Origin of the sequence: Actinobaculum massiliense (assembly GCF_001457435.1) — a bacterium.
Lineage (GTDB): Bacteria > Actinomycetota > Actinomycetes > Actinomycetales > Actinomycetaceae > Actinobaculum > Actinobaculum massiliense.
Genome location: NZ_LN881717.1, coordinates 1 through 115,343, shown reverse-complemented (window position 1 = coordinate 115,343; position 115,343 = coordinate 1). Strand labels below are relative to the sequence as shown.

The window sequence follows — 115,343 nt, the reverse complement described above, 5'->3', positions numbered from 1 at the left end:
GGCAAAAAGAATTCGCACCGTCCAAGTCTAGCGGGGTGGCGCTCGCTAGCGCCTCCCGAAACCTATTAGGTGAAGCATTTTTGGCTCACATCAAGTCGGAGCATATTAATGGTTTCAAAGGGGTCATATGAATGGTTTAAATGGGCTCACATTAATGGATCGACTTCCAGGCGCAGGGGTGCACCGGCCCCGCTTCCGCGGTATCCGCCGTAGGTGCGCCGCGCCCGCGCTGTCAGTTCGGCCCCTCGTACCCTATCGGTGCGCAAATACACCGTGTATTCACCGCGTCGCTGCCCGGGAACCGGCCCGAGTAGCGCAATCCCCGGCACCAAGCTATGGACTCCGCCAACTAGCAGTGACTCCACTTCGATGTTTTCTTCGGGATCTGGGTTTTCATCGTGCCTCCCATGTTCTGCGGGCTTCCGCCGTTCCTCCGCTTCCCCCTTACCCGCCGCGAATTTGGAGCGAAGCTCGGCGCGTAGCATCCCCAAATAGGTGCGTACATTCGCCAATTCGCCGGATACCGCTAGCCAGCGAGATGCCGGCGGCAAGGCTAGTTGTGCGCGCTCCTCGAGGGATCGCCGGGCGCGCTCGCCATGATCCCACTGCGCTAGGCAGGCGACAAGATCGAGGTCCGCGTGGCCGGCGAGCATAACGTGCCCGCCCTCCCGGGCCGGGCGCACCCGCGTAATTACCCGTGCAATGCGCCGCACGAAGAGAGTCTCCGCGTCCAGGCCCGCCCCGAGTAGATAACGCGAATCGAGGATAATCGCTGCCGCATACCCTCCGGGGACCGATGGCTCTGCGCCCGGCGTGGAAACAACGATTCTTGATTCGTCTGATACTTCCGCGACCACGCCATCTGGCGAGCTGGCACCCGAGAGAATGATCCCGACGCCCGGGAATGCCCTGCCGATTTCTTCCGCCGTGCGATGTGATCCAATCCTGCGGGCACGCATTCTGCCGTAACCGCAATGCCGGCATCGCCAGTGCGCAGTCCTTGACCCGCACACGGTGCAGTGCGGCCCGCGCCCCGAATGCGGGATGCTCAAATCACCGCCGCACTCGTTGCAGGTGGCTACTTCCCGGCAGTTTTCGCAGGCCATCTGCGGAATATAGCCAGAACGGGGAACCACAAAAAGTACCGGCCCCTTCGCTAGCCCCTGCCGGGCCAGGGTAAAGGCGGGAGCGGGGATCCGCAGGGAGTCATCAGAATTCCACTGTTCGGCCGCGGAAACGCGCGGCATCACCGATCTCTTGGCCGGCGCGGTTCCCTCAATCAGCCCGGCTCCCTCGCGCACCGCCTGCGCACCCGCTTCGGAAATATATGGAGCGTAGGAGATGAACGCCGCATCTTCTAGCTCCGCGCGCAATCGCAACACATCAAAGGCTTGGCTATAGGGCGCTCTGACTTCTCGCAGAGTGTGGGCGACGTCGTCGGCAACGATAACCAAACCCAGCTTTGGTACCGGCCACCAGCAGGCCGCCCGCGTACCCACTAGAATTCTTGCCCGGCCCGAAAGGGAGAGAAGGAAATTCTCATAGCGAATTTTTTGCGGATCTTCAGAGCTCGCCACCGCCACAGTCTGCCCGAGTTCGCGGTGCAGATATTCCGCGGCGGCGTGGGCCAGGCGCTGCGTGGGGAAAACGATCAAAACCGAGCCCCCGGCGTGGAGAGTAGCCTGAGCCGCGGCGCTCACAACCTCGAGATTGCCGAACCGCCCGGGGAGCCCCGCTACCACAGCAGCTGGTTTCTTCCCCTCATTGAGGTGCCCGATTAGCTCCGGACCGCCGTCGTATCCTGCCCACGGGCCCGCCGCCGCTTCATCAGGCCGCACAGTATCTCCAGCGTCGGCGGCCTCCAAAAACTCTTTTTCCACCCGCGCGTGCCGCTCTGGAACAGCCAGACGCAAAACATCGGCAACCGTGCACGCCCAGCGCCGTGACACCTCGCGAGCAAGCTCGTAGACCTCCGCGGTGAGCACCGGGAGCGAGGAAACCACGCGGCAGAGCGGGCGCAGATGGCCACCGCTGCGAGTCTGAGAGTCGCGGCGAACAATGAAGCCGGGCACGCGCCGGCTCCCCAGTTCCACCACCACCCGCGCGCCCACAACGGCCGCGGAGTCGAATTTCTTCGGCACGAGGTAGTCAAACTCGTGGTCCAGTTGCGGGTGGGAGACGATCGGCCGCACATGAACGATAGGATTAGCCACCTCGCCGGCCACTTCCCGCGCCCGGCGAGGCACATCAAGTAGGAGCCCCTGCTCCCCTATTTCGGGTATCTCCCCTAGTCCCGCAATTTCGTCCATACACACAGGGTAGCGCGTTGCCCCGACACGGTTTTTAGTTATGCCCGCGCCAGCCGCGTCACTCCCGCCAACTTATGCGGCGCGCAGCAGCTCCTCAATGCGATCGGTCTTTTCCCAGGTGAACTCGGGAATCTCCCGCCCAAAGTGGCCGTACGCGGCCGTCTTGGCGAAAATCGGACGTTTCAAATCCAAAGAGTCGATAATGGCTGCCGGGCGCAGGTCGAACACCTTCATAACGGCGTTGCGGATCCGATCGGCCGGGACCGTTTCAGTACCGAAAGTATCGACGCGCACCGAAACAGGTTCGGCCCGCCCAATGGCGTAAGCCACCTGCACCTCGCACCGAGAGGCGAGCCCGGCGGCAACCACGTTCTTGGCCACCCACCGCGCGGCGTACGCACCCGAGCGATCCACCTTCGAGGCATCTTTTCCGGAGAACGCGCCGCCACCGTGGCGGGCGAAGCCGCCGTATGTATCCACAATAATCTTGCGGCCCGTCACTCCGGCGTCCCCCATGGGCCCGCCAATGACGAAACGCCCCGAAGGATTCACCAGGAGCTTCATCTTGTCGGTGTTCAGGTCCAGGCCTTCCTCTTCAAGCACCGGAAGAAGCACGTGGTTCTTGAGGGTATCGGCCAACCAATCAATCTGCACATTTTCATCGTGCTGGGTAGAGAGCACCACGGTGTCGAGTTCCACCGGCTTATCGCCGTCGTAACCAATCGTCACCTGGCTCTTGCCATCCGGGCGCAGGAAAGGAACCGCGCCGCTCTTTCGCACATCGGCCAGCCGCTCCGCCAAGCGGTGGGCCAGCTGAATAGGCGCCGGCATAAGGGTTTTCGTCTCATTGGTGGCGTACCCGAACATCATTCCCTGGTCGCCCGCGCCCTGCATTGAGTAACGCTCAATATCCGAGGTGCTACGCGATTCCAGGGAGTTCGCCACACCGGCCGCAATATCCGGGGACTGCTGGCCAATGGAGGTGGTGACGCCGCAGGAGGCGCCGTCGAATCCGACCGCCGAGGAGTTATAGCCGGTGCGCTGAATAGCCTCGCGCACCAGATGCGGAATCTCCACGTAGGAAGCGGTGGTAACCTCACCGGCAATGTGAACCAGGCCGGTGGTAACCATCGTCTCCAACGCCACGTGGGAATCCGGATCCTGCTCGAGCATGGCATCCAAAATGGTGTCCGAGATCAAATCGCACAATTTATCAGGATGGCCCTCCGTCACGGATTCGGACGTGAACGGCAGCAGGTACGTCATTTCTAACTCCTTGGTTTCCTCAAGACTCTGGTTTAAAAAAGTATTGCGCAGGGCAATCTCTGCTCTAGGTAAAGCTCCCCTTACCTAGTGTAGTCTCGGGCGGAACCTTCGCCGCCCGCCGCGTAAATTCTTTCCGCAATGGCGTCCACAATTACGTTCGCCATCTGCGCCTTCGTGCCGCTTGCCTGCGCCACGGTCTGCCCGTGCGAATCGAGCACGGTGATCGCCGTCGAGACATCACCGAAACCGGTAGCATCTCCCACTTCGTTGACCACCGTTAGGTCGGTGCCTTTGCGTTGAGCTTTGCGGCGCCCGTAGTCCACCACGCTGCCGCGCTCGTCACCTGTTTCCGCCGCGAAACCAATAATCAGTTGATTTTCACGACGCCGATGGTGCCCAAGATCGGCCAGGATATCGGGATTTTCCACCAGCTCGAGGATGCGCGAAGCACTACCATCTTTCTTTTGCTTCGAGCTAGCCACGTCCTTGGGCCGAAAATCGGCCACCGCCGCGGACATAATTACCACGTCCGCCTCACGCGCCGCCGCGTCCATCGCCTCATGCAGCTGGGCCGTGGAGCTCAGACGCTCAATCCTCGCACCGCGCACTTGCTCGAGAAGTGCGGTCTCCACATTCGCAGCCACGAGCCGAACCTCAGCACCGCGCGCGAGTAGTTTTTTCGCGATTTCAATTCCGAATCGACCGGAAGAGCGATTCCCCAGGAATCGTACCGGATCCAGGGCCTCACGCGTGCCGCCAGCAGAAATGGCAACCCGCGTTCCCGCTAAGTCGCTACGCATACCGAGAAGTGCGAAAGCCTGCTCAGCAATATCTTCTGGCTCGGGCATACGACCCTTGCCGGAATCTTCTCCGGTGAGCCGGCCCGAATCCGGTTCCATCACGTGAATACCGCGCCCGCGCAGGGTTTCTACATTGTCCCGGGTTGCCGGGTTCTCCCACATCTGGGTGTGCATCGCGGGCGCCACCAGCACCGGGCACTGCGCCACCAAAAGCGTATTGGTGAGGAGATTATCGGCGATTCCCAGTCGCATTTTCGCCAGCGTATTGGCGGTGGCGGGCGCTAGGATAACCAGATCCGCATGGGTTCCAATTCGCACATGGGCTACCCCAGCGGCGTCGTCGGTTACCTCCGTCAGCGCGGGATGGCCGGTGAGCGCCTCCCAGGTGGTACGACCAACGAGCGAAAGCGATTGCGGGGTGGGGATCACCGTGACGTCAATTCCCGCTTTAACGAGTAAACGCACCAGCGTTGCGACTTTATATGCCGCGATACCACCGGTGACGCCTACCACTACTCGGGGTGAACCGAGGTCCTTATCCACGTGTTTCCCTCAAAAAGTTACGCCTCAGGAGCCTCATCAGTAGCTTCCGCGGCTTCCTGCGCCTCTTCCGCGCCGGTCTGCGCCGCGTCAGAAACCACCGACTCCTCATCACGGGCCACCGCATCCTTGCCAGTAGCTTCCTCCGCACTATCTTCAGCGGCAGGAGACTTGCCGTCGATGGACCAGTCCAGCTTGTCCTCATCCAATTCGCGGAAAGCGATGGAGAGGGGCTTTTCTTCCGGGTCAGCGGAAACGAGCGCGCCGTAGGTTGTAATGTTGGCGTCCCCTCGTGCCATTTCCTGCCGATAAGTATTCACCTGACGGGCACGCTTGGAGGCGATAGAGCACAGTGCGTACTTCGACGGGATCTTCTTGAGAAGATTATCGATGGGCGGATTGGTAATGCCTTCGGGTTCCGGAACAGTTCCGAACATTGACTTCCCTTCTTGAGATAAGTCACCGACTCGCGCTCCGGGCGCGTTCGGGCTTAAAAGCTTCAGCGCTTCAGTCTAGCGGGAAATCCCAATGATTTGAAGAAGTTCATCGGTGGCACGGTTCACGCTGTCATTGACGACGACGACGTCGAACTCCCCTTCTGCTTCCAGCTCGACGCGTGCGGTTTGCAGGCGCCGCTCGATTTGCTCGGGAGTTTCCGTGCCGCGCCCGCGCAACCGCCTTTCCAGCTCCTCCGACGACGGCGGGGCGATGAAAATTTGCGTCGCCTCGGGTGCGGATTGGCGCACCTGGCGCGCGCCGGCAAGGTCAATCTCAAGAATTGCGATTTTCCCGGACGCTACCGCTTCTTCAACCGGCCCACGCGGGGTGCCGTAGCGCGCACTGCCGTGCACAATTGCCCACTCCAGCATCTGCCCGCTATCAACGAGGCGATCGAACTCCTCGTCCGAAACAAAAAAGTAAGACACCCCGTCAATTTCGCCCGGGCGCGGAGCCCGAGTGGTTGCCGAAATCGAAACCCATATTGCATCGCTTCGCTTGGTTAGCTCCGTCACCAGAGTGCCTTTACCAACCCCCGAAGGGCCAGCGATAACAAATATTTTTGAGCGCGATTCAACCATGCCCCCATGTTGCCACATCGTTGTGGCAGATGGGCAATCGCGCTAGTTAGCTCAGGCGATCAAGAAGGGAGCGCACCTGGAGCACACCGAGGCCACCAACTCGCCGGTTCGGCGAGATCTTTGCCTGCTCCATGAGGCGATCAGCTTTGATCTCCCCAACTCCGGGAAGGGCGAGGAGCATGGCGCGAACCCGCAGGCGGGCCGCCACGGGATCCGTTTTTGCTCGTTCTACGACCTCGGCAATGCCAATTGACCCGTCCTTCAAGTCTCGCCTGAGTTGCGCGCGGTCACGCCGCACCTTCGCCGCCTTGTCTAGCGCCTCTAGACGCTGCTCGTGGGATAGCTGAGGAATTGCCACGATGGATCCTCCTTGTTGGCTTGTTCCAATAACTTCAATATGGACAAAGCGCTCGAAAGGAAACCTAGCGTTTTCGCGACGCTCGAGTATCTCCCTGTGCCCCTGCCTCATCCATTTGAATGCTATTACGATAGCTCGAAAGAACGGCTTTAACACTCTTTGATCTACTGAAATTTAACTACTTTTAATTCTGGGTCCCAGCACTTGCGCCCGGGCACGCGCCCGGCTCTGTTACCCACCCCTGTCCGTCAACACGGATAAGGTTTTGACTATGGAAACCACCCGGATCGACGTTTGGCTGTGGAGCGTGCGCCAGTGTAAAACCCGCTCCCTGGCCACCAACGAATGCAAGGCAGGGCACGTTCGCATCAACGACGAACCCGTCAAGCCCGCGAGCAAAGTGTGGGTGGGCGATATTGTGCGCTACCGGGTGGCCGGATTTGACCGGATCCTCAAGGTAACCGGAATTATTACGAAGCGTGTTTCCGCCCCGCAGGCGCGTGAGAATTACGAAGATTTGACGCCCGCTCGGCCTCGCGCTTTCCTTCCGGTGGCGCAGCGCGATCCGGGAAGCGGGCGGCCTACCAAGAAAGAGCGTCGCGAGCTCGATAGGTTGTTTGGCCGCAACGCGAATTTTGGTCGTTTCGAAAGCTAGCCGCTCGTCGCTTTCGCCCCGGGCGGGCTGAGCTGGGCAAGTCAGAGCTGGGCCAGGCAATGCCCGCCGCGACATAACCGCATAAAAACTGGTGGGAGTAACTCAGAATTGAGGCTCCCACCAGCAATATTTATCTAGCGACGAGGAGGGTGCTAAAGATCCTCGCCTTCGGGCTCGTCAGACTCGGCAACGGCGTCATTCTTGGAGAGAATCTCGATGTTTCCCTCCCGAATTTCCTTCTGCAGTTCCTCGGTCAAATCCGAAAAATCAGAAGCTTCCACTTCCGCATCTAAGGCCGCGTCCGAAACTTCCTCCGGTGCCTGTTCGCCAGCAGGTTCTTCCCCGCCGGCCAGCTCACGTTCGCGAATATCGGCGACCCGGTTCAGCACTCCCATGACGAAACCAACCGACCGCTCGGTAGACATTGAACGAGCCAAATTTGCCCACTCGGGTACCAGCGCGCTACGCGGGGTGTCGAGATAGATGAATTCGGCGGTGGCCCCGCGCAAGATATTGCGGTCAACGCCATTCATTCGATCCATGGCCCAGTCTTCCGAAGCGGCCTCAATGAGCGTGTCGACGTTGGAAATATGACGCGCGTAGGCTTCGACGATGCTCGAGCCAAATTCCCCAATCGGCACCTGCGCGGTAGAAATCTCCTGGCGATCTTCGAGCAAATGCAAGATCCCCTCCTCGGAAAGGAGGTTCTTTTCATCGGCTTCGAAGAGAACGTCAAGCGCGCGATGCCGCTGGGTGGAGCGCCCCTTTTCCTTCTTGTACTTTCTGGCCATAATTAGTCGTTCGCGCGCGAAATGTATTCGCCGGTGCGGGTATCAACCTTCAGGACGTCGCCCTCATTGACGAACAGCGGCACCTGAACCTCGTAGCCGGTTTCGACCGTCGCCGGCTTGGTTCCGGCATTGGAGCGGTTACCCTGCAGGCCGGGCTCGGTGTGGGTCACCTTCAGCTCCACGGAGGCGGGCAGCTCAATGAACAGCACGCGGCCGTCGTTAGAAGCAACGGTGGCATTGTTGTTCTCCAGCAGGAAATGCGAGGCGTCGCCAACCGTTTCGGGAGAGACCGGGATCTGCTCGAAGGTGTCCTTATCCATGAAAATGTAGTCCGTGCCGTCGTTGTACAGGTACTGCATTTCACGACGATCGATGGTAGCGGTCTCCACCTTCACGCCCGCGTTGAGGGTGCGGTCAATCGTCTTACCGGTCATCACGTTCTTCAGCTTGGTGCGCACAAAGGCGGGGCCCTTGCCCGGCTTGACGTGCTGGAACTCCACGACCTGCCACATCTGCTTGTCCAGGACGAGGATCATGCCGTTCTTCAGTTCGTTTGTTGATGCCACTTGTTTTCCTTTCGAGATTTAGTCCGCCATCCAGAATACAGCCCCGTTCAAGGAAGCTCCATTTATCCGGCCACAAAACTAGCTTTCGTTGTCATTTTCATGCCGCCGCGAGGGTAGCGTGCCGTTCTCCTGAGGCGCCCGCGAGGCCCCTTCCCCGTCCGTTTCGTTGCGTGATTCAAAGGCTGCAAGTTTCTCGACGGCGGATTTCACTACCGCCCGCGCCGGCCCCGGCCCAGATTCAATTCGCATTTTCGCCACTGATTCGTACAGCGGCCGGCGCTCAGTCGCTATACGTTCCAGGTTCGCCCGCGCATCCCCCTGCAGGAGCGGGCGCTTATTGCGTGATTTGGTGACTCGCCGCAGGAGCTCATCAAGCGGTACGTCAATCAGAATCGTCGGGTAATCCGCCAGGGTAGAGCGCGTCTTTTCGGAAAGAATCGCTCCCCCGCCGAGGGAAAGCACGCCATCAAAGTGATGCAGGGCCCGGGCGATCTCTCGTTCCTCGAGTTTTCGGAAGGCGGCTTCGCCGTCGTCGGCAAAAATCTTGGAAACAGATTTACCCGCGACGGTGACCACCAGGTTGTCGGTGTCCGCGAAGGGTACCGAAAGTTCCCTCGCCAACAGCCGCCCGACGGTCGATTTGCCCGCCCCCGGAAGCCCGACGATCACCGCGCGTACGCTCACTTGCGTACCTCAGGAATGGAATCCAAGAAGCCGCGCATATTCCGCCGCATTTCCGCAATGGAATCGCCGCCGAATTTCTCCGCCACGAACTCGGCTAGGGTCAGAGCCAGCATTGCCTCGGTAATAACGGCGCCCGGCACCACCGCGCAGGTGTCTGAACGCTGGTGAATTGCGGTTGCCTCCTCACCTGTCTGCGTGTCAATCGTGCGCAAAGCGCGCGGAACGGTGGAAATGGGCTTGAAGCCAACCGTCACGCGAATGGGTTCACCGTTCGACATTCCGCCTTCGATTCCGCCCGCGCGGTTCGTCACTCGCCGGGTACGGCCATCCTCGCGTTCGATCTCATCGTGCGCGGCTGATCCGGGGCGGCGCGTGGTCTCGAAACCGTCGCCAATGGCTACCCCCTTCACCGCCTGCACGGACATCATGGCACCGGCCAGAGCCGCATCGAGGCGGCCGTGCGGGGTGGTGTAAGAGCCCAAACCTTGCGGCACGCCGTAGGCCACGGCCTCCACCACGCCGCCCAGCGTTTCTCCCGCCCGCTTAGCATCGTCGATCGCCGCCATCATCGCCGTTTCCGCCTCCGGATTTAGGCATCGCACCGGAGAGGAATCAAGTCGCTCAGCATCGCCGGGCCCGGGGATATGCCCGGATTCGTCCGCGGCGGTGCCTATGGAGAGAACATGCGAAATGATCTCAATGCCGGCCACCTGGCGCAGGAGCTGGCGAGCTACCTCGCCGGCAGCAACGCGAGCGGCGGTTTCCCGGGCCGAAGAGCGTTCCAGCACATTGCGGGCATCGTCAAAGCCGAACTTATTCATCCCGGTCAAATCCGCGTGGCCGGGCCGCGGCCGAGTGAGCTTTTTGTTTCGCGCCAGTTCGCGGGTATCGCCTTTTCCGGCATCCTTGAGTAGGGCTTGAGCCGGCACCTCATCGGTGGCCATAACTGCTTCCCACTTGGGCCACTCGGAGTTGCCAATCACCATGGCGATGGGGGATCCAAGCGTGTGCCCGTGGCGCAGACCCGAAAGAACGGTGAGCTCGTCTTTTTCAAACTTTTGCCGCGCCCCGCGCCCGTGCCCCAAGCGACGGCGTGCGAGGGCCCGCTCAATATCCGCGGTAGAAATTTCAAGCCCGGCAGGGATTCCTTCGATAAGGGAGACGAGTGCTTGCCCGTGCGATTCTCCAGCTGTAGACCACCTCAACATGATCTGTATTCTTTCATGAATATCCGACACCCGAATCACGGCTTCCCGGCATCACACTAATTAAGGTGGCAAGTTTTCTCACATATCTGTGTGCAGTTCTCTCACATATCTGGGCGTAGCGCGTTCTTCCCAGCTATTACATCCACACCAGGAACATCCAGGTAAGGCAGCTTCCGAGCACTAGCCACGGCCCCAAAGCAATGGTTCGGCGCGGATCTGAGCCGTATTGAATCATCTGGAAAGTGGTTGCACCCGCTGCAACCGCCACCCCGCAAGCGAATGCCACCAGTCCGCCGCCCAGGCCCAGCCAGAGCCCCATCACACCCATGAGCTTTGCATCTCCCCGCCCAAAAACCGTCACCCGATTAAAGGCGTAACCCAGACCGGCCTGCACGACCCCGGCGAGCAGGTTGAAATAGTTTCCTGAAATAACCGCGTTGAGGAGCGCTGGCGCGCCCGCTAGCGCCAGGAGTGGATCGGGAAGTATGCGCAGGGTTTGGTCGATGTACGCCGCTATCGCGAGGAAACCCGCTATCGCGCAACTGCACACCAGCCAGGCCACCCTCGCCTCCGCCGCTCCTATCCGCGAGGCCATACCAAGCTCGCAGAGCCGGCCAAAAGATTCCCCGAGCGGCGCTCCCAATTCGCCGGCCGGCAATGGAAACGCTGCCAACCCAGATTCGCACAGCAGGTACCAGGACGCGCAGAGGGCAGATACCGCCAGCGCAATTCCGGTGGCCCCAAGCGGGGTGAGCACGCCTCGCAGGAGGCGTTCCTTTGACCAAAATCCCATGACCTCACGCTAGGGGTGGCCTTCAGGTAGCGCGAGTTCCCATCCACAGCGCACGGCAGTACCAGTTTCGAAAAGCCCGGCTACCCGTGCGCCGGCTACTTCAAATAATCCGGGTGCGCCGCAATCCAAGCATCGAGCTCAGCCTTGAAACGCTGCTGGTCTTCGTAATTTGCCGTGAACTTTGTTTCCCCGGTCTCTAGATTCACCGTGGTGAAGTAGAGCCAATCGCCTTCGGCGGGCTGGTAAGCGGCCGCGATGGCCTCCGGGCGCGGCTGGCCGATCGGGGTTGGGGTCAGACCAGCGTGAATATAGGTGTTATAGGGATTGTCGTTAGCCAGGTCAGAGGCAGTGGGAATCCCGCCGGTCTTCCCCACTCCGTAGAGAACCGTGGAATCCATTTGTAGCTTGCCAAGCACTTCGCCGGTCTTATCAGCAAGCCTATTTTCGATAACGCGCGCGACCTTCGGATAGTCCGCGGCAGAAATCGCCTCGCGCTCGATAATGGAGGCCTTGGTGAGCACATCTTTCCACTGGTCAGCAGGAATCTTTTGCGATTCGAGGGTGCGGACTTGCTTAGCCACCATTTGCGATAGCGCGTCTTGCACGCTGGTATCCGGATCGAAGCTATAGGTAGCGGGAGCCATCCATCCTTCAATATTCCCCTCCGCCTGCGCGGGAAGCCCAATAGCGTCACCATTTTGCATGGCGGCACGCACCTCATCTTCGGAGTAGCCCATAAGGTTGACCAGTCGAGCCGTCACCTGATCTTTGGTCCATGCCTCGGGAATCGTCACTTTAATAGTGGCAATATTGGACGGATCGAGCAGCGCCAGCAAAGCCGCGTTCGCGCTCATCTTTTGGTGCAACTCGTAGGCACCGGGTTGGATCCCGGTGGCCCGCTCGTCCTTTCGGAACGCGTCAATAAAAGGTTTTTCGGAGGCGATGACGCCCGATTCGGTCAAAATTCGCGCCATATCCGTGCCGGTCGCATTTTCTGGAATAACCACCTGGATCGAGCCGGTCCCGGTTCCTTCGTAATCGGAAACGCTCCCCCCGCCGGAGAAAAGCTTTCCACCGAGCACCACGGCGGCCGCCGTCAGGATGACCACGAGGAAGAAGGTAATGACGGCGGTGGTTAGTTGGCGACGACGCCGTAGCCGGGCACGTTCACTCGCGCGGCGGTTGCGCCGCGAACTCGTACGCGCGCGGGAGCGGCTATTTTCCCCAAAATCGTCAAATACGTCGCTCATCTCCGCCGTATTCCTCCTCGAATTTCCTGGCGTCGCCGGAATCATCACATGATACCAATTCGCCCGGAGGTTGCTGAGTATTCTTCTCAGTCTCCAGAGCGAGGTCCAATATAACCACCGCGGCCATTTGATCCACGACCGCGCGATGTTTCCGCGCGGAAAGCCCCGCCTCCGCCAGTTGCGCGTGAGCCGAGACGGTCGAAAGGCGCTCATCAACAAGACGCACCGGAATGGGGGCAATCTTGCGAGCAAGTTTACCTGCCCAGTCCCGCGCGTACCGAGCCGAGGCGCCCTCGGTGCCATCCATATTTCGCGGAAGCCCCACGATGACTTCCAGGACTTGCTCGCGGCGTGCCATGCGCGCCACCCGGCGAAGGTCTGACCCATCAGCAAAAAGGGTTCGTTCCGGAACTGCCAAGGTACCCTCCGGGTTACTCTTGGCTAATCCCGTACGAGTTTTTCCAACGTCCACACCTAGCCGGATGCCGCGCCGCACAAAGCCGCCTTATTTCAGAAGCTCGAGGGCGGAGGTAACCGCCTCGTCGATCTTCGTTGCGTCGGTGCCGCCGCCCTGGGCCAGATCCGGCTTGCCGCCGCCACCGCCGCCCAGGCGCTTGGCGATATGGGATACCAAGGCCCCCGCCTTAGCCCCGTTTTTCCGCGCGCCTTCGGTGGTTGCCACCACCACGATCGGCTTGTCGTTGGCAATGCCTGTGACGATCACTACCGCATCATCGCTTCCGGGTAGGCGCCCGCGAACATCTTGAGCGAGGGTGCGAATATCGTCGGCGGAGGAAACCTCCCCCAGATCGGCCCGGAAAATACGATGCTCGCCCAGGTCGCGCCCGGCTTCGAGAATAGAATCAACACGCGAAAGTAGCTCCTGGCGGCGCAGGTTGGCAACTTCCTTTTCCGCCGCCTTCAGGCGCGCCAAGAGCGTATCGATACGCTCGGGCAAAAGCTCCGGGCGAGTCTGCAACGTCGTCGTCAACTGGGAAACGAGGGCCCGCTCGCGCGCGCCCTTCGCGTACGCGCCTTCACCCACCAGGGCGTCAATGCGGCGCACACCTGAACCAATCGAGGATTCACCCAAAATCGTAATGAGGCCGATCTCGCCGGTATCCTTCACGTGCGTGCCGGCGCAGAATTCGCGCGACCACGCATCGTCAATAGAAACCACGCGCACGATATTGCCGTACTTCTCGCCGAACAGCATTTGGGCGCCGAGCTTCTTTGCCTCTTCGATCGGGTACTCGGCGGCGGTTACCGCGAGGTTATCCTGCAAACGCTCGTTCACGCGCGCTTCCATCTCCGTCATGGTGTCCGCGGGAACTTGCGAGCCGTGGCGGAAGTCGAAACGCAGACGCGAAGGCGCATCCTCGGAACCGGCCTGGGTGGCCTGTTCGCCCAGGAATTCGTGCAGAACCTTGTGCACCATGTGGGTTGCGGTATGCGACTGCGCAATCTGGTGACGGCGCAGGGTATCGATTTGCGCGTGCACAATATCGCCCATCGCAATAACGCCTTCGGTTACCTCGCCGCGATGCACATGCAAGCCCTTGACCGGCTCCTGTACGTCGTCCACTCGGATCAGACCGCCGCCCGCCACCGAAATCGTGCCGTGGTCAGCGAGCTGGCCGCCCTTCTCCGCGTAGAACGGGGTGGCATCCAAAATAATGTCCACCTGCGAACCCGCGGTCGCCGCCGGCTGCTCCACGCCGTTCTCCAGAATCGCCACGACCTTCCCCTCGGCCGCCGATTCGGTGTAGCCGAGGAAAGCTGTATTGCCGTTCGCGGCCAAAAGCTCGTGGTACACGCGCGGATCCACGTGACCGGATTTTTTCGCCGCCGCGTCAGCGCGCGCACGCTCGCGTTGTTCGTTCATCAAGGTTCGGAAGCCCCGCTCATCCACGGCAACGCCCTGTTCCTCGGCCATTTCCAGGGTGAGGTCGATCGGGAAGCCGTAGGTGTCGTGCAGGGTGAAGGCCGCGGAGCCGGCCAGCGTCGGCTTGCCCGGCTTCTTCTTCGCCTCGGCCACCGCGTTAGCAAACATTTCCGTTCCGGTTTCCAGCGTGCGCCGGAAAGCCTGCTCTTCTTCGGTCGTCACCCGGTAAATCTGGTCAAAGTTCTTCTCCAGATCCGGGTAGGCCTCCTTCATGGAGTCCTTCGAGGTCTTCACGAGCTCACCGAGCACCGGCTCATCCAGGCCAAGCAGGCGCAAAGAGCGCACCGCGCGGCGCAGGAGGCGGCGAAGCACGTAGCCGCGCCCATCATTACCGGGGCGGACGGTGTCATTAATAAGCATCATGGAGGAGCGCACGTGGTCCGCAATCACGCGGAAGCGCACATCGTCTTCCTCATTAGCGCCGTACTTCTTGCCGGTGAGCTCTTCGGTGCGCTGAATTACCGGGAAAACCTCATCGGTTTCGTACATATTGTTCTTGCCCTGCAGCAGGAACGCGATACGTTCCAGGCCCGCTCCGGTATCAATCGCGGTTTGGTCAAGATCGCCGAGGAGCGGATAGTCGCTCCCCTGGCCCTCGCCGCGCCGGTACTGATCAAAGACCAGGTTCCAAATTTCTAGGTAGCGGTCGCCGCCCGGGTCAACCGTGCCGCCCACGGCTTCGGGGCCGTACTCAGGGCCGCGGTCATAGTGGATCTCGCAACACGGACCGGCCGGTCCCGGCTGCCCGGTGGACCAGAAGATCTCTTCGCGGGTCAGGCGCACGATGTGCTCGGGCGCAACGCCAACTTCCACCAGCTTGTTGAAAGCGACGTCGTCCTTCTCCCAAATGGTGGCCCACATACGGTCCTTTTCCAGACCGTAACCGCCCTCCTCCTGGGAGGAGCACAGCAAACCGAAGGCGAGCTCAATTGCGCCTTCCTTGAAGTAATCACCGAAGGAGAAATTTCCGCACATTTCGAAGAAGGTGCCGTGACGCGTGGTCTTGCCGACGTTCTCGATATCGTTGGTGCGGATGCACTTTTGCACTGATGCCACGCGCGGCCAGGGTGCCTCCTGCGTTCCCACGATGTAGGGAATGAAGGGCACCATCCCAGCGATGGTGAAAAGAATCGACGGGTCCGGGCTTACTAGCGACACCGACGGTTCAATGTGGTGGTCGTGCTTGGCGAAATAATCTAGCCAACGCCGACGAATCTCAGCACTGCGCATCTATTCTCCTCGATTTCTGGCGCGTTCTGCGCACATACAGAGCGAGTTTACCCGGTTGCGCGGCCCATCGCGGTTTCCACGCGGGTGAAACGTGCAACCTCGCCGCGAACTTTAGCAGGTAACGCGCTATGCATTAAAAGCAATGGCTCCCCGAGTATTTTCGGGGAGCCATTATGTTCGACGACGCCGCCGCTAACGCTTTGCGAAACCTTGCAAAATCCGCTCTAGCGCCGCCGTCAACAAGAATTTAGCGCGAGTAGTATTCGACGATGAGCTGGACGTTAGCCTCAACCGGAACCTCCGAGCGCTTCGGGCGGCGGGAAAGGCTGAACTTCAGCTTCTCAAGGTCGACGTCGAGGTACTCGGGAACCTTGGGCAGAACGTCACGGTGCGCACCCTGGGCGGCAACCATAAACTGCGGGGAAGCCTGCGACTTCGGCTTGACCTGCACAACCTGACCCGGCTTCACACGGTAGGACGGGAGGTTGACCTTCTTGCCGTCAACCAGGATGTGAGAGTGGGACACAACCTGACGAGCCTGCAGAATCGTGCGGGCAAAACCGGCGCGGAGCACCAGCGCGTCGAGGCGCATTTCCAGCAGCTCAACCAGGTTCTCACCAGCGAGGCCGTCTTCACGGCGAGCCTCGTTCCACACCTTGCGCATCTGCGATTCGCGAATGCCGTACTGGGCGCGCAGACGCTGCTTTTCCTTCAGACGTACCGAGTAGTCGGAATCCTTGGTGCGGCCGCGGCCGTGCTCACCAGGACGGTACGGACGGCGCTGCATGTAGCGCTCGGCCTTCGGGGTAAGAGCGATGCCCAGCGCACGCGACTGGCGCACCATCTTGCGCGACTTGTTTCCAGAAGCCATGAAAATCTCCTTGTATTACCTGTCAATATGCACACCCGCGCAGATCGCGGGGCGGGACCAACACATTCGGCTAAGGCCCCAGGTGTTGCGCCAGTAAAAACGCAACCTGTGAATACTATCAGTTTTCCGGGTGGAGAATCGAGCGGATTCTCGCCAATCTGGCTGTGACTTGCGCTTCGTATCCGTGGTCGGTGGGTTCGTAGTAGCGCTCTCCCACCAAGTCTTCCGGCATGAATTCCATGGGAGCCACCCCGCCATCAAAATCGTGCGCGTAGCGGTAGCCCTTGCCGTAGTTCATCTCCTCGGCACCCTTGAACGACGCATTACGCAACGCGAGGGGTACCGCCCCGCCCTTTCCCGCCCGCACGTCCGCGATCGCCTTATTGATCGCATTGTACGAGCGGTTCGACTTTGGTGCGGTTGCCAGGTGCGTTACCGCCTCAGCCAAAATAATGCGTGCCTCGGGCATGCCGACCATGGCCACCGACTGCGCGGCGGCGGTGGCGGTTTGCAGGGCGGAAGGGTCGGCCATACCAACGTCTTCTGCGGCGGAAATCATAAGCCGGCGCGCAATAAAACGCGGGTCCTCTCCCGCTTCGAGCATGCGGGCCAGGTAATGCATGGCCGCGTCCACATCGCTACCGCGGATTGATTTTATGAAGGCAGAAATGACCTGGTAGTGATCGTCGCCGTCGCGGTCATAGCGCACGGTTGCGCCATCGGCGGCGCGCGAAACATCCTCTACCTCAATTGTTTCTGAGCCACGTTGGCGCGCACCGTCGGAGGCGGCCTCCAAAAGAGTCAGCGAGCGCCGCCCGTCAGCGCCTGCCAGACGAACGAGGTTGTTTCGAGCCTCCGACGTTATTTCGAATTTGCTGTCTAGGCCGCGTTCGTCGCTCATGGCGCGGTCCACCAGCTTGCCAATTGCCTCGGCGTCGAGCGCGTTGAGCGTCACCAAAAGGGAACGCGAAAGTAGCGGCGAAACTACCGAAAACGCGGGGTTTTCGGTGGTTGCGGCGACCAGAATCACCCACCCGTTTTCCACCGCGGGAAGAAGCGCATCCTGCTGGGTTTTGGAAAAGCGATGGACCTCGTCAATAAACAGCACGGTTTCGGAGCCCTGCGTCACCAGCGCCCGGCGCGCCGCCTCAATTGCCTGGCGCACGTCCTTGACGCCGGCCGAGGTAGCGGAAAGCTCAACAAAACGCCGCTTACCCGCGTGGGCAATCAAATAGGCGAGGGTTGTTTTTCCCACACCGGGAGGCCCCCACAAGAACACCGAAGACGGTACCGAACCCTCCCCCGGTTCAATCAGGCGCCGCAGCGGAGCGCCGGGCTGAAGGAGCTTTTCCTGCCCAATCACTTCTTCAATGGTGCGCGGGCGCATGCGCACCGCAAGCGGCCCGTGCTCATTTAGCGGCACGCCGCGCTCATCCGTCGAAGCACTTTCAAAAAGATCCACGTCTCCACCATAGCGGCCCGCTCCGACACGCTTCGAGCGCTGTTTACCTAAAATTCTCCCTTCTGCCGAAATGTGTGGTCAGCCACGGATTACACGGCAATAATAAAGATATGTTCTCTGCTTTTGGTCGTATGTCTGTTCATCATCCCTGGAGAGTTATCTTCGCCTGGGTCGTGGTTGCGGTGCTTGCGCTGATCGCCGCTTTCTCCGGTTTCGGGCAAGGCGGCCTCTTTGACCGCCTCAGCAACGCGGACAATTTTGCGGAAGGCACCGAAGCTCAGAACGTTTCAGACATCCTCGCCGAGGAGGACGACACCGCCGTCACCGCGGTTGTTTCGAAGGTTTCCGACGCCGCCGCGCTCACCGATCCCACCCAGCAACTCGTGACAGATCTCCAAAAAATCGAGGGCGTGAGCGCGGTTTCGCCAGAGAGTTTGAAAGCAACAATTCTCGAGGAAGCGGCCAAGCAAGGCGAACAAGCCGCGCGCGATGAATACGCCAAGGCGCAGGCCGATGCCAAAGCACAAATGGAACAGGAAATCGCCGCGCAGGTGAAGGCTCTGGTGGCCCAGGGCGTGCCGGCGCACATGGCACAAGAGCAGGTGACCGCCGCCGTCGAGCAACAAATGGCGGCCCAGCCCCAGCCCTCAGAGGAAGAGGTGCTGGCCCAGGGGCGCGAGGCAGCTATTGAGGAAGCTACCCCGCAGGCGGAGGAAGCGGCCGGCAAATTCGAATCCGAGGACGGCTTCGTCGTCGTCGCCACGATTTCTCCGGACGTGGACCAGGACGCCATCGAAGAACAGGTGCTCGCCACCATGCGCGGCTACGAAAGCACGGCGCAAGCGAGCGGCGCGGACGTTGCCCTCACGTCTTCCTCACTCGCGGTCAAGGCACTCAATAAGACCGCGCAATCAGACCTCGTGCGCGGCGAGGCGATCGGCCTGCCGGTGGCGCTGGTGCTCATGGTGCTGGTCTTCGGCGGAATCCTCACCGCCCTCATGCCCATTGGCGGGGCGCTTGCCGCAATTGCTATTACCCTCGGCGCGATTTGGGCAATGACCTTCTTTATGGGCGCGGATATTTTCGTGCTCAACGTGGTCTCGATTATTGGTCTCGCGCTCTCGATTGATTATGGGCTGCTCATGGTTTCCCGCTACCGCGAGGAAATCAACGCCCGCCTGGAGGCGGCCGGATATTCCACCGAAAAGGGCGGCAAGCTTCCCGAGGCCGGCGAGCTGCGCACCATGATGGCAAGTGCCCAGGTGCGGACGGTGGAAACCGCGGGACGCACGGTGTTCTTTTCCGCGGTGACGATCGCGATTGCGGTGCTCTCCTTGCTGTTCATTAAGTCCGCGATTATGCGCGAAATCTCCATCGGCGGTTTCCTCGTGGTGCTCCTGGCGGTGTTTTCCGCGATCACCCTGGTGCCTTCGTTGCTCAGGATCGCCGGGGCGCGCATTGTGAAACCTTCGGTGGTGGAGAAACTGCCCGGTATGCACAAGGTGCTCGCGGTCATGGGCGATACCCACACCGACCACGGTGTATTTTCGAAGATTGCGCACTGGGTGCAACGCCGCCCGTGGGTGACGATGCTCGGGGTTATCGCGGTGCTCGTGCTTTTCGCGATTCCGATCGGCAACGGTCACCTGCGCACCGACCCCTCGTCCTACGTTCCTGAAAGCACCGAAGCCGGCCGGGCTTTGAGTCAGCTCGATGAGCACTACCCGGAACTGACCACCCCTGAGGTAACAATTCTGGTTGACGGCGACGAAGCGCTGGTGAACCGCGAACGTGAGTTTGCGAGCGGGTTGGATAACGTAATTGCGGTCTCCGAGGCGGAAGAGCTTCCGGGCGATTGGACCCGCATTGACGTGAACCTTGACGTGGAGGATCCGGTGGGCGCCGAAGCCACCGCGGTCGTGAAGGAAATTCGCGCCCACAGCGCGGGCGAAACCGTGATGGTGGGTGGCGGCGCCGCCACCCAAATGGACTTCAACCAGGTCATTGCCGACGGCGCACCTTACGCCCTCGCCACGATTGCCGTGGTGGTAACTATTCTGCTCTTCCTTATGACGGGTTCGCTGGTAATTCCGATCAAGGCCTTTATTACCAACGGACTGTCGCTGGTGTCTTCTCTCGGCTTGACCATGTGGCTGTTCCAAAACGGCTACCTGGGCCTTCCCCAAGTGAATGGCATGACGGCATTCGTGGTTGCCTGCGGGCTTGCCTTCGGCTTCGGCCTGGCCATGGACTACGAGGTGTTCCTGGTGGCCCGCATGAAGGAATACTGGGATCACGGGGAAACCAATGATCGCGCGGTGTCGCTGGGAATGCAGCGCTCCGGGCGCGTTATTACCTCCGCCGCGGCAATCATTATTGCGGTGTTCATTGGATTCGTTTTCGGTGATCTTTTGCCGATCAAGGAAGTGGGCGTATTCCTCGCCATTGCCGTGTTCTTGGACGCCACCCTGGTGCGAATGCTCCTCGTTCCGTCCACCATGACGATTCTCGGCAAATGGAACTGGTGGGCTCCGAAGTGGATGACGAAGATCCACCAGAAGCTAGGTATCTCTGAGGGGTAATTATCGGTCGCGGAGCTGGATCAGGATATTTCCCTTGAGCACCGCTTTCGGGCTCTTCCTTGGCTGTCGAAGAGGACAAAAAGTTTAGTGCGGCCGTAGCGGGGAGGCGGAATAAATCCTCAAGGTGGGGCCTTCTTGCCAGCCGAGCTTATTGTACAGCGCCCGCGCGTGATCGTTTTCGGCCCACATTCCGAAGGCCACCACATCGGCGTCCTTAAATTCCTGGCGCGAAGCGCCGGCCATGAGGGCACTGGCAAGACCCTGCCCACGATAGTCCGGCAAGGTGCCCAAGCCTTCCAAATAGCTGACCGTTTCTCCGCTCGCGAGGCTAGCGCTCGAAGCGCCAATAACCGCGGCGATTTCCCCATCGGCTTCGCTAGCGATTCCCCACCAGCGCAAATCGTCCGGATGCCGAAACGCGTCCGAGTAGGGGTTTGCCACGCGAAGGATATTCTTCGCTGTCTCGGCGCCCGCTACTCCGGGGAGCAACTTTGCTCGTTCCTCGCCCGGCTGTTGCGCGAGCTCCTCAATGCTCCAGAAGAACGTCCAGGCCGCCTCGCGGCGCTCGGGAAGCGCCGCGCGAACCTTTTCGCTCAAGAATTCTTCAGTGCCCGCGGTGAGGTTGGCATGTTTCAGTTCGCCGAACTCCCCGATCCCCTCTTCGAGCGCCGCGGCGAGGTTTTCTGGATTTCCAACCCCGAGGAGGAAGGCTCCCCCGTTCGAAACTCTCCACGCGGCCTGTGCGGTTTCGTAAAGTGCGGTCATGCTGGAGGCGTCACGCCCCGCATCTCGCTCATCTTTCCAAAAAATCGATTCGTCTACCGGTTCCTCGAGGTGCTTTGAAACAAAATCCACGGGGTTTAGCCTATACCGCCCCAAGAACACGCGGAACTCGCGCATGCCCACGGGCGCATTCCAGCCGGTGAAGCTCTTGGCGAGTCCGAAGCACAAGAACTAACTCGAAATCTCGCGAAACGCCATAATGGGAACATGTCTTCTCTTGACGATGCTCCATTTTGGCGCCTCATTGCGATGACCCCGCGCGAAGCGCTGGTCATCGTGCTCGGCACGGTTGCCATGTACGCCTTCCTGGTTATTTTGCTTCGCCTCTTTGGCCGGTCCCTGGGGCGCCGGCTGGCACTTCCTGATATCGCGGCCGGCATTATGTTTGGCGCCATTGCCGCCCGCGCCAGTTTGGGGCAAACCCCCACTGTCGCCGCGGGCATCCTCAGCCTTATCACCCTCATTGTGTGCCAGCTGATTTCCACCGCGCTCGGGCTACGCGGTGAACGCCACGGTAAATTTGGTCCGCGTCCGGTACTGCTCATCGCGCACGGCAATGTGCTGGCCGATGCTCGCACCAAAGGGCACGTCACCAAAGCCGAGATCTGCTCGGCATTGCGCCAGGCCGGGATTCGTGACCTGAGCGAAGTGCAGGCGGCTATCCAAGAACCCAGCGGCGCATTTTCAATTATTCGCGAGGGAAAGCCAATCGATAAACGCTTGCTCGTGGGCGTGCGCGGGGCCGAGGCGCTGTAACTTAGCTACGCTGTAGATCAACTGCGCTGTAAATTGGCCGCGCTGATACCTGTATGCCTTGGCATAAATAATTCGATAAAAATCAAAAAGTCTCTCCGCATAGAAGCGCTCCCCGAAAGTAAGAACCCTTCGGTCCAACTTTCGGGGAGCACCTCAAAGCCTCTCGGCTCAATATTCTGGCCTGGAGCAACCTGCACCCAGCAAATGAGGCATCACGCCCCACGGCGGATAAATAACCTGCCCGGCCTGGAACTTACTTGCTCTGTTTCGCCTCGCCGGTAGCGTCGGCGTCGGCCGCTTCAACCGGAGCGCCCGAGGCATCAACCTCGACCCGCTCCTTGGGCTGGGCGTCCACACCGGCCTCCTTGCGCTGCTGAGCGGTAATCGGCGCCGGGGCATCCGTGAGCGGATCCCAGCCGTTACCGATCTTCGGGAAGGCAATCACGTCACGAATTGAAGGCGCGTGCACCATAAGCGACAAAATGCGATCCCAACCAAAAGCGATTCCGCCGTGCGGCGGGGCGCCGAACTTGAAGGCCTCCAGGAGGAAGCCAAACTTGGTTTGCGCGTCCTCTTCGGAAAGGCCCATCACCTTGAACACGCGCTCTTGCACATCGCGCTTGTGGATACGGATGGATCCGCCACCGATCTCGTTGCCGTTGAGGACGATGTCATAAGCGTTCGTCAATGCGCTTTCCGGATCGGTATCGAAGGTATCTTCGCAATCCGGCTTCGGTGCGGTGAAGGCGTGGTGGACGGCGGTCCACTTTGAACCGAGGGCCACATCTCCTTCCGCCTTGGCCTCTGAGGATGGCTTGAACATCGGGGCATCAACCACCCACACGAACGCCCACTCGTTTTCGTCCATGAGGTTGCAACGCTTACCGATTTCCAGGCGCGCCGCGCCGAGAAGCTCGCGAGAGAACTGCGGCTTGCCAGCGGCAAAGAAAATGCAGTCGCCGGGCTTGGCGCCGGTCGCTTCGGCCAAGCCCGCCCGCTCGGATTCGGAAATGTTCTTTGCCACCGGGCCGGCCAGGGTGCCATCCTCGGCGATTGTCACGTAGGCCAGGCCGTGCGCGCCGCGCGCCTTCGCCCACTCCTGCCACTTATCGAACTGGCGACGCGGCTGGGAGGCTCCACCCGGCATCACCACGGCACCGACATACGGGTTCTGGAATACCCGGAACGGGGTGTCCTTGAAGTATTCGGTGAGGTCCACCAGCTGCAGGCCAAAGCGCAGATCCGGCTTATCCGAACCGTACTTTTCCATGGCGTCCTTGAAGGTCATGCGCGGAATCGGCGTGGCGATATGCACGTCGATCAGCTTGAAGACCTCCTGCAGAACGTGCTCCGCCACGTTGATTACGTCTTCCTGATCTACGAAAGACATCTCAATATCCAGCTGCGTGAACTCCGGCTGGCGATCAGCGCGGAAATCCTCATCGCGGTAGCAACGCGCAATCTGGTAGTAGCGCTCCATTCCACCCACCATGAGCAACTGCTTGAACAGCTGCGGGGACTGCGGAAGGGCGTACCAGGTGCCCGGGTTCAGGCGGGCCGGAACCAAGAAGTCGCGCGCACCCTCCGGCGTCGAACGGGTAAGAGTAGGGGTCTCAACCTCCACAAAATCATGCGAATCGAGAACGTCGCGCGCCGCCTTGTTCACCTTCGAACGCAAGCGCAACGCCTTCTGTTCGTAGCTGCGGCGCAGATCCAGGTAGCGGTACTTTAGGCGCACGTCCTCGGAAACCTTGCCCGCGTCCTCGGCGTGATCGGATACCTGAATCGGCAACGGTGCGGCCGGATTGAGGATCTCCACGTCCTCGGATTCCACCTCGATCTCGCCGGTTGCCAGCGAGGGGTTCGCGTTTCCTTCGGGGCGCTCGCGAACAATTCCGGTGACCTTAATGCAGTATTCGTTGCGAAGCTCGTGCGCGATTTCCTCGCGGAGCGTTACCTGGGCAACGCCCGAAGCATCGCGCAAATCGATAAATGCGATGCCTCCGTGGTCGCGCCGGCGATCCACCCAGCCGGCCAGGGTGACAGTTTCGCCAACGTCCGAAATGCGCAGGGAACCTGCGGTGCGGGTACGTAGCACGTTTCCTCTTTTCAATTCTTGGTATTTTCTGGTGCCGCGAGACGGGCGGCCGCCGCTGTGCCCGCGAGACGGGCGGGCACCTGATAACTTTACCTCTGCCCGGGCGTTCTTTCCGAGCCGGCGGCGCACGCAACGGCACCGCGCAACAAAAGCGCGCCAACTCCACACCAAACGCGCACCAATCAAAGAGTGCCGAAACGCACTTCAGCGGAAAAGGTAGAGGGGTTTTCTTTTCTCGCCCTATCCTGGGAGACTAGGGGATGTGCCCGCATTTCAAGGGCCCTTTGGGCCAGAAGTCTGCGCGGGAAAGCCGATTCAATGACGACCCGCGATATTTCGCGGGTATTTTCAATGTGTATGCAACCGGTAGGGAGGATGAGCCGTGGCAAAAAAGATAATCATGGACCGCGCAACGGAACGTCTTTTCAAGATTCTTTCGGTGGGGTATATCACCATCGTTGCCTTCGAAACCATGGCGGTGACAACGGCGATGCCCACCATCGCCAAGGATCTCGACGGCCAGAATCTGTACGCTCTGGCGATGGGCGTGGTGCTAGCGACCCAGCTGATGACGACGGCGATAGCCGGGCCGTGGTCCGATACCAAAGGCCCCCATTCCTGCCTGTACACCGGCGTTTTCCTCATCACCATCGCCCTGACGCTGTGCACCTTGGCGCCAAATATGCACATCTTCGTGATTGGTCGCGCCATCGAGGGCCTGGGAGCCGGCCTCACCCTAGTGCCGCTTTACACCATGGTCGGCAATACTGTGGAGCCAGAGCGCCAGCCCAGCTTCTTCACTGCCTTCGCCGCCGCGTGGGTACTGCCCTCGCTTTTCGGCCCGGTGCTCGCCGGCTTCATTGTTGAGCATTTTTCCTGGCGCCTGGTCTTCGCCATTGCGCCGATTCTCACCGTGATCGTTCTGCCTATTTTCATTCGCGGGATGCAGTCGGTGCCGGATATTGAGCGCGAGCACGCCAAGTTACGGCTCGGCCGCACCGCGGCGCCATCGTGCCTGGCAGGCATCGGAATCGCGACCCTGCAGGTGGTTTCCGGAACCGAAAGCGGCGCCTTCACCTGGACGGTTTTTGTCACGATTGCGATCGCCACCGCCACCACTTTCGTCTTCGTAACCCCTCTGCTTCCGGGCGGAACTTTCCTCGCTCGCCGCGGGCTGCCGTCAACCGTCCTCACCCGAATGTTCATTAACGGCGCCTTCGTTTCCATCGAAATGTTCTTGCCGCTACAGCTGCAGGAAGTGCACGGCTGGAGCCCCACCGAAGCGGGCCTGATTCTTTCGGTGGGCTCGATTACCTGGGCGGTGGGCTCATGGATCTCCGGGCGGGTACGCGACCACGAAAAGCGCGCGCAACTGCCGTTCCTCGGTACCGCTATAGGTTTTGTGGGTCTGCTCGCGGTGGTTATTGGATGTCTGGAATCGGTTTCCGGCTTGGTTGTCATCGCGGGCTGGTTCGTCACCGGCTTGGGTATCGGCGCGGCCTACCCGGCACTGACGGTCCACGCCCTGGCTATCTCCTCCCTGGAAAACCAGGGCCGCGCCTCCAGTTCCTTGCAAATCGCAGACACCATGGGCGGCGCGCTCGGAGCCGCCATTATCGGCATCGTGTACTCGCTTATCTCCCCACCCATTAGCACCGGACTTTTCGTAGGTTTCGCCATTATGGCCGCTTGCGTGGCGCTGAGCATTTTCACCGCTCGTCGCGTCCAGCCGCGAGAGGGTTCGAATGCGGCTACTCGCTTTGAAAACGCCGATTCCGACCCGCAAACGGAAGCGCCGCGCGTGCCCTTCCTGGACCGCCACGCTAACGAGCGGCGCGCCGCCCGGTTCCGCGATCGCTTGCGGCGCCGTGAACCGCGCCGCTAAACCCGCGCGCCACCGCGCGCCCGTATTACACTGTTTATTGGCGACACATCGCCACGAGGCCGGATAGGTCTCCACGAAGCGCACGAGGTGCGCGCAATTAAGAACGGATTCCTTTGACTTTCGATACTGATACTTCCGTGCCTGAAATTCTTGTTTCCGACGACGCCGCCGCTAGTGCTTTTGCGGCTCTCGGCCTTGAGGATTCAATCTTGCATACCGTAGCCGAACTGGGCTACGAAACTCCTTCTCCAATCCAGCAGCAGACGATTCCCGCTCTGCTCTCGGGCCGGGACGTGGTGGGCGTTGCTCAGACCGGCACCGGTAAGACGGCCGCTTTCGGCCTTCCCCTCGTTTCTCGCATTGATCCCGAACAGAAGACGGTCCAGGCGCTGGTTTTGGCGCCCACCCGCGAGCTTGCTATGCAGGGCGCGGATGCGATTGAGTCTTTCGCGGCCGGCCGCGCGGGTATTGAGGTGCTCGCCGTCTACGGCGGCTCGCCCTACCCTCCGCAGTTGCGCGCGCTTGAGCGCGGCGTCCAGGTTGTGGTTGGTACCCCGGGCCGCATTATGGACCTTATGGATCGCGGAGCGCTGAAGCTCGACCACGTGCACTACTTCGTTTTGGATGAAGCCGACGAGATGCTTCGCATGGGCTTCGCCGACGACGTCGAAAAGATTGCCTCCGGCCTGCCCGAGGAGCGCGTTTCGGCGCTGTTCTCGGCCACCATGCCGAAGGCCATTCGCCGCGTGGCGGAAACGCATTTGCATGATCCACTGGAAGTGACCGTTACTCCCCCGGCATCCACGGTAGACACGGTGACTCAGCAATACGCGGTGGTGCGCTCGCGCCACAAGGTGAACGCGCTTGCTCGCGTCCTCGCGGTTTCCGAGGCGGATGCCGCCCTGGTCTTTGTTCGCACCCGCGCGACGGCCGAAGATTTGGCTATTGAGCTGGGTACCCGCGGAGTTGCGACCTCTGCGCTTTCGGGCGACGTGGCGCAAAAGGATCGCGAACGCCTGGTTGAGCGCCTGCGCGACGGAACTCTCGACGTTTTGGTGGCTACCGATGTGGCAGCCCGCGGCCTGGACGTAGAGCGCATTGGCCTGGTGGTGAACTTTGACGTTCCGCGCGAGGCCGATACCTACGTGCATCGCATCGGCCGCACCGGCCGCGCGGGGCGCTCGGGCCGCTCGCTCACGTTCGTGACAGCGAAAGAGCTTCCGCGCCTACGCCGAATCGCCAAGCAGACCAAGTCCGATATGGAGGAAATCGATCTTCCGACCGCCGCGCAGGTGTCCAAGCAGCGCGCGCAGAAGCTCGTGGAAAATGCCCGGGTGCGGTTTGAGGCCGGCCGTCTGGGCGTATATCGCGAGGTTTTGGAGGCTTTCGACGCCGTAAATTCCGCGCACACCAATTCTACAACGGTTGCAGATTCTTCCGGGACAGCCGCGGAAAACCCTGATCCGGCCACCGCGTCCCTTGATGGCGCATTGCTCGGGGAAAAGAATGTAACCGAATCAGCAGATGGCTCCGCTACCACCGGGGCCCACGAAGGCGAGACGGCTGACGCGGGAGCGAACGCTGAGCAGAAGCCGGCCATGACCCGCGAGGATTTGCTCCTGGCTCTGCTTGCGCTGGGCGTGCGTGATCCGGGGCCATCTGCGGATGATGCACCGGATAATCTCCATGACGATTCCGACGATTTCCACAAGAAGAAGCGGAAGAACAAGAACGCCAAGAGCTTGCCCAACGCGGTGCGCTACCGCGTGGAGGTGGGCCATAAGGATCGCGTGAAGCCGGGTGCAATTGTGGGCGCTCTGACCGGTGAAGGCGGGCTTTCCGGATCTGACCTCGGCCATATCGATATTTACCCCACTTTCTCCTTGGTGGAGATCGGAGTGCCGCTGTCTCCGGAAGCGCGCCGGCGGATTTCCGAGGCCACGGTTTCCGGACGCCAGCTCAAGATTTCCGAGGATACCGGCCCGCACGCTGGAGCGGATCGGCGCGGCAAGAAGTACGGCCAGCGCCGCTCTGAGGGGCATCGCCAAGGTGATGGCTACCGCCGCGGCGGGCGCAAGGGCGGAAACTTCGGCTCCGAGCGGGGCAAGTTCGGCAATTCCGGCCGGGGCAATCGTCGCGGCTTCGGCAAGAACCGCCACTAGCGCCCGCGCGTCGCCTTGCCGCAGGGCAGACGGCGCCCGCGAAGCGGAGAATGCCTTTGCAAAATTTAGGAGGGAGGGCTACCTGGTCATCAGGTAGCCCTCCCTCCTTTGGATTTCCTACGGTCGTCTTGTCGATACCATCCGACATAGCGGAAAGAACGTATCGCGAATTGCGATGCCGCGTTTACCAGTCAGTGAGGCGGAGCCGCTTTGACTGGAAATTAGCGTCTTCCTGGGAAGCCTCCACGCGGGCGGAGCGAGTGAGAAGATCTTCGAGGCTATCCGTGCCGGCGCGCACCTGGGTTCCGGCGAGGCCGTCCAAGTCGCCGGCGGCAAAGGCTTGGGCGATCTCCACCGAGCGCTCTACCGGGGTCCATTCGGTGCGTCCCTCATGCGCTTTCATCGCCGCGGTCATATCAGTTTTGACCACGCCCGGCGCCAGCGATAGCACCCGCAGGCCGCGCTCGTAACCGGCCTCGTGCAGGCAACCAGCCAGCCGCAAAAGTGCGGTTTTCGATACGTAGTAGGCGGAAGCATCCGGCGAGTCCTTGATAGCGGCCCCGCTAGAAAGATCAAGGATGCGCCCGCCGCCGGCCTCCAGCATTCGCGGCACTACCGCTCGCTGAATATGGAACGGCGCCAAAAGATTCACCTTGAGCGTGCGCTCGAAATCTTCCGGAGTTGCTTCCCACGGCGCGGTTTCTTCCCCGAAAACTCCGGCGGCGTTCACCACCATATCCGGGGCGGGGCTACCGCGAAGAATCGACGTCATCTCCCGGATCGACTTCTCTTTGGAGAAATCGCACCCCAGGGTAACGACGTCGCTCCCCCGAATCTCACATTCGGTGGCGGTACCCTCCAGGCGAGAAATCTTCGAGGCGACGAGCACCAGGGTGCGGCCCGGCCGCGCCAAACCAATGGCTATGGCGCGGCCAATTCCGCGCGACGCCCCGGTAATAAGCACCCGGCTCGCCGAGTGGTGTTCTTCTACCGGGGTGACCGCGGGGATCACCCCGGTACTTTCCAGGATGTAATCGTGCTCTGAGCGCATTTACGCCCTTAGCTCCGCGCCGAATTTCTTCGTCGCGGCCTTGGTGATCTTCTTACGCAGACCGGCCACCTCGTCCGCCTTCAAGGTGTGGTCAGCGCGGAAGCTCAGCGCGAAAGCAAGCGATTTCTTACCCTCGGGAATCTGATCGCCAGTGTAGACGTCGAAAATACGCACGGTCTCCAACGCCTCACCGCCGGCCTGTGCAATAACCTCGGCAACGTCCTGTGCAACCACGGAATCATCAACCACAAAAGCGAGGTCTTCCTTGGCGGCAGGATTCGTCAGAACCGGCTCCACTTCCATGGGCTCCCGCGGCGACGCCGCATAAAGCCCATCGGTGTTCACCTCGAAGGCCACGCTTCCGCGTGGAAGATCGAAAGCCTTACACACCGCGGGGGCGAGCTCGCCGGCATAACCAACAACGGTTTCGCCCACTAGAATTTCCGCGCAACGGCCCGGGTGCCAGGGGGCGTGCTTGGCCGCGCGCACGCTTGGGCGTGCGGTCACCTCCACCACCTGCTTTGCGGCTTCAATTGCGTCGCGCCAATCCCATACCACCGGAGTAAAACCGGCCTGCTCGAGGGTCACCTGGCCGCATGCCACACCCGCCACGTGATGCGGCTGGTGAGGAATAGCGGCGTGCAGGGCGGCGATTTGCTCTTCACTCGGGCGCGCCCCAGCGGAAGGGATCTCGGCCGGGGTGATGCCCTCGGGGCGAACCACGTGCCCGGTTTCGAAGATTGCCACCGTCGGATTGCCGCGGCGCACGTTCAGGGCCGCAACGTCCAGAAGTGAATCGAGAATCGAGGTACGCAAGAGCGGCTTTTCGTCCTGGAGCGGATTCTTGAGGCGGATCGCCACCCGCCGCGGATCGGAATCCTCCAGACCCTCGGCATCAAAAGTTGCCTGGGCAACGAACGGGTAGCTGAGAACCTGCACCCAGCCGGACTCAGCCAGTGCCCGAGAGAAGTCCCGGCGCTGGCGCTGCGGACCGGTCAGCCCGGTACCCGCCGGCGCGGTGGGAACCTTGCTCGGGATTTCGTCGTAGCCAACCAGGCGGGCAACTTCCTCCACGTAGTGCGCCGGGCCCTCGAGATCCGAACGCCAGGTGGGAGGGGTTACCGAGAAGACGGCGCGGGCTGGATCTTGCCCAGCTACGGGGTCGTCGGAAATATCTTTCACCGTGCAACCGATGTCTTCCAGGATCGCGCGCACGCGCCCCACCGGGACCTCAATGCCCAGCAGGCGCGCCACTTCCGAAACCGGGAAGCGCGCGGGTTCAAGCAGCGCGACCTCGCCGAAATCGCCCATTACTTCGTCGGCAACTCCCCCGCCGTACTCCACCAGAATGTCTACCACGCGCTGCACGGCAACCGCGGCAATTGCCGGGTCCACCCCGCGCTCAAAACGCTTGGACGCCTCGGAGGGGAGGCGGTGACGGCGGGCGGTGCGAGAAATCGTCACCGGCTCGAAAACGCCAGCTTCAACCAGCACGTTCTCCGTGTGCTCGGTAATTTCAGTGGAAGCGCCACCCATGACGCCGGCCAGGCCAATAATGCGCTCGCCATGACCGCTTTGCGAATCCGTAATCAGCAAATCCTCCGGATCCAGTTCGCGGTCAACACCGTCGAGCGTCACCAGGCGCTCACCCCCAACTGCGCGGCGCACCACGATCGGAGCCACCAATTTGTCCAGATCATAGGCGTGCATGGGCTGGCCAAGATCGAGCATCACGTAGTTCGTCGCGTCCACGGCCAGAGAAATTGGCCGCATGCCCGCCTCGGTGAGCCGCTGCGCCATCCACTTCGGGGACGGCGCGGTGGGATCCACCCCGCGCACGATTCGCTCTACGTAGCGCCGGCATCCCGGAACTCCGTGAATTGGCGCGGAATCGTCCAGTTCGATCGGGAAAGCGCGAGAGTTATCGGTTTCCGGCAGCGCTTGCGGCAGGTTTTCCGGCAAGCCCGGATCAGTGAACGCCGCTCCGGTGGAGTGGTGATATTCGCGCGCCACTCCGCGCATGGAGAAACAGTAGCCGCGATCGGGAGTGATGTTGATTTCCAGAGTTTCGCCCGGAACGCCCAGGTAGCCGAGTACATTTTCACCAACCGCGGGAAGCCCGGCTTCCTGCGCTTCGGCGTCGCTACTCGCGAGCACAATAATCCCCGAGGCATCCCCCGGAATCCCCAGCTCCGCGGCGGAGCAAATCATTCCGTCTGAGGTGTGGCCGTATGTTTTGCGGGCCGCAATGGCGAATCCGCCCGGAAGCACCGCCCCGGGAAGCGAAACGACCACGTAATCGCCCGCATCGAAATTGTGCGCGCCGCAAATAATTCCGCGGCTGGGAAGCTCGGAAGGCTCCTTGCCCTCGCCCGGCGCGTCATTGTGCGCGCCCACATCCACGCGGCAGTAGTTGATCACCTTGCCGTTGGACTGTTCCTTCGCCTCGCGGGTCAGCACTTTCCCGACGACGACGGGTCCCTGCACCGGGCCGGGATGGATTTCTTCCTCTTCCAGGCCCACCTTCACCAGGTCCTTCGCCAGCTGCGCCGGGGTAAGGTCCGCGGGGGTTTCTACGTGTTGCGATAGCCAATCAATTGGAATAAGCGGCATTAGTTACCCCTCCCGGTGGTTCCGAACTGAAGCGAGAAGCGGACGTCGCCTTCCACCATGTCTCGCATATCTGCAATGGAGTTACGGAGCATGAGCGTGCGCTCAATGCCCATACCGAACGCAAATCCGGTGTATTCATCCGGGTCGATGCCGTTGTTGCGGAGCACCTCGGGGTTGACCATTCCGCATCCACCCCATTCAATCCAGCCCGGGCCGTCCTTCTTCTGCGGGAACCACAGGTCCATCTCCGCGCTCGGCTCGGTGAACGGGAAGAAGCTGGGGCGCAAACGGGTGCGGGCATCGGGCCCGAACATGGTGCGCGCGAAATGATCGAGCATGCCCTTCAGATCCGCCATGGTCAGCCCGCGATCAACCGCCAGACCCTCCACCTGATGGAATACCGGGGTGTGCGTTGCATCCAGAGCATCGGTGCGGAACACCTTGCCCGGGCAAGCAATATAGAGCGGCGCACCGCGGCGCAAAAGCGAATGCGACTGCACCGGCGAGGTGTGGGTGCGAAGCATGAGGCCAGGTTGCGGCGTAACGCTCCCGGCGTTGGAGTTCGCCGCGCCTTCTGCACCCGCATCGCTACCCGCCGCGCACTCAACTCCTTCGACGTAGAAGGAATCCTGCATTTGCCGGGCCGGGTGGTCGGGACCAAAGTTCAGCGAGTCAAAGTTGAACCACTCGTGTTCAACCTCGGGGCCTTCGGCAATCTCCCAACCCATGGAAACGAAGAAGTCCGAAATGTCCTCTTCCAGAACCGTGAGCGGGTGGCGCGCTCCCTGCGGCGCCCGCCGCGTCGGGAGGGTAACGTCCACCGTTTCGCTCGCCAGCGCCTGCTCTTCGGCAGCGCTTTCCAGCCGCTCGGTGGCCTTCGCCAAGGCCGCCTGAATTGCCTTGCGGGCCGCGCCCATTCGCCTTCCAGCGCTCGGCTTTTCTTCCTTGGAGAGGTTACGAATCTGCTGGTTTGCCTTGGTGATGGGAGCATCATCGCCGCTGTGCGCCAAGCGAGCAGCCTTCAACTCGTCGAGAGTTGCTGCCCGCTCGAATGCCTCCTGTGCCGCATCGACGGCGGCGGCAACTCCCGCCTCGTCGAGGGGACTGAGTGTCTCAGACATACGTGCCTTTCTTTCTCGCTGAACACGTAAATTCTAGTGTCTGAAACAAACGCGCGCCGCCTCAAAGCTCGCAAATCGGTGTGAGCCACGGCCCACCTAGGCCGCGCCCCGCTTGCGTCTTGCTCGCCCCCGCTTGCGTCCTTTTCCAGGCGCCGCGCTATCGTCTACCCAGGATATTCCCGGAATTGGCGCGCACAGTTGAGCTGTTGAGGTTCTCGTTTATCCTGCGGCGCGCGTGTGCCTCGCCGCGGGAAGAAGAAGGAGGAATAGTGTTACGAGTCAAGCAAACGGCGTCACGGGCGGTTTTCAACCTCGACGGCGTGTGGAACTTCGCTGTCGACAAGGAAAATGACGGGATTGAAAAAGGCCGCTACCGGGACGAATTTACCGACGGGCGCCCGATGCCGGTTCCGGCGTCGTACAACGACATCACGAACGACGTCGACCTTCGTGACCACGTTGGCCTGCTGTGGTACCAGCGGCGCGTCACTGTGCCGCGAATTGTGGCGGATAATCGCCTCATTCTTCATTTTGGGTCCGCTACCCACGCGGCGAAGGTGTGGGTGAACGGTCAGCAGGTCGCCGAACACGAGGGCGGCTACCTGCCCTTTGAAGCGGATATTACCGACGCCGTTGATCCGGGCGCGGAGTTCCTCCTGAGCGTCGCGGTCGATAACCGCCTGAGCTGGGATACGATCCCGCCGGGTTGGATCGAAACAGACAGCGCCGGCAAGCCTCACCAGCGCTACTTCCACGATTTTTACAATTATTCCGGTTTGCACCGTTCGGTCTCTCTATATACCCGCCCGTTGATTGCCGTAACGGATGTCACTGTGGTGACGGACTTTGACGGCGCGGATGGAATTGTTCGCTACGAAGCTGCCGCCCCCGGGGCGGAGCATATTTCTGTGCGAGTTCTAGACGCGGCTGGGAAGGAAGTCGCCGCGGGCGAAGGCGCGGCGGGCGAGCTAAGAATCCCGAATGTAACGCCGTGGCAGCCCGGGCGCGGCTACCTCTACACCCTCGAGGTGAGTGCGGATCAGGATATTTATCCCCAAAAGTTCGGTGTGCGCACGGTCCAGGTGAAGGATTCCCAGTTCCTCATTAATGGTAAGCCGTTCTATTTCAGGGGTTACGGACGCCACGAAGATAACATCACGATTGGCAAGGGCCATAACAATGCGCTTATGGTGCGCGATTTTGAAATCATGGAATGGCAGGGCGCGAATTCCTTCCGCACCTCGCATTATCCCTACGCCGAAGAAGTAATGGATTACGCCGACGAGCGTGGCGTCGTGGTGATTGATGAAACCCCCGCCGTCGGGCTTAATACCGGTGTTTCGGGCGGAATCTTGGGGTCAGGGAAAACCTTCAAAACCTTCTCCCCCGAGACGATTAATGACACCACTCGGGCAGGGAATGTGCGCGAGGTTGAAAAGCTCATCGAACGCGATAAGAACCATCCCTGCGTGGTGCTGTGGTCGGTGATGAACGAACCGGATTCGGGCGCCGACGAGGCGCGGGCATATTTTGAGCCCGTTGCCCGTGCGGCCCGTGAATCTGACCCGCAACATCGCCCGGTGGGATTCGTGAACATTATGCTAGCAACTCCCGATAAGGAGAAGACCATCGATTTGTTCGACGTCGTTATGCTCAACCGGTACTACGGCTGGTACGTGGATACCGGAAATTTGGACGACGCCGAGGCGCACCTCCGCCAAGAAATTGCGGAGTGGATTAAGGTGGCGCCCGGAAAGCCCATCATTTTCACCGAGTACGGCCCCGACACTCTGCCCGGATACCGCGATTTTTACCATCGGCCCTGGTCCGAGGAATTCCAGGCGGACATGCTTGCCATGTTCCACCGGGTCTTTGACGATATTCCCGAGGTGGTGGGTGAGCAAATGTGGAACTTTGCCGATTTTCAGACCGCGCCGGGGATTATGCGCGTGGGAGGAAACAAGAAGGGGATGTTTACGCGCGATCGCCAGCCAAAGCAGAACGCATTTGCGGTGCGTCAGCGCTGGCTGGCGATGAAAGAAGAAAGCGGTTTCTAGGAGTCCTCGCCCCGTTTCCGGGCGCGCTTTTGGTTTTCGCGCCGCAGGCGCTCATCATTTGCGCGCTCGGAGACTCCCGTTCCCGGAAGCGGCCTTCTGGCACGATGCTTTTCGTGGGCACGGTCCTCAACTAGCTTGTAGTAGATCGCTTTACAGTCATTAATGGTGAGTTCGGGGTGGCGGCGTCGAATCTCAATAATGCCGGCTTGGTCCCCCTCGTTTTCGCCAAGTACCAGGGCCGCGGCTTTATCTTCAATGGAAAGCCCTTTGCGCTTAGCTTTTGACGAGTAGAAATCGCGCCACAGGTACAGGCCCCAAAGAACCAAAATAATTCCAAACGCGATAGTGAAGTAGAGGAATCCTCGATCTCCACCCATTGGCTGTCACCTCGTTCTGCTTGTATGAAAATAAGTTTGGGGCCACGCGGCTAGATACTCTTGAGCGCCATTTTCTATTTCGCGCGAGAGGCAGTTGCTTCTCGCCGGCACCCTAGCACCTAACTGCGTGGCCCCAATGTGCGACCGGTGCGTTACCGAAGATTCGGTAAAACTATGGTCTTAGTCCTGGGCGTAGAGGGGAACTTCAGGCCACAGAGTCTCGTACTTGTGACCGGTGAGCTTCTCCAAAACGTTCTTCGCTTCGGGCGTCACATCGGCCTTGGAGCCACCGGCTTCGAGGCGGCGGGTCTCCTCCATGAGGATGTCGTGTGTTTCCTTGTTGAGGTACACGAAGTGCGAGATGACCCACGCGCAAGCGATGAGAATCGCCGGGAGGATGATCGTCACGAAAGCGATACCGGAAATAGCACCGGAGCTCTGCACAACCTCGCACTTGGCAGCGGTGGCCGAGCACGGATCGAAACCGTTGATATCGGTGAGCGGCTGAGCTCCCACGCTATCCATGAATCCGGCCCAATCAACCTTATCCGGCTTACCGTCAGCGTTCGCGGTGGCGAATCCGGCTTTGAGGGCTTCTCCGGCCTCCAGCGGCTTGGCGTATCCGGTGTGGTCCATAATGAAACCAACCATCCAGGTGCCGATAGCGCCGGTGAGCTTACGGAAGAAGGTCATCACCGAAGCGTAAATACCGGCGCGGTGTTCGCGGGTCATCACGTAGTCAACGTCCGGCATGAACGGGTACACGTTCCACGGCGTGAACTCGAGGATTGCGCGGCCCGACTGGTAGACAACGGCGGTAACCAGCATCCACGCGAACGGGTTGTTCGGCTTCATGAGGTAAACCGCGCCGACGCCGGCCAGCGCTACCAGGATGAGGGAGAAGGAGAGCGACCACAGGAAGCGCGGGCCCTTCTTCACCATGAGGAAGCCAGCGGCAACCGTGACGGGCAGGCCGATAATCGACACTGCCTGCAGCCACAGACCCTGCGACTCAGTCTGGTAGAGGACGTACACCGCGAAGAAGGTCAGCGCCGAGGCGTAGACGTCCTTACCGGTGAAGGAGAAGAGGTAGACGCCCAGGTGCTTGACGTAGGAGGAAAGCTTGAACACCGAAACGAACTCGTTCCAGGTGTGCTTGACGGATCCGGCAAAGCCAAGCTTCGGGCGGGTTTCCATATCGATAATCGTCTGCGGATCGAGCGCCTTCTCCCAGGTGGTGAAGTAGGTGAACATCACGCCGCAGAAGTAGAGGATGCCGAGGACGATACCGGTGATAAGGTAGGCGTTCGGATTTCCGGTGCCACGCACGATGGCCGGAATGAAGAAGGCCGCGAAGGTACCGGTAGCAGAGAGGAACATACGGGTCGAAGAAAGCTTCGTACGCTCGGTGTAATCCTCGGTCATCTCGGTGGGAAGGGTTTCCCACGGAATCAGGATCATTGCGATGAGAATCTCAATGATGAGGTAGATAACCAGGTAGTACCAGAAGCCCATCTGCGTCAGCCACAGGAACGGGAAGACAATCGCAATCGCCGGGCCGGCGACCAAAAGGAAGAAGTGGCGGCGTCCGAAGCGACGGCCGACCTTCATCCGGTAGAGGTTGTCCGTCAGGGTTCCAATAAACACCGCGGTAATCGCGTCAACGATACGTGCAACCGCAAGGATCGTGGCGCCTTGCGTTGCGGTCAAACCACCGTAATTCGAAAAGAAGAACAATAGGAGGCCGGAAATGATGGTGTTCCATCCGCCGCCCATAAAGTCCACGGTTCCAAATCCGATGGAGCGGAACATGGTTACGGGCTTCTTGGTGTAAACCCGCAAATCCTTGTATTGGTCATACTCCTTTTGGAGGCGTTCCACTTCCTCCTGAAGAGCCTTATTTTCATTCACCATAGTTTCGCCTTTCAACGAATGAAATCGAAAGCAGATCCGGTATGCACCGTCGCCACCGTTGCCGCCGCGCCAGCACCTTAGCCCGCGCAACGCCACCTTCGAGTGTCGCCACTCAGTTTATGTAAAAAGCAACGGTTAAAGTTAGCCCCCCTCAGATCCGTCGCGTGGATAGCAAACGACCGAGCGCATCTTCACGCTCGCTCACGGCTCTCAGTATACGTAGGTCTTTATCCAACGAAATTGGGCCTTTTTGGCGTTTCGCAGATTCGTTAACCCCCTTTCCGTTCACCGTTCATTAACGCAAAAAATACCGTTTTCAAGCGGCGAGTATGTTGAATTTCACTCCGCGAAACGGGCGTTTCTCTAAATGTAATGCGCGACAGGTCACATTTACGGCTATTCTGGACGGTGAAGATTTTGGTCACCGATGACCAAAACCCGTAATTCAGGAGGATCATATGTCACCCAAGCCCCTAGAGCTTCATCCGGATCGCCTCTTCCCAGCAGATCCCGCGGTTCGCAAGATCGCGCGTGAACTGTACGAGGAAGAGCAGAAGCATCCGATCATCTCTCCCCATGGCCATGTTCCGCCCCAGTGGCTGGCCGACAACGAGCCTTTCACCGATCCCACCACCATGCTTCTCACCCCGGATCACTACACCAACCGAATTCTGCATTCAGTTGCCGGGGTGGAGTTAAAGGATCTCGGCGTACCGGTCGGTTCGCCAATGACCCCGGAGAAGTCCCGTGAAGCCTGGCGCCTGTTCTGCAAGAACTGGTGGGTTTTCCGCGGCACCGCCGTGCAGTTCTGGTTTGAATCAGAGTTCTACGACGTCTTCGGCATTCGCGTCCGCCCGTCCGAAGAAACCGCGGATGAGATCTACGATCAGATCAACGAGGCACTCACCACCGAAGAGTTCCTCCCCCGCTCCCTTTACCACCGCTTCAACCTTGCGGTCCTCGCGACCACCGACGATCCGTGCGACGATCTGAAGTACCACAAGCAGCTGGCCGACGATCCGAGCTGGGATGGCCGCGTGATCCCAACCTTCCGCCCCGATGCTTATCTGGAGCCGGCTCGCGCCACCTTCAAGGAGCTCACCGAGAAGCTCGGCGAGACGGCCGATCAGGATGTTTCCACCTATGCCGGCCACGTTGAGGCCATGCGTAAGCGTCGCCTCTACTTCAAGGAGCACGGCGCGGTTTCCTCCGACCACTCGCACCGCGACCCGGGTACCGCCCGTCTTTCGGACAGCGAAGCGGAGAATCTCTACAGCCAGGCGCTGGCCGGGAAGATTTCGCCGGAGGACGGCGATCGTCTGCGCCGCCACATGATCAACGATCAGGCTCGTTTGGCCACCGAGGACGGCCTGGTGATGACCATGCACCCGGCGGTTTACCGTAACCACGATGAGCAGGCGTTCGCCGATTACGGCGCGGACGTAGGCGGCGATATCCCGATCAAGGTGGAGTACACCCGCAACCTGCAGCCAATGCTGACCGAGTACGGCAACCACCCGAACTTCCAGCTGGTCGCCTTCACGATGGATCAGGATGTGTTCCAGCGTGAGCTCGCGGCGCTTGCCGGCTACTACCGCTCGGTTTACGTTGGCGCCCCGTGGTGGTTTATCGACGACGCCGATGCCATCACCCGTTACCGCGAGCAGGTAACCCCCTACGGCACGTTCTATAAGACGTCCGGCATGATTGATGACACCCGCGCATTTGCCTCTATTCCGGCCCGCCACGATGTGGCTCGCCGCGTTGATGCGGGCTACCTGGCGCGCTTGGTTGCCGAGCATCGTCTGGACATGGATGTGGCACTGGAAATCGCGGCGGATTTGGTTTCGACGATTCCGTCCCGCGCTTTCAAGGTCAACGGATAGTACTCGAAGGCCGTCTCCGGGGAGGGTGCGTGTACGCCTAAAGCGTGGTGACTGCGCAAAACTTATTCGGTAATGCATTCCACGTGTTAACCTGGGGACGTTCAAGTTTTGACGATCCATGAGGAGGTAAATCATGGCAAACGAATTTTTGAACCGCGCGAAGGAAGCTGGTCAGGAAGCTGTCGATCGCGCCAAGGAATTTGGTCAGAAGGCCGGAGACCGCGCCAAGGAGTTCGGTGACGCCGCCAAGGAGAAGCTCGATGAAGTTGTCGAGAAGGTAACCGGAGACGATCACGAGGAGAACGCCAAGGACAAGGCTCAGGACGCTGGCGAGAAGGCCAAGGATGCCGCTTCCGATGCAGGCGACGCCGCCAAGGAAGGCTTCGAGCACCTCAAGGACCAGGTCAACGGCGAAAACAACTAGCTTTCTCCCGAAAGGCGCAAAGCTAGCCTAGCTACAAGCGGGCGGATGGAAATTCTATTTCCATCCGCCCGCTTCGCATTTGCCGGCCAAGCAATCCCGGGTAGAACTCTTGTCCACTCAAAGACTTCTGCGCGCGTGTTAGAGGCGCTCGATGGGAAAATCCGGCAGGTCGTCTACAGCAACATCGGGCCAATTAAATTCTTTGCAGACCTGGGAAAGAACGACCTCGGCCCACACCCGATACCAGGGCGAGTTGGGATGGAAGAAGTCCGGAGCATGGTAGTTAAACATGTATTTTGGCACCGAAAGCGAGCGAGAAACCGCTTCGATTTCCGCTACGCGCAGCCCGGCGCTGCCGGCAATCCCGCGAATTGTTGCCGATATAAGCGCCGCTCGCTCCACCACGTCCTTACGCAAAGGCCGGTAAGTGGGTAAATCCAAGACGACGGTCGGCGTCGTCAACCATGAAGTGATCTCGGTGAACACGTCTCGGAAGCGAGAGAGCTCGAGATTCGCAACGCCGACGTCATTGCCACCAATGTCGAGAGTAACTAGGTCCGGCTTCAGCGGACGCCCGGCAATCCGCATCCCGGCAAGTTGCGGTAGCTGGGTGGCGAGCACGGATGCGGCGGTGGCGCCCGAAAGCGATAGATTGAGTAGCGCGACCTCGCGCCCGGAGGCTTGCGCCACCCCGCTCGCGACCAGCGGCACGTACCCTTCTTCAATCCGCGCCGCGCCCAATCCCTGCGCGGCGCTATCTCCCAGAGCCACGTAGATGAAGGGGAGCTCTGCCCCGCTGGTCGCTTTCTGCTCGAGCCGCTCTAGCTGCGTCAATAAATGGTGTTCCCACGCGCGGCGGAACGGGGTGTTCTGGCGCGCGGTTTGTTTGACCACGTGGTTGATTCCCGCTACCCCGACCAAAATCGCCGCCCGGCTCAGCTTTCTTCTCACCGGCCCGTAGCCTCCTGCTCGACCGCGCTACCCGAGCGCTGGAGCATCGCCGTCGTCGAAGTAAGAATCGCGGCGGACATGGCGACGTTGAGGGACTCGGCGTGCCCGTATAGAGGAATAGAAACTGACGCGTCCCACACTGGTTCAACACCGGCAAACCCGCGTGCCTCGTTTCCGAAAAGCCAAGTCACCGGGCCGCGCAAATCAATTTCAGGAGCTGGAGTTCCGAGGATATTCGCTTCGTTAGCCAGCGCCGCCAGAGCCGCGAGATCCCATTCACCGTAGCCGTCCGCGGCTAGCAGGGGGATATGGTGCTCCCGGCACGCCGCCGCCAGTACAGAAATGTCAATTTGAGGTAGCACGGGCAAATGGAAAAGTGAGCCCGCGGTGGAGCGAACAGTTTTGGGGCTCCAGATCTCGGCGGATCCTTTGCCAAGAATCACGCAGTCAGCCCCCGCCGCATCCGCGCTACGAATAATTGTGCCCACATTTCCCGGATCTTGCACATCGAGGGTCGCCACAATCAGCTGCGGCGTTTCGTGCATGGCGTCCGCGAGGCTCGGAGGGGTGGGAATATCTATGACAGCAACCATTCCTTGCGCATCCGCCGAAATGTGCGCAACGGTCTCTGCCTCGGTGCGATGCCAAAACACCTCCCCCGCCTCGAGGAGCTCAGCAATATCGCCGTGGCGCTGAAGAGCTGACGCGGTGATATAGACGTCGCGAACCATCTCCGGGTGCCAGCGCAAAAGCTCGCGTACGCCCTGAGGCCCCTCAACAAGCGTCTGCAAAAATCGCTTGCGGGATTCGGCGTGGCTGAGTTTGCGCGCTCGCTCTACCTGGGCGCGGCTGGGCGGTTTCTCCATTCGACCATATTCGCCCCTGACGCCCGCTTTTGCAAACGCGCTAGCCCGTGTATCCGGCTCGCCGTGGGGTGCGCAGGCTCTTGTTTTGGCTGGATCCGGGCTTGGCTGGATAGGCTCGCCAGATGCGACTTGGACCGGTTCGCCAGCCGGCTAGCTCGCTAGATGCGCGCGGTTTAAGTCCACGTTGGTGAAAATTCCCGTGGCGCCCCAGTTGATCAGCTTTTCGGCGCGCCGCGAATCATCAACCGTCCATACGTTAACCGCGTAGCCCGCCGCGCGAACCTGTTCGAGCGTGTCTTGATCAAGTTCCGCGTCTCCCGGATGCAATGCGCTGGCGCCGGTAAAAGCCATGATTTCACGCCACCGGAACTGCCAATTCACCCCTTCAACCAGCGCGCCGATAGGAAACTCGGCCGCAGCTTCGTGAAAGTCCCGCAATAATTCGTGGTCAAAGGAGGAAATAAGGATCTCCTCTGGCTCGGCCGCGGCGAGTTCATTGAGCACGGCCGCTAGGTACGCCGCCTTGCGCGCACGGCCGCCTGATGGCTTCAGCTCCACGTTTGCCCGTGTATTGGTTTCGGCCAGGAAACGAAGGAAATCACGCAAGGTGGGGACGCGTTCTCCGGAAAACTCTGGCGCGAACCAGGAGCCGGCATCCAACTCGCGAACTTCGGCGGCGGTCAGCTCTTTCAGGGGGCCCGCGCCATTGGTTGTTCGGTCCACGCTCGCATCGTGCAAGAGCACCAGCTCCCCGTCGCGGGTGGCGTCGACGTCGGTTTCAAACCAGCTAAATCCAGCTGCGCGGGCGGCTTCAAAGGCCGCGAAAGTGTTTTCGGGGGCCTGCGCCGAGAGGCCGCGATGGGCGAAGAAAATCGGTGCCATAGAAAAATCATAAGCCGCGCCTCCCCCGTCCGGCGCGCCCCGCGAGTAGCAAAAACTCCCCGCCCGAAACTAGTTCGAAGCGGGGAGCTAGTGCTTAGTGCACCAAAAGCCTAGGCGTTGCGCGGCGCGTTGACGTCCTCGGGGAGGGCGGCGCGAGCGGCCTCAACCAGACCGTTGAACGTCTCGACGTCGTTCACAGCGAGGTCGGCGAGCTGGCGGCGATCGATATCGATCTCGGCCAGGCTCAGACCCTGCATAAAGCGGTTGTAGGTCATGCCCTGCGCACGCGCGGCGGCGTTAATGCGCTGGATCCACAGGCGACGGAAGTTATTCTTCCGCTTCTTACGATCGTTGTAGTTGTATACGAACGAGTGAGTGACCTGCTCCTTGGCCTTACGGTAAAGGCGCGAACGCTGACCGCGGTAACCGGATGCGCGCTCGAGTACGGTGCGGCGCTTCTTCTTTGCGTTAACAGAACGCTTGACGCGTGCCATCTACTTCTCCTTTTCCCCAAAGCCTCTAGATGCCCAGCAGGCGCTTAACCTGCTTCGCATTGGAACGATCGACCGGCTGGTCCGCAGAAAGGCGACGCTTGCGCGTCGAACGCTTGTGCTCCAGCAGGTGGCGCTTATTCGCCTGCTCACGCATGAGCTTGCCGCTTCCGGTGCGGCGAACGCGCTTCTTGATACCCGAGTGGGTCTTGTTCTTAGGCATAATTCGTCCTCTTACGCCGCCAAAGCGGCAATTTATTGTTTTTCCGGTTTGTCTACTGTTGCGAGCGGGCCTCGGCATTGGCGCGAGCGTTTTCTTGCTGGCGTTTGGCGCGCTCGGCGCCCTGCTGCCGGCGGGTTTCCCGCTCAGCCTCACGACGACGCCGCTGGTCCGACTTCGCTTCGGTCTTCTTGCGGATGGGCGCGAGCACCATGGACATATTGCGTCCTTCCGCACGAGGGGCTGATTCAACTGTCGAAACCTCGGCAAGATCCTCGGCCAAGCCGTTCAGAAGCTCAACACCGAGTTGCGGGCGCGACTGCTCACGGCCGCGGAAACGAAGGTCGAACTTAACCTTGTCCCCGCCGTTAAGGAAACGCTCCGCCTGAGATTTCTTGGTGTTGTAGTCGTTCTGATCGATTTTCATACCGATACGAATCGACTTCAGTTGCGCGTTCGAACGGTTGCGCCGCGCCGCGCGTTCCTTTTGGGCGGATTCGTACTTGTACTTCCCGTAATCCATAAGCTTGGCAACGGGAGGGTTCGAATTCGGGGCAACCTCAACCAGGTCGAGGTTCGCCTCGACGGCAACGCGCAGAGCATCCTCCGTCTTCACGACGCCGACTTGCTCGCCGCCGGGCCCTACAAGGCGCACCTTGGGAACACGAATGCGATCATTGACTCGTGGCTCTTTGTTGTTAATTGCAGTCCCTCTATATCCTCTACGTGACAAATACGCACGGAGAAATTCGACTGCCAGAAGCGGAAAGCATCCGCTTCGCAGAAGCAAACCCGTCACCCCCGAAGCCATCTACTTCATCTTTCCTCATGGAAAGCGGGCGACCAGGTGGGAAATTTCTCCACTTGCGTTCCGGCGGTTGCCGGACGGTCGGCGTCAATGCTAGCAGGAAAGGCGTAATCGCGCGAGTTCTAATCCCGTGAGGTACATCGCGGTAGGCCATTTCGGCGCCTGCCCAAATCAGCCAGCAGTCGGGCTACATCAGCCAGATTACCGTCTGCCTATAGTCGGATGGCTTCAGTCAGCCTGCCGTCGGCCTGCTTTAGTCAGTCTGCAGTTGGCCGGCTTCAAGCCGCCTGCGGGCCAGCCACCTCAATGGCTTCAGGCAGGGTGAAGTTTCCAGCGTAAAAAGCCTTGCCAATAATAAGCGAATCTACGCCGCGCGGCACTAGCTCGCGCACGGCGGCAATATCTGCCAGGGAGTTCACCCCGCCAGAGGCAACAATCGGTGCCTGAGCGCGGTTCGCCACGTTTTTCAAAAGCTCCACATTTGGCCCGTTGAGCATGCCGTCGCGAGCCACATCGGTGACCACGTAACGCGAGCACCCCACCGCGTCGAGGCGCTCGAGAGTTTCCCAGAGGTTGCCGCCCTCCTGCGTCCATCCGCGCGCGGCAAGCGTCTCTCCGCGCACGTCCAGCCCGACGGCGATTTTCGATCCGTACTTTTCTATGACTCTTGCGGTCCATTCCGGATTCTCCAGGGCCGCGGTTCCCAGATTAACGCGGTCCGCTCCAGTGGCTAGAGCCCGCTCCAGGGTGGCGTCGTCGCGAATTCCGCCCGAAAGCTCTACCCGCACCTCAGCGTCCGCAATAATGCTGCCCAGGAGCTCCGCGTTGCTACCGCGGCCAAAAGCGGCATCTAAATCCACAAGATGAATAAAGGTTGCGCCGTCGCGAATAAAATCTGCCACCGCCTCGCGCGGGGAACCGTAAACCTGTTCGGTGCCCGCCTTTCCTTGGGATAGGCGCACCGCCTGGCCGCCTACCACGTCAACCGCGGGTAGAAGCTGGAGCGAGCTTTCCATCGCAACCTCTCTTATCTTCTAGTAGTTTTCACATATTTTCCGAAACGTTGCCGCCGTTAGAGTCCCTCCACCCAGTTTTTCAGGAGTGCCAATCCGGCGTTTCCCGATTTTTCGGGATGGAACTGCGTAGCCGACAGCGGTCCATTTTCAATCGCAGCAATAAACGGCTGCTCATAGTGTGCCCAAGAAACCTCAATAGCTTCCCCGTGCTGGTCGCGGGCCCGGGAGGGATCGGCCAAGACCCCGTACGAATGGGTGAAGTAGAAGCTCTTCCCGTCAAGTCCCGCTAGGAGACGCGACCCTGGCGCAGCCTGCACTCGGGTCCACCCCACATGCGGCAGAACGGTCGCAGGAATTTTTCCTACCCTTGGCTCAAACTGCTCAAGCCCCGCAATCTCGGGGGCTTCGTCGGAGCCGGAAAAACAGGCCTGCATGCCGACGCAAATCCCCAGAAGCGGGGCTCCTCCGGCTAGACGGCGCTCAATGAATCGATCGGCACGCATGGCGCGAAGCTTGTTCATCACCGCGCCAAAGTGCCCCACCCCGGGCAAAACCGCCCCGCTCGGCCCCAGCAGATCCCGAGCATCGGTGGTGACCTCGACCTCCGCTCCTACTCTTTCCAGAGCGCGCGCGGCGGATCGAATATTGCCCGAGCCGGCATCTAAAATCACGACCTTCTTACTCATGTGATTCGCGCTCCGACGGCGAGCCTTGCTCCGACGACGATTCCCGTTCCGACGGCGAAGGCTCCTCGGACGGCGAGGAATCCCGGATTTCCGCAGTCCCGGCCAATTTCTCTAGCATTTGGGGCGTGATGTCGCGGGTGAGAATGGTGCCTTCGGGATCGGGCTCTTCGGCCAGCACCATCTTTTCCACCAGCGGATCGAGCGTATTGAGCAGGAGGCCGGATGGAATTTCCTCTCCCGCCTCTCCGCCCAGGAAACGCCGGGCGCGCACCGCGCCAGAAATGCCGGCGTCGAATCCATCGGCGTCGTCAACAAGGTTTACATCAATGAGAATGCTGCCGTAGGGGCTGAGCCGCGAAAACATGCTCGCTACCGCGGGGGCATCATCGGAAGGATCCTCGCTTCCCTCCTCATCGGGATCTGGCCCGGTGATATTGCGGATGTCCCATTCGTCGTACTTCGGAACGGGTAACTCACGAGCGATAAGCGTGCCCGAGGCGGTAGGTACTACCCGCATATCGAGGTGGCGCAGGGCGCACACGCAGGCGACGACCCCGGCGTTAGAAAACGGTGTTAACACAACGAATCGCTTGATGTTTTCTGCCATTTAGAGACTTCCCTTCGTCGAGGGGATGGAATCGATGCGCGGATCAATTTCGACCGCACCCCGCAGTGCCCGTGCCAGGGCCTTGAACTCCGCCTCCACAATATGGTGCGGATCGCGGCCACGAATAAGGTCGATATGGATGCAAATTCCCGCATTAAAAGCAATTGCTTCAAAAACATGCCGAGCCATGGAGCCGGTGAAATTCCCGCCAATTCGGTGGTAGGCAAGTGCTTCGGGCTCCCCCTCGGCCACCAGATAGGGACGGCCGGAAATATCCACCACGGCGCGGGCCAGAGCCTCATCGAGAGGAACCGTCGCATCAGCGAAACGGCGGATTCCCCGCTTATCCCCCAGCGCCTGGCGGATTGCGGCACCAATGCAAATAGCGGTGTCCTCCACCGTGTGGTGAGTGTCCACCTCCGTATCGCCGCTCGCCGCTATCCGCATATCGATAAGCGAATGCTTGGAAAGGGCGGTGAGCATGTGGTCGTAAAACGGTACCGTCGTCGAGATATCTGATTGGCCCGTGCCGTCCAGGTTCAGCTCCACCCGTACCGAACTCTCAGAAGTTTCCCGCTCAATAGATGCACGCCGCTCCATAATCTTCCTTCCTTCTTAGGAATTCATTCTAACGGCACTCCCCGGCGCTTCGTCGTTTGCCGTGCGCCTTGTGGCTTGTGCCGTACGCCCGGTGCCTGAGTTTCTAGTGCCGCAAGCTCTAGCACCTATAGCCGAGCGCATCGAGAAAGGCCCGGTTCTCCGGCGTCGTCCCCACGGTGACGCGCAAGAATTCTGCTGGTCCGGTTTCGCGAATCAGCACGCCTTGCGCCAACACGCGCTCCCATTCACGATGTCGGTCGCTAAAGCGACCGAAGCAAATGAAGTTTGCGTCGGACTGAAGTACTTCGAATCCTCGATTCCTCAGCTCGTCGACCAAAGCGTCTCGATCGGCGCGAAGCTGCGCTACATTCGCCTGCAGGTCCGCCGCGTGATCGAGCGCCGCGCAGGCAACCGCTTGGGTCAGGCTCGACAAATGATAAGGCAACCGCACCACGTTGAGCTGGACGATCAGGCGCGGATCGGCCACCGCATATCCCAGGCGTAGCCCGGCCGCGGCGAATGCCTTTGACATTGTTCGCGTAACAACCAGGTGCGGATACTCCTCCAGCAGCTCGAGCGCGGAAGGAACTCCCTCGCGCCGGAACTCGGCATAGGCCTCGTCAACCACGACCAGGCTTCGTGCACCCGGTGCGCCCTGCGGCTCCACCTGCGCCGCTATGTGGAGGATCGCCCGCAGTTCCTGAAAATCGAGGGCGGTTCCGGTGGGATTGTTGGGAGATGCCAAAAAAATAATCGCCGGGCGCTCGCGCTCAATATCGGCTTGCGCCCGAGCTAGGTCCAGGCGAAAATCATCGCCTCGCGCCCCCGCCACAAACTGCGAAAAGGTGTTGCGCGCGTACTCGCTGTACATCGAGTAGCTGGGAACAAAAGTCATCACTTTTCGCCCCGGCCCCGCAAAAGCGGTAAGCAGCTGCGCCATGATCTCATTCGATCCGTTAGCCGCCCAAATTTGGTTCGGGCTGGGTGCCACCCCACTCTCCTGTGCTAGATACGCGCTAATTTTCTTCCGTAACTCGGCGAAATCGCGATCCGGATACCGGTTGAGATCCCGCAAAGCCTCGCCCGCCGCGCGCTCCATTGCCTCACGCACGAGCGCCGAGGGCGGGTACGGGTTTTCGTTGGTATTGAGCCGAACGTCCACCGCGAGCTGGGGTGCGCCATAGGGCTCTTCGTGCTCGAACTCTGACCGATACGGAAATTGCATTATCCGGCGTTTTCCCACGTACCAATGAGCATCCCGCGTCCCAGGATATGGCCGCGCGCCATAAAGTGTGCCACCGCGGGGCGCGCTTCGCCATCGAGGTCGAGGCGGCTATCGAGGGCGTGCACCGTGAAAATATAGCGGTGCGGACCGTGCCCGGGCGGCGGGGCGGCGCCCTGGAATGCCGCGGTTCCGCCGTCGTTCTTGAGATTGATCGCCCCCTCCGGAAGCTCGTCGCCGGCGCCTTGCGCCAGGCTGGTAACACTGGCGGGAAGGTTAATCGCCACCCAGTGCCAGTATCCGGACGGGGTGGGAGCATCGGGGTCGTAACAGGAAACCATATAGGCTTGTGTGCCCTCGGGTCCCGCTTTCCAGCTGAGCTGCGGGCTCAAATCCTGCCCGCCCGGAGTGGTCCCGGTGCCGGTCGCGGACTCGGGGAGCTGGCCACCCGCCTCAAAATCTTCCGAGGCTAAAGCAAGATCCACCCGCCCCGCTTCCAGTTCATCGTAAGGATTCATGATTTCTTCCCGCCTTTTAGACGCTCTTGGGCGCGGCGTCGTTTCGCGCGGTCACGGCATCGGCATGTGCCGGCAAATCTTCGTCGACGGCGAGGGCCCGCAATGGTTCCTCCAAGCTGAGCAGTGCCTCCCGCGTGTACTCGATTTCCTGCACTGATTTGAGGAAATCGAGGGTGTTGAGCCCCGATGCGAAGGCCGCGGTCCCGCCGGTGGGGAGCACGTGATTGGAGCCTCCGATGTAGTCTCCCAGTGGTACGGGCGAGAAGCTTCCCAGAAAAATCGCGCCCGCGTTGTGGATCTGATCCGAAACCTCGCGATTATTGCGGGTTTGAATTTCCAGATGCTCGGCTCCGTAGGCATTCGCGGCGGTGATCGCATCTGCGACGTCCTTGACCAATACGATGCCGGATTGCGGGCCAGAAAGTGCGGTTTTCACGCGCTCCGCGTGCTTCGTTTGCGCCACCTGACGCTCTACCGCGGCGTCGACGGCGTCCGCGAGTTCAACGGAATACGTAAAGAGCACCGAGGCCGCGGCCGGATCGTGCTCCGCCTGCGAAATAAGATCGGCGGCGTCGTACTCCGGGTTTGCTGAATCATCCGCAATAATCCCAATTTCCGTGGTACCAGCTTCGGCATCAATGCCAACTACACCTTGCACCGCGCGCTTTGCCGCTGCCACGTATATATTGCCCGGCCCGGTGGTGACGTCGACTCTCTCGCAGAGGACCTCGCCATCCGAGGTACCCGGTTGCCCCTTTGCACCGTAAGCGAACATACCAATCGCCTGGCCGCCCCCAACTGCGTAAACCTCGTTCACTCCCAGGAGTCCGCAAGCGGCGAGGATGGTGGGGTGCGGAAGGCCGTTGAAGTGCTCCTGCGGCGGCGAGGCAACCGCAATTGATTGCACCCCAGCCACTTGGGCAGCGACCACATTCATGACAACCGAGGAGGGATACACCGCCAGTCCGCCGGGAACATAAAGCCCGACGCGGCGTACCGGAATCCACCGTTGGCGCACAATGCCGCCGGGAACAATCTCGCGTTCCACCGGCTTAGGCACCTGCATTTCGTGGCCGGTCCGGTTATGTGCAATCGAAAGCTCAAGAGCATGCTTTATCTGCGGATCCAGCTGAGCCACGGCTTCATCAATTGCCTCTTGTGGAACGCGCAAATGTTCGGGATAGACGCCGTCAAACTTTTGCGCCAGCTCTCGCAACGCCTCCCCGCCGCGCTCACGCACCTGCGCAATGATTGGCCGCACGGATTCAAGCGCCTTCTCAACGTCCACCTCCGCGCGCGGAAGCACCTGAACGAGCTCGCGTTCGGAGATCTCTTGGTCCCTTAAATCAATTCGGTGCAACATAACCAAATTGTAGCGATGCTTCGCGTAGTCTTCGCGAGTCTTTTATTTTATAGACTCAGCTTTTTGGGCCGGCAAACGGTTTCGTGGCCCGTAAACGGTTTCGTAGCCAGACACCCGTCCCGTGGCCGGCAACCGGTCTGGTGGGATGCTTTTTGAGCGCGGACCGTTAGCGGCGTTTTCCTACCTTGTCGACGGCGCCGCCGAAGCGGCGGTCGCGATTGGCATAGTCCTCACACGCCCGCCAAAAATCCTCGCGGGTGAAGTCCGGCCACATGACGTCGGTAAAGTAAAACTCGGCGTAAGCCGACTGCCACATAAGGAAGTTCGAGGTGCGCAACTCCCCACCGGTACGAATAAGGAGGTCGACGTCCTTCATATCGGGCACGTACAAATGGTCCACTATCAGGCTCTCGGTAATATCTGCCGGGCGCAGTTTGCCACTAGCTACTTCTTCGGCAATGCGCCGAGTGGCATCGACAATCTCGGTACGTCCGCCGTAGTTAATACAAACGTTTGCGCGAAGCCCCGTGTTCTGAGCCGTCAGGAGGCGGGCCTCACGAATTTCTTTGAGAACCGAGCTCCACAGGCGCTGGGGCCTGCCGACCCAGTTCACGCACACATTCCATGAGTTGAGCACATCGCGATTAGAGCGAATGAGCTCGCGCGAAAAGCCCATCAAGAAGCTGATCTCCGCGGGCGAGCGGCGCCAGTTCTCGGTTGAGAACGCGTAGACGGAGAGCTCTTCGACACCGATTTCAATTGCCCCGGCAACCACATCCATCATGGCCTGGCCGCCCACTCGGTGTCCCTCTGTTCGCGCCAAGCCCCGCGCGTTTGCCCAGCGTCCGTTCCCATCCATCACGATCGCAACGTGGCGGGGAACTTTTTTTAGCTGCGGAGGATTAACCCCCTCGCGATGCAGGCGCGGGTTTGCTCCAGGGTGCTCAGTCATGGAGAAATTGTAAGCTCCCTCGAGTGTTTTTTGCGCCACCCTCGCTCGCAAAACGAAAAGGCCGGCGACTCAGTCACCGGCCTTTCGATATTAAGAACTCGCTAGCAGGCTCTGCTAGCCCAAGAACGCTACGACGCGCTAATGCGTCTCATCCGTCTCTTCGAAGTCGTAGTCATCGTCGAGGTCGTCCTCATCGTCTTCGTCCTCGTCATCATCGTCCGAATCGTCGAACTCGTCGTCGTCGAGGTCATCGTCGGAATCGCCATCCTCCGAATCCTCGTCCGAGTCGTCGAAGTCGTAGTCGTCGTCGTTGTAGTCGATCTCGTCGTCGTCCGAATCATCGTCACCCCAACTATCGAGAGGGGATTCAACGCCGAACTCGGTGAAAATGACGTCGTCATACACCGTGTACGCATCGGCGAGAGCGTCCGCGGCTTCTAGCACCGACGATGCCTCAGGATCGTCAGCGGTAGTCGCTGCCTGATGGAAACTTTCGAGCGCGCCAATCAGACGGTCGAGTGCAGAGCGAGGATTCGTAGCCATGCGGTTAGCCTACCGCGTGATTCCGATGAAGTTCCAGCCCGTGCCGCCGAGCGAGCGGGGCCGGATCCACTTCCCGCCCACGCAGGGCCACAAATGACTCGTTCGGATCGCGCGAAGCGCCGCGCGAGAGGATTTCTGCGCGAAGCCGATCCCCCGCTTCTCGATTGAGCCCACCATCGTCGTCGTGCGCCGCCTCGGTGCGCAACCACTCGGCGACGTCGGCGTCGAGCGCTTCGGACCAAACGTAAGAGTAGTACGCCCCGGAGTAGCCACCGGCGAAAATGTGGTTGAAATAGGCGCTCCGGTAACGCGGAGGAATAAGGTTTGAGCCCAGCCCGCTCGCCGCTACCGCGTCGCCCTCCAGCATGCTGAAAGAGGCGGCGTAATCCGGAATCGCGCTTTCGCGCAGGCGGTGCCACGACTGGTCGAGAATCACCGCTTGCAACAGTTCACTCATGGAATGCCCACTGCCAAATGAGCGCGAGTCCACCAGGCCTTTCGCCAGTCGCTCCGGCAGCGGCTCACCCGTTTCGTAATGCTTGGCGTAATTAGCTAAAACGCGTGGATGTAGCGCCCAAACCTCGTTGAGCTGGGAGGGGAACTCAACGAAATCTTGCGGCACACTGGTGCCGGCCACGGAGGGCCAGCGAACATCGCTCAAGAATCCGTGCAGAGCGTGGCCGAATTCGTGGAATGCCGTCTCGACCTCGTCCCAGGTCAGCAAGGTCGGCTCCCCGGCGGCCGGCTTGGTGATATTGAGGTTATTGCAAATAATTGAGGCCGGCGCGCCCTCGCCTGATTTCTGCGTAATCGCGTGCATCCACGCCCCGCCCGCCTTGCCGGCACGGGCGTAGTAGTCACCGATGAAGAGCCCGAGGGAGGAACCATCGGCGTCGAGAATTTCCCACACCTTCACCTCCTCGGCGTAACCGCGCAAATCTTCGCGGCGGCGCGCCGAGATTCCGTACAGCTCATGAGCGGCGAAGAAAACTCCGTTTTCTACCACGTTCGTCAGCTCAAAATAAGGAGCTAGAGCGGCGGAGTCCACAGAGAATTGCTTTGCGCGCAAGCGCTCCTGCGCCCACATCCAATCCGCCGCGCCGAACCGCGCGTCGGCGTAAATCTGGTGAGAAAGCTCCTGCTGTTCACCAATCACCCGCTGCTCAACGCCATCAACCAGTCCGTAGACCAACGTGTCAATTGCGTCGAGGTTATGCGCCGAGCCCTGGGCGGCCACGTACGCGGCGTGATTATCAAATCCGAGCAGTCGCGCGGCATGGGCGCGCAAGCGCACAATATTGAGGATCATGGCGCGTGTATCGGTAAGCGCATCGTGGCCATCGCACCGATTCATCGAAGCTTCGAGGAGCTTGGCGCGGGCCAGCGGATTATCAAGCTGGGCCAGAAGCGGCTGCTGGGTGGGAAGCTGCAGCACCGCGAGGTACGGCGTCTCCTGCGTGGCCTTCCCGTTCTTCTTCGCGTCCTCCGCGAGCGCCGCCTTCTGCGCCTCGGAGAGGCCCAGGGTTTCTTCTTCGGTAAGTCCGACGGCGTCTGTCAGCCCGGCCTGAACGATCTTTTGGCTGACCCCGGTGGTCAGTTGCGCCAGGCGCTGATTCACCTTTGCTAGCTCCGCCCGGGTTTCTGCGGGCAGGTGGGCGCCGGCGAATTTGAAATCGCGCACGTGCTTAGCCACTACCTCGCTCGTTTCCTCATCAAGCGGAATTTGCGCGAGTTCTTTGAACCTGGCGTAGAGGCCCGGGTTGGTCAATACAGCGTCCTGATGGGCAGCAAGCTCGGGCATGAGCTCGGTTTCCGCGGCGTTCCACGCCTCCCCGCCAATGGACGAGGTATAGGTATCGAAAAGCGAGACGGCCTGGTCAAGCTCTTCGCCTGACAGCTCGAACGGGCGTAGCAAGTTATCGATAGCCGGAGTTTCCTCCGCCTCGGCCAGCCGCGTTACGAGCTCGATGCGCTGCGCCATAAGTTCGCGAATGCGCGCAGTAAGAGACTCGGGGCTAACGGTTGAAAAATCAGGTAACTGTATTGCCATGCAGGCTAGCTTATCGCGGCGCCGCGGCACCGGTGGGAAGCGACTGGTACTTTTCCGGTTCGGCTTTTTCTAGCGATTCGCGTTCGTGCTGGACGAAAGTGGTGGCATCCAGGGGGCGCCCGGCCTCCATCTCCGCAATCATGAAACGCACGATGGCCTCGCGATAGCGCCGGGTCTGTTCCGAGATCGAGAGCATGCGCTGGTAGGGCGCGCCTAGCTTCAGCACCTCGCCCACCATGGCCAATTCCTCCGCGCACCCGAGTTCGATCGAAATAGGTTCGAGCTCGCGAACCATCCGCTCGAGGGTCTCGGTCACCAGCTCCTCATTTCCCTCTTTGTCCAGGATCAGAATGGCATCCATTCCGTAGCGAGCCGCGCGCCATTTGTTTTCGCTAATAAACCAGTCCGGCATTTTCGGGAGCGTCTTTCCCGCATCAAGCTGGCGCGAGTAGTACTCCACGAGGCATTGGCTCAGCGCCGCGACCATGCAGATTTCGGCGAGATTCGTCGCCGCGTCACACATGCGCATCTCAATGGTGCCAAACTTCGGCGAGGGGCGAATATCCCAGCGAACTTCGTCGAAATTACTAATAATCCCGGTCTTTTGCATGCCCGCCGCGTACTCTTCAATCTCCTCCCAGCGTTCGAATTGATGTGGGGTACCCGCCGTGGGAAGCTGCTGGAACACCATCGCCCGGTTATCCGCATACCCGGTGAGCGCGGCATTCCAGAAGGGTGAGGCGGCGGTCAGCGCCTGCAAATGCGCGAAGCGCGTCAAAAGCGCGGAAAGAATTGGTAGCGCCTTTCGGCTGTCCTCAATTCCAACGTGCACGTGCGTGCCGTAGATCAGCATTTGCCGCCCCCAGTACTGGGTTCGTTTGACCAGCTCCGCGTACCGATCCGAGTCCGTGATCCGTTGGTAGACCGGGTTAGCAAAGGGGTGGGTGCCCGACGACGCTAGCGAAATCCGTAGCGGCTCGGTCACTGACTTGAGGAGCTCCAACGAGCCGGCCAGATCCTCGCAGGCCTCGCCTACCCGCCGGCGCGGCCGCGAAACAATCTCTACCGTATTGAGGAGCATTTCTCGGTGAATTCCCGAGGTGTCCTCAGGCAGACCATGAACGGCCTGAATAACGGTTTCTCCGGCCTGGCGCAGATCGTAGGAGTCCTGATCGATGAGTTGCAGTTCCCATTCAATGCCGACGGTGGATCGCGGTGAGCGGTTGAATTCCATCTGTGTTCCTTCCAGAATCCGGCAGACGCGAGCGGTAGGTGTAGGCACGCCAGCGCGCGGTTCCAGGCTATCCGGAAGCGGAACAGCAGGTGTCTCGATCTCAGAATAAGGGCACGCTGAGTAGGGCCTTCCGGCCGCCCGGCGCCACCTCACCTAGCGATGAGCACCGGTTTCAATGCGCGCTGCGAAATTAGGCAACCACCCGCGCCATCACCTCAACAAACGGCTCCAATTCCCGCGCCGTTATGACGAGTGGCGGAGCAAGGCGAATCGTCTCCTCGTTGGGCGTATTCACAATGAACCCCTCCTCGAGGAGTTTCGCCGCGACCTTCTTCGCTTCCTTGACCTCGATTCCCAGCAAAAGCCCGCGGCCACGAACCGCAAAACCTATACCTTCAAGCTGGTGACGCAACCATTCCCCGGTCTGCGCAACGTGCTCGAGCAAGCCCTCCAGCACCTCCAGAGTGGCGAGAGCGGCGCTGGTGCACACCGGGTTTCCGACGTACGTTGAGCCATGAGAACCGGGGGTGAAAAGCTTGCCAGCCTTGCCTATCCCCACGCAGGCGCCAATTGGGAATCCGGAGCCCAGGCCTTTTGCCAAGGTGACGATGTCTGCTCGAACCGTATCGGAATGGCAGAGCCATCGTCCCGTCCGCGCAATTCCGGTTTGCACCTCGTCGAGAATAAGAAGTGCGTCGAATTCGTCGGCAAGTTTGCGCGCCGCCAGTAGCACCTCCCTCGGCACAGGCCGCACCCCGGCCTCGCCCTGAATTGGTTCCATAAAAATTGCGGCGACGTCGGCGTCAAAAGCCTCGGTGATTCCCTCCACGGAACAGGGAGTGAACGTCACGTTGTTTGGTAGCGGTTCGTAGGGCTCGCGGATGGCGGGTTTGTGAGTGATGGAAAGGGCACCCAGCGTGCGGCCGTGGAACCCCTTCTCCAGGGCGATCACTCGACCCCCCGGCTTGTGAAGACGCGCAATCTTGAGCGCCGCCTCATTGGCTTCCGCACCGGAGTTCGCAAAGTAAGTGCGCACCTCGTCCGCGGGATAGCCCTCCGCGCCGAAAATCCCTTGGATACGCTCAGCCAGCTCAAGCTGCGGAGCGGTGGTGAAGAAATTCGAGGTGTGCCCGAGCGTCGCGATCTGTTGCGAAACCGCACTGACTACCCGCGGGTGGCAGTAACCCGTGGAGTTGACGGCGATCCCGCCAAGCAAATCGAGGTAACGGCGGCCTTCCGCATCCCACACGTAAGCACCTTCGCCTCGCTCCAACATGAGTTGGGGTGGTCCAAAGGTGTTCATGAGGGCGTTCGCGTAACGTTCTTTGAAATTATTCATCGCTTTCCTCTCAGTGCTGTTTTTCAGCGCCGGAGCGCCGTCACGGATGGATCACCGTGCCGATACCTTCATTTGTAAATACTTCAACGAGCATCGAATGTGCCATGCGGCCATCAACGATATGGGCCTCTTTGACACCATGGTCGATGGCGTACAGTGCGGCATTCATCTTCGGGATCATGCCGCTTTGTAGGCTGGGGAGGAGCTCGCGCAACTCGCTCGCCGAGATCTGCTTAATAATGCTTTCTCGGTTGGGCCAATCCCGGTACAGGCCCTCCACATCAGTTGCCATGATCAGCTTATAAGCGCCCAGCGATTCAGCTAAATGTCCAGCGGCCAAATCAGCGTTGACGTTCAAGACTTCCGTCGTCGCGTCGACATCGACCGCCACGGAGGAAACAACCGGAATGCGGCCGGTATTGAGGACGTCGAGTACGGCAGAGGGAGTTACTGACACGATATCGCCCACGTGCCCCAAATCCACGTCTTTGCCATCCACGCTCACCATGCTTCGCCGCGCGGTGAACAGGCTGGCATCCTCGCCCGAAAGGCCAATTGAATAGGGGAAGTTCTCGTTGAGCAGAGAAACAAGCTCACGTTGCACTTTACCGGTGAGAACCATGCGAACAATATCCATGGTCTCATCGTCGGTATAACGGTATCCGCCCCTATACTCTGGCTTCAGATTAATGCGCTCGAGCATTGCACTAATTTGCGGACCTCCCCCGTGCACCACCACGGGCTTAATGCCCACGTGGTGGAGGAAGACGATGTCCTCCGCGAAGGCCAGGCGCAACTCCGGCGAAATCATCGCGTTGCCACCGTATTTGATAACGAAGATACAGTCGCGGAACTTCCTCATCCACGGGAGGGCTTCGATAAGAACTCCCGCCTTCAGGCGTGCGCGGTCAATTGTGTTGTCAAGATCAGTCATGATGAATATGCCGAATTCTCGTGAACGTACTCGTGGGTCAGATCAGTGGTCAGCAAAGACGCCGCGTGCGGCCCGGAATGGAGCACTAGGCGCACCTCGATACACCGATCCGACATATCAACTTTGTCCGGGCTGGATGCGAGCACCCCCGCCCGGCTCACGCAAACATCATTGATGAAGAGTTCAATATCCGCGGGATCATAGGCGGCTACATCGCTCCCGACGGTCCCCGCGGCCGAGAGGATTCGCCCCCAATTGGGGTCATTCCCGTAGACGGCCGTCTTGAAAAGATTCGAACGGCTGATAGCACGCGCTACCGCCAGAGCGCCGCTTTCCGAATCAGCTTCTTCTACCTTGACCGTGATGACGTGGCTGGCCCCTTCGGCGTCGTTCACCAGCTGCTCGGCCAAATCATGCGCCGCTCTAGTTAGCGCAGCAACGAACTCGTCCGCATTGGGCTTCACGCCGGATGCTCCCGAGGCCATAAGCACCACGGTGTCGTTCGTGGACATGCAACCGTCTGAATCGATTCGATTGAAAGATTCGTTCACCGCGGCGGTCAGTGCCTCGTCCGCCTCGCGCGGATCGAGCACCGCGTCGGTGGTCAGCACGCACAGCATGGTGGCCAACTCGGGAGCGAGCATGCCCGATCCTTTGGCGATGCCCCCAATCGCGTACGAGCCCAGATTTACCGCCACATTCTTAGGCCGCGTATCCGTGGTCATGATCGCTTCTGCCGCATCGCTACCACCGTCAGGGCTCAGCGCCCGCGCCGCCAATTCCACGCCGGAAAGCAAGGGCTTCATTGGCATGGGACGCCCAATGATTCCGGTGGAGCAGACCGCCACGTGTTCGGGCGAAATACCTAAGCACTCCCCCACTTTTGCGGCGGTGGACAGAGTATCCGCGTCGCCTTGTGGGCCCGTACAGGCGTTGGCGTTCGCTGAGTTGAGAACGATCGCCTCCGCGTACCCAGACGCCGCAATTTTTCGAGTGTAGACAACGGGCGCGGCAGCGAATCGATTGGCGGTGGTCACCGCCGCAAAAGTCGACTTGGGGCCCATATTTTGAATCAAAGCTAGGTCGCGCCGCCCTGAACGCCTAAGCCCGCTGGCGACGCCGGCCGCGAGGAAACCTTTTGGCGTGGTTACTGTCATGGTGCCATTCCATTCTGTTTAAGGCCGGTACTTTCATCCAACCCCAGAGCGAGGTTGAGAGATTGAATTGCGGCGCCCGCGGTTCCCTTCATAAGGTTGTCGATTGCGCAAACCGCGGTAATCGCCTCGCCGTCGCGGTTGAGGGTCGCGTACACGAGGGCGGCGTTACTACCCCGGACCAACCCGGTGGAAGGCGGAGCGTCGCACAGTTGGACGAACTTTTCGTTCTCATAAGCGTTGCGGTATGCATTCTCGACGTCGTCTGCACTCACCGCATCACGCAAAGGAATGGTGACCACCGCGACGATTCCCCGCGACATCGGCACCAGAATCGGGGTCATTGAAAGTGAGCGAGTTACGCCACCGGCTGTGCGCAATGCCTGCGCAATTTCCGGGATGTGGCGATGCGTACCTCCCACTTTGTAGGGCGCCGCGGATTCAATCGCTTCGCTGAAAATAAGATTCGGTTTAGGAGTTTTTCCGGCCCCCGAGTAGCCGACCGCCAGGGTGGCCGTGATGCCGGTTCCGTCCGTCAGGCCGGCCGCTACCGCGGGTTGCGTAGCGAAGATAACCGCGGAGGCATTACATCCGGGAGCGGCGATATTCTTCGCCTGCTTCAGGCGCTCACGATGCGAGGGGCCATCGCGTCGCAAAAGCTCAGGAACGCCGTAGGTCCACGAGCCGTAATAGTCGCCCGGATAGAAGGCGTGCCAATCCGCTTCGTTTTCGAGGCGATGGTCCGCGCTTAGGTCAACGATGCGACACCTTGGATTCTCCGCCTCGATATCAGCGGCGATCTTTCCGGCGTGGGCGTGCGGCAGCCCGAGCACTACCACGTCATTGCGCGCTAGGCGGCGAGCATTGGTTTCCTCAACCTCCAGGTCCGCATAGGTCCGCAGGTGAGGATGGAAGTCCCTTAATTTCCCGCGCGAGGTCCCCGCGCAAAGCAACGCTGGTTCGAGTTCGGGATGGCCGGCCAGGATGGAGAGCAACTCCCCTGCCGCGTACCCCGTTGCACCGGCAATGCCTACCGAAAACATTTTTCTGCCTCCTCCGGGCACAGCGTCAAAATGCCAAAAACGCTCGCTCATCAGATGCGGTAGCCGCGATTTTACCGGCGTTTAACCACAACCTTAACGCATAGGACAGACGTCCTAAGTGTTCGAAACTTTTACCTATCAAGTTCAGGGCCAGATGTTTTCGTTTAGCGAAAACGCAAATATTCTGGCTCGATATCGCGCCATCTTCCTTGAGAGACGCGACTTCTTTAGAATAACGGTACACACGTACCAAAAAAAGGACTATTGTCCCTGGTACGGGCGTACCAATTCGAAGTACGCTCACATCACAAGCCGCAAGGAAGCGGCGCATACAAGACAGCAAGATAGAAGCAACCGCCAGTCGGTTACTTGAAACCAACTACGAACTCGGATGGGTTGACAATGACGTTTTATGTTGGATCTGAGGTAGCTCCTCTGAGGTCGGTAATTCTCCACCGGCCCGGTGAGGAAATGCTTCGCCTCACCCCAGCCAATCGAAACACTCTGCTTTTCGACGACATTCCGTGGCTCAGCCGCGCTCAAGAAGAGCACGACGTTTTCGCTGACACGCTCCGTAACCGCGGCGTCGAAGTCCTCTATTTCACTGACCTTCTCAGCGAAACTCTCGATATCGAGGAAGCCCGCAGGGACCTCGTTACTACCACGTTCTCCGCAAGCGAGTGGGGCGTTACCCTCGCTGATGCGCTGACCGAATACGCACTCGGACTGCCCAGCAAGGAGCTGACGAAAATCCTCGTCGGCGGCCTCACCAAGAAAGAGGTCCTCGACCGCGTCAATCCCCCCGGCTCCGCGTATCTTTCGGCGCACAGTACGGATGACGTTTTGATTTATCCCCTTATCAACCACCTTTTCACGCGCGATACTTCAGCGTGGGTGTACGACGGCGTAGCGGTCAACACCATGCAGATGCCGGCGCGTAAGCGCGAAAGCATCCACTTCTCCTCGATTTATCGCCACCACCCGCGCTTCAAGGATGCCGGGTTCAAGTTCTGGAACGATATCTCCAGCAAGGAGAAGGCGCCGGTCGAAGGCGGAGACACTTTGGTCATCGGCAACGGCACCGTACTTATCGGAATGTCCGAGCGAACCACCGCCCAGGGCGTAGAAATCCTCGCTCATCGCCTGTTTGAGGCCGGTTCCGCCGAGCGCGTCATTGCTCTGTGCATGCCCCACGAGCGCGCGATGATGCACTTGGATACCGTGATGACGATGCTCGACGTCGATACCTTCACCGCTTACCAGCAGCTCGGCAACTTGGCCTCGCTGGAAATCACTCCGGGCGCGGGCGGCCAGCTCAAGATTGTTGAGCACGACGCTGACGAGATGTGGAACGTCATCGCGAAGTCGCTTGGCCTCTCCAGCGTACGGGTTTTAATTACTCCGCAATCGTCTCTTGATGCCGAACGCGAGCAGTGGGATGACGGTTGCAACTTCCTGACGGTCGCCCCCGGCGTCGTCGTCGGATACGACAGAAACACTGCCACGAACGCGTACCTCTCCGACAACGGAATTGAGGTGCTCTCCGTTCCTGGCGCCGAGCTCGGCCGCGGACGCGGTGGCCCTCGGTGTATGAGTTGCCCGATCAAGCGGGACACCCTATAAACCCGGCACCTATAGAAAGGACTAACAAAGATGCCGAACCTCAAGGGACGCTCGTTCCTCAAGGAACTTGATTTTACAAGCGAAGAATGGCGCTATCTTCTGGATCTTTCAGCCGAGCTGAAAGCAGCGAAGAAGGAAGGTCGCGAGAAGAAGACCCTCAAGGACAAGAACATCGCCCTTATCTTTGAGAAGACTTCGACTCGTACCCGTTGCTCGTTCGAGGTTGCCGCCTACGATCAGGGGGCGCACGTGACCTACCTTGACCCCTCCGGGTCGCAGATGGGCCACAAGGAATCCGTGGAGGACACCGCTCGGGTGCTGGGCCGCTTCTATGACGGCATTGAATTCCGCGGTAAGAAGCAGGAGCACGTGGAGATCCTCGCCGATTTGGCCGGTGTTCCGGTCTGGAACGGCCTCACCGACGAGTGGCACCCCACCCAGATGCTCGCCGACCAGCTCACGATGTACGAGCACGCCGACGGCAAGGATTACAACGAAATTGCCTTCGCCTACGTGGGCGACGCACGCAACAACGTTGCTAACTCGCTAGTTATCGCCGGTGCGATGCTGGGCATGGAAGTCCACCTGGTTGCTCCCAAGGAGCTGTGGACCGATCCGGAAATCATCTCCAAGGCTGAAGAGATCGGCAAGGAGACGGGCGCCAAGATCGTCCAGTCGGATGATCCGCGCAAGGGCGTTGAGGGTTGCGACTTCATCTACACCGACGTGTGGGTCTCGATGGGCGAGCCCAAGGAAATTTGGGACGAGCGCGTCAAGCTCCTCACCCCCTTCCAGGTGAACAAGGAAATGATGGAAGCTACCGGCAAGAACGCCAAGCTCCTTCACTGCCTGCCCGCTTTCCACGACCGTCACACCACCATCGGCGAAGATATTTTTGAGCGCTACGGTCTGGAGTCCATGGAAGTCTCGCACGAGGTCTTCGAATCGGAGAATTCGGTGGTGTTCGATCAGGCCGAAAACCGCATGCACACCATTAAGGCAGTTATGGTCGCCACGCTCGGTGAGGACGTCGACTAATGCGAATCGTCGTAGCACTCGGAGGAAACGCGCTTCTTGAGCGCGGGCAGAAGCCCGACGAAGCCCCGCAGGTCGAAAACGTCCGCAAGGCTGCTCAGGCTCTCGCTCCGCTCGCCCAGAAGCACGAGTTGATTCTTACCCATGGAAATGGCCCCCAGGTGGGAGTCCTCGCCGCGCAGTCGGCGTCGGATCCTAACCTGAAGGAACCGTATCGCTTCGATACCCTCGGCGCGCTTACCCAGGGCATGATCGGCTACTGGATGCTCCAGGAACTGGGCAATGCCCTCGGAGAAGCCAAGGTCACCACGATCATTACGCAGACGCTTGTTGATCCGGCGGACCCGGCTTTCGAGAACCCCACCAAGTTCATTGGTGAGGTCTATGACGAAGAGGGTGCCAAGGCAGCCGAAGCGGAAAAGGGCTGGACGTTCAAGGCCGACGGGAAATACTTCCGCCGTGTTATTGGCTCCCCCAAGCCGGTTGAGATCATCGAAACTCCGGCAATTCGCACCTTGCTTGAGGAAGGCTACACGATCATTTGCGCGGGCGGTGGCGGAGTTCCCGTTACCCGCGACGCCGACGGCAAGCTCTCCGGGGTTGAGGCTGTTATCGACAAGGATTCAACCGCAGAAAAGCTAGCCGAGGAGGTGAAGGCCGATGCACTTCTTATCCTCACGGATGTCCCGAACGTGATGAAGGACTACGGAACCCCGGAGGAAGAAGCTATTGGGACGACGACGCCGGATAAGCTACGTGCCATCGGCGCTCCCGCGGGATCCATGGGACCGAAGGTCAACGCAGTGTGCACCTTCGTTGAAAAGACCGGCGGAATCGCCGCTATTGGCCGGCTCGAAGATGCGGTAAGCATCATTGAGGGGCAGGCTGGAACCATCGTCAAGAACAGCTAAATGGAAGGACTCCGAAAGGAGCCGCTTCGGAAAAGGAGGGTTAACGCTTCCGAAGAAATCACTGCGGTGATGGCTAGATGCCTGAACCGATAACTAATCCAACTGTTTGATCAATCATCAAAAACTCAATGAGGAGAAAAACAATGACAAAGATCGTAAACTCCTGGAACGATTTCGATCCGCTCAAGCGCGTTATCGTTGGTAAGGCTGACTTCTCGATGATCACTCCGGAAGAGCCCGCCAACGCCGAGAAGGTTCCGATCGATTCGGATATGCGTGGCCAGTGGGGCCCCCGCCCCACCAAGACCGTTGAGATCGCCAACGAGCGTCTCGATGGCCTGGTCAAGGTTCTTGAGGATCACGGCGTCATCGTTGACCGCCCGACTCCACTGCAGTGGAACCAGCACATCCAGACCCCTGATTTCCGCAATGACTCGATGATGACCTGCATGCCGCCCCGCGACATCCTGCTCACGATCGGCAACGAGATCATGGCTTCCGCCAACTCCTACCGCTCGCGTTACTTCGAGTACCTCGCCTACTGGCCCCTTATGAACCAGTACTTCGAGGAGGATCCGGAGTTCAAGTGGACGCAAGCTCCCCGCCCGCGCCTGACGGACAAGTCCTACAAGCACAACTACTTCGATGAGGAAGTCTCCCTCGAAGAGCGCCTCGAGCGCACCGCGAACAAGGACTTCTCCACCACCGAAATCGAGCCCATGTGGGACGCCGCTGACGTGATGCGCGTTGGCAAGGACCTCTTCATCCAGCACGGCCTGACCACCAACCGTAAGGCCATGGAATGGTTCAAGCGCTACTACCCGGATCTCCGCGTACACGCGGTGAACTTCCCCGGCGACCCCTACCCGATCCACATCGACGCGACCTTCGTGCCGCTTCGCCCGGGCCTCATCATCAACAACCCGAACCGTCGTCTCCCCGAAGAGCAGCGCAAGATCTTCGAAGCCAACGATTGGCAGATTGTTGATGCGGCTCAGCCGGCGCACCAGACCCCGCCGCCGCTGTGCTACTCGTCCGTCTGGCTCTCGATGAACTGCCTCGTGCTCGATCACAAGACGGTTATCGTCGAGGCCTCCGAGGTCAACCAGCTCGAGCAGATGGATCAGCTCGGCATGAACGTAATCCCCGTTCCGTTCCGCGACGCTTACGCGTTCGGCGGCGGCCTGCACTGCGCCACCGCGGACGTTTATCGCGAGGGCACCTGCGAGGATTACTTCCCGAACCAGGTCGAGGATCCCACCCTCGTCTAATTGACTAAACAGATAGAGGGGCGTCGCTGCAACGGCGCCCCTCTATCAAAAAAGGAGACTAAATGAGCGGCACACAAGCCTCCTCGAGCGGCACCGAGATGAACAAACCACTTGGTTTTATGTCGATTTTGATTTCGGCAACCGGTATGGCTCTCGTCGGCACCTTGGGGCGGTTAGCGACCCCGGTTAATGAAGCTACCGGCCAAAAATACATCACCGGAGACTTCTTAGCTCTGGGCCGAATGATAACCGGTGCTTTGGGAATGTTCATTATCGTTCTCATCGTCAAGAAACTTCGCAAGATTTGGGAAACCCGGCTCTCGTTCGCGGTTGTGGCAGGCGGCGTATGCATTGGCGCATCACTCGCCTTCTATGTGTCATCAACGTTGATGACTTCCATCTCGAACGCGGTCTTCCTTATTTACACCGGGCCCCTTTTCTCAACAATCCTTGCAAGGATCTTCCTCAAGGAAAAGATTTCCGTCAGAAACGGAATCTTCCTCAGCTTGGTCTTTATCGGTATGCTCCTGACGGTTGGACTCATCCGTTTCGACGGCGGACTTCAGTTCGGCATCGATTTTGGAGCCAACCCCGATTTCCCGAACAAGGTTCTTGGTGATGCCTTCGGCCTCGCCTCCGGTATTTTCTACGGTCTAGCGTTGTTCTTCTACCGCTTCCGCCCGGATATTGATTCCGAGATTCGCAGTTTCTGGAACTTCATTTTCGCCTCGGCCGGTTCCCTCGTCGTCATGATTTTCCGAATTACGACCATCGACAGCACCAACCCCCTCGAGGTGATGACCGGAAAGAACTGGGCGTGGGCTATGGTCATGTTCATTGTCTGTGGTTTGGTTGCTCTTGGCTTCCTGGTGGTCGCGGGTAAGCACCTGCGCGCTGTGGAGCTGTCCACCACCGCCTACTTCGAGTGCGTCGTGGCACTTGTACTGGGTGCGGTGGTCTGGCATGAGTCGATGACCCTGGCCGGAGCCATCGGCGGTCTGCTGATTATCGTCGGTGGCCTTGGACCCATGGTGATTGACGGCCTTAAGCGCCGCCAGAATCGTGGCGAGACTCAAACCCTCGATCCGGAGACTGGGACAAAGGACAAGGAAATCTACGCTGCTGATCAGCTAGGATCAATAAAAGATTTCCAAGAAACCGGCCCCAGCAAGCCAGCTGACACTTCTACTATCTAATCCATCTCTAGGTGCCGGCGGGATCCCCGCCGGCACCTAGCACACTTAAAACCGGTTGCCGCCCCGATATAAAGCCAGATTCGGCCGCACAGCGCTGTGCGCATTCGCGTGCATCGTCCTCGGCTTGTGAGGAGATGATTATGACTAATCAACCCAACAATAATAATTCGGACCCGGTGGATCACAGCTACATCCGCAAGGCAGCGGTGGCGTGCTTCATTGGAAATTTCACCGAGTGGTTCGACTACGCCTCTTACGGCTACCTCGCCGCTGTGATCGGCATGGTATTTTTCCCCGATGCCGATCCTACGGCGCAACTTCTTTCATCGTTCGCCATTTTTGCTGTTTCCTTCATTTTCCGACCCATTGGGGCAATTTTCTGGGGCTACCTCGGAGATCGAAAAGGACGGCGGTGGGCGCTGTCCTGGTCGATTCTGCTCATGGCCGGCTCGACCTTCTGCATTGGATTGCTCCCGACCTACCAGGTTATCGGCCTCTTCTCGGCCGGGCTCCTGCTGATCCTCCGCATGGTGCAGGGTTTTTCTGCCGCCGGCGAGTACGCTGGGGCGGCGATCTTCTTGGCCGAGTCTTCCCCCGCCAGTAAGCGCGGCCTTTATACCTCCATCGTCCCCGCTTCCACCGCCACCGGCCTACTTACGGGATCAATTGTGGTGACGGTTCTGTTCGCTTTTCTCAGTGATCCCCAGATGCAATCGTGGGGTTGGCGTATTCCCTTCCTTATTGCCGGACCGCTCGGATTCATTGGGCATTACATCCGTATGCATTTGGAAGATACCCCGGAGTATCAGCGCTTCACCGAGAAACAGAAGCGTAGCAACCAAAAGCACACACCACTGCGCCAACTCTTCCTCCACTATCCGAAGAATGTGTTCTCCACCTTTGCGGTGGCCAGCCTCAACGCAGTGGCGTTCTATATGATCCTGAGCTACCTCCCGACCTATCTTTCGCAGGAGCTCGGCTACACACCCGTGGAGTCGAATGTATCCGGATCGATTATGCTCGCGGTCTACATCATCATTATCTTCCTCATGGGGCATATTTCCGATTCCGTCGGCCGCTTCAAGATGCTCATTACCGCATCAATCTGCTTCATCTTCTTGACGGTCCCGTTCTTCTCGCTGATGCGCTTCGGCTCGATCATCACCGTCACCTTGGTGGCAATTGCGTTCTCCACAATATTGACCATCAACGACTCAACGCTTCCCACCTTCCTTTCGGAGGCCTTCCCCACCCAGGTCCGCTATACCGGCTTTGCGCTGTCCTTTAATGGCGCAAATGCAATTTTCGGTGGCACGGCACCGTTCGTTTCGACCTGGCTCATTGCGCAAAGTAAAAATGTGCTAGTACCCGCTTTCTACCTCTGCGTCGTGGCTTGTTTTGCACTGGTCGGAATGCTGTATGCACGGCACGAAATCCACCTTGAGGGGGAGGATTAACCTGATCTCATGCTTAGTACACGGAAAGTTTGAAATACCTCGCTCTGCTATTCTGTAGTCATTCAACGCATATTAAATTGACCCTCGACTGGATCTTTTCTATATGCCTGAAGAAAACAGAGAAAATCGCCGTCTGCTCGTATCGCGTTCCACGCGATATCTAGTTTACGATCGCGATTTCGAAGCACTTCAGGAGAGAATTCTCATGGGCGTTATCGCCACACAAAAAATGGATCAGAAAACTCAAGCCGAGCAAAAAGACGCGAGCCTCAGCAAGGGTGAGCGACGACGGCAGGAGATCATCGAGGCCACGGCAGAATTGATTCTTGAGGGCGGGCCGAGCAACGTCACGCACCGCAAAGTCGCAAGGCGTGCAAATTGCTCACTATCGGCCACCACCCATTATTTCTCGGGCCTCGATGAGCTCCTCGCAGAAGGCGGAAAACTCAATATCAAACGATGGAGTTCTCGCGCGAAGTCCGTTATTGCGGAAATTGAGCGGCAAGATCCGCCCTCAAAAATGGAAGACAGGATCAACCTCATCCTCAAGGCCTGCCTCCCCCACCACGACAATTTAGAGAACCACTACAAGCAGCTGGTTGCGGCGTCTGCCCACCCCGCAGTTGCAAATGCCTACGGTGCCGGCCGCCAATTCCTTGATCAGGCCGTCAATTCTCTCCTGAAATTCCTCGGCATCAAAGCTAGCGCAAATATCATTATTGCCATTATCGACGGGGCGGCCGTAGCCGCCATATCCGAGGGCGGGGATGTGCGAAACAACGTGACAAGAACTCTTCGCGAATTTCTGGAGATGCTGGCCTAGAGCACGGGAACTCCAATGGCTTCGCGGGGAATAAAAGGGGTACTCGCCAATACCGCGGCGAGTACCCCTTTTCCGGGCCAGCTAAGGCTACGTCTCTACCAGAGTCGTAATTCGGCAGGTCCCAGCTCTCTCATCTTGGCGATAACGCCGTCGACCTCGGCACTTTCGTTGATTGTGGGATCGGGCAAACCGATTTCTGACGACGGCGGATCATCCAGGCGCACGTGCGCCCAGCCCACAGAACAGCGCCGCCGAGTCTCCTCGCTCGCGGTCACAAACTTGCCCCGCACCCAGGCTCTGGTGTTCTCCGGCGGAGTGGTCGTGGCAATTTCACAAAGCTGCGGGTCGATCCAGGTGGCGATAAGGCCGGCCCGCCGTAGCCGCTCCCCCAGGCCCGTGCGGGCGCTGATGTCGTGATACGCCAGTTCGGCGCGCCGCACGCGCGCGGAAGTCCAGCCATGCGCCTCCGAAATTCGCTCGAGCACCCGATATTTGATTGCCCAATCCAACTCGGTGGCCACGGAGTCGTAATTTCCCGACTCGAGGGCAGCCACCCCGCGTTCTGCCAAATCGAAGCACCGTTCTTGTAAACCCGCCTCGGCGGGCAAGTAGCGCGAAATCACCTCGAGTACTTCGGCCAGGAACTGCGGGCAAGTGAGGGACTTACCCCGAGCGCGCAGAGGTTGCGGGCTGTTCGGGTTGTAGTTCCACTCGTGCAGGCTGCGCGTCGGATCCTCCAGTTCGAACTCGCTCACGTCCCAAACACCGTCATCAATAAGTGTCAGCACCGCATCACCCAGATATGCCTTGAGCGCGGTATTCGCGCTCGAAACTGCCGAATCACCGGCGAGGACGTGAAGGCGGCGCCACCTATTTTTGTCTGCATGGGGCTCGTCGCGGGTATTGATAAAGGACCGTTCATGAGTTGGATCAGCCGAATACGCCGCCTTAATGAACCACGCCCGCGCCGAATAGACCATAGCCCCCAGAGGCCGCTCCGCATAGTCGCCAAAGGAGGCCGCCAGCGAATTATCGCTTTCATGAGCATCGCCTTCGTGAGCATGGCTTTCGCGCGCATCAGCCGCGAGCGCGCCGGCGCCAGTTAGAATCTGCCGCGCCGCCAGGAAGCTTACAAATCCGCCCAAATGAAGATCGTGATCACGGCGCACCTGGTAATTTTCGTGGCATCCAAAGGTATTGCCATAGGAATCGGCATTGGACTTAATGAGGTGTATACGGCTCCCGGCCTCCGCCTCCTCGAGGCGCTCGTTCGCCGCGTCAACCATGCGCTCCAGAAGCAAGTCTCCGGCTCGATCCTGCGCCATAAGGTCACGCAAGGTTAGACACTCCGGCCCCGCAATTTCTGGGTGCGCGCCTATATCTACGTAGCGTCGCCCGCCGTTTCGCATGAAATTATGTGTGCTGATCCTAGATTCCGGGGTTGGACGGAAGACCTCGTCAACGGCGTCGCGCACATCAAGAGGCGGGAACTTCGACGGTCCCGTCTTCACAGAAACAACACCGTATTCTGTTTCGATGCCGACTACCCGATGGAGCCGGCCCGCTTCGCTTTTCGCCGCGGCCGTGGCCGGCAATGGCATTATTCGCCGCCCTTCTGGCGGAATCCCTGCACGAATTCCGTCGCATTTACTTCCAGGATGTCATCAATATCCGCAAGTACCTGATCGATCCCTTGCGCAGCCGGGCTGGCCGGTGCCGGTTCGGGCGGCTCAATCGGTTCAGCATCTTCGCTGTGCTGGGTTTCGCGTTGAATTCGCTTTGCCATTATTCGTCCTTCTTTCCTTGCTTATCGCGTTCTTCTTGCTCGTACACACCTTCGTACCAGCTAAGTTTCTTCGAATCCTCGGGGATTTCTATCCCCAGGTTTTGCAAAGTTTCGACCACGGATCCGCTCCCCTTGATGGCCGCTTCAACTTCCGCGCGCGTGGGGTGATAGGGATCCAAGAGGCTCACCCGCAAATATGATTCTCGCCCAATATCGGCCACCACCGACGTCCAAGACGCACCCCAAATAAGGTCCTGGTATTTCTCCAATAATGCCGCGCGCCCTCCGGCTCGAGTATCGTTCGGTGCGTTGAACTCGGCTTTCGTGATCGCCGCGGAGTCGAGGACTTTTCTCAAAGTTCCCGAGCGTTCCAGCGCTAGCCCAAGTGACGACGCCGGATCTATCGATGCAAACTGCAAATCGGCGGCGCGAATGCGCGGATCATCCCATCCGCATCTGAACTTCTGCCGCATACGATTGAGAATTTCATATTTCGCGCACCACTCAACATAACTGACCGCCTGCGCGGTGCCCGTGCTAAGCGCGTCCAAAGCCTCTTCCCAGAGCTGAAGAATTTCTTCGGTCTCCGCGTCCGTTCCTTGCGCGTGCTCGCGTGCCAGATCGAGGAATCGCCGCTGAATTTCCAACGCCGTCGCCGCTTCGCCCGAGCGTAGCGGTAACTTTGCCTTCAGATCCAAATCTCTCGAAATTACTCGAATGGCCTCCACCGGGTTCTCGAGTCGGAGCTCTTCGGAGAGTTCGGCTACCTCATCGGGATAGTTTTCGAGCAGACTCAGCAGGCAAGCGAGGGTCCCCAGGCGCAACATCGAGGCGATCCCGCTAATGAGGGAATCCGCGGTAATAATATGCAGACGACGCCGCACCTGCGGATCCGCGTGCGGCTCGTCGCGGGTATTGACGATCGGCCGCTCGCGGGTGGTGAAAAGCGATACCTCTCGTTCCACGAAATCGGCCCGCTGGAACATCTGGAACCCCGCCTCTTCGCTCCGGGTGCCGATGCCTACTCGGCCCGAGCCGCAATAAATTTGGCGGGTGGTGAGAAAGGGAATGAGGGCATCCGTGACGAGTTGCCAGTCAACGTCTCGCCGTAATTCGTAGCTCTCGTGTGCGCCCCATGCCTGCCCTTTTCCATCCACATTGTTCTTGAAAATAACAACGTTATGGTTCGGACCCTTGCTATTGAGCGCGCGGGCGGCTCGCAACAGGATGAGATCGCCAGCGCGATCCCAGGTTGCGCAATCGCACGGATTTGTGGTTTCAGGCGAGGCGTATTCGGGATGACTATGGTCGGTATAAAGACGGCCTCCATTCACGGCGTGGGTTGCGGACCCACGATAGAAATGGGCTGAAAACTTCGAGAGCCTCTGTACCCACCGGGTCGATGAACCGGTTAGAACCGCTCCCAGCTCTTCATTGGTCCGCGCTTCCTCCGGCAAATTCTCTTCAAGGAATCCCCTCGCATCAGCCTCGGGAAGTTCGCCTGAGTAATCGAATCGGCACCCGGCTCCCGGTAGGAGTTCACGCCCAACCGGAGCGGGGACGTGCGTCGTCGTCGGGAGACCTAAACGTGCGGCTTCTTCCGCGTAGGCGTAGAGAAGATCGGTGGCGAGCTTTTCTGGATCACAGCCCGGATTCGCGCGATCGATGGCAGCGTATTCGGTTTCGATCCCCATAATGCGCCGCGCGCTAATCATCCGCGGTCACCTGCCTCTGGCTGCGTCTCCGGACGCGTCGAAGGAAGTACCGAAACCACGGGATCACCGCCGAAACCGCGACCCACCACTCGGCCCCATTCCTCCGGATTCATGGCGCCAGGAAGATCCGCGTTTTCTTCGACTTCACGCGCCACCGCACGGCGTAGCAAGTCGGTGGTCAGACCGCGCTCGCCGGAGATCAGGAATTCCTTGATCGCGTATGTTTTTGCGCGATCGACAATGTTTGCGATCATCGCCCCCGAAACGAGCTCTCCCAAATACCATTTCTCGGTGGCACCGGACCGTCGGCGAACATCAAACAATTCGGTTTCCTCGGTGCGGGCAAAAATTCCATCGAGAACCGTTTGCCGCAACTCCTCCACCGCCTCGTCGAGGCTACCGGCGCGCTCCACCTCACTGGCGTGGATGGGAATTTCCCGCGTGAGGTAGCGAGCCAATATGTCTGCTGCGCCTTCGCGATCTGGCCGTCCTATACGGATTTTCACGTCCAGGCGGCCGGCTCGCAAGATCGCCGGATCGAGCATATCCTCGCGGTTGGAGGCGCCGATAATCACCACATTTTTGAGCTCTTCAACGCCGTCGATCTCAGAAAGCAACTGCGGTACGGCGGTGGTTTCCGCATCGGAAGAAACGCCTGACCCGCGAGTGCGGAACAGCGATTCCATCTCATCGAAGAAAATAACGACCGGTAGGCCTAGCGCCGCTTTGTCCCGGGCACGAGCGAAAATCACCCGGATACGTCGCTCGGTTTCTCCAACGTATTTATCGAGTAGCTGCGGACCTTTGATATTGAAGAAGCAGGCCTGCGTTCCCGAAGTCTGTGACAGCGAGGTTGCCACCGCCTTGGCGATGAGGGTCTTCCCACATCCGGGCGGTCCGTAAAGAAGCACGCCCTTGGGAGGTCGCAAATGGTGCTCTTCATAGAGCTCGGGATGGACGAAGGGTAGTTCGACGGCGTCGCGAACCTGTTCGATTGCCTCGTTCAGGCCACCAACCATCTCCCAGGAGGTATTTGGTGCCTCTTCAAGCAAAAGATCCTCGATTTCGGCCCGCACGATTCTCCGGATCGCAACACCGTTACGGGCATCGACGAGGAGGTAATCCCCTTGGCGGATTCTTTCCCGCTCAAGCTCCGCCATCAGTTTGAAAACTCTCAGGTCTTCCCCGCGCACCGTGGCCAAGACGTGTGATTCGTCTACCCGTTCTTCCACGACGACGACTTCGCCCTCCTCGGCCGCGTCGCTCGTTGCTATGACGTTAAGGCGTTCATCGAGAACAACGGTGGTTCCCTCCTCGAGGCCTCCCACAGGCACCTGATCCGAGACGAGCACCCGCATGCGGCGGCCCATGGTGGTGATATCAACCAAGCGTTGCAGCGGATCAACCGTGCGCAGATAGATTCCAAAGGTCAACGGTGGTGCACTCAGCCGCTTAATTTCATCATGCAAAGCGGCGAGCTCCTGACGTGCCCCTCGCAACGCGGAGGCCAGCCTGGTGTTTTTCCTCGTCAGTTGCCCAGCGTGATCCGCAAGTTCACTAACTCTCTCTCGTAATTCTTGCGGTGAATACGAACTGAAATCGGCCCCCGGTTCGGTGGTGATCTGACTGTCAGCGCTCCCTACCGTCTCCAGACTTTCCGATGCACTCGGATCTTGAGTCATGGTCTAGCTCCTTTGCGTAACCCTTACCGAGCACTATTCTAGTACATCCGTACCTTTTACGCCGGCCGCGCGCGGGATGTGTTGACTAGTTTCGTGATTACTTCCGGCATCGAAGTGGTTTGCTTGCGATTCTTGCCTGCGCTCTTTGCTTGCGATTGGAGCCGCCCTAATTCGCAAAGTTGCGTAGTTTCCTCATAGGCAAAATGGCGTAGTTCCTCTCGAAACTACGCCATTTTTCTTCTGTGCGCGGAGGGGGACTTGAACCCCCACCCTCTAATACGAGGACTAGCACCTCAAGCTAGCGCGTCTGCCTATTCCGCCACCCGCGCAGGTGACTTCACGAGGAACCCGTGAGCAACAGAGAAAAATTTAGCACGAGTTCACCGGCGTTTTCCAACTCTGCCGCCAAGTGCGCGTGTGAGAACGCTTACGTCGGCGGCCATTCGCGGGTTTCCGGCCATCTCCTATACTCGCAATTATGCAGCCAGTTGATCTCGAAACACAGCGTTTTATCCTCACTTCTCCCCGCATTAGCGACGCCGATCGCATCGCCTGGATCTGTAGCGATCCAGAAATCCAAAAGTGGACGCAAGTGCCCTCCCCGTACAGCCAAGAGGACGCGCGCGATTTCATCGCCGCCGCTCCGGGATCGTGGAACGACGGCAATCCGGTGTGGTTCGTGCGCGAATCGCCTAACAGTGAGGTAAATGGTTGCATTGACCTGCGTATGCGAGGCGAGGACGTCGCCGTCGTCGGCTTCTGGGTAGAACCCGAGATGCGCGGGCAAGGGGTTATGCACGAAGCGCTCGACGCCGTGACGACTTTTGCGTTCGAGCAAATGAACCTTCGCCTCCTGCGCTGGGAATGCAAGGTGACCGACGGCGAACCTAACTGGGCTTCCGCTAAGGTGGCCTGGCACTGCGGATTTACTTTTGAAGGCATCCAGCGCGGTGCGATTTCTACGCGGGGAGAGACGTTCGATGCTTTGCGCGCCTCACTCGCCGCCACCGAACCACGCGAACCACAGCACGCGTGGTTTGGGCCCGATCCCCGCCATCCCGCCTTTGGCGATTCGCGCCAGCCCGAGCAACTTGTGCGCCAGTTCCATGAGGTTTACGGGCTTCCCGTGGTCGAGGACGGACCGAACGTCGATCGCGATCGCGTCCATATGCGCATGGGCTTAATTGGTGAGGAATTTACCGAGCTCACCACCGCCGTTTACGGGGAATCGGCCGGGAAGGAAATCGCCGCGGCATTCGCGAGAGTGCGAGATCTCGACGATCACTCTCGTGACACGGTCGAAACAGCGGATGCGCTCGCGGATCTCACCTATGTTATCTACGGTATGGCCCTGGAAATGGGTATTCCTATGGCAGACGTGCTCGCCGAGGTACAGGCCTCGAATCTTTCCAAGCTCGGTGAGGATGGGAAGCCGATTTATCGCGAGGACGGCAAGGTTTTGAAGGGGCCAAACTTCTTCAATCCCGATCTGAAGAAGGTGCTCGGGCTGTAACGGCTCCGAGCCCTACGAGCTCTAGCGGCTCGTGGGCTCGACGAGCTCTGGTAGCTCTAAGAAACTAGGCGCTACTCCGCGCGGGGTTCTTACTCCGCGCGGTTTTTCCATTCTTCTTCGAATTCGGCATCTTCGATATCGTCAGCAAGGCTCGCCGCCATAATTTCTTCAGACAACGCATCGAGGCGCTTGGACAGCGCCTTGCGCTCAGGCCCGCGCTTTGAGCGGCTCATGGCGGCCAGCACGGGGATCGAGCGATCGATCGAGTCGAGCTTCGCCCGCCACTCGGAAGCCTGTTTAGCCACTTCCGCGGTATTGGCAGAAGCGTACAGATAGGTGACCTGTTCCTTGAGAACCCGCGTGCGTTCTGCCAGTCCCTTGGGCGAGTTGGAGTTCTGTTCTTTCGACTGCACCACCTGGTGAAGGCGGTCGGTGATCTTATTGACCGCAGTGGGATTGCTCTTTATCAGCTCCTGCAACTTCGGACCGTATTTCGTGGCAACAATAAGCGCCGCCGGGCCCAGACGCTTCGCGAGCTTGAACACCTGACGTATGAGACGGATCTTACCCATGGGGCGCCTTTCTTTAGCGAACGTTGCAACGGCCAGTTTAGCGGCCATTACATTTACTGTCTGTTTCAAGCTTCGAGTTACCCGCCGGTCTCGCGCCTGGCGAATACCAAGCTGAGCTTCTCCGTGCCAGCCACCTGCCGCGTTAGCGGTAGCTACGCCTAGCCGCGCCAGCCACCGGCCGCGCTAGCGAAAATCTCGCGAGGGGAGGCTGACCGCGAGCGGTAGCTCCTCCATACCGTCGGCAATAAAGACAATCGCTCCCGCATCTTTTTCCACCATCCCGCGCACAATAAGCCCCTGCGCTCTTCGCGCGGTTTTCTTATGGCGCTCCCACAGAGCCGGCGAGACCAGAACATTGAGCAGTCCCGTTTCGTCTTGCAAAGATAAAAAGGTTATCCCCTTGGCAGTTCCCGGCCGTTGCCGATGCGTCACCACACCCGCCACTCGCACCCGCGTTTTTTCTTCCACCGCACCCACCTTTGCGATGGGCAAGACTCCCCTTATGTCCAGCTGTTCCCGCAGGAATTCGGTGGGGTAATGCTCCGTCGATATACCCGTCACGCTAATGTCAGCGATGGTGTTCTCTACCGCGTCCATCGGCGCAAACGCGGGAGTTTTTCCCAGCGCCTCGGTTCCCGGCAACGCGGGTTGGTACCACTCGCCGTAGCTCTTATCAGCATTCTCTAGCGCGTGCGCCAACCACATCCCCTCTCGTCTTTTCATCCCCAGATTTCGTAGCGCTCCCGCCGCCGCGAGCGCCTCAAGATCTTTTTCCGAAAGTCTGGCTTTGCGGGCCATATCTGCCGCGTCCGCAAACCCTCCATCCTTTCGCGCGCGCACAATCCGCTCCCCGGCCCCGCCTATACCGCGAATAGATTCCAGTCCTAATTGCACATATCGCCGCGGGCTCGCATCGACCAGCGAATGCAAGGAGCCGCTTCCCGCTCCCGCATTCGCCGGCGCAGATCCTTCGCTTTCCCCTACTGGATAGGTTTCTACATCCAGCACCGTAGCTTTCACTTCCGAACGCGTAACATCCGGGCGAAGTACCCGTACTCCATGCGCGCGAGCATCGGCAACAAGCGTCTGCGGCGAATAGAAACCCATTGGCTGCGCGGCGAGAATTCCCGCGTAAAAATCCTCCGGGTAATGAACCTTCAACCAGGCGGAAGCATAAACAAGATAGGCAAAAGAGAAAGAGTGCGATTCAGGGAAACCGAACTGAGCAAATGCCCGAAGCTTGTCATAGATGGCCTCGCGTTGCGGAGCACCTATTCCCCTCTCTTTCATGCCCAGCATGAGTTTTCCGCGCAGTCTTTCCATCTTCTCCAAGGAACGCTTAGAACCCATTGCTTTGCGCAACTGATCCGCATCCGCGGCCGAAAATCCCGCCGCATCAATTGCTATTTGCATGAGTTGCTCTTGGAAAAGGGGAACTCCCAGGGTTTTCTCCAGTGCCGGTTTGAGCAACTCGTGGGTATAGGTAACCGGTTCCTCGCCGCGACGACGGCGAATATACGGATTCACCGATCCGCCCTGAATTGGTCCGGGCCTAATGAGCGCAACTTCAATAACGATGTCGTAAAAGCACTCGGGCCGCAGGCGCGGCAATGTTGCCATTTGCGCGCGCGACTCCACCTGGAAAACACCGATCGTATCCGCGGCCTGCAAAAGGCGATAGACGCGCGGATCTTCTTGCGGAAGATTATGCAAAGCCAATGGTTTTCCGTTGGGCGCGTGCACCCCGCGATCGTTTATGGACGTAAATCCCAGCCGCAATGCTGTAAGCATGCCGAGCCCGAGCAGATCGAATTTCACCAGGCCCGCGGCCGCACAGTCGTCTTTATCCCACTGCAGAACCGTCCGTCCGGGCGTTGTTGCCCACCCCACCGGGCACACATCGATTACCGGACGATCACACAGCACCATTCCCGAAGAATGAATGCCCAGATGACGCGGAAGTTTTTGCATCCTTTGCGCTAGGGCAGATACATCGGCCGGAACCGCATGCGTGTCCCAGCGCGCATGATAGGAGTCGGCCGGACTTGCCGCACCCGCGCTGGGTACGCGATGCTCCACTGATTTAGCCCAACCATCGGCTTGCCCCTGCGAATATCCAAGAGCTTTTGCCGCGTCGCGAATCGCGGAGCGGGGGCGATACGAAATAACGTTTGCTACCTGCGCCGCATTACGGCGTCCGTATTGCTCGTAGACATGCTGGATAACTTCTTCGCGCCGCCCAGACTCAATATCGAGATCGATATCCGGAGGTCCGGATCTTCCCGGAGAAAGGAAACGCTCAAAAAGCATTTTGTGGCGCACGGCGTCGACGGCGGTAATCCCCAGGGCATAGCAGACGGCAGAGTTCGCCGCTGACCCGCGCCCCTGGCACCAGATCCCGCGTTGGGCACAAAAATCCACGATTTCGTGAATGATAAGAAAATAGCCAGGAAATCCCAGCTGGGTAATAATCTCCATTTCACGATCGAGGACTTTCCACGCTTCGGGAGCCTGTGAACGAGTCCCGTAACGCTGCGTAGCGGATTTTTGCACGAGGGCGGAAAGCCACGTTTCTTCGGTATATCCGCTAGGCACCGGAAATGGCGGAAGCGACGGCGCAATGAGACTGAAATCAAATGAACACTGTTTACCATTCTCGGCTGCCGCCTCGATATAGCGACGCCGCCCCGGGTGCAGAGCCAGCATTTGCTCCCCCGAACGCAGATGCGAACCGCTAGCCGGCAAATAGGGATCAAGATCGTCCAGGCTCACGCCGGCGCGGGTGGCCGCCAGTACATCTGCGACCGGTCGATCCGCTGGGCGGGCGTAGTGGGCGTTGCCGGTAACAAGCGCTTCTACCTTCGCTCGTTTGGCCACCGCAATAAGCGCATCACATCTTTCCGAATCGAGCGGGGAACCGGTTGATGTAAGCTCAATCGCCGCATTTTCGCCGAAGGCATCACGTAACTTTTCCGCCTCCCGCACCGCCGCGTCCACGCCCCAGCTTCCCGGCTGTGCCTCGAGCGCTCTTCGCACCGCCCCCTTTCGGCAGCCGCTTAGTGCCAGTACATCCCCGCTTTTCGTAGCCAAGTTTTCCCACTCATATTGAGCGTGACCCTTTTTTCCCGCCGCCAGCATGGCAGAACCGACGGCGTGCGAGAGGAACTTGTACCCATCGGCGTTGCGAGCCAAAAGTACGAGGTGAGTTCCATCCGGATCCGCGCAACCAGTACGTGGCTCGGTAGCTCCGATAGACAATTCCGTACCTATCACCACGGGAAGCCCAACTTCGCGTGCTGCTTCCGAAAGCTGCACGACGCCGGGAAAACCCTCATGATCGGTAAGAGCAAGCGCTTCTAGATCTAGGTGGGCCGCTCGATCGACCATGTCTTGCGGAAGTGATCCGCCGTCGAGAAAACTAAAAGCAGAATGGGCGTGAAGCTCCGCATAGGAAATAAACATTAGGCATAGGCACCGGACACGTGCCATTCACCTCCTTCAACATAAACAAGCAGTGCCGCCGAATCGCTGACCACCTGCACATACGCCCGACGCGTTCTTTGCGGCGCCTCCCACCAACGCTCTTCCATAATCCACGGACCCGCGTACTTCTCAATTAGCGCGCCGGCCTTCGCTCCCGCGCACGGGAGCGGCGAGGAAGATACCGCGATTTTCTCCGGCTGCGGATCGCCGCAGTTGCTGGTGCAACTGAAACTTCCCGCGCTGGATACTCCCAACTTCCCTCCGCACCCGCAGGCAAGCCGTGCGGCCCGCGGGGGATCAAAAACCGTTATTGGTTGCGGATCAGGAATCTTGCCGGGCCAGGGCATCTCCGCCCGGGATTTTTTCTGCGTTTGCCCCAGTGGGCTCACCCGCACCATGTCTTCCGGGCGTCGGCCGCCCTGCCACGAAGGAACGTAAACAGCGTTTTCCCCGAGTAGCGATTGAATTCGTTGCGCCGCCCGAACCGCGCGCTCTTTGTCTGCACTACGCCCTCCCCACAGCGGTTCGGGGCGCGCCCCGGCAGAAGACAGATCCGAGACTTCAAGTTCCAGCCGGGTAATGAGACCGGTATTTTCCCCCGTGCTCATCCAGGCAGCCAGTTGCCAACGCACCCGATCCACGACTTCTCGGCTGGTCATATATTCCAGGGACCATTCCCGGGTGAGGTCTCCCCGCTCCGCAACGCGGGCCGTAATTCGTAACTGGCCACCGGCCACTCCGCGCGCAAATAGCTCGCTTTCCAATTGTGCAGACATCTCCCGCGCCGCAAAAGCGGCTTGGCTAGTATCCGCGAGCGGCGGCTCGAAAGCCCGCGAAAGCAAAACCCCGGGCACGGCTCGAGCACTAACGGCCACCGCCAGGTCTTCCCCGGAGCTGAGCAACCACAGCAAACGTCCAATTTCTCCGCATCGGGTAGTAAGTGCTTCGAGCCCAAGCTGGGCCACTTCCGCAACTGTGCGAATCCCTAGCCGCTTGAGGAGATCGATATAGCGACGGAAAAGTATACGTTGTTCACCGAGTGCGGCAAGCAGGAAAACCTCGACCGGTTCACCCGCCACATACGCCACGCTGCAACCGTCCGGAACAACGTCATCTCTCCGCGCGGCGAGGAGCGTCGGGAGGGTTCCATCCGCAAATCCGACCCGCGCCTCGCACCCGGCCACATCGGTAATTTCGCCAATAAGAAGCTCGGCGAGTTCTGCCTCTCCCCCCGCCTCACGAGATGCTCCGCGGGCAGGGAAAATAACGGATCCCGGCTCGCGTACCGCCACGCGCGCAATGTGCTTGTCTACGGCAAGAAGTACCGATTCGAAAAAACGTGTATCTCTTTGCGCATCAGCGGGAAGGATCCTCAAGTTCGGCAGGATTTTCTGCGCCTCGCGTTTCCGCATTCCCACTTTCACGCCTTCTTCACTCGCCCAGGAATTAAGCGAGGTAATATCCCTGCCGTCCGCAATCGCCGCCGGTTCTGAAGCCGAAACCAAACCGGCCATTTGTGCCGCGGTAACTGGCCACTGAGGTATCCACAAAGCTCCTTGCCTCATGATCCGACCGCCCGAAGCCGCTCAATAACGTGCCATCCGCGCGCATCCAAGCAGACCCGCATATTGCGCCGCGCGGAGGATTCCAGATCAATGTAAATATCGCCGATATGCCCGCTTCCCTCCGCAGTGCCGAAGGCGGAAACGAAATACGCGCTCACCGTTTCGCGCGTATCCCACCCTTCTCCAATCACGACCGCGCCGCGATCGAGCGCCCGGCGTGAAAGGGCTTTTTTCGCTCGGCGATCCAAACGCAGCTCTTTTCCGCATACGACGACGTCGAAGCCGTCCACCGCCAAGCTCGCGATCCTGCCGCTTAAAGCCGCCTCAATACGCGGAATAACGACTGTTCGCTCCAGCTCTAGCCCTAGCCTTGCCGCCGCACCCCACCCCGTATCCGACGAGCCTAGGTATATACACCACGCCCCGCGCTCACTGAGCGTTGCGGCAAGAAGGAGAGAGGCCAAGCGTGAACCGAAAACGCCGACCGTCATACCCGGGCGCAACCCCTGCCGAAAAAGCGAATCGACCGCGGTGCTCGCTTCTGATTCTTTCCTCTCCTCGCGTACAGCGCCGGGGCGCACCGCAGCATTGCGCACCCCGACGTTTTCTTCGGCACGCGTAAGAATTTCGCGCACTAACCGCAGCTTTTGCGATTTGTTTGAAAGTGACGCCGATGCCCACAATCCTTGCAATTCCGCCGAAATGTCGCCTTTAGCTAGCGCTAGATTCTCTGCCATTGCCACACCTCCCAGACCAAAGAGTAATCGAACGTCTGTTCGAATTTAAGCCTAGGTTCTTGCTCCGACATGTTTTTCACATCCACGCCCTGCGCCCGCCACCCCTCCCCCACTTTTACTTGCGCGGATTACCATGCGTGATAGAGACGGCGTCGTCGCCTCCACATATACCCACCACAGAGGAACGCTATGAAACCCGCATACGAAAAGCTCTTCGCCCCGGTTCACCTCAACGATTCGGTTACTCTCCCCAACCGCTTCGTCATGTCGCCCATGGTGGTCAACGGCTCTACCGAGGATGGCGACGTTACCGACGTCGATGTCACTTATTTTGAGCGGCGCGCACAAACCGCGTCCCTCCTCATCACCGGCGCAGCCCATGTGGCGCGCTCCGGGCACGCATTTCGCTACGGACTCGGCGTCGACTCTGATACCCAAATCCCCGGACTGGCGCGCCTCGCTCGAGCGGCAAAATCCGCCGGTGCGCGCGCAATCTTGCAGATTTTCCACGCCGGACGCGAGGCAAAATCCGCCCAGCGCGCGTATTCCATCGCCTACGGCCCCTCCGATGACGCCCCAGATTTTCTCCCCTACCCCGTCACCGGCATGACGGATCGCCACGTGAGGGAAGTTATCGCGGACTTCGGCGAGGCCACTCGGCGCGCCATTGAGGCGGGTTTCGACGGCGTAGAAATCCACGGCGCCAACCATTACCTTCTGCAACAATTCTTCTCCGCGTCCTCGAATCGCCGCGACGATCACTGGGGAGGTTCCGTTGAAGCGCGCATGAACTTCCCGCTTGCCGTCCTCGAGTGCGTCAAGCGGACCGCGCGGGAGCTCAAGCCCGATTTCATTATTGGATATCGCCTCTCCCCCGAGGAAATTCACGGCGATACCGTGGGTTACGGGGTGGATGAATCGCTACAGTTGGCTGAACGCATCGCGGACCAAGGGGTTGATTACATTCATCTTTCCCAGTGGGGTCCGCGTGGGTACGCCTCGCAGGCGAAGATCGGCAGCCACCGCGGGGAAATCATCACGGATGCCTTTTCCTCCCTTTGCGCCGGGCGCACCCTAGTAGCGGTGGCCGGCGATATCACGAGCGCCGAAAAGGCTGCCGACGCCGCAACTCACGCGGATCTGGTCGCACTGGCATCGGCCGCCCTTTGCTACCCGGACTTTGTGCAAGCAATAGCCGCCGGACGCGAGGATGAGATCACCATGGATGTGCGCGGGCGGGTTGCCGACCTCGTGCTTCCGCAGTCTTTTGGAAATATGGCCACGGTGCTACGCGGTTCAGGTTCGGTTCCCGAGGAGACAATTGAGGCCCTGCGCGCGTATGCCAACGGCGCTAGCGGTCGCTAGGGACGCCCGCGCGCTACGCTCGCTAGGGGTTCGCGGATCAAGTGAAGTGCGTCGTACTTTGCCGCGCCGCTAAACCCCGCTTCTGCCGAAGCCACTACCCTGGATGCGTGTTGAACATTGTTTTCTTTGAGCCCCGGATTCCAGGTAACACGGGTGCAGCCATTCGCCTCGCCGCCTGCACGGGCGCGATCCTGCATTTGATTAAGCCCCTCGGATTCGATTTTTCCGACGCTCACCTCAAGCGCGCGGGCCTGGACTATCACGATCTAGCAGACCTAGTAATCCACGAAAACTTCGCTGATTTCGCAAACCACGCCCGCGGCGGCCGCATTTTCGCGTTCACGGGGCATACCACGAATAATTTCGCGGACGTCTCCTATCAGGCGGATGACTATCTCCTTTTCGGGCCCGAACCCACCGGTTTACCCGAAGAGGTGATGCAGGATCCGGCCATTACCAAACTCGTGCGAATCCCCATGATGCCACATCTGCGCTCGCTCAACCTCGCCAACTCCGCTTCTATCGCCGTCTACGAGGCGTGGCGCCAACTAGGCTTCGCCGGTTCGGCCGACGCCGAAGATCCATCCTCCATCAACTAGCGGCGGTAGCCTCGTATCGGCACGCGGGAGTCCGCACGCGGGCGGCAGATCTAATACATTCCGGGAGCGCGGCGGTCTTCACGCCCGGCGAAGGTCTCTTCGACGCCTTCGAGCAGATCGTCAATGGACATCTCCAGCGCTTCAGCCAAGTGAAGCAGGGTGAGAATCTTCGGATTGGCATTCCGATTGTTCTTCAAATCAGTTTTCCCCACCTCAATCGCCTGGACGGTAGTGCGATCCAGCTCGGCTCGCCGAGCGAGCTCATACTGGCTCAAACCTAGCTCGGCTCGCCGGGTACTCACGGTCTTAGCTATTTGCTTCGCTAGCTGATAGTCAATTGAGGAATGGTCGCTCACACTCTCAATTTCGGCTGGGTATACCCAGTTATCAGCTGGGTAAACCCAGCTAAACCGCGGCGCCTGCCTAGTTGCGAATACGAAGTTCCCAGCAGGCGACGGCGCTCGCCGCGGCCACATTCAGCGAGTCCACGTGCCCGGCCATGGGAATGACCACCGAGTAATCCGCATTCGCGATGGTTCGCCTTTTCAGGCCGTCTCCCTCCGTGCCCAAAATAAAGGCAACCCGCGAATCCTCCGCCGCTATCTGCGGCAGCGCCGCAAACTCATCCAAAGCAATCGATTCTTCGCGAAGCGCCAGGGCCGCGGTAATGTAGCCGGCCTCACGCAGACGAGTAATGGAATGCGGCCAATCGTGAATCCGAGTCCACGGCACCTGGAATACGGTTCCCATGGAAACTCGCACGGCCCGGCGATAGAGCGGATCAGCGGAATCATCGGTGACCAGCACCGCGTCTACTCCGAGCGCGGCGCAGGAGCGGAAAATTGCACCCACGTTGGTGTGGTCAACGAGCGCCTCGAGAATGACTACGCGGCGGGCCGGCTTCCCGCCGCGAGCGGTGCGCAAAAGCTCCTCCACATCCATGAGCTCGGGCCTATTCATCGCCGCCAACGCGCCGCGATGTACCTTGAATCCCGTAATGTCTTCCAGCACAGCCTCGGGTGCCACATAAACGGGTACCTCAGCGCCATCCTTTGCCCCCGTAGCCTTTTCAACCCACGGCTCCAATCCGGGAAGCCATTTCTCGGAAGTGAGGAAAGAGCGCGGCGAGTGGCCCGCTTCCACGGCGCGGGAAATAACCTTGGTGGACTCGGCCATATAAAGGCCGCGATCCGTCTCCAGCTTCTTCCGCAAATTCACGTCCGTTAAACGCAAATAATCATCGAGCCGGGGATCCGAGGTTTCGTTGAGCTGAATTATCACGCATTAACCATGCCACCCCGCGCGCCACTCGATGAGCAACGCACGGGGTGAAATTCGCGGCATGATCACAGCTGATCACGCCAGGTTTAGTTTTGATCGCGTCCCGGGTAGTAGGGCGACTGGCCGCCGTACTGCTGGCCGCCAGGCTGAGTGCCAGGCTGTTGGCCGCCGGGCTACTGGGCGCCACCTTCAGTTTCGGGGCGGCGGCCATCGTTCGGACGCGGGACCGGCGCCGAGCCGCTGTCGCTCGGCTGCTGGGCCGCGTGGCGACGCCCGCCCAATTCGCCCGCCTGAGCTGCCTCGCCCGAGGCCTGCGCCGCATCACCACGCGCGGAAGCGAGCGCCGCATCCACATCCTCAAGCGAGGTGTTTGCCAGGCTTTCGGCCACTTCCGAAGCCGAATCGAAATCGGCACCCGTGGGCGAATCGTCCTCGAACGGACCGTTGGGCTTGTTTCCGCTGCCAAAGCCCTTGGCCACCGAATCGAGCGCAGCCGTCAGTTCGGTCGGGATCACCCACAGCTTCGACGAGCTCGAGTTGGCGATCTCCGGCAGGGTCTTGATGTACTGGTAGCTCAGCAGTTTCGGATCGGCATTTCCCTTATGGATCGCGTCGAACACCTGCAAAATAGCTCGCGATTCACCCTGCGCCTTGAGGATGGTGGACTGCGCCTGACCTTCAGCGGTCAGAATCGCGGCCTGCTTCTCACCTTCAGCGGTGAGAATCTGCGACTGCTTGACGCCCTCTGCGGTCAAAATCGCCGCACGGCGATCGCGCTCGGCCTTCATCTGCTGCTCCATGGCGCCCTGCACGGTGCGCGGCGGATCAATTGCCTTCAGCTCCACGCGCGATACGCGAATTCCCCAGCGACCGGTCGCCTCGTCCAGCACGCTACGCAATTGGTCATTGATCCGATCGCGACCGGTCAGCGCCTGCTCCATGTCCATGGTGCCGATAATGTTACGAAGCGTGGTAACCGCGAGCTGCTCAATAGCCGTCATCGGGTCGGCAATTTCGTAGGTCGCCGCGTAGGCATTGGTCACCTGGTAGTAAATAACGGTGTCAATTGACACGTTAATGTTGTCGGAAGTAATCACAGGCTGGGGCGGAAAGGGCACGACCTGCTCACGCATATCGATCCGTTGGCGGACCCCGTCGAAGAACGGGATGAGGAAGCGAAGCCCCGGCTCAAGAATGCGATTGAAGCTTCCGAGCCGCTCCACCACAACCTGATACCCCTGCTGCACAATCAGCACCGAGCGCCAGACAACAATGACCACGAGCAGAACTATCAGCCCGAGGACTATGAGCGGAATATTGACGTCCATAACGTGTTCCCTTTACCTATCTGCTTTAGTGGGTTTGTTGCGAGGATGGCGGGTAGTTTCGGGGTTGCGAATCTGCCAGCGGTTGGACGACGGCGGTGGCACCATCAATCGCGACGACGACGACGTTGCTCCCGGCCGGAATCGCCCCGCCATCGGTGCGGCCCGTCCATTCATCTCCACCGATTTTGACTCGACCACCCTCGGGCGAGATCTCCGTCAATGCTTTCGCGGTACGTCCAATATTGGCCGCTACGTTTCCAACTGCCCGACCCTTCGGATTCATATGGCGCTGCGCCCAAGGGCGTACCAGCACCAAGAGAAGAATGACGAAGACGCCGAAGCCGCCAATTTGTATCGCAAGTTCAGCCGGGAGGAAGGCCGCGATAGCCGCGGTTGCCAAAGCCGCCAATCCCAGCATGAGGAACGTGAAGTCCAGCATGAACAGCTCAAGAATGGCGAGCACAAGTGCCGCTATTACCCAGATCTGCCAACCCATGTTTTTCCTTTCCGCTCACCGACTCGAAATAATCTCTAGTACGGATCGTCTCGAGGGTTCGCTATTCACATTATCTCCTAGTTCCGACACGCTTTGGTAGCTCTTTACTGCGTTTACCTCACCGCCATCACCAAGTTACATTCTGTTTACTTTAAGGTCGGGTCCTTGCCCGGTTCGTCGTCTTTGGCCTCTTTGTTTTTCTACTTGGAAGCGCGAAAAGCCACGTATCGGCCCGCCACCTTTTGTACCGAAAGCGGATAATCAAACAGCCCACTCAACTTTTCTGACGTCATCGTCTCTTCGATCGGACCGGCCGCGTACACCTGGCCGTTTTTCATGAGTAGCGCGTGCGTGAAGCCCTCGGGAATATCTTCCATATGATGGGTCACCACTACCAGCACCGGCGACGACGGCTTTTTCGCCAGCCACGCCAGGGTTGCCACCAGCTGCTCGCGGCCGGCCAAATCCAGGCCCGCTGTAGGCTCATCCAAAATAAGAAGTTCCGGATTAGGCATGAGTGCGCGCGCTAGTCCCAGGCGCTTGCGCTCCCCCGAAGAAATGTGGACCACCGGACGGTCGGCAATCTGAGAAATCCCCAACTGCCGTAGCAACAGGCGCGCCCGCCCGTCATCTTGCTCGTCGTACTTTTCGCGGAAGCCCGCGGTATTGCCAAAGGCCGCGGTACGCACCGCCTCAAAAACGGTTTCCCCTTCAGGGATTCGCTCATCGACCGCCGCGGAGGTCACTCCGACCACTGAGCGTAACTCGCGCACGTCGATCTTTCCCAGGCGTTCGCCAACGATCTCTACTTTGCCGGCAGTTGGAAACATCCGCGCCGCAGCAATTTGAATCAAGGTGGTTTTCCCCGCCCCGTTCGGCCCGAAAACGACCCACCGTTCATTACTATTGACATCCCAATCGACGCCCCGCAAAATTTCAGTTTTTCCGCGCCGAACGCGCGCACCCGAAATAGAGATCACATCACCCATGAGCTAAGGATACCCGCTCACTTGCGCCGGTTCGTGCGCCCACGCGGGAAGCGCAATAGCTGAAACCCACTTTCTTGCCCGGACGGCGGCGGGGCCGGTAGCCCACGCCACCGGCCCCGCCGCGAGTATCTAATTCTTAGACCAATTCCTCGTAGAAAGCCATCGTCTTCTTGGCAATCGACTCCCAGGAGAACTGCTCTTCTACCCGGCGCCGGCCGGCATCTCCCATCTCCTTAGCGCGCTTGGGATCAAGCGCAACCTCATTGAGAGCCGCGGCCAGATCCGCCTCGAACCTCTCCGGATGAATCGGCGTTCCGGTGCCGTCATCCTTCTGTTCAATCGGCACCAGCAAGCCGGTTTCACCGTGCACAATGCAATCGGGAATTCCGCCGGTCTCGGTGCCGACTACCGGCAAACCGCATCCCATCGCCTCCAGGTTCACGATGCCGAGCGGCTCATAAATGGACGGAGTGACGAACGTCGTCGAACACGACTCAAGCTGCACAATGCGCTCATGCGGAAGCATTTCCTCAATCCACACCACGCCCTCGCGCTCAGCCTGCAACTCCTGCACCAACTGGCGAGTTTCTTCCGCAATCTCCTGAGTGTCCGGAGCTCCCGCGCAAAGAATTACCTGCACGCTCTTATCCACCTGGCGTAGCGCTCGCAGCAGGCCCGGAACGCCCTTTTGCCGAGTAATGCGCCCCACGAAAATAATCGTGGGCTGATCGGGATCCAGCCCGTAGGTGCGGAAGTACTTGCGTGCCTCCTCCCAGTCGGCCTCGCTCTGCGGCGCCTTCCACGCTTCAAGATCGATGCCGTTGTGAATCACCCGCACCTTTTCCGGGTCAATCGCCGGATAGCAACGCAGAATATCTTCGCGCATCGCCCGGGAGACCGCGATAACCCCGGCCGCCGCCTCGTATGCAGTTTTTTCCATCCACGAACTCAGTTCGTAGCCACCGCCAAGCTGCTCGCGCTTCCAGGGGCGCAAAGGCTCGAGCGAATGAGCCGAGATCACGTGCGGAATTCCGTAGAGCACCGAGGCGATATGGCCCGCCATATTCGCGTACCAGGTATGCGAATGCACCAAGTCCGCGCCCTCTACATCCTTGGCCATGGGCAAGTCGACGCCAAGAGTGCGTAGGGCACTATTTGCGCCGTCGAGCTCGGGAAGGTAGTCGTAACCAGTGAGCGTGACGCCGGCGGGCACCTTCTCCATCTCGGCACCGCTTCGCGGACCATCAAACGAACGGACGTGAACGTCCGCAAGCGGAGCAAGTACCTTTGAAAGCTCCTCCACGTGTACGCCCGCGCCACCGTAAACGTGGGGCGGATACTCTCGGGTCAGTAGGTCAACGCGCATGGCTCCCATCCTTTTATTTGATTTTGCTGTGACACAGATCTAATTCCTAAGCCTACCCGTTTCCACCTTAGTTCCCCTAACTTCACGGGCGATCCACCAGAATGTAATTTATCCTGGTTTCCTAATAAAAATCCGTAGTGGCGTAACTCACTAAATACGCTAGAGTGTAACTATGTCGAAAACCCCACGCGTTTTAGCCATCGTCCTTGCGGGGGGCGAGGGTAAGCGTCTCATGCCGCTCACGAAAGACCGCGCAAAGCCCGCGGTGCCGTTCGGTGGGATCTATCGTCTCATCGATTTCGCCCTTTCCAATATTGTGAATTCGGGCTATCTCCACATCGTGGTACTCACCCAATACAAGTCAGATTCACTCGACCGCCACATCTCGCGGACGTGGCGTATGTCGAACCTCCTCGGCAACTACGTCTCACCCGTTCCCGCTCAGCAGCGGCGCGGTGCCAGCTGGTTTGAGGGATCCGCGGACGCGATCTACCAGTCAATGAACGTGATCGACGACGAACGTCCGGACTACGTGCTGGTTACCGGCGCGGACAATATTTACCGCATGGACTTCTCCGAGATGGTCCAGCAGCACATCGACACCGGCGTGGGCCTGACCGTTTCGGGCATCCGCCAGCCGCTTTCGCTTGCGCCTTCCTTCGGCGTTATTGACGCACGCGACGACGATCCCACTCGCGTGAACCAGTTCCTGGAAAAGCCGCAGGACACCACCGGTTTGGGGCTTCAGGATGCTCCGGATCAGTTCTTGGCTTCGATGGGTAACTACGTATTCACCACCAAGGATCTGGTTGAGGCGCTACGCGCCGACGCGGAAGATCCGAACTCCGCTCACGATATGGGCGGTTCGATCGTCCCGAAGTTCGTGGAGAGCGGAGACTGCGGCGTGTACGACTTCACCTACAACCGTATTCCGGGCGAGGGCGAAGAACGGGACAAGGACTACTGGCGCGACGTCGGTACGATTGACGCCTACTACGCAGCGAACCTCGACCTCATTAGCGTGGTGCCGGAATTCAATCTGTACAACGAAGATTGGCCGATCTACACCGGTTACACGGGCCTTCCCCCGGCCAAGTTCGTCTACGGACACCACGAACGCCTGGGCCATGCCCTCGACTCGCTGGTTTCGCCCGCTACCATTATTTCCGGTGGTGAGGTTGTTGGTTCGGTGATCTCGCCGCGGGTGCGCGTAAATTCGTGGTCTTCGGTGCGCGAGTCTATTCTTTTCGACAATGTGAACGTGGGCCGTAATGCCACCGTCATTAAGGCGATTGTGGATAAGAACGTGCAGATCGAGGAGGGCGCCCAGCTTGGCGTCAACCACGAATACGATCGCGAGCGCGGATTCTACGTCTCCGAGGGCGGAGTCACCGTGGTTCCGAAGAACGCAATTGTTCGACGCTAGGTTTCCGGCTGAGCCGCGTGAGGCATGAGCCGCGGGAGGCGGGAAGGAATTTTTCCTTCCCGCCTCCTTTGTTGCACCATGATTTAGAATCGGATTTACAGGATTTCTCGCCGCGGCGCGCGGGGCGAGCTTTGATTTTTACTGCAAACAGTCTTGGGCATTGAGGCTGAGGGGGAACGATGGCGTCGAGTGGAAACGCCTGGGGCGAAGAAACCAATCTCGCTTGGCGTAAGAGCTCGGCGTGGGGGCCTTTCGACGTCCCGCCCAGCCATAGCGCGTTCGAGCAGCGCTCCGCGGAGGAAGAGGAGCCTGCCGCGCCACGCGAAGATCCGGCTTTCGAGGTTCGGCCGGAAACCGCGTATTACTATCCGGGTTACTCTCAGAACCGCCGCGAAAATTTTTATCCCTATCGTTTTGGCTCGGCTGAGCGTAGGGCTTATGCCGAGCCGAGCGACGCTTATGACGAGCCGAGCGCTACTTATGCTGAGCCAGGCGCCGGGCCGGACCCCACGCAGCCCAAAAGCCGTTCGGTAGCCGGGACGCTCGCGGTTGTTTTAGGCGCCTTTGGCGCACATCGCTTCTACCTCGGTTACACAAATCAGGGCCTGATCATGCTCCTGGTCTCGATGTTTGCGTTCCCGCTGGGTCTGATTTGGGGCTTGATCGAAGCCGTGGGGATATTCAACCGCACGGGGATAACCGAGGACGCGAACGGCATTCCCCTCGTTGATTAACTAGTGCGCGCTGGCGCGCTCAATGCGCTCGAAGTGCACTTTGCCCGCGGCAATTGGCTCCTCGCTCACTTTCCCGATAGCGTACGACGCCGTCGAAAAGCTTACGAAAACCTCCCCTGGAAATGACTCGGAGCTTGCCAGGCGAGCGGCGGTCGCCGAAATCGTCGGCTCATGGCCCAGCAGCATCACGCGATCCGCCTCCGGCTGCGTAGCGTTCAGCTCTTCCAGCTTCGCCACCAGCTCCCCCACCGAAATATCGTACAAATCAGGGTCGACGCGAACCTCATTCGCCCGCAAACCGGCGGCGAGCAGCTCCTCGAGGGTTTCGCGGGTTCGCCGCGCATTCGACACCAGCACGGCGTCAAGAGTTCCCAGGTCAGCCGCGAGTTTCTGGCCCTGCTCGCGCGCCTGCACCCGGCCGCGCAGAGTAAGCGGCCGGGCGTGATCCGGGTAGCCATTACCGGCCTGAGCATGCCGCATAAGAATGACTGTACGCATATCCAGACTCTACGCGAGGGAGACTAGCTCGAGGTAATCATCGGACCAGAGATCCTCATCGCCGTCGGGTAGCAACAACACCCGCTCGGGTTCCAGGGCCTGCACGGCGCCGTCGTCGTGCGTCACCAAAACGACCGCGCCCTCATATTTGCGTAGCGCGCCAAGAATTTGCTCGCGGGAGGCGGGGTCCAAATTGTTCGTGGGTTCGTCGAGCAGGAGCACATTAGCCTTCGACACCACCAGCATCGCGAGCGCCAGGCGGGTTTGCTCCCCGCCGGAAAGCACCGAGGCCGGCTTTTCGGCGTCGTCCCCGGAAAACAGGAAAGAACCAAGCACCGTTCGCAGGCCGGTTTCGTCAAATTCGGGTGCAACGAAACGCAGGTTGTCCACCACGGTTTTGCTGGGATCAATGAACTCGTGCTCCTGCGCGTAGTAGCCGAGTTTCAGGCCGTGACCTGCGATAACGGTTCCGGTGTCAGGCTCTTCCACCCCGAACAGCAAACGCAAAAGCGTGGTTTTTCCGGCGCCGTTCAAGCCCAGCACCACCACCCGAGAGCCGCGGTCAATGGCCAGGTCAACGCCGGAAAAAACCTCAAGCGAGCCGTAGCTTTTGGAAAGACTCTCGGCGCGCAACGGCGTCTTGCCGCACGGCGCCGGATCCGGGAAGCGTAGCGCCGCGACTTTATCGTCATGACGCTCTTCTTCCAGGCCCTCAAGGAGAGCCTGCGCACGCCGCTCCATATTCTGCGCCGCCTGCGCCTTGGTGGCCTTCGCGTGCATCTTCTGCGCCTGCGCCATCAGAGCGCTCGCCTTCTTTTCGGCATTCGCGCGCTCGCGGCGCCGGCGCCGCTCGTCGGTTTCGCGCTGCTTGAGGTAGGCCTTCCACCCCATGTTGTAAACATCAAGCGTGGCGCGGTTAGCGTCCAGGTGCCACACCGCCGTCACCACCTCGTCAAGCAGATCTACCGAGTGAGAAATAACGATGAAACCGCCCGAGTAGGTCTTCAAATAATCGCGTAGCCAAAGTAGCGAATCATGATCCAGGTGGTTCGTCGGTTCGTCCAGGAGCAGCGTTTCCGCGTTCGAGAAGAGCACTCGCGCCAGCTCCACCCGGCGGCGCTGACCGCCCGAAAGCGTGCCGAGTTCCTGCGATAGCGCGCGTTCGTCCAACCCGAGCGAGGCCGCAATCTGGGAGGCCTCGGCGTTCGCGGCCCAGCCGCCCGCATTGGTGAACTCTTGGTCGAGGCGCACGTAGCGCTCCATTGCTTTTTGCTGTTTGGCGCCGCTGAGCTCGGCCATCTGCTTTTCTGCCTTGCGGATGCGGCGAATGGTTTCGTCGATTCCGCGCACTTCGAGAATGCGGTCTTTCGCGATCTGCTGCGGATCACCAACCCGCGACTCCTGCGGCAAGTATCCTATGGTGCCGCGCCGGGTGATCGATCCCTCGTAATCCACGGCATCCGACGTGGTGCCCTCGCCAGCGAGCAGGCGCATGGTGGTGGTTTTCCCGGCACCGTTGCGCCCCACCATTCCCGCTCGCATTCCCTTCGTGACCTGGAACGATGCCTCGTTGAGGAGGACGCGGGTACCAATGCGGAGGGTAAGATTCTGGGCACTAATCACGGTGGACTAGTGTACTTTGAGGAAGGCACGAAATTCGAGGAATTCGCTCACGTTCCGGCGGGGCGATTGCTGAGTTTCGCGAGCTTTCCCGGCCTATTTTGCCGGGGCGGATTTTGTGGAGGACTGTTTTTTGCGCGACCATCGCCATGACGAACGTTTCGAGGAGCCTCGCGATTCCGACGACGACGCCGCAGCTGGCGCCGGTGCGCAACGCAATGACGCAGGCGTGGAATCCATCGCGGGGGCCGTTTTTGGATTCTCGCCCTCTGCTCGCGAAGCCGCCGATGCCTCCCACCTCGGCGACGACGCACCTCAGCTCCGGCCGGACGCCGTCGCACCCGGCGGCTCCGAAGGGCAGCGCGGCCCCTCTTTCTTGCTCCCGACCTTCATCGCGCTGATCGGTTTAGGGATGGCGTATCTCGGCGACGTCGGGGTGGTACGCCTCGCCCTGGGTTGGCTAAGCGCCACCGTGGCCTTCGTTTTCGCCTCCATCATTCTCGCTATGCGCATGCGCCACACCAATGGTCCGCTCTCGCATGCCGACACCCGTGCCGCAACCCTCACTCTGGTGGCGATTTTTCATTGCATTGTTGCCTGTGCGGTGCCGCTTGCATACGCCCTGGCAGAGCTTTAGGACGCGGGGCTTCGCCGCGCCGTCGGGTGAGCGCGCTATCATGCACGCAAAAAACATGTCGGAGGCGTCTGGAAGAATAGAAACACCAAACACGCCTTAAAAGTATCGCTAAGCTTTTTAAATAGCATTCTGGATTTAATTCACCCAAACGCTAGCTTTAAATGTTATTTTGGTTTATGTTATATTCATAAAGCTTTCCGGGGCGGAAACGTGAAGGATTGCAGTTTGCCAGGGGGGGGTGACGCCGATGTCAGCACTCGATCAGGATCGCCGTGACGAGGCGCGCCTGGCGATGTCCCACAAAACCCGTGACCAACGGTGCACTCCCGCACCAATAAGCAACGCGGCACGGAAACCGCCTCCGTCAAGCCGTTGGAAGTAGTGGCGCCAGATCCTTCGCAATCGCGCTTCGCCCAAGCTCTGGATCAGCTCCTAGAAACGGAGCTCGCTCCGGAGGATTTATTTGCGCGTCTAAACCTCGTCACTGCACGCATACGCGGCATCCAACTCCGCCAATTTAATAACGGCGAGCTCCAGCAACTGATTTCGAATGTGACCTCGTGCCGAAACTCTCTGCAAGGGATCGAAACCTTCTGGGTCGGAGAGGCTAATGAGCGGGCAAGGGCTCGTCGGCTGGCGAAAGCGAAACCCGACGGCGGCCCCAAAGATAACCCGCCACCGCTTTATGATGACCCGGTTGTGTTTCCGAACCCCCACGATCTTTTGGAAAAGATGGGCGAATCCAGCCTTAGAGCCCGCACCACCGTCGAACGCGCTCGCACGACGACGCAATTCTCGCTTTTCGGCACGGCTCTCCGGGATGGCTCCCTGCGCACCGGGTTTATGGACGTCCTTACCACGCAGGTGGGAAAGTCTGCTCCGCTCCGCAACTATCTTCAGGCTCATCTCGAACAAGAGGCTGAACTCTTAGCGATAGCCCGTACCTGCCCTACCCCGCTGGCCTTTGGAAAGCGAATCCGCACCTGGGCCATCAGGGTTGCTCCGGCGGCAATGGAGAAGGAGACAGCGAAAGTCACTCACACTTCGCGGCTCGCGTTCTTTGCAAAACCGGACGGAACCGGATGGAAGTTGAACGGCAACTTCGACGATATTGACGGTCACCATCTCAACGCCTGGTTCAACAGCGTTATGGGGCGCAAAGCGCTCTCCGATCACCGCGGTGTTTGAGAGTGTCGTGCCGCCGCCTTCACCAACGCCATCGTCAGCGGTGGCGCGGGCGCTAAGCCGGGTGGCGCAGTAGCGGGCGCCGTACCAGGTAGCGAGGAAAGTGCTGAGAGCGAGGCGCCAGCTACGCCAGGTAGCGTTGCGGGCGAGCCACCATCTGCGCTCCCAAACAATCGGCTCGCCTCGCAAATTGTGGTCCGGGTCGAAATGGAAACTCTCGAACGCTACGCTGAGGCGGCCGATCAGCACACCTTCGAGTACGTGGAGAAGGAAATCCACAAACTCGAGCGGGAATACGCAAAAGGTTCTCCTCCGCCTAGCAATCTTGGCGATTGCGGCGGCAATGCGGGCTCCGGGGCGTTTTCCGAAATGGTTTGCGGGCACTCGCATCCCTTGGCTGGAAACCCCGATTGCCCTATTGCGCTCAGGCACGAGCAAAGTCGCTCAACCAAGATCGGACCGAACGAATACGCATCCAAGATATCGATGCGCGCCACACAAATGAAAAAGCCTGGCATAGCGGCGGTGAACCACCCGGCGCAGAACCGCCCGGCGCAGAGCCACCCTGCGCAGAACCGCCCGGCGCGGATCTGCTCGACATGGAATCACCCTGCGCGCTTTCGGGAAATGGCCTGGGGTGGCGAGGCGAGTGCACGCAATCCGGCCTCACCGGCGAACGTCGCCGCGCGACAGAACTCGTCGCGGCCATCCGGGAATCAGCTCAGAGCGCCGACTCCGCCATCAGCCCTACCGGCTTGGGCGAGCAATGCACGCTCATAATCGACGATCCCCCAGCCTAAGCGCTCGCCGGATGCGAGCCCGCGCTAATCGGTGACGGCACCCCGCTATTACCAACGCAACTTGGGCATCTGCTGTGTCAGTCGTCAATTATTCGAACCGTCTTTTCCGGCCCTAGTACGGTGCCCGACGTCGGACGTGCAACGCGCCTGTATTCCGATAAGGAAAAAGTGCGGTCATCTCTCGCGACGGCGGATGTGTCTTTCCGGGATGTACCGACACCTACCAAACCTGCGATGTCCATCATGCGCAGGAATGGAGCGAGGGCGGGTCAACCGATATAAACAACGGTATCGCTTTGCTGGCGTCACCACCGCTACGTCCACACCAAGCACATTCGAATTCACGTTCACCGCAACGGTCTTCTCTTCGAAAACGACGCGGAAGGGGTGAATGGAGCGCATATTTGGCGCGAGCGCGGGACCGAGCGGGCGTAGCGCAACGAGCGTCGCCGAGCGCGAGCACCGCCGGGCTTAGCGCTTAGAGGAACTCCACTCGCTCGGCGATCGCCTGGGCAAACATCTGGGCGTGGTCCGGCGAGGTCGCTAGTCCAAGACCGGGAGCTATACCGTCGACGGCGATCAAGCGAGGCCGCGCCTCGCCCTCAACTTCAGCGAGGTCGATTCGCAGATACAGCGGTAAACCGGACGTTGCGGCCCATTCGCTACTACGCGAGATGAGCCCAATCGCGCGCAAGACCAGCGCGCCTGTGTTCAGGAGCGGTACCTCTGGCGCGGGCGTTGCCGCTGACGCTAGCGTCGGCGTCGCCTCGCTGAGCGAATAGGCGTACTCGCCGTTGAAGTAGACGAGGGAGTGCGTCCGGGATACTGATTCCGTGGTTTCGTCGAAGACGTCGATCCCCACCGCCGCGAGGTCATCCAGATACTCCGACCGCCGATTCCAGAGGAGGAAATGCGGGTGATTGAGAATACTGGTTTGCTCCTGCGCAGAAGCGAGCCACGAGACGAAGCCCTCCGAGGTAATCGTGTTTTGCTGGAGGCCAAGCGGCAAGGCGGCGGTGAAGTTAGCGAGGCCTTCGCCTGCGGTGGGCTCGCCAGCCACGCCGCGCGAAGCAAGCGCCGAAGTGAGCGAGCCTAAGCCGCGCTCACCGCTAGAGTCGGAGATCAGCGCCACGCGCTTTTGGATATTGATGTCGCTCATGAACCTCAGCTTCGCTCTCAGCTTTTTCAGAAATCTAGCCGTCAGAAATCTCGATAATTAAGTTACCGCCAGCATCGCCTCGCGTACCCGCGTGGCGCGCTGCCCCGAGCGCCACCGCTCGAGGCGATACCCGCGCGAGCTAGAGATTGAAACCAATCGCCCGTAGCTGGTCGCGGCCGTCGTCGGTAATGCGGTCGGGACCCCACGGCGGGAGCCACTGCCAGTTGATGTCGACCGAGTCGATAACGCCGTCGGTCACGCTTTCAATCTGGCTGGTGATCATTTCATCAAGCGGGCAGGCCGGCGAGGTCAGCGTCATATCGAGATAGAGATTGCGCCCCTCGGTGGTGATGCCATAAACGAGGCCGAGGTCGACGATATTAATGCCCAGCTCCGGATCGATTACGTCCTTCAAGAGCTCAAGGATGACCGCGGGATCAACATCCTCAACTTCTTCCAGCTCTGCCTGCGTGGGATCCTCACTCATGCCTTATCCTTTCGCTCGTTGCGCGATTGCTTCATCGGTTGCCTCGCGCAAAGCCATCCACCCAAGCAAAGCGCATTTGATCCGCATTGGGAACTTTGCCACGCCCACAAAGGCGGCCGCATCTTCCAATTCGTCCGCCTGCTCCTCGGGCAACTCCTTACCGCGCCCGTCCATCATCTCGCGGAAAATCTCGTACAGCTTGCTCAAGCGGTCGACGCTCTGCCCAGCCAGAAGATCATTCATGATCGATATGGAGGCCTGCGAGATTGAGCATCCATCGCCCTGCCAGGCAAGGTGTTCAAGCCGCTCGCCGTCTTCGGAAAGCGCTACCTGCATATTGACCTTGTCGCCGCAGAGGGTGTTGACCTGGTATGACTCCCCCTCGGGCGCGGCGAGGGATCCTTCCCCGTGCCGCTCGCGCGCGGCATCCAAAATAATCTGCTGGTAAAGCTCGTCTAGCTCGCCCATTTTTCTCCTCTCGAAGCGTTGCTCACGCTAAGCTACGCCGAAAAATCCGCGCTGGCGCCGCTAAGCTACGCCGAAAAATCCCCGCACCTCGGCAAGCGCGGCGCCGAAGGCCTGCACATCCGCTTCGGTATTGTAAATCCCCAGACTGGCGCGGGTCGTCGCGTTCACTCCGAAACGCGCGTGCACCGGCTGAGCGCAGTGGTGGCCCGTACGTACCGCAATCCCGCGGGCATCCAGGAACTGCCCGACGTCGTGCGGGTGAACGCCGTCGACCACGAACGAAACAATTCCGCTGCGGTCCTGCCAGGTGCGCGGGCCAATGATCCGCACGCCGGGGAGTGAGGCCGCCTCTAACAGAGCCTCGCCCAGCTCCGCTTCGTGATGCGCCACCTTGTCCATTCCGACGCCGCTGAGGTAGTCAACCGCCGCGCCCAGACCAATAATTTGCTGCACCGGCTGGGTGCCCGCCTCGAAGCGCTCGGGCGGCTCGGCATAGGTGGTTTTTTCCATCGTGACCTCGGCGATCATCGAGCCGCCGGTGCGGAACGGCGGAAGCGCGCGCAACAGCTCAGCTCGCCCATATAGCACGCCTACGCCGGTCGGCGCGTACATCTTGTGGCCAGAAAACACCGCGAAATCCACATCCAGAGCGTGTAAATCCAGCAGAATATGCGGCGCCGACTGGCAAGCATCGAGCACCGCGAGCGCCCCAACCGAGTGAGCGCGCGAAACGATGGCTTCCACCGGGCTGACCGCGCCGGTGACGTTCGAAATATGCGTGAACGCCACAACTTTGGTTGAAGCATCGATGCGGTCAAGCGTGCCCAAGTCAATTCGACCCTCGTCTGTAAGCCCTAGCCACCGTAGCTGAGCACCCGTGCGCGCGCACATCTCTTGCCAGGGCACGAGGTTCGCGTGATGCTCCGCTTCGGTCACAACCACCGAGTCGCCCGGGCCGAGCACGAAGCGACGCACCGGCACCCTCCCCATGCTGGCATTCCCCATCGCGTAGGCAAGCAAATTCAGCGAATCCGTGGAGCCACTGGTCCAGACGATCTCGTTTTGGTCCGCGCCGACGAAACGGGCAACTTTTGCGCGCGCCTCTTCAAAGGCGACGGTCGACTCTTCGGCCAGCTGGTGGCTCCCCCGCTTGACCGCGCCGTTGTGCCGGGTAACCTGCTCATCGACCGCGCGCATAACAGCGCTCGGCATCTGAGAAGTAGCGCCCGAGTCGAGATAAATTAGGCGGTTATCACCCCGAATCGGCACCCCCAAAATCGGAAAATCACTTACCGGGACCAAAGCGTTCTCGTGCTCGAGCAATCGTTCTCTTCCTCCTTTGCGCCGTACCGCGTTGGGCCGCATTGCGCCGCGTTGCGACGCGCTCTACTCACCGATGTACTGATCGTATCCCTCGGCCTCGAGCTCCTCGGCCAGCTCCGGACCGCCGGTGCGCACGATCTGCCCGTGGGCAAAAACGTGCACGAAGTCCGGCTTCACGTACTGGAGGATGCGGTTGTAGTGGGTGATAAGCAGAATCGAGTTCTTGGTACGCTCGTGCACGTCCATAATGCCCTCGGACACCACGCGCAAAGCGTCCACGTCCAGGCCCGAGTCGGTCTCATCCAAGACCGCGACCTTCGGCTCCAAAAGCTCCATTTGGAGCACCTCAGTGCGCTTCTTCTCGCCGCCGGAGAATCCCACGTTCAGGTCGCGCTTGACGAAATCACCATCCACGCGGAGCTTAGCGGTCACTTCCTTGAGCTTCTTCGCCCACGCGCGTAGCTTGGGGGCTTCGCCGTCGACGGCGGTTTTTGCCGTCCGCAGGAAATTCGTTACCGAAACGCCCGGTACTTCAACCGGATACTGCATGGCAAGGAACAAACCTTCCCGGGCCCGCTCATCGGCGGTGGCGTCGGTAATATCAACCCCATCGAGCAGAACCTGCCCGCTGGTAATGGTGTATTTAGGATGGCCCGCGATTGCGTAGGCCGTCGTGGATTTTCCAGAACCGTTCGGGCCCATAATGGCGTGGATTTCGTTATCGCCAATATGCAAGTTCACGCCGTGCAAGATTGGCTTATCACCTTCGGGTGTCTGCACCGAGGCGTGCAAATCAATAATGTCGAGCGTTGCCACTTACTTTTCCTCCAGAATCTTATCGACGTCCACGTAAACGCCGTCGTTTTCAATCTCTAGCTCATAAACCGGAACTGGCTTCACCGCCGGAAGGGTCCGCGGAATGCCCGTAGCCAAATCAAAGGCCGAACCGTGTTTCCAGCACTCCACCGCGCCGTCGAACACATCCCCCTCGGAAAGCGAATAATTTCCGTGCGAGCAGGTATCGCCGAGAGCATGCCAGCTCCCGTCCGAATCGCGCGCCACGCACACGGCCAACCGCTCGCCAGCTTGATTTTCTAGCTCAACCCGCACGGCGCCCTCCGCTTCGACGTCGTCGATACCGCATGCGCGCGTCATACTCATTGCCAACCGTCCTTCGCGCGCTCTAGAGCGCACCCGTCTCCACCAGGTCGAGTTCGCGCTCAATTGCCGCCATCAGCTTCTCGCGCACCGACTCCACCTCGATTTGTTCCACCAGCTCGGCGAAAAAGCCGCGCACCACCAAGCGGCGGGCTACATCCGCCGGAATGCCACGCGCCATAAGGTAGAACAGCTGCTCTTCGTCAAAGCGGCCGGTCGCCGAGGCATGGCCCGCACCCGCGATGTCGCCGGTCAGGATCTCCAAATTCGGCACCGAATCCGCTTTTGTACCCTCGGTGAGCACGAGGTTTCGATTGAGCTCGTAGGTATCGGTTTGCGCGGCCTGTGGGCCGATCAGCACATCGCCGATCCACACCGAATGCGCATCCTTGCCCTGTAGCGCGCCCTTGTAGGTACAACGCGACTTGCAGTTGGGAAGCTGGTGATCAATAAAAACGCGGTGTTCTTGGTGTTCACCGGTTTCGGTGATGTAGGCGCCCAGGAGTTCGACGTCGCCGCCCGGCGCCAAAAAAGACGTCTCGGACGTGACGCGAACTAGATCACCGCCAATGGTCACCACAATATGGCGAAGCTTGGCGTTGCGGCCCACCTCAATGCGCTGGCTGGAATGGTGCTTGCCGGTGCGCTCTTGCTCCTGCACCGATACCACCGTTACATCTGCCTCATCGCCAACCGAGATTTCTACGGTTTCCGAAAGCAACCCCGGCCCCGAGTGCTCCAGCACCACCGTCCCGCTCGAATGCGGCTCGGCAATGATCCGAGTGTGGGTGGTATTCATGCCTTCCTCCGCGCGAATATTGAGCACCACATCCGAATGCTCCCCGCGCGTCATGGTCACCACGCGCGAGCCGTGCATGGCCGCCCAGGCCAGCGCTCCTGCGCGATCATCGGGCACTCCAACCGTTCCAATCCGCGCGTCCTCGCATTGCACCTCTTCCACGGTAGCCCCGCCCTCAACGCGGAAGGTCGTTGGCGCGGCCGGGCCGGCCAAGCCGTCTTCAATAAACGGCTTCACGCGATCGATTGGCGTGAAGCGCCAATCCTCTTCCTCGCCGCGCCCAGTCGGAATCGGAAAATCCGCTGGATCGAAGCTCTTGAAGCGATCGGAACGGTCCGAATGGGTAACGTGAAAGTGCTCGCCTTTCAAAGTTGCTGTTGATGAATCCGCCATTACCCAACGCTCCCTTCCATCTGCATATCAATTAAGCGATTGAGCTCCAGCGCGTATTCCATCGGAAGCTCGCGCGCGATGGGCTCCACGAAGCCGCGCACAATCATGCCCATGGCTTCTTCTTCAGTCAGCCCGCGCTGCATGAGGTAGAAGAGTTGCTCTTCGGAAACCTTCGTCACGGTTGCCTCGTGGCCCATTTCGACGTCGTCGGTGCGAACGTCCACGTAGGGGTAGGTATCCGTGCGGGAAATATCGTCCACGAGGAGCGCATCGCACTGCACGTTCGATTTCGAGCCGCGCGCGTTTTCGTCCACGTCCACCAGGCCGCGGTAGCTGGAGCGTCCGCCGCCGCGCGAAATCGATTTTGAGATGATCGACGACGTCGTTCGCGGGGCCAAATGAAACATTTTGGCGCCGGTATCCTGGTGCTGGCCGGGCCCGGAGAAAGCGGCCGAAAGAGCCTCGCCGTGAGCGTGTTCGCCCAGCAGAACGCAGGCCGGGTACTTCATATTGATGCGCGAGCCGATATTGCCGTCGATCCACTCCATCGTGCCACCTTCTTCGACGGTGGCGCGCTGGGTGACGAGGTTGAGGACGTTATTCGACCAGTTCTGGACCGTGGTGTAGCGGCAGTGAGCATTGCGCTTGACCACAATTTCTACGATTGCGGCGTGGAGTGAATCCTCCGAATAGATCGGGGCCGTGCAACCTTCCACGTAGTGAACGTAGGAGCCCTCGTCGCAAATAATCAGCGTGCGCTCAAATTGCCCCATCGCCGCGGTATTAATGCGGAAATACGCTTGCAGAGGGATCTCTACGTGAACGTTCTTGGGAACGTAGATGAAAGAGCCACCCGACCACACCGCGGTGTTGAGCGAGGCAAACTTGTTATCGCCCGAGGGAATGACCGTCCCGAAGTATTCCTTCACCAGCTCTTCGTGATCGCGCAGGGCGGTATCCGTATCCACGAAAATAACGCCCTGCTTTTCCAGATCCTCACGAATCGAGTTGTATACAACCTCAGATTCGTATTGGGCGGCAACGCCGGCTACCAGGCGCTCCTTTTCCGCTTCCGGGATTCCCAACCGGTCATAGGTGTTCTTGATTTCAGCCGGCAGTTCATCCCAGCTACGCACCTGCTTATCGGTGGCGCGCACAAAGTATTTGAACTGGGAAAAGTCGATATCGGAAAGATCCGCGCCCCAGGTGGGCATGGGCCGACGCTCAAATAACTTATAGGCGCGCAGGCGGCGCTTGAGCATCCACTCCGGTTCTCCCTTTGCCTCAGAAATTGCCCGCACGACGTTCTCATCAATTCCTCGCTGAGCCGCTTCCCCGCGCTCATCCGAATCGTGCCACCCGTATTCGTAGGCACCACTGAGGTTATCGATAATGTCGCGCTGTTCGGCGACGGCTTCGGCCACGGCAGCTTCATGCCGCGTTTGTCTCATTTTCTTCCTTCCCATCGAGATTCAGGTGAGTAGTACGTGTGTGCGCCGGCAGATTTGGATCGCGAACCGCCCGAACCGCGGGAACCGTGAGCGTACAGGCATGCGCTCCGCCAGCCTGGGTGGCAATCCGCTGCACATGCACACCAAGCAATTCGTGGAAAGCCTCCGTCTCCGCCTCGCACAAAAGGCCGTGGTTTTCTGCCACCTCACGAATTGGGCAATGCCCCTGGCAAAGCTGCAACATTGGTGTGCCATCGACACTCCGAACAGAGGCCGCGTATCCATCTTGGGTTAGCGCTCGCGCCAAGGCTTGAACTCGCCGGCGCGGATCTTCTCCCGCCCCTTGCACCACTGGTGCGTAGCGTTCCACTAGCGCTTGTTTGCGCGCCTGCGCGTATGCCTTCATTCCCTGCTGACCCATGGCACTGGAAATAAAATCTAGCGCCGAGTTGGCGATGGTTCCGGAAGACTCACCAAAATCCGCCTGACCGCTACTGGTCGCGACGTAGCGGCGCGAGGGCCTGCCTCGACGCGCCTTGCCGTGACTGCCTGAGTTATAGGTGGTGATAAGTCCTTCGGCTTCCAGTGACGAGGTGTGGCGCCGCACCGCAGCGGCGGTGAGCACCGTAATTTGTGCCAGTTCCATAGCTGAAATTGGCCCGTTCTCTACGATGAGGCGAAGGATTCTCTCATGTGTGCGTTCGCCATCGCGAGCGTGTGCGCTCATCACGTCTCCCTCCCGCATCGATTAAACAACGTTTTCTTTGCGTAATCTACTACATCAGATATTACGTTTGAACCGTTCCAGACTGGAACGTCGCCTACCACACGTGTGCGTGAGCAGGGGTTATATCCGAAACTGGTAAAGCGCGCGTTCGCTAACCGCGTTGGCTTTTAGCGCGATACGCCAAGGCCGCCATAGCGAGCGTTGGGCACTGCAAATCACCGGCGAGCACCCCCGCGACGACGTCGTCGAGCCTCACCCACCGCTTCTCAATCTCCGCCTCTTCCGCCTCGCGCTGGAAGGGGACGTCGCATTCACTCAGGCCGCGGGCGACGTAAAGAATCAAGCGTTCGTTATTAAAGCCCGGCGAGCTGAAATAGCTTACCAGCGGTTCAATTGACTCCGCCTCGTAATCCGTTTCCTCACGCAATTCGCGCAGGGCGGCGTCTGCTGGCGCTTCGCCTTCGACGTCGAGGATCCCGGCTGGAATCTCCCACATCATGGATCGGACGGGCAGGCGGTATTGGCGGATAAGGAGAGCTTCTTCGCCGTCTTCTGCCTGGCGTAATGCCAGTACACCCACCGCGTCGCCGCGATCAATCCAGGTACGCGAGAAACGCTCGGAAGTGGTGGAGAGCGTGGCTTCTTCTTCGAAAACATTGACGAAGCCGCCATATACCTGAGTAATTTGCGAGTCGGTGATATGCCCGGGCGTGAAGGCGTCACTTAGCTCTGCCATTGTTTGCCTTTCGTTAGCTACTGCCGCGCCACCGCGGCTGGCGAGTTCATGCCGATCAACCACAACGATACTTCCGCCCCCAATGAGGAGAACCAAAGCCCCCGCCACGACGGTTGCAAGCAGGGAGGCCATCAACCCGGTGCCGAGTAGATGCAGGCACCACACGCCGGCCCCGTAGCCGGCCGCTCCGCCCGCGATCGCCGCGGGAAGTACCACGAGGATGGAGCGCGAAAGCCCGCGCACGGCGTCCTTGCCTACGCAGTGGCGAATGGCGAGCACTTGGCCCACCGCTCCCACCAGCATCCCCACCGATAGTGCAATTCCTATGGTAGCGAGCACCTCCCGGCGGCCCGAAACGCCCACGGCGATTCCAACGCCGAGTGCTGCCACGACCGAAAGCCAGGCGAGCGAGTTCACCGTCACCACGCTTCCGGCTGCCTCCACGGCGTAAAGCACGCGCGAACCGTGGTAAATCACCGCGTAACCGAGCAGGCCGGGCGCCATGGCGGCCATCGCGGTGGCCATTCCCTCCGCCGGACGAAGCACATCGAAAACTCGCTGGGCGGGTAGCGCTACTGCGACAAGAAGCGCCACACATACCAGGCCGATATCAAAAACCAACCTAGTGGATCGGGCGGTGAGCTTGGCCAGTCCCGGCCGGCCCGGGAGGGCTGCAGCCTCGGAGAGCCGCGGGAACACCGCCGTCGCGATGGGAACAGCGAGGACGGCATAGGGCACCATATAGAGCTGGTTTGCGAATGTGTAAACGGGATACGTTCCGGTATCGCCCTGGGAGTTGGCAAAGAGCATAATGGCCACGATCTGAATCTGCTGGGCCACCAAACCCGCCAGCCCGGCCCCGCACAGCCGGAGGGCGCGCCGGCCTACCCCGGCCGGGAAGCGGAAAGTGGGGCGCAGGCGAACTCGGCGCATCACCGGGATGAGCTGGGGTAGAGAGAACGCGGCCACGCCAGCGGTAGTTCCCCACCCCAAGATATAGAGCGCCAGCTGGCTGATGCGCGCAGGATCGTTTTGGTGGCCGCCGCCAACGTGGGCGAAGAGCACGAATATCCCAATGACCACCACCGAGTTCAGTAGCGGGGCGAGGGCGGGTAGCACGAACTTCTTATGTGCCTGGAGCACGCCGGTACACACCACAGAAATCCCGTACAAAGGGATTTGCCAAGAGAACATACGCAATAGCGAGGCGCCGAAGGCCACCTCCCCCGGGTCAGTTCCCGCACCCAGCAGAAAACTAACGATGGGATAAGCTCCCAGACTCACCGCCGCGGCGAGCGGAACGCCCAGCGCGATAACCCAGGTAAATAGCGCGGACGCGGTACGCGAAACGTCCTCCGCCAAATGCTTGGCGAGGAAGCCAGAAATAAGCGGAATGACCGCCGCCGCCAAAGCTCCGCCGGCCGCGATCTCGAAAAGCACATTCGGTACGGTGTTTGCCGTCGAGTACGCCTCGCCGGCCGCGGTGGCTCCGAGGGCGCCGTTTTGCACCCAGGCCCGCACAAAGCCCGCGGCTCGCGCTAAGGCGGTAAGCACCGCGATAACGCCCGCCGTGCCTAAAGCGGTGCCAAGTAGTTTCTTCATCGTCGCGCCTTCACCGCTTCGCTTTCAGCGCCGGCCCAACTGGTCGATAAAGCGCAGGGCGGAGTTGTTCTCAATAATCGAGGTGAAGGAGACCTTTTCGCTCGCAAGTGTTAGGCCTACCAGCCCGGCGAGGATGCCGCAACGGGTCGGCCGGCTTTCCAGGCTCGCCAGCGCGAAGCCCAGGCTGGCGCCCAGGGCATTGGCGCCGGTATCCCCCAGCATGGCACTGCCGCGCAGGTCCTCTGGCGCGCAAACCGCAATGGTCGCCAGCGTGGCGGCGCCCTGCGTGCGATGTGTCTAAGAGACAGCGTCTCGGACGTGACGCGAACTAGATCACCGCCAATGGTCACCAAGATCGGAAGAGCGTCGGGTAGGGCAAGCGTGTCGATCTCGGTGGTCGCCGTATCATTACAACAAAAAAAAACAATGCAGCTCACAATACGCATTACGGAGACTANAGCTCTCCGGCTTGACTGTGGACCGCTACATTCAGGTTTCCATGGGTGGAGTGGCCAACCTGGTCGACGCCGTGGGCGGCATTAACCTGTGCTACGACGCCGATGTTTCCGACGTCGACTCGGGCATGGAGTGGACCGCCGGATGCCATGACGTGAACGGCCAGCAGGCGCTTGCTTTCTCGCGGATGCGCAAATCTGACCCGCTAGGCGATATTGGCCGCACCAACCGGCAGCGCCAAGTGGTCTCCCAACTTATCTCTAAGGCCGCCTCCCCGAGCACGCTGATTAACCCATCTCGCCAGCGCGAACTGGTTGGGGCCGCGGCTGCCTCCCTGACCACCGACTCCGCTACTTCCCTCCGCACTCGCCCGCGCCGCGCTCGCCCGGTAGCGCGACCGCTAAAAGCGCCCCCGCGCTGCTTACCTTGAGGGCGCGGCCGGGGCGTAGATCGAACAGATTAATAATATTCGCGCTCGCCGCAATGAGGCCGGAACGGATCACCCAGTCCAGGATCGGCCGGTCCGCGGGGCGCCGTAGCGCCCCCGCGCTCAATAGCGAGGCGCCGCAAATGAGGAACAGTTTCAGGTTCCCACTGGTAGGTACGCCGCGGCTGGCCGCCTCCAGGTGCCCGCGCAGACCCTTGGGATCTTCGGCGAACTTCCCGGCGCAAAAATCGTCGACGGCGCCGGCACCCGCGGCACCGCCTACTGCCAGCAGGCCCGCCCACGGGTGCGGCCCGACGGCGCTTCCCGCCAAAGTTCCGGCCGCGGCCACGAGCCCTTCGCCCAGGCTTACTGTGCGACCACCGTGTGCTTGGCGCTGGAGGAAGCGTGAGCGCTCGTGCCCCAGCTTTCCGAGCGCAAGCTTTGCGAGCGCGGTAGCACCAAACGCCGCTAAACCACCGACGAGTGGCCGCATTTAGGCCGCCGCCTCGGGCGCCTCGGCCCCGCTGGCCGCCCTGGCGCTGGCGTCCACGCGCTGCCCCATTACCTCGTTGGCGCCCGTGCCTACACCGAGCGCCACCTGCTGGCCCGTGAGGGCCGAGGCCGTGGCCATCGCGGCATTCACATTTGCCAGGGCGCTACCGGAGGAATCGACCGTCGAGCCTGTGCCATTGTGGCGGATACGGTCAAGCGTCGAATCGGGAACGTCCGCGGTGCCCACCGCCACGGCGGGCCCGCGCGAGGCCCACACGCCAAAAGCGTCCGCGTAAATCTGGGTGATATTTGCCCGCGGCGTCGCCTGCGCGCTGGGCTCAGCGGCCGGCTGGGCGTACAGGGATTCTTCGGTAATAAAGATCACCGCTTGCGCCGGCTGGGCCGGCTCCTGGGTGATCTCAAGCAGGCGATTGTCCTGCGAGGTGAGGAGGGTTTTCAGGCTCTTCCCGTCCGGATCGGCGGTGCCCTTGCGCGCCAGGGTATCCACCGCCGCCGCCACGGTGGCCTCTTGCGAGGCTCCCTCCGGCACATCCTTCACATAAGTATTGAGGTTCCCTGCCAAGACCCCGCGGTAGGCCGCCGAAGCCGCCGACGAGTAGTTTTCCGTCAGGGTGACAACGCCGGTAACCTTGCCGCCAGCAAATTCGATTTGCTCGCGCACTCCGGCCACCGCCGAATCCGGCGTTTGCGGCGCCACCACAAGTGCCACCGTGCGGTTGGTCAGCGTGCCAGCCGTCAGTTGCTCGCCCGCTCCCACCACGGCGCGGTTTGCGGCGTCGAGCTCGGTTTGCGCGCGCGAAAGATCGGTTCGCAAAGAATCGCGAGATTCGCGTAGCGCGTCAACCTGACCCGTGAGGGTATTGGCAATCGATCCCTGCAGCGGTCCCGCGCCGAGGATGATTCCCACCGCGAGCGCCAGGAAAACCGACACCAGGGAAACTACGTGATACTTAAAATCAACCATCGACTACATCCTTAGAAAAGCGTGCCTAGCCAGGCCCAAAAATCACCCATGCGGGCACCGACAACCGAGAGGGTCGCCTGCCCGGCGGCGGTCGAAGCGAGGGCGACGCCCACGGCGAGGACGCCGGCAATAATAAGCAAAAAGATCATCCAGTTGGAGATGCGCGAACGATAGAGGCGCGAAACGCCCTTGGCGTCAACGAGTTTTCCGCCCACCACCAACCTGGTGAGGAACGTTGAGGCCATGCCAGCACGCCCCTTATCGAGGAATTCCACCAGCGTATTGTGGCTTCCCACGGCGACTATCAGCCCCGCTCCCTCGGCATCTGCCAGAAGCATAGCTACGTCTTCAGAGGTTCCCGTCGCCGGGAAAACCACGTGATCGACCCCGAGGTCCTCCACGCGTTTCTTTCCCGGGGCCTGCCCGTCTCGATAGGCATGAACCACGATCTCGGCCCCGGATTTGAGCGCGTCATCGGAAACGGAGTCCATATCTCCGACGATAATATCGGGCTTATATCCCGATTCCAGAATCGCGTCCGCTCCGCCGTCGACCCCAATCATCAACGGATGGTATTCGCGAATATACGGGCGCAGGGTGGCGAGGTCCTCCTTGTAGCGATACCCGCGCACCACAATAAGAACGTCGCGCCCCTCCAGTTTGGTGCGGATATTCGGGATACCCACCCCGTCAAGGATGAGGTTCTGCTCCTCCTCCATATACGCCAGGGTATTGACGGCGAAAGCTCTAAGTTGCGTGGTCATGCCGGCCTTCGCGGCCTCCAGTGAATCGGCGATCGATTCGGCATCTTGAATGGTGCCCTGGGCAATGACTTTCCCACCACTGGTGACCACGCCGTCGTCGTCAATCTCCAGATGCTCGCCCTCACGCACGTCCATAATCGCCGTACCCAAATCGTCAATAAGGGGAATGCCGGCCTCGTTGAGTATGCCCGGCCCCAGGTTGGGATAGCGCCCCGAAATTGACTTTGCCGCATTGAGCACCGCGGCGGGTTTAGCCTCCACCAGGGTTTCGGCGGCAACGCGGTCAAGATCCACGTGATTGATCACCGCAATATCGCCCGGCTTGAGCCTGCGTACGAGGTGCTTGGTGCGCCGGTCCACCCGGGCGGTTCCGCTCAGGGTGCCGGCGTCATCTACCTCGACTTTGCGTCGTTTTATCCATGCCACAACGTCATCGTGCCACAAACGCGGCGCGAAGTAGCTCAGCGGCGTGCGCGCGTGCCACGTCTGTTTCGTTACCCGAGAGCATGCGGGCAAGCTCTCGGACCCGCTCCTCCCCCTCCAGGCGTACCACCTGGGTACGGGCGCGACCGTCCTCCGTTTCCTTCACGACGGCGTCTTGCGTCCCGGCAAAGGCCGCAACCTGCGCCAAGTGCGTCACCACAATGACCTGCGAGGTAGTGGCGAGTTGGGCCAGGCGCCGCCCCACCGCGGTGGCGGCCTTGCCGCCAATTCCCGCATCAATCTCATCGAAAAGGAAGGTGTGAGAACCTTCACTGAGCTTTTGCGCCAGGGAAACTTCAACCGCCAGCATGACACGCGAGAGTTCGCCGCCGGATGCGCCCTGCCCGAGTGGTGCCAGTGGCGCACCGCGGTGGGAAGCGAGCAGGAATGCCACCGCGTCCGCGCCGCTTGCCCCCGGCTCAACCTCTTCCACCCGCACCTCGAAAGTGGCGTCCGGAAGCGATAGATCCGGTAGCTCTTGACTCACCCGCGACGCGAGGGCTTTACCTGCTCGCCGGCGTTGGGCGCGAAGCTTCTTGCCTGCCTCAAGCATTGCCGCATGAGTTTCTTCTACCCTCGCCTTCAGGCCGGCGCGCCTGCCTTCCGGATCGGACAGCTTGCCCAGTTCTTCCCGGGCTCGCTCAGCCTCCTCCACCGCGCTATCTAGGTCCATCCCCAGTTCTTTTCGCAAACCTGCCAATTCCTGACGCCGGCTGTAAATTTCTGACAGCCGTGCCGGCTGCGCTTCACTGGAGCGAGCTAAATTAGCGAGCTCTGCGCCCACGTCATCAATTTCCGCGGCGACCGTCTCCAGCCGTTCGTAAAGCTCTGCGACGGCGGGATCGTCGATTTCTTCCAGTGCTCTGAGCGCTTCACTCACCGCCTGCGAGGCGGGATTATCAATAGCGTCTGACCCGGTGAGCAGGGCCGCGGCGCGCGAATACGCCGCATAAAGCTGCTCGGAGTTTTCCAGCCGCCGCGCCTCGGCACGAAGCTCCGTATCCTCCCCCAGGCGCGGACGCACCGCATCGACTTTGGAAACAAGTGCCTCGAAGGCCAGGCGCCGCTGCGCGGCTTCTTTGGCTCCCTCTTCGAATTCGGCTAGCTTTTCACGTGCCCGCAGATGGGCTGCATACGCTCCGCTCCAGGCTTTCTTTGCCCGCGCGATCGCCTCGCCGCCGTATTCATCGAGCGCGGCGCGCTGCTGGGCGGGGCTCGCGAGGCGGATTTGGTCTGATTGCCCGTGCACGGTAACAAAGCTTGAGGCAATTTCGCGGAGCACCGCCGTCGGCACCGAATGCCCACCCACGTAAGCGCGCGAGCGTCCTTGGGACGGTACGTGGCGAGCCACAATAACTTCCGCCGTCTCACCGTCGACGTCGTAGATGCCGCCAGCATCCGAGATGCGCTCCAAAATGGGCGAATCAGCGGGCACCACGAAGGTTCCCTCAATTTCGGCGCGGCTCGCCCCGGCACGCACCCGCGAAGCGTCCGCTTTTTCACCTAAAAGCAGTTGCAAAGAGGTGACCGCCATGGTTTTTCCTGCCCCGGTTTCTCCGGTCAGCGCGGTCAATCCTTCGCCTAAATTGAGCTCGGCTTCCGCGATGACGCCGAGGTTTCGAATGGTGACGTGATCGATCACCGGCGTCCCTCCATCTGGCTCCAGCCGCGCACCGGCAGTTGAAAGCGCGTAACGAGGCGCGCGGAGAAGGGAACGTCGGAAAGCCGCGCCAGCAGAACCGGTTGCGCTCCACGCACGGCGCGCAAGACGGCTCCGCTCGGTGCCTCCACGCTTCGCCGGCCGTCGCACCAAACTTTGGCGCCCTCCCGCAACAGGCGAACTTCAAGAATTGAATCTGGACTCACCACCAGTGGCCGGGTGAACAGGGCATGTGCGGCCACCGGCGTCATCACCATGGCATCCACATCCGGCCAGACCACCGGCCCGCCCGCAGAGAAGTTGTAGGCAGTTGAACCCGTGGGAGTGGAAAGCAAGATCGAATCGGCCTTATAGGCGGAGATCTCGCTTCCGTCTACCCCCACCGAAACCTCGATAAGGCGCGCGTGGTCACCTTTTTCAATGGATGCTTCATTAAGTGCCCAGTTCCACGCGACTTTTCCATCCGGATAAATCACCTGTATGTCAATGGTCATCCGCTTTTCCACGCGCCAATCACCAGCCGCAATGCGCTTGGCTACCGTCGGTAAATCAGCGGGATCAGCTTCGGACAAGAAGCCCATATGACCGTAATTGATGGCCATAACCGGGGCATGAACAGCTCGCCCAATTTCTGAGCCACGCAAAAGGGTGCCGTCCCCGCCCAGCACCAAAATGAGGTCACTATCGGCTGCGCCGGCGTAGGTTTCCGAGGTGTCAATGGCAACGCCCAGCTCCGTTAGAAGCTCCTGAGCCTGTTCCACAGAGCGCGAAAGCTCTGCGGACATGGTCCGATTAACAACGAATGAGACCTTGCGCTGTTTATCCACCCGGCATCCTCCTTGCTAGCACATGTGGTGATCCACCGGCCGGTTGCCCACGCGGGGCCCGCCGCCCTCCATGGTAACCCGGCCCGCCGCCTTAGGCCGCCTTATCCACCCTTGCCAGCTGGACCTTCGGCCACCGCTACGCGCGCCGCATCTTCCAGGCTCTCGCCCAGCGCATCCGGGCCGCCTTTGCGCATGTGCAGGAAATACTCCACGTTCCCGACCGGTCCGGGAAGCGGCGAAGGCGCGATCGCAAGGATTGCCAGACCCGCTTCTCGCGCCGCCGTCGCCACCTTCACCATTGCCTCCACGTGGTAATCACTGTTGCGGACCACGCCGTGCGCGCCAATTTTTTCTTTCCCCACCTCGAACTGCGGTTTGACCATAAGCAGGAAATCCGCGTTTTGTGCTGCCACCGCCGCCAGAGCGGGGATCACCAAGGTGAGCGAAATAAACGATAGATCGCCCACCACGAGACCGGGTTCGGGCTGGATTGCTGACGGTTCGAGCGTGCGCACATTCGTCCGTTCCATCACCGTCACTCGCGGGTCCTCGCGAATTTTCCACGCGAGTTGCCCGTAGCCAACGTCGACGGCGAAAACCTGTTGTGCTCCGCGCCGCAGCAGAACATCGGTGAAGCCACCAGTTGAGGCACCGGCATCTAATGCAATCGCGCCCTCCACCACCGGGCCCTGCGCGCCGAGCTTGTCCAAAGCACCCAGCAACTTATATGCCCCGCGGGATACATAGTGCTCTACGCCGTCATCCTTGATGACCAAGGCCTGTGCCGGATCCATCTGCCGTGCCGGCTTGGTGACTTCTCCGCCGTCGAGAAATACCCGACCAGCGCGGATGAGGTCCCCCGCCTCGGCGCGCGAACGCGCCAAATGGCGGCGGACCAATTCCGCGTCGACTCTAATGAGACGTCCCATATTAGGCCTGCGCTCTACCCAGCTGACGGTTGAGCTCAGCGAGCACGTGCTCTAGCTCTTCCAGCTGTTCGAGGACGGTCTTGCCCTCAAGCGAATCCAGGGCAGAAGCGGCATCAACCGGCGCATGCGGCTTAGGCGCCGGCGCGCCCGGCCGCGCCGCGCCCGCGCGGTCTACGCCCGCGCGCTCCGCGCTACCACGCGCCTCTTCGGCTTCCTGGTTTCCCATTAGCGCACCACTTTGAAGTTGGGGAGCTCTTTGGCCACTTCTTCGCGCGAGGTGCCGCCGTCGATCGCGTCCCACACCGCGTGAACCGCGGCGCGATAAACCGCAAGGGGAATCTCCTCCCCGTTCTTTTCGCTCACCTCAAGCGTCGCGCCGTTCATTTGCGCCCAGCTTTCCTCGCAGTGCCATTTGCCATCCGCACCCTTGGCGATCTGCGGATAAATCTCGTTGAGCACCCGTAGGTCGTCGGCGAGGAAGGCGGGGCGCTCGATCGGATCAGCGAGCATAATGTCGCGAGCCGAGTTCACGCCCGTCAGCACGTGCAGGCAGGGAATCTGCGCCGCCACGGCACCGCGCACATCGGTATCAAGACGATCTCCCACCGAGAAGGGGTGCTTGGCCTCCAGCTTTTCGGCCGCCAGCTTGTAGATCCCCGGATCGGGTTTGCCCGGCGAATGTGGCTTGACCCCCGTCGCGTTGGTAATACCCGCAACCAAGCTTCCGTTACCGAGCATATGTCCGCGCTCCTGCGGCAACGTGGCATCCAGATTCGTGGCGATAAACTTCGCCCCGCGCTGGATCGCTAGCGCCGCCTCGGAAAGATCACGCCAGCCAATCTCCGGGAAGAATCCAACAATCACCGCCGCCGGATTCTCGTCAGCTGAAGCAACATGCTCAAAACCGGAGTCTTCCATCGCCGTATGCAATCCGGCTCCGCCAATGACGAGCACCTTAGCCCCGGCCGGGACGAGTTCCTGAGCCAGAAGCACCGCGGCCTGCGCCGAGGTGAGAACGTCCTCCGGCGTAGTTTCCAGGCCCAGGGAATTCAGTTGCTCCGCGACGCTTTCGGGCGGACGCGAAGCGTTATTCGTCACGAACACTGCCTTCATCCCGTTGGCGCGCGCCAACGAGTACCCCTCAGCGGCATGCGGAACCGCCTGCCCGCCGAGATACGCCACCCCATCCAGGTCAAAAAGCGCTCCATCATAGTTTTGCGCAAAAGGAAGAGCCACCTAAATACTCCTTTTTCCGGTTACCGTTGTACCTCTAGGCGTCCCGATTAGCCTCGTCCGTCTCGTCATCGGCCTCAGCGGTAGCTTCGGCTTCATCGAGCTCAGCCTCGTCCAAGTCGCCTTGTTCGTCATCCTGAGCATCCGATTCGTCCAGATCATCCGCATCGTCCTCGGCCTCATCCGCAGACGCGGCAGAATCAGCCGAATCAGCGAACGCTTCGTCGTCATCCTCCTCGGAGGCGAACAGATCTACTTCGCCCTCGCGATCATAAACCGGCAACCACTCAGCTCGAAGCTCCTTCGCCTCGTCGGTCCGCCCGAGCGCCTCAAGCCGATCAGCCTTCACGAGTTCAACGCGCGCGCGGAGCTCCGGCTCCAAGTTCTCCGATTTGATTTTTTCGACGACGCTCAATGCGGAATCGAAGTCTCCCGCGTCCGCGCGTGCGCCGGAGGTGACGAGCGCAAGTTCGATTTGCGCAGAAGGCGAGAGCCGCTTGAGCGGAACCTCTGCAATGAAGGCGAGCGCCTTTTCCGGCTTACCCAGGCCGCGCTCCGAATCTGCCTCTAGCGGCGCGTGGGAGTAATCGTCCGTCATGCGTCGGTAAGTGCGCAGTTCGCGCAAAGCTTCCGAGTAACGACCGGTCAGATAAGCAGCAATTCCGAGCGCTTCACGCACAATGTCCACACGTGCTGCGTGACGATAGGCCGCCTTGGCGTGATCGTAAGCCAATTCGGGATTCTCATCCATCATCATGCCGGCATAGACCAGATGCCGCGCCACTCGCTCCTCATTTTGCTTGGAGAGCGACTTCAGGCTACGCGCGGACTGGCTGTCCAGATCTGAGGCGCGAACGGTCTCCGGTACGAACGGATCGCGCGGCCGAGAATCGTGCCCCTCGTGTTCACGCCGCTCGTGATCGCGGCGCTCGTGATCGCGGCGCTCGTAATCGCCGCGATCCCCACGCTCAAAACGATCGCGGCGGTCAAACTTGCCACCCTTGTCGAAGCGATCCCGGCGACCGAACCTATCGCGACGAGCAAAGCGGTCTCCCCGCTCAGAACGCCCACGGCGGTCGAACTTGCCACCCTTGTCGAAGCGATCCCGGCGATCGAACCTATCGCGACGATCAAAGCGGTCTTCCCGCTCAAAACGTTCCCGACGCTCGTAGCCGCCATCACCACGACGATTACGGTCACCGTAGGGCTTGCGGTCAAAGCTACGACGGTCCGAGCGCTCATCATCGTGGCCTCGGTAACCGCTCCCGCGGCGATCGGAGTCATCCCGCTGGTGCCAAGAGCGCCGTTCACCATCCTCCCGACGCTTGTAGCCCGAGCGGCGGTCGTCATTTTGCCAACGACGCTGCCCGCCGCGGCGATCGCCGTCGCCCCACCGCCCGCGGCGCCCGGAACGATCATTGTTCCAGGAGCCACCACCAGACCGGCGGTCCGAGCGATCCTCATAATGATCACTGTGATTGCGAGATCCGTGCCGTTCGCCGTCGTTTTCCCAATACTTCTTACCTTCGCGACGGTCCGATCCTCCATAGCTACGGTTACCCCGATCGCGCCTAAATTCATTACCTCGGTGTGAGCCGAAGTTCCCTCGCCCACGATTTCCCGATCCACCGCGTCCCGACGCGGATTCCCATCCATTAGAGGAACGATTTTCGTCCCGACGTTCTGACATTAGATCCTCGCACTTCACTTATAAAGCAACTGGCCCTAACGGCCTGCAATAACTATCTGATCGGGCCAACCCGCCCGCATTTGCTCAGCACAACATTCAGTTGGCTTCATTCTCTTCGCGAATCCACCCTCAATTTCGGGACGAAACATCACGGCCACTCAGGCCCAGGTTCTTCGCGTAACATCGCACTTCAACTTAGCGCGCTTTATCTTACACACAAGAAACGGGATCTGCATCTTGGCTATTCCGCCTGAGATGCAAATCCCGTCTCTTCACGATTGATGACGGCGGTGACCTACTCTCCCACACCCTCCCGAGTGCAGTACCATCGGCGCGGGCAGTCTTAGCTTCCGGGTTCGGAAAGGGACCGGGCGTTACCCTGCCGCTATAACCACCGTCAAACCAG

The 115,343-nt window shown here is 60.0% G+C and carries 107 protein-coding genes, 1 tRNA gene and 1 rRNA gene (1 of these 109 running past the window's edge); 26 read left to right on the top strand and 83 right to left on the bottom strand.

The features are described 5' to 3' along the window. The 7 genes from fmt to mihF form a co-directional block, all read right to left on the bottom strand. On the bottom strand, positions 1 to 18 hold the start of the coding sequence (gene fmt / locus BN2664_RS02485; RefSeq protein WP_007001798.1) for a methionyl-tRNA formyltransferase. Its footprint begins 999 nt before the window's first position; 18 of the gene's 1,017 nt are visible here — the first part of the coding sequence; its start codon is at positions 16 to 18; the stop codon falls past the left edge of the window. Between the two features lie 128 nt (positions 19 to 146). Continuing rightward, the gene (locus BN2664_RS02480) at positions 147 to 2,309 is read right to left on the bottom strand and encodes a primosomal protein N' family DNA-binding protein (protein WP_007001799.1); all 2,163 of its coding nucleotides are present in this window, start codon (positions 2,307 to 2,309) and stop codon (positions 147 to 149) included. A 72-nt stretch (positions 2,310 to 2,381) separates the two neighbouring features. Further along, positions 2,382 to 3,575, bottom strand: coding sequence for a methionine adenosyltransferase (gene metK / locus BN2664_RS02475; protein ID WP_007001800.1), 1,194 nt, complete (start codon positions 3,573 to 3,575; stop codon positions 2,382 to 2,384). 80 nt (positions 3,576 to 3,655) lie between these two features. Next, positions 3,656 to 4,918, bottom strand: coding sequence for a bifunctional phosphopantothenoylcysteine decarboxylase/phosphopantothenate--cysteine ligase CoaBC (gene coaBC, locus BN2664_RS02470; protein ID WP_007001801.1), 1,263 nt, complete (start codon positions 4,916 to 4,918; stop codon positions 3,656 to 3,658). A gap of 17 nt (positions 4,919 to 4,935) precedes the next feature. After that, the gene (gene rpoZ / locus BN2664_RS08950) at positions 4,936 to 5,352 is read right to left on the bottom strand and encodes a DNA-directed RNA polymerase subunit omega (RefSeq protein ID WP_007001802.1); all 417 of its coding nucleotides are present in this window, start codon (positions 5,350 to 5,352) and stop codon (positions 4,936 to 4,938) included. 75 nt (positions 5,353 to 5,427) lie between these two features. Further along, positions 5,428 to 5,994: a guanylate kinase gene (gene gmk, locus BN2664_RS02460; protein ID WP_007001803.1), complete on the bottom strand. Its 567-nt coding sequence runs from the start codon at positions 5,992 to 5,994 to the stop codon at positions 5,428 to 5,430. Between the two features lie 46 nt (positions 5,995 to 6,040). Further along, a complete protein-coding gene (gene mihF / locus BN2664_RS02455; RefSeq protein ID WP_007001804.1) occupies positions 6,041 to 6,352 on the bottom strand; it encodes an integration host factor, actinobacterial type in 312 nt (103 codons plus the stop codon). Between the two features lie 271 nt (positions 6,353 to 6,623). On the opposite strand from mihF, the gene BN2664_RS02450 reads away from it, so the two are divergent. Next, entirely contained in the window at positions 6,624 to 7,007 is a 384-nt protein-coding gene (locus BN2664_RS02450) for an RNA-binding S4 domain-containing protein (RefSeq protein ID WP_007001805.1), read from the top strand. A 152-nt stretch (positions 7,008 to 7,159) separates the two neighbouring features. Here the strand turns inward: BN2664_RS02450 and BN2664_RS02445 are convergent, their stop codons facing one another. The 10 genes from BN2664_RS02445 to BN2664_RS02400 form a co-directional block, all read right to left on the bottom strand. Further along, positions 7,160 to 7,798 carry a transcription antitermination protein NusB gene (locus BN2664_RS02445; protein ID WP_007001806.1) on the bottom strand — a complete coding sequence of 213 codons (639 nt, stop codon included), beginning with the start codon at positions 7,796 to 7,798 and terminating at the stop codon, positions 7,160 to 7,162. A gap of 2 nt (positions 7,799 to 7,800) precedes the next feature. Continuing rightward, entirely contained in the window at positions 7,801 to 8,364 is a 564-nt protein-coding gene (gene efp / locus BN2664_RS02440; RefSeq protein ID WP_007001807.1) for an elongation factor P, read from the bottom strand. 78 nt (positions 8,365 to 8,442) lie between these two features. After that, a complete protein-coding gene (locus tag BN2664_RS02435) occupies positions 8,443 to 9,048 on the bottom strand; it encodes a shikimate kinase (protein ID WP_007001808.1) in 606 nt (201 codons plus the stop codon). Beyond that, on the bottom strand, positions 9,045 to 10,256 hold the full coding sequence (gene aroC / locus BN2664_RS02430) for a chorismate synthase (RefSeq protein WP_007001809.1): 1,212 nt from the start codon (positions 10,254 to 10,256) through the stop codon (positions 9,045 to 9,047). Before aroC ends, BN2664_RS02435 begins: the two co-directional genes overlap by 4 nt. Positions 10,257 to 10,392: 136 nt before the next feature. Continuing rightward, positions 10,393 to 11,049: a prepilin peptidase gene (locus tag BN2664_RS02425; RefSeq protein ID WP_007001810.1), complete on the bottom strand. Its 657-nt coding sequence runs from the start codon at positions 11,047 to 11,049 to the stop codon at positions 10,393 to 10,395. Positions 11,050 to 11,144: 95 nt separating this feature from the next. After that, the gene (mltG, locus tag BN2664_RS02420) at positions 11,145 to 12,299 is read right to left on the bottom strand and encodes an endolytic transglycosylase MltG (protein ID WP_007001811.1); all 1,155 of its coding nucleotides are present in this window, start codon (positions 12,297 to 12,299) and stop codon (positions 11,145 to 11,147) included. Then, on the bottom strand, positions 12,283 to 12,771 hold the full coding sequence (gene ruvX, locus BN2664_RS02415) for a Holliday junction resolvase RuvX (protein ID WP_308663184.1): 489 nt from the start codon (positions 12,769 to 12,771) through the stop codon (positions 12,283 to 12,285). Before ruvX ends, mltG begins: the two co-directional genes overlap by 17 nt. 33 nt (positions 12,772 to 12,804) lie before the next feature. Further along, positions 12,805 to 15,474, bottom strand: a complete 2,670-nt coding sequence (gene alaS, locus BN2664_RS02410) for an alanine--tRNA ligase (RefSeq protein ID WP_007001813.1) — start codon at positions 15,472 to 15,474, stop codon at positions 12,805 to 12,807. A gap of 247 nt (positions 15,475 to 15,721) precedes the next feature. After that, the gene (gene rpsD, locus BN2664_RS02405; RefSeq protein ID WP_007001814.1) at positions 15,722 to 16,345 is read right to left on the bottom strand and encodes a 30S ribosomal protein S4; all 624 of its coding nucleotides are present in this window, start codon (positions 16,343 to 16,345) and stop codon (positions 15,722 to 15,724) included. Between the two features lie 118 nt (positions 16,346 to 16,463). Then, positions 16,464 to 17,807, bottom strand: a complete 1,344-nt coding sequence (locus tag BN2664_RS02400; RefSeq protein WP_007001815.1) for a replication-associated recombination protein A — start codon at positions 17,805 to 17,807, stop codon at positions 16,464 to 16,466. A gap of 110 nt (positions 17,808 to 17,917) precedes the next feature. On the opposite strand from BN2664_RS02400, the gene BN2664_RS02395 reads away from it, so the two are divergent. Continuing rightward, positions 17,918 to 20,389, top strand: a complete 2,472-nt coding sequence (locus BN2664_RS02395) for an MMPL family transporter (RefSeq protein ID WP_040317381.1) — start codon at positions 17,918 to 17,920, stop codon at positions 20,387 to 20,389. 84 nt (positions 20,390 to 20,473) lie between these two features. Here the strand turns inward: BN2664_RS02395 and BN2664_RS02390 are convergent, their stop codons facing one another. Then, positions 20,474 to 21,244 (bottom strand): GNAT family N-acetyltransferase, encoded by a 771-nt coding sequence (locus BN2664_RS02390; RefSeq protein ID WP_162137583.1) that lies wholly within the window; start codon positions 21,242 to 21,244, stop codon positions 20,474 to 20,476. A gap of 135 nt (positions 21,245 to 21,379) precedes the next feature. Here BN2664_RS02390 and BN2664_RS02385 point away from each other — a divergent pair, with 135 nt between their 5' ends. Next, on the top strand, positions 21,380 to 21,928 hold the full coding sequence (locus BN2664_RS02385) for a DUF421 domain-containing protein (protein WP_007001818.1): 549 nt from the start codon (positions 21,380 to 21,382) through the stop codon (positions 21,926 to 21,928). 253 nt (positions 21,929 to 22,181) lie between these two features. On the opposite strand, the gene aspS is transcribed toward BN2664_RS02385, so the two are convergent. After that, the gene (aspS, locus tag BN2664_RS02380; protein WP_007001819.1) at positions 22,182 to 24,026 is read right to left on the bottom strand and encodes an aspartate--tRNA ligase; all 1,845 of its coding nucleotides are present in this window, start codon (positions 24,024 to 24,026) and stop codon (positions 22,182 to 22,184) included. Between the two features lie 382 nt (positions 24,027 to 24,408). On the opposite strand from aspS, the gene BN2664_RS02375 reads away from it, so the two are divergent. Continuing rightward, positions 24,409 to 25,911 (top strand): MFS transporter, encoded by a 1,503-nt coding sequence (locus tag BN2664_RS02375; RefSeq protein WP_007001820.1) that lies wholly within the window; start codon positions 24,409 to 24,411, stop codon positions 25,909 to 25,911. Between the two features lie 137 nt (positions 25,912 to 26,048). Further along, entirely contained in the window at positions 26,049 to 28,073 is a 2,025-nt protein-coding gene (locus BN2664_RS02370) for a DEAD/DEAH box helicase (RefSeq protein ID WP_197408638.1), read from the top strand. 184 nt (positions 28,074 to 28,257) lie between these two features. On the opposite strand, the gene BN2664_RS02365 is transcribed toward BN2664_RS02370, so the two are convergent. The 3 genes from BN2664_RS02365 to pheS are packed head-to-tail and all read right to left on the bottom strand — an operon-like array spanning position 28,258 to position 32,858. Beyond that, entirely contained in the window at positions 28,258 to 29,124 is an 867-nt protein-coding gene (locus tag BN2664_RS02365; protein ID WP_007001822.1) for an SDR family NAD(P)-dependent oxidoreductase, read from the bottom strand. After that, positions 29,125 to 31,737 carry a phenylalanine--tRNA ligase subunit beta gene (gene pheT / locus BN2664_RS02360; RefSeq protein ID WP_007001823.1) on the bottom strand — a complete coding sequence of 871 codons (2,613 nt, stop codon included), beginning with the start codon at positions 31,735 to 31,737 and terminating at the stop codon, positions 29,125 to 29,127. Next, on the bottom strand, positions 31,737 to 32,858 hold the full coding sequence (gene pheS, locus BN2664_RS02355; RefSeq protein ID WP_007001824.1) for a phenylalanine--tRNA ligase subunit alpha: 1,122 nt from the start codon (positions 32,856 to 32,858) through the stop codon (positions 31,737 to 31,739). Before pheS ends, pheT begins: the two co-directional genes overlap by 1 nt. Positions 32,859 to 33,127: 269 nt before the next feature. Here pheS and uidA point away from each other — a divergent pair, with 269 nt between their 5' ends. Next, entirely contained in the window at positions 33,128 to 34,915 is a 1,788-nt protein-coding gene (uidA, locus tag BN2664_RS02350) for a beta-glucuronidase (RefSeq protein ID WP_007001825.1), read from the top strand. Here the strand turns inward: uidA and BN2664_RS02345 are convergent. Then, the gene (locus BN2664_RS02345; RefSeq protein WP_007001826.1) at positions 34,912 to 35,292 is read right to left on the bottom strand and encodes a hypothetical protein; all 381 of its coding nucleotides are present in this window, start codon (positions 35,290 to 35,292) and stop codon (positions 34,912 to 34,914) included. The two genes, uidA and BN2664_RS02345, sit on opposite strands and share 4 nt — an antisense overlap. A 180-nt stretch (positions 35,293 to 35,472) precedes the next feature. Further along, the gene (locus tag BN2664_RS02340; RefSeq protein WP_007001827.1) at positions 35,473 to 37,206 is read right to left on the bottom strand and encodes an MFS transporter; all 1,734 of its coding nucleotides are present in this window, start codon (positions 37,204 to 37,206) and stop codon (positions 35,473 to 35,475) included. A gap of 458 nt (positions 37,207 to 37,664) precedes the next feature. On the opposite strand from BN2664_RS02340, the gene uxaC reads away from it, so the two are divergent. Beyond that, positions 37,665 to 39,092, top strand: coding sequence for a glucuronate isomerase (uxaC, locus tag BN2664_RS02335; protein ID WP_007001828.1), 1,428 nt, complete (start codon positions 37,665 to 37,667; stop codon positions 39,090 to 39,092). A gap of 133 nt (positions 39,093 to 39,225) precedes the next feature. Next, positions 39,226 to 39,516 carry a hypothetical protein gene (locus tag BN2664_RS02330; RefSeq protein ID WP_007001829.1) on the top strand — a complete coding sequence of 97 codons (291 nt, stop codon included), beginning with the start codon at positions 39,226 to 39,228 and terminating at the stop codon, positions 39,514 to 39,516. Between the two features lie 138 nt (positions 39,517 to 39,654). On the opposite strand, the gene BN2664_RS02325 is transcribed toward BN2664_RS02330, so the two are convergent. From BN2664_RS02325 to argC, 21 genes are all read right to left on the bottom strand, one after another. Beyond that, a complete protein-coding gene (locus BN2664_RS02325; protein ID WP_007001830.1) occupies positions 39,655 to 40,467 on the bottom strand; it encodes an SGNH/GDSL hydrolase family protein in 813 nt (270 codons plus the stop codon). After that, positions 40,464 to 41,333, bottom strand: coding sequence for a TrmH family RNA methyltransferase (locus tag BN2664_RS02320; RefSeq protein ID WP_007001831.1), 870 nt, complete (start codon positions 41,331 to 41,333; stop codon positions 40,464 to 40,466). Before BN2664_RS02320 ends, BN2664_RS02325 begins: the two co-directional genes overlap by 4 nt. 150 nt (positions 41,334 to 41,483) lie before the next feature. Next, positions 41,484 to 42,215: a glycerophosphodiester phosphodiesterase family protein gene (locus BN2664_RS02315; RefSeq protein WP_007001832.1), complete on the bottom strand. Its 732-nt coding sequence runs from the start codon at positions 42,213 to 42,215 to the stop codon at positions 41,484 to 41,486. Between the two features lie 110 nt (positions 42,216 to 42,325). Beyond that, entirely contained in the window at positions 42,326 to 42,709 is a 384-nt protein-coding gene (gene rplT / locus BN2664_RS02310; RefSeq protein ID WP_007001833.1) for a 50S ribosomal protein L20, read from the bottom strand. A gap of 25 nt (positions 42,710 to 42,734) precedes the next feature. After that, positions 42,735 to 42,929, bottom strand: coding sequence for a 50S ribosomal protein L35 (gene rpmI, locus BN2664_RS02305; RefSeq protein ID WP_007001834.1), 195 nt, complete (start codon positions 42,927 to 42,929; stop codon positions 42,735 to 42,737). 52 nt (positions 42,930 to 42,981) lie between these two features. Further along, a complete protein-coding gene (gene infC / locus BN2664_RS02300) occupies positions 42,982 to 43,659 on the bottom strand; it encodes a translation initiation factor IF-3 (RefSeq protein ID WP_269431463.1) in 678 nt (225 codons plus the stop codon). Positions 43,660 to 44,012: 353 nt separating this feature from the next. Further along, positions 44,013 to 44,750, bottom strand: a complete 738-nt coding sequence (gene priA / locus BN2664_RS02295) for a bifunctional 1-(5-phosphoribosyl)-5-((5-phosphoribosylamino)methylideneamino)imidazole-4-carboxamide isomerase/phosphoribosylanthranilate isomerase PriA (RefSeq protein ID WP_007001836.1) — start codon at positions 44,748 to 44,750, stop codon at positions 44,013 to 44,015. 56 nt (positions 44,751 to 44,806) lie between these two features. Beyond that, positions 44,807 to 45,436: an imidazole glycerol phosphate synthase subunit HisH gene (gene hisH / locus BN2664_RS02290; RefSeq protein WP_007001837.1), complete on the bottom strand. Its 630-nt coding sequence runs from the start codon at positions 45,434 to 45,436 to the stop codon at positions 44,807 to 44,809. Further along, positions 45,429 to 46,043, bottom strand: a complete 615-nt coding sequence (locus BN2664_RS02285) for a hypothetical protein (protein WP_007001838.1) — start codon at positions 46,041 to 46,043, stop codon at positions 45,429 to 45,431. The genes hisH and BN2664_RS02285 overlap by 8 nt, the downstream gene beginning before the upstream one ends. Next, on the bottom strand, positions 46,044 to 46,643 hold the full coding sequence (hisB, locus tag BN2664_RS02280; RefSeq protein ID WP_007001839.1) for an imidazoleglycerol-phosphate dehydratase HisB: 600 nt from the start codon (positions 46,641 to 46,643) through the stop codon (positions 46,044 to 46,046). Between the two features lie 118 nt (positions 46,644 to 46,761). Then, positions 46,762 to 47,868 (bottom strand): histidinol-phosphate transaminase, encoded by a 1,107-nt coding sequence (locus tag BN2664_RS02275; protein WP_007001840.1) that lies wholly within the window; start codon positions 47,866 to 47,868, stop codon positions 46,762 to 46,764. Beyond that, positions 47,868 to 48,383 carry a YbhB/YbcL family Raf kinase inhibitor-like protein gene (locus BN2664_RS02270; protein WP_007001841.1) on the bottom strand — a complete coding sequence of 172 codons (516 nt, stop codon included), beginning with the start codon at positions 48,381 to 48,383 and terminating at the stop codon, positions 47,868 to 47,870. The genes BN2664_RS02275 and BN2664_RS02270 overlap by 1 nt, the downstream gene beginning before the upstream one ends. A 16-nt stretch (positions 48,384 to 48,399) precedes the next feature. Continuing rightward, the gene (gene hisD, locus BN2664_RS02265) at positions 48,400 to 49,746 is read right to left on the bottom strand and encodes a histidinol dehydrogenase (RefSeq protein WP_007001842.1); all 1,347 of its coding nucleotides are present in this window, start codon (positions 49,744 to 49,746) and stop codon (positions 48,400 to 48,402) included. Positions 49,747 to 49,912: 166 nt separating this feature from the next. Further along, the gene (gene uppS / locus BN2664_RS02260) at positions 49,913 to 50,698 is read right to left on the bottom strand and encodes a polyprenyl diphosphate synthase (RefSeq protein ID WP_051014195.1); all 786 of its coding nucleotides are present in this window, start codon (positions 50,696 to 50,698) and stop codon (positions 49,913 to 49,915) included. A 138-nt stretch (positions 50,699 to 50,836) separates the two neighbouring features. After that, a complete protein-coding gene (locus BN2664_RS02255) occupies positions 50,837 to 51,241 on the bottom strand; it encodes a hypothetical protein (protein ID WP_007001844.1) in 405 nt (134 codons plus the stop codon). A 4-nt stretch (positions 51,242 to 51,245) separates the two neighbouring features. Further along, on the bottom strand, positions 51,246 to 53,291 hold the full coding sequence (locus BN2664_RS02250; protein WP_231723436.1) for a M3 family metallopeptidase: 2,046 nt from the start codon (positions 53,289 to 53,291) through the stop codon (positions 51,246 to 51,248). A gap of 10 nt (positions 53,292 to 53,301) precedes the next feature. Further along, entirely contained in the window at positions 53,302 to 54,525 is a 1,224-nt protein-coding gene (locus BN2664_RS02245) for a glutamate--cysteine ligase (protein WP_007001846.1), read from the bottom strand. A gap of 190 nt (positions 54,526 to 54,715) precedes the next feature. After that, positions 54,716 to 55,864, bottom strand: a complete 1,149-nt coding sequence (locus BN2664_RS02240; RefSeq protein WP_007001847.1) for an acetylornithine transaminase — start codon at positions 55,862 to 55,864, stop codon at positions 54,716 to 54,718. A 40-nt stretch (positions 55,865 to 55,904) separates the two neighbouring features. Continuing rightward, positions 55,905 to 56,798, bottom strand: coding sequence for an acetylglutamate kinase (gene argB, locus BN2664_RS02235; protein WP_007001848.1), 894 nt, complete (start codon positions 56,796 to 56,798; stop codon positions 55,905 to 55,907). Then, the gene (argJ, locus tag BN2664_RS02230; RefSeq protein WP_007001849.1) at positions 56,795 to 57,955 is read right to left on the bottom strand and encodes a bifunctional glutamate N-acetyltransferase/amino-acid acetyltransferase ArgJ; all 1,161 of its coding nucleotides are present in this window, start codon (positions 57,953 to 57,955) and stop codon (positions 56,795 to 56,797) included. Before argJ ends, argB begins: the two co-directional genes overlap by 4 nt. After that, on the bottom strand, positions 57,952 to 58,995 hold the full coding sequence (gene argC, locus BN2664_RS02225) for an N-acetyl-gamma-glutamyl-phosphate reductase (protein WP_007001850.1): 1,044 nt from the start codon (positions 58,993 to 58,995) through the stop codon (positions 57,952 to 57,954). The genes argJ and argC overlap by 4 nt, the downstream gene beginning before the upstream one ends. A 402-nt stretch (positions 58,996 to 59,397) precedes the next feature. Here argC and BN2664_RS02220 point away from each other — a divergent pair, with 402 nt between their 5' ends. From BN2664_RS02220 to BN2664_RS02190, 7 genes are all read left to right on the top strand, one after another. Next, complete coding sequence (locus tag BN2664_RS02220) at positions 59,398 to 60,618, top strand: arginine deiminase (RefSeq protein WP_007001852.1); 1,221 nt, start codon at positions 59,398 to 59,400, stop codon at positions 60,616 to 60,618. Between the two features lie 30 nt (positions 60,619 to 60,648). Further along, a complete protein-coding gene (gene argF, locus BN2664_RS02215; RefSeq protein WP_007001853.1) occupies positions 60,649 to 61,656 on the top strand; it encodes an ornithine carbamoyltransferase in 1,008 nt (335 codons plus the stop codon). Further along, entirely contained in the window at positions 61,656 to 62,564 is a 909-nt protein-coding gene (gene arcC / locus BN2664_RS02210; RefSeq protein WP_007001854.1) for a carbamate kinase, read from the top strand. Before argF ends, arcC begins: the two co-directional genes overlap by 1 nt. A gap of 143 nt (positions 62,565 to 62,707) precedes the next feature. Beyond that, complete coding sequence (locus tag BN2664_RS02205; RefSeq protein ID WP_007001855.1) at positions 62,708 to 63,835, top strand: hypothetical protein; 1,128 nt, start codon at positions 62,708 to 62,710, stop codon at positions 63,833 to 63,835. 62 nt (positions 63,836 to 63,897) lie between these two features. Next, positions 63,898 to 65,031, top strand: a complete 1,134-nt coding sequence (locus BN2664_RS02200) for a DMT family transporter (RefSeq protein ID WP_007001856.1) — start codon at positions 63,898 to 63,900, stop codon at positions 65,029 to 65,031. A gap of 140 nt (positions 65,032 to 65,171) precedes the next feature. After that, positions 65,172 to 66,488 carry an MFS transporter gene (locus BN2664_RS02195; protein ID WP_058120607.1) on the top strand — a complete coding sequence of 439 codons (1,317 nt, stop codon included), beginning with the start codon at positions 65,172 to 65,174 and terminating at the stop codon, positions 66,486 to 66,488. A 103-nt stretch (positions 66,489 to 66,591) separates the two neighbouring features. Next, on the top strand, positions 66,592 to 67,311 hold the full coding sequence (locus BN2664_RS02190; RefSeq protein WP_058120606.1) for a TetR/AcrR family transcriptional regulator: 720 nt from the start codon (positions 66,592 to 66,594) through the stop codon (positions 67,309 to 67,311). Between the two features lie 95 nt (positions 67,312 to 67,406). Here the strand turns inward: BN2664_RS02190 and BN2664_RS02185 are convergent, their stop codons facing one another. The 5 genes from BN2664_RS02185 to BN2664_RS02165 all read right to left on the bottom strand — a co-directional run bounded on the left by BN2664_RS02185 (position 67,407) and on the right by BN2664_RS02165 (position 72,823). Further along, entirely contained in the window at positions 67,407 to 68,912 is a 1,506-nt protein-coding gene (locus tag BN2664_RS02185; protein WP_007001859.1) for a proteasome accessory factor PafA2 family protein, read from the bottom strand. After that, positions 68,912 to 69,097, bottom strand: coding sequence for a ubiquitin-like protein Pup (locus BN2664_RS02180; RefSeq protein WP_007001860.1), 186 nt, complete (start codon positions 69,095 to 69,097; stop codon positions 68,912 to 68,914). Before BN2664_RS02180 ends, BN2664_RS02185 begins: the two co-directional genes overlap by 1 nt. Continuing rightward, positions 69,097 to 70,812 (bottom strand): proteasome accessory factor PafA2 family protein, encoded by a 1,716-nt coding sequence (locus BN2664_RS02175; RefSeq protein ID WP_007001861.1) that lies wholly within the window; start codon positions 70,810 to 70,812, stop codon positions 69,097 to 69,099. Before BN2664_RS02175 ends, BN2664_RS02180 begins: the two co-directional genes overlap by 1 nt. Further along, complete coding sequence (gene arc, locus BN2664_RS02170; protein WP_007001862.1) at positions 70,809 to 72,494, bottom strand: proteasome ATPase; 1,686 nt, start codon at positions 72,492 to 72,494, stop codon at positions 70,809 to 70,811. The genes BN2664_RS02175 and arc overlap by 4 nt, the downstream gene beginning before the upstream one ends. Positions 72,495 to 72,737: 243 nt before the next feature. Continuing rightward, positions 72,738 to 72,823 (bottom strand) — tRNA-Leu (locus BN2664_RS02165). A 149-nt stretch (positions 72,824 to 72,972) separates the two neighbouring features. On the opposite strand from BN2664_RS02165, the gene BN2664_RS02160 reads away from it, so the two are divergent. Further along, positions 72,973 to 74,007, top strand: coding sequence for a GNAT family N-acetyltransferase (locus tag BN2664_RS02160; protein WP_058120605.1), 1,035 nt, complete (start codon positions 72,973 to 72,975; stop codon positions 74,005 to 74,007). Positions 74,008 to 74,096: 89 nt separating this feature from the next. On the opposite strand, the gene BN2664_RS02155 is transcribed toward BN2664_RS02160, so the two are convergent. The 4 genes from BN2664_RS02155 to BN2664_RS02140 all read right to left on the bottom strand — a co-directional run bounded on the left by BN2664_RS02155 (position 74,097) and on the right by BN2664_RS02140 (position 80,364). Beyond that, positions 74,097 to 74,579 carry a hypothetical protein gene (locus BN2664_RS02155; protein ID WP_155856655.1) on the bottom strand — a complete coding sequence of 161 codons (483 nt, stop codon included), beginning with the start codon at positions 74,577 to 74,579 and terminating at the stop codon, positions 74,097 to 74,099. A 183-nt stretch (positions 74,580 to 74,762) separates the two neighbouring features. Further along, the gene (locus BN2664_RS02150; RefSeq protein ID WP_007001865.1) at positions 74,763 to 78,068 is read right to left on the bottom strand and encodes an error-prone DNA polymerase; all 3,306 of its coding nucleotides are present in this window, start codon (positions 78,066 to 78,068) and stop codon (positions 74,763 to 74,765) included. Then, positions 78,041 to 79,627, bottom strand: a complete 1,587-nt coding sequence (locus tag BN2664_RS02145; protein ID WP_082628262.1) for a DNA polymerase Y family protein — start codon at positions 79,625 to 79,627, stop codon at positions 78,041 to 78,043. The genes BN2664_RS02150 and BN2664_RS02145 overlap by 28 nt, the downstream gene beginning before the upstream one ends. After that, positions 79,624 to 80,364, bottom strand: a complete 741-nt coding sequence (locus BN2664_RS02140) for a hypothetical protein (protein WP_007001867.1) — start codon at positions 80,362 to 80,364, stop codon at positions 79,624 to 79,626. Before BN2664_RS02140 ends, BN2664_RS02145 begins: the two co-directional genes overlap by 4 nt. Positions 80,365 to 80,553: 189 nt before the next feature. Here BN2664_RS02140 and BN2664_RS02135 point away from each other — a divergent pair, with 189 nt between their 5' ends. Together BN2664_RS02135 and BN2664_RS02130 are read left to right on the top strand one after the other, a co-directional pair. Further along, positions 80,554 to 81,729 carry an oxidoreductase gene (locus tag BN2664_RS02135; protein WP_007001868.1) on the top strand — a complete coding sequence of 392 codons (1,176 nt, stop codon included), beginning with the start codon at positions 80,554 to 80,556 and terminating at the stop codon, positions 81,727 to 81,729. Positions 81,730 to 81,836: 107 nt separating this feature from the next. Continuing rightward, positions 81,837 to 82,328, top strand: a complete 492-nt coding sequence (locus BN2664_RS02130) for a tRNA (cytidine(34)-2'-O)-methyltransferase (RefSeq protein WP_007001869.1) — start codon at positions 81,837 to 81,839, stop codon at positions 82,326 to 82,328. 50 nt (positions 82,329 to 82,378) lie between these two features. On the opposite strand, the gene BN2664_RS02125 is transcribed toward BN2664_RS02130, so the two are convergent. The 6 genes from BN2664_RS02125 to glgA all read right to left on the bottom strand — a co-directional run bounded on the left by BN2664_RS02125 (position 82,379) and on the right by glgA (position 87,788). Beyond that, a complete protein-coding gene (locus BN2664_RS02125) occupies positions 82,379 to 82,684 on the bottom strand; it encodes a helix-turn-helix domain-containing protein (protein ID WP_040317383.1) in 306 nt (101 codons plus the stop codon). A 67-nt stretch (positions 82,685 to 82,751) separates the two neighbouring features. Next, positions 82,752 to 83,609, bottom strand: coding sequence for a TrmH family RNA methyltransferase (locus BN2664_RS02120; protein WP_007001871.1), 858 nt, complete (start codon positions 83,607 to 83,609; stop codon positions 82,752 to 82,754). Positions 83,610 to 83,782: 173 nt separating this feature from the next. Then, positions 83,783 to 84,937 carry an SPFH domain-containing protein gene (locus tag BN2664_RS02115; protein WP_007001872.1) on the bottom strand — a complete coding sequence of 385 codons (1,155 nt, stop codon included), beginning with the start codon at positions 84,935 to 84,937 and terminating at the stop codon, positions 83,783 to 83,785. Between the two features lie 25 nt (positions 84,938 to 84,962). Further along, on the bottom strand, positions 84,963 to 85,433 hold the full coding sequence (locus tag BN2664_RS02110; protein ID WP_007001873.1) for an NfeD family protein: 471 nt from the start codon (positions 85,431 to 85,433) through the stop codon (positions 84,963 to 84,965). Between the two features lie 200 nt (positions 85,434 to 85,633). Continuing rightward, positions 85,634 to 86,422 (bottom strand): ABC transporter ATP-binding protein, encoded by a 789-nt coding sequence (locus tag BN2664_RS02105; protein ID WP_007001874.1) that lies wholly within the window; start codon positions 86,420 to 86,422, stop codon positions 85,634 to 85,636. 136 nt (positions 86,423 to 86,558) lie between these two features. Further along, positions 86,559 to 87,788: a glycogen synthase gene (glgA, locus tag BN2664_RS02100; protein WP_007001875.1), complete on the bottom strand. Its 1,230-nt coding sequence runs from the start codon at positions 87,786 to 87,788 to the stop codon at positions 86,559 to 86,561. Positions 87,789 to 87,960: 172 nt separating this feature from the next. On the opposite strand from glgA, the gene glgC reads away from it, so the two are divergent. Both glgC and BN2664_RS02090 read left to right on the top strand, forming a co-directional pair. After that, positions 87,961 to 89,214: a glucose-1-phosphate adenylyltransferase gene (gene glgC, locus BN2664_RS02095; RefSeq protein ID WP_007001876.1), complete on the top strand. Its 1,254-nt coding sequence runs from the start codon at positions 87,961 to 87,963 to the stop codon at positions 89,212 to 89,214. A gap of 179 nt (positions 89,215 to 89,393) precedes the next feature. Beyond that, positions 89,394 to 89,948 carry a TM2 domain-containing protein gene (locus BN2664_RS02090; RefSeq protein WP_007001877.1) on the top strand — a complete coding sequence of 185 codons (555 nt, stop codon included), beginning with the start codon at positions 89,394 to 89,396 and terminating at the stop codon, positions 89,946 to 89,948. Here BN2664_RS02090 and BN2664_RS02085 read toward each other — a convergent pair whose 3' ends face one another. Both BN2664_RS02085 and BN2664_RS02080 read right to left on the bottom strand, forming a co-directional pair. After that, positions 89,949 to 90,446, bottom strand: a complete 498-nt coding sequence (locus BN2664_RS02085; protein WP_007001878.1) for a SixA phosphatase family protein — start codon at positions 90,444 to 90,446, stop codon at positions 89,949 to 89,951. A gap of 9 nt (positions 90,447 to 90,455) precedes the next feature. Then, positions 90,456 to 92,069 (bottom strand): ABC-F family ATP-binding cassette domain-containing protein, encoded by a 1,614-nt coding sequence (locus tag BN2664_RS02080; RefSeq protein WP_007001879.1) that lies wholly within the window; start codon positions 92,067 to 92,069, stop codon positions 90,456 to 90,458. A gap of 130 nt (positions 92,070 to 92,199) precedes the next feature. On the opposite strand from BN2664_RS02080, the gene BN2664_RS02075 reads away from it, so the two are divergent. From BN2664_RS02075 to BN2664_RS09510, 4 genes are all read left to right on the top strand, one after another. Beyond that, positions 92,200 to 92,703 (top strand): hypothetical protein, encoded by a 504-nt coding sequence (locus BN2664_RS02075; protein ID WP_007001880.1) that lies wholly within the window; start codon positions 92,200 to 92,202, stop codon positions 92,701 to 92,703. A 318-nt stretch (positions 92,704 to 93,021) separates the two neighbouring features. Then, a complete protein-coding gene (locus BN2664_RS02070; RefSeq protein WP_007001881.1) occupies positions 93,022 to 93,891 on the top strand; it encodes a hypothetical protein in 870 nt (289 codons plus the stop codon). Positions 93,892 to 94,095: 204 nt separating this feature from the next. Next, positions 94,096 to 94,668, top strand: coding sequence for a hypothetical protein (locus tag BN2664_RS09140; protein WP_007001882.1), 573 nt, complete (start codon positions 94,096 to 94,098; stop codon positions 94,666 to 94,668). A gap of 196 nt (positions 94,669 to 94,864) precedes the next feature. Next, positions 94,865 to 95,170 carry an HNH endonuclease signature motif containing protein gene (locus BN2664_RS09510; RefSeq protein WP_374047445.1) on the top strand — a complete coding sequence of 102 codons (306 nt, stop codon included), beginning with the start codon at positions 94,865 to 94,867 and terminating at the stop codon, positions 95,168 to 95,170. On the opposite strand, the gene BN2664_RS02060 is transcribed toward BN2664_RS09510, so the two are convergent. The 11 genes from BN2664_RS02060 to BN2664_RS02010 form a co-directional block, all read right to left on the bottom strand. Beyond that, positions 95,167 to 95,847, bottom strand: a complete 681-nt coding sequence (locus BN2664_RS02060; RefSeq protein WP_007001883.1) for a hypothetical protein — start codon at positions 95,845 to 95,847, stop codon at positions 95,167 to 95,169. The genes BN2664_RS09510 and BN2664_RS02060 overlap by 4 nt on opposite strands. Positions 95,848 to 95,986: 139 nt before the next feature. Beyond that, a complete protein-coding gene (locus BN2664_RS02055; RefSeq protein ID WP_007001884.1) occupies positions 95,987 to 96,334 on the bottom strand; it encodes a metal-sulfur cluster assembly factor in 348 nt (115 codons plus the stop codon). A gap of 3 nt (positions 96,335 to 96,337) precedes the next feature. Further along, positions 96,338 to 96,802, bottom strand: a complete 465-nt coding sequence (gene sufU / locus BN2664_RS02050) for a Fe-S cluster assembly sulfur transfer protein SufU (RefSeq protein ID WP_007001885.1) — start codon at positions 96,800 to 96,802, stop codon at positions 96,338 to 96,340. Positions 96,803 to 96,862: 60 nt separating this feature from the next. Beyond that, positions 96,863 to 98,125 (bottom strand): SufS family cysteine desulfurase, encoded by a 1,263-nt coding sequence (locus tag BN2664_RS02045; RefSeq protein ID WP_007001886.1) that lies wholly within the window; start codon positions 98,123 to 98,125, stop codon positions 96,863 to 96,865. Between the two features lie 63 nt (positions 98,126 to 98,188). After that, positions 98,189 to 98,941 carry a Fe-S cluster assembly ATPase SufC gene (gene sufC, locus BN2664_RS02040; protein ID WP_007001887.1) on the bottom strand — a complete coding sequence of 251 codons (753 nt, stop codon included), beginning with the start codon at positions 98,939 to 98,941 and terminating at the stop codon, positions 98,189 to 98,191. Next, on the bottom strand, positions 98,942 to 99,286 hold the full coding sequence (locus BN2664_RS02035; protein WP_007001888.1) for a non-heme iron oxygenase ferredoxin subunit: 345 nt from the start codon (positions 99,284 to 99,286) through the stop codon (positions 98,942 to 98,944). Positions 99,287 to 99,308: 22 nt separating this feature from the next. Next, a complete protein-coding gene (sufD, locus tag BN2664_RS02030; protein ID WP_007001889.1) occupies positions 99,309 to 100,475 on the bottom strand; it encodes a Fe-S cluster assembly protein SufD in 1,167 nt (388 codons plus the stop codon). Next, a complete protein-coding gene (gene sufB, locus BN2664_RS02025; RefSeq protein ID WP_007001890.1) occupies positions 100,475 to 101,926 on the bottom strand; it encodes a Fe-S cluster assembly protein SufB in 1,452 nt (483 codons plus the stop codon). The genes sufD and sufB overlap by 1 nt, the downstream gene beginning before the upstream one ends. Further along, positions 101,907 to 102,653 (bottom strand): helix-turn-helix transcriptional regulator, encoded by a 747-nt coding sequence (locus BN2664_RS02020; RefSeq protein WP_007001891.1) that lies wholly within the window; start codon positions 102,651 to 102,653, stop codon positions 101,907 to 101,909. The genes sufB and BN2664_RS02020 overlap by 20 nt, the downstream gene beginning before the upstream one ends. Before the next feature lie 151 nt (positions 102,654 to 102,804). Continuing rightward, on the bottom strand, positions 102,805 to 104,991 hold the full coding sequence (locus BN2664_RS02015) for a lipid II flippase MurJ (protein ID WP_007001892.1): 2,187 nt from the start codon (positions 104,989 to 104,991) through the stop codon (positions 102,805 to 102,807). A 24-nt stretch (positions 104,992 to 105,015) separates the two neighbouring features. After that, the gene (locus tag BN2664_RS02010) at positions 105,016 to 105,213 is read right to left on the bottom strand and encodes a hypothetical protein (RefSeq protein ID WP_058120602.1); all 198 of its coding nucleotides are present in this window, start codon (positions 105,211 to 105,213) and stop codon (positions 105,016 to 105,018) included. A gap of 247 nt (positions 105,214 to 105,460) precedes the next feature. Here BN2664_RS02010 and BN2664_RS08940 point away from each other — a divergent pair, with 247 nt between their 5' ends. After that, the gene (locus tag BN2664_RS08940) at positions 105,461 to 105,877 is read left to right on the top strand and encodes an LCP family protein (protein ID WP_269431462.1); all 417 of its coding nucleotides are present in this window, start codon (positions 105,461 to 105,463) and stop codon (positions 105,875 to 105,877) included. Here BN2664_RS08940 and BN2664_RS02005 read toward each other — a convergent pair. The 9 genes from BN2664_RS02005 to BN2664_RS01965 all read right to left on the bottom strand — a co-directional run bounded on the left by BN2664_RS02005 (position 105,798) and on the right by BN2664_RS01965 (position 114,031). Beyond that, positions 105,798 to 106,367: a hypothetical protein gene (locus BN2664_RS02005; RefSeq protein ID WP_058120601.1), complete on the bottom strand. Its 570-nt coding sequence runs from the start codon at positions 106,365 to 106,367 to the stop codon at positions 105,798 to 105,800. The two genes, BN2664_RS08940 and BN2664_RS02005, sit on opposite strands and share 80 nt — an antisense overlap. After that, entirely contained in the window at positions 106,368 to 107,351 is a 984-nt protein-coding gene (locus tag BN2664_RS02000) for a copper transporter (RefSeq protein WP_007001894.1), read from the bottom strand. 11 nt (positions 107,352 to 107,362) lie between these two features. After that, complete coding sequence (gene steA / locus BN2664_RS01995) at positions 107,363 to 108,541, bottom strand: putative cytokinetic ring protein SteA (protein ID WP_007001895.1); 1,179 nt, start codon at positions 108,539 to 108,541, stop codon at positions 107,363 to 107,365. A 4-nt stretch (positions 108,542 to 108,545) separates the two neighbouring features. Next, the gene (recN, locus tag BN2664_RS01990) at positions 108,546 to 110,240 is read right to left on the bottom strand and encodes a DNA repair protein RecN (RefSeq protein WP_007001896.1); all 1,695 of its coding nucleotides are present in this window, start codon (positions 110,238 to 110,240) and stop codon (positions 108,546 to 108,548) included. Beyond that, a complete protein-coding gene (locus BN2664_RS01985) occupies positions 110,237 to 111,085 on the bottom strand; it encodes an NAD kinase (RefSeq protein ID WP_007001897.1) in 849 nt (282 codons plus the stop codon). Before BN2664_RS01985 ends, recN begins: the two co-directional genes overlap by 4 nt. A 101-nt stretch (positions 111,086 to 111,186) precedes the next feature. Further along, positions 111,187 to 112,014, bottom strand: coding sequence for a TlyA family RNA methyltransferase (locus BN2664_RS01980; protein ID WP_058120600.1), 828 nt, complete (start codon positions 112,012 to 112,014; stop codon positions 111,187 to 111,189). A 1-nt stretch (position 112,015) separates the two neighbouring features. After that, the gene (locus tag BN2664_RS01975) at positions 112,016 to 112,240 is read right to left on the bottom strand and encodes a hypothetical protein (RefSeq protein WP_007001899.1); all 225 of its coding nucleotides are present in this window, start codon (positions 112,238 to 112,240) and stop codon (positions 112,016 to 112,018) included. After that, positions 112,240 to 113,250 carry an HAD-IIA family hydrolase gene (locus BN2664_RS01970; protein WP_007001900.1) on the bottom strand — a complete coding sequence of 337 codons (1,011 nt, stop codon included), beginning with the start codon at positions 113,248 to 113,250 and terminating at the stop codon, positions 112,240 to 112,242. Before BN2664_RS01970 ends, BN2664_RS01975 begins: the two co-directional genes overlap by 1 nt. Before the next feature lie 34 nt (positions 113,251 to 113,284). Beyond that, on the bottom strand, positions 113,285 to 114,031 hold the full coding sequence (locus BN2664_RS01965; protein ID WP_007001901.1) for a hypothetical protein: 747 nt from the start codon (positions 114,029 to 114,031) through the stop codon (positions 113,285 to 113,287). A 117-nt stretch (positions 114,032 to 114,148) separates the two neighbouring features. Between BN2664_RS01965 and BN2664_RS09245 the strand changes: the two genes are divergently transcribed. After that, positions 114,149 to 114,841: a hypothetical protein gene (locus tag BN2664_RS09245; RefSeq protein ID WP_162137580.1), complete on the top strand. Its 693-nt coding sequence runs from the start codon at positions 114,149 to 114,151 to the stop codon at positions 114,839 to 114,841. A gap of 378 nt (positions 114,842 to 115,219) precedes the next feature. On the opposite strand, the gene rrf is transcribed toward BN2664_RS09245, so the two are convergent. Then, positions 115,220 to 115,336: ribosomal RNA gene (gene rrf, locus BN2664_RS01955) — 5S ribosomal RNA — on the bottom strand. Positions 115,337 to 115,343: the final 7 nt, after the last annotated feature.

Bases quoted from the DNA above. Each gene is read 5' to 3' on its own strand.
- BN2664_RS02480 (WP_007001799.1), bottom strand. From the start codon at position 2,309: ATGGACGAAATTGCGGGACTAGGGGAGATACCCGAAATAGGGGAGCAG.
- metK (WP_007001800.1), bottom strand. From the start codon at position 3,575: ATGACGTACCTGCTGCCGTTCACGTCCGAATCCGTGACGGAGGGCCAT.
- rpoZ (WP_007001802.1), bottom strand. From the start codon at position 5,352: ATGTTCGGAACTGTTCCGGAACCCGAAGGCATTACCAATCCGCCCATC.
- gmk (WP_007001803.1), bottom strand. From the start codon at position 5,994: ATGGTTGAATCGCGCTCAAAAATATTTGTTATCGCTGGCCCTTCGGGG.
- BN2664_RS02450 (WP_007001805.1), top strand. From the start codon at position 6,624: ATGGAAACCACCCGGATCGACGTTTGGCTGTGGAGCGTGCGCCAGTGT.
- BN2664_RS02445 (WP_007001806.1), bottom strand. From the start codon at position 7,798: ATGGCCAGAAAGTACAAGAAGGAAAAGGGGCGCTCCACCCAGCGGCAT.
- aroC (WP_007001809.1), bottom strand. From the start codon at position 10,256: ATGTTGAGGTGGTCTACAGCTGGAGAATCGCACGGGCAAGCACTCGTC.
- BN2664_RS02425 (WP_007001810.1), bottom strand. From the start codon at position 11,049: ATGGGATTTTGGTCAAAGGAACGCCTCCTGCGAGGCGTGCTCACCCCG.
- mltG (WP_007001811.1), bottom strand. From the start codon at position 12,299: ATGAGCGACGTATTTGACGATTTTGGGGAAAATAGCCGCTCCCGCGCG.
- alaS (WP_007001813.1), bottom strand. From the start codon at position 15,474: ATGCGCAGTGCTGAGATTCGTCGGCGTTGGCTAGATTATTTCGCCAAG.
- rpsD (WP_007001814.1), bottom strand. From the start codon at position 16,345: ATGGCTTCTGGAAACAAGTCGCGCAAGATGGTGCGCCAGTCGCGTGCG.
- BN2664_RS02395 (WP_040317381.1), top strand. From the start codon at position 17,918: ATGTTCTCTGCTTTTGGTCGTATGTCTGTTCATCATCCCTGGAGAGTT.
- BN2664_RS02385 (WP_007001818.1), top strand. From the start codon at position 21,380: ATGTCTTCTCTTGACGATGCTCCATTTTGGCGCCTCATTGCGATGACC.
- BN2664_RS02365 (WP_007001822.1), bottom strand. From the start codon at position 29,124: ATGCGCTCAGAGCACGATTACATCCTGGAAAGTACCGGGGTGATCCCC.
- pheT (WP_007001823.1), bottom strand. From the start codon at position 31,737: ATGCCGCTTATTCCAATTGATTGGCTATCGCAACACGTAGAAACCCCC.
- pheS (WP_007001824.1), bottom strand. From the start codon at position 32,858: ATGTCTGAGACACTCAGTCCCCTCGACGAGGCGGGAGTTGCCGCCGCC.
- BN2664_RS02345 (WP_007001826.1), bottom strand. From the start codon at position 35,292: ATGGGTGGAGATCGAGGATTCCTCTACTTCACTATCGCGTTTGGAATT.
- BN2664_RS02340 (WP_007001827.1), bottom strand. From the start codon at position 37,206: ATGGTGAATGAAAATAAGGCTCTTCAGGAGGAAGTGGAACGCCTCCAA.
- uxaC (WP_007001828.1), top strand. From the start codon at position 37,665: ATGTCACCCAAGCCCCTAGAGCTTCATCCGGATCGCCTCTTCCCAGCA.
- BN2664_RS02330 (WP_007001829.1), top strand. From the start codon at position 39,226: ATGGCAAACGAATTTTTGAACCGCGCGAAGGAAGCTGGTCAGGAAGCT.
- BN2664_RS02320 (WP_007001831.1), bottom strand. From the start codon at position 41,333: ATGGAGAAACCGCCCAGCCGCGCCCAGGTAGAGCGAGCGCGCAAACTC.
- BN2664_RS02315 (WP_007001832.1), bottom strand. From the start codon at position 42,215: ATGGCACCGATTTTCTTCGCCCATCGCGGCCTCTCGGCGCAGGCCCCC.
- rplT (WP_007001833.1), bottom strand. From the start codon at position 42,709: ATGGCACGCGTCAAGCGTTCTGTTAACGCAAAGAAGAAGCGCCGCACC.
- rpmI (WP_007001834.1), bottom strand. From the start codon at position 42,929: ATGCCTAAGAACAAGACCCACTCGGGTATCAAGAAGCGCGTTCGCCGC.
- priA (WP_007001836.1), bottom strand. From the start codon at position 44,750: ATGGAAAGCTCGCTCCAGCTTCTACCCGCGGTTGACGTGGTAGGCGGC.
- hisH (WP_007001837.1), bottom strand. From the start codon at position 45,436: ATGAGTAAGAAGGTCGTGATTTTAGATGCCGGCTCGGGCAATATTCGA.
- BN2664_RS02285 (WP_007001838.1), bottom strand. From the start codon at position 46,043: ATGGCAGAAAACATCAAGCGATTCGTTGTGTTAACACCGTTTTCTAAC.
- hisB (WP_007001839.1), bottom strand. From the start codon at position 46,643: ATGGAGCGGCGTGCATCTATTGAGCGGGAAACTTCTGAGAGTTCGGTA.
- BN2664_RS02275 (WP_007001840.1), bottom strand. From the start codon at position 47,868: ATGCAATTTCCGTATCGGTCAGAGTTCGAGCACGAAGAGCCCTATGGC.
- BN2664_RS02270 (WP_007001841.1), bottom strand. From the start codon at position 48,383: ATGAATCCTTACGATGAACTGGAAGCGGGGCGGGTGGATCTTGCTTTA.
- hisD (WP_007001842.1), bottom strand. From the start codon at position 49,746: ATGTTGCACCGAATTGATTTAAGGGACCAAGAGATCTCCGAACGCGAG.
- uppS (WP_051014195.1), bottom strand. From the start codon at position 50,698: ATGACTGAGCACCCTGGAGCAAACCCGCGCCTGCATCGCGAGGGGGTT.
- BN2664_RS02255 (WP_007001844.1), bottom strand. From the start codon at position 51,241: ATGGCTACGAATCCTCGCTCTGCACTCGACCGTCTGATTGGCGCGCTC.
- BN2664_RS02250 (WP_231723436.1), bottom strand. From the start codon at position 53,291: ATGGCAATACAGTTACCTGATTTTTCAACCGTTAGCCCCGAGTCTCTT.
- BN2664_RS02245 (WP_007001846.1), bottom strand. From the start codon at position 54,525: ATGGAATTCAACCGCTCACCGCGATCCACCGTCGGCATTGAATGGGAA.
- BN2664_RS02240 (WP_007001847.1), bottom strand. From the start codon at position 55,864: ATGAATAATTTCAAAGAACGTTACGCGAACGCCCTCATGAACACCTTT.
- argB (WP_007001848.1), bottom strand. From the start codon at position 56,798: ATGACTGATCTTGACAACACAATTGACCGCGCACGCCTGAAGGCGGGA.
- argJ (WP_007001849.1), bottom strand. From the start codon at position 57,955: ATGACAGTAACCACGCCAAAAGGTTTCCTCGCGGCCGGCGTCGCCAGC.
- argC (WP_007001850.1), bottom strand. From the start codon at position 58,995: ATGTTTTCGGTAGGCATTGCCGGTGCAACGGGGTACGCGGCAGGGGAG.
- BN2664_RS02220 (WP_007001852.1), top strand. From the start codon at position 59,398: ATGACGTTTTATGTTGGATCTGAGGTAGCTCCTCTGAGGTCGGTAATT.
- argF (WP_007001853.1), top strand. From the start codon at position 60,649: ATGCCGAACCTCAAGGGACGCTCGTTCCTCAAGGAACTTGATTTTACA.
- arcC (WP_007001854.1), top strand. From the start codon at position 61,656: ATGCGAATCGTCGTAGCACTCGGAGGAAACGCGCTTCTTGAGCGCGGG.
- BN2664_RS02205 (WP_007001855.1), top strand. From the start codon at position 62,708: ATGACAAAGATCGTAAACTCCTGGAACGATTTCGATCCGCTCAAGCGC.
- BN2664_RS02200 (WP_007001856.1), top strand. From the start codon at position 63,898: ATGAGCGGCACACAAGCCTCCTCGAGCGGCACCGAGATGAACAAACCA.
- BN2664_RS02195 (WP_058120607.1), top strand. From the start codon at position 65,172: ATGACTAATCAACCCAACAATAATAATTCGGACCCGGTGGATCACAGC.
- BN2664_RS02190 (WP_058120606.1), top strand. From the start codon at position 66,592: ATGCCTGAAGAAAACAGAGAAAATCGCCGTCTGCTCGTATCGCGTTCC.
- BN2664_RS02185 (WP_007001859.1), bottom strand. From the start codon at position 68,912: ATGCCATTGCCGGCCACGGCCGCGGCGAAAAGCGAAGCGGGCCGGCTC.
- BN2664_RS02180 (WP_007001860.1), bottom strand. From the start codon at position 69,097: ATGGCAAAGCGAATTCAACGCGAAACCCAGCACAGCGAAGATGCTGAA.
- BN2664_RS02175 (WP_007001861.1), bottom strand. From the start codon at position 70,812: ATGATTAGCGCGCGGCGCATTATGGGGATCGAAACCGAATACGCTGCC.
- arc (WP_007001862.1), bottom strand. From the start codon at position 72,494: ATGACTCAAGATCCGAGTGCATCGGAAAGTCTGGAGACGGTAGGGAGC.
- BN2664_RS02160 (WP_058120605.1), top strand. From the start codon at position 72,973: ATGCAGCCAGTTGATCTCGAAACACAGCGTTTTATCCTCACTTCTCCC.
- BN2664_RS02155 (WP_155856655.1), bottom strand. From the start codon at position 74,579: ATGGGTAAGATCCGTCTCATACGTCAGGTGTTCAAGCTCGCGAAGCGT.
- BN2664_RS02150 (WP_007001865.1), bottom strand. From the start codon at position 78,068: ATGGCACGTGTCCGGTGCCTATGCCTAATGTTTATTTCCTATGCGGAG.
- BN2664_RS02145 (WP_082628262.1), bottom strand. From the start codon at position 79,627: ATGAGGCAAGGAGCTTTGTGGATACCTCAGTGGCCAGTTACCGCGGCA.
- BN2664_RS02140 (WP_007001867.1), bottom strand. From the start codon at position 80,364: ATGGCAGAGAATCTAGCGCTAGCTAAAGGCGACATTTCGGCGGAATTG.
- BN2664_RS02135 (WP_007001868.1), top strand. From the start codon at position 80,554: ATGAAACCCGCATACGAAAAGCTCTTCGCCCCGGTTCACCTCAACGAT.
- BN2664_RS02115 (WP_007001872.1), bottom strand. From the start codon at position 84,937: ATGGACGTCAATATTCCGCTCATAGTCCTCGGGCTGATAGTTCTGCTC.
- BN2664_RS02110 (WP_007001873.1), bottom strand. From the start codon at position 85,433: ATGGGTTGGCAGATCTGGGTAATAGCGGCACTTGTGCTCGCCATTCTT.
- BN2664_RS02105 (WP_007001874.1), bottom strand. From the start codon at position 86,422: ATGGGTGATGTGATCTCTATTTCGGGTGCGCGCGTTCGGCGCGGAAAA.
- glgA (WP_007001875.1), bottom strand. From the start codon at position 87,788: ATGCGCGTTGACCTACTGACCCGAGAGTATCCGCCCCACGTTTACGGT.
- glgC (WP_007001876.1), top strand. From the start codon at position 87,961: ATGTCGAAAACCCCACGCGTTTTAGCCATCGTCCTTGCGGGGGGCGAG.
- BN2664_RS02090 (WP_007001877.1), top strand. From the start codon at position 89,394: ATGGCGTCGAGTGGAAACGCCTGGGGCGAAGAAACCAATCTCGCTTGG.
- BN2664_RS02085 (WP_007001878.1), bottom strand. From the start codon at position 90,446: ATGCGTACAGTCATTCTTATGCGGCATGCTCAGGCCGGTAATGGCTAC.
- BN2664_RS09140 (WP_007001882.1), top strand. From the start codon at position 94,096: ATGGAAACTCTCGAACGCTACGCTGAGGCGGCCGATCAGCACACCTTC.
- BN2664_RS02060 (WP_007001883.1), bottom strand. From the start codon at position 95,847: ATGAGCGACATCAATATCCAAAAGCGCGTGGCGCTGATCTCCGACTCT.
- BN2664_RS02055 (WP_007001884.1), bottom strand. From the start codon at position 96,334: ATGAGTGAGGATCCCACGCAGGCAGAGCTGGAAGAAGTTGAGGATGTT.
- sufU (WP_007001885.1), bottom strand. From the start codon at position 96,802: ATGGGCGAGCTAGACGAGCTTTACCAGCAGATTATTTTGGATGCCGCG.
- BN2664_RS02035 (WP_007001888.1), bottom strand. From the start codon at position 99,286: ATGAGTATGACGCGCGCATGCGGTATCGACGACGTCGAAGCGGAGGGC.
- sufD (WP_007001889.1), bottom strand. From the start codon at position 100,475: ATGGCGGATTCATCAACAGCAACTTTGAAAGGCGAGCACTTTCACGTT.
- sufB (WP_007001890.1), bottom strand. From the start codon at position 101,926: ATGAGACAAACGCGGCATGAAGCTGCCGTGGCCGAAGCCGTCGCCGAA.
- BN2664_RS02020 (WP_007001891.1), bottom strand. From the start codon at position 102,653: ATGAGCGCACACGCTCGCGATGGCGAACGCACACATGAGAGAATCCTT.
- BN2664_RS02015 (WP_007001892.1), bottom strand. From the start codon at position 104,991: ATGAAGAAACTACTTGGCACCGCTTTAGGCACGGCGGGCGTTATCGCG.
- BN2664_RS02010 (WP_058120602.1), bottom strand. From the start codon at position 105,213: ATGCTGGGGGATACCGGCGCCAATGCCCTGGGCGCCAGCCTGGGCTTC.
- BN2664_RS02005 (WP_058120601.1), bottom strand. From the start codon at position 106,367: ATGCGGCCACTCGTCGGTGGTTTAGCGGCGTTTGGTGCTACCGCGCTC.
- BN2664_RS02000 (WP_007001894.1), bottom strand. From the start codon at position 107,351: ATGGTTGATTTTAAGTATCACGTAGTTTCCCTGGTGTCGGTTTTCCTG.
- BN2664_RS01980 (WP_058120600.1), bottom strand. From the start codon at position 112,014: ATGGGACGTCTCATTAGAGTCGACGCGGAATTGGTCCGCCGCCATTTG.
- BN2664_RS01975 (WP_007001899.1), bottom strand. From the start codon at position 112,240: ATGGGAAACCAGGAAGCCGAAGAGGCGCGTGGTAGCGCGGAGCGCGCG.